The 91,057-nt window shown below is 52.0% G+C and carries 96 protein-coding genes and 1 tRNA gene; 59 read left to right on the top strand and 38 right to left on the bottom strand.

The genetic code is table 11. The features are described 5' to 3' along the window. Nucleotides 1–42 precede the first annotated feature (42 nt). The 7 genes from AC5E51_RS11875 to AC5E51_RS11845 all read right to left on the bottom strand — a co-directional run bounded on the left by AC5E51_RS11875 (nt 43) and on the right by AC5E51_RS11845 (nt 6,436). Complete coding sequence (locus AC5E51_RS11875; protein ID WP_491778627.1) at nt 43–546, bottom strand: DUF4382 domain-containing protein; 504 nt, start codon at nt 544–546, stop codon at nt 43–45. A gap of 487 nt (nt 547–1,033) precedes the next feature. Continuing rightward, a tRNA-Phe gene (locus AC5E51_RS11870) sits at nt 1,034–1,109 on the bottom strand. Nucleotides 1,110–1,194: 85 nt separating this feature from the next. Further along, a complete protein-coding gene (locus tag AC5E51_RS11865) occupies nt 1,195–1,464 on the bottom strand; it encodes an oxidative damage protection protein (protein ID WP_068443793.1) in 270 nt (89 codons plus the stop codon). A 2-nt stretch (nt 1,465–1,466) separates the two neighbouring features. Continuing rightward, nucleotides 1,467–2,516 carry an A/G-specific adenine glycosylase gene (mutY, locus tag AC5E51_RS11860; RefSeq protein ID WP_297530764.1) on the bottom strand — a complete coding sequence of 350 codons (1,050 nt, stop codon included), beginning with the start codon at nt 2,514–2,516 and terminating at the stop codon, nt 1,467–1,469. Nucleotides 2,517–2,562: 46 nt separating this feature from the next. Further along, complete coding sequence (locus tag AC5E51_RS11855; protein ID WP_491778626.1) at nt 2,563–4,974, bottom strand: bifunctional diguanylate cyclase/phosphodiesterase; 2,412 nt, start codon at nt 4,972–4,974, stop codon at nt 2,563–2,565. A 321-nt stretch (nt 4,975–5,295) separates the two neighbouring features. After that, nucleotides 5,296–5,928, bottom strand: a complete 633-nt coding sequence (locus tag AC5E51_RS11850) for an MlaC/ttg2D family ABC transporter substrate-binding protein (protein WP_491778625.1) — start codon at nt 5,926–5,928, stop codon at nt 5,296–5,298. Between the two features lie 100 nt (nt 5,929–6,028). Beyond that, the gene (locus AC5E51_RS11845; protein WP_491778624.1) at nt 6,029–6,436 is read right to left on the bottom strand and encodes an acetyl-CoA sensor PanZ family protein; all 408 of its coding nucleotides are present in this window, start codon (nt 6,434–6,436) and stop codon (nt 6,029–6,031) included. 150 nt (nt 6,437–6,586) lie between these two features. Between AC5E51_RS11845 and hisB the strand changes: the two genes are divergently transcribed. The 5 genes from hisB (at nt 6,587) to AC5E51_RS11820 (ending at nt 11,166) form a co-directional block, all read left to right on the top strand. Next, nucleotides 6,587–7,177, top strand: coding sequence for an imidazoleglycerol-phosphate dehydratase HisB (hisB, locus tag AC5E51_RS11840; RefSeq protein ID WP_068443808.1), 591 nt, complete (start codon nt 6,587–6,589; stop codon nt 7,175–7,177). 12 nt (nt 7,178–7,189) lie between these two features. Beyond that, nucleotides 7,190–7,840, top strand: a complete 651-nt coding sequence (gene hisH, locus AC5E51_RS11835) for an imidazole glycerol phosphate synthase subunit HisH (protein ID WP_297530756.1) — start codon at nt 7,190–7,192, stop codon at nt 7,838–7,840. A gap of 55 nt (nt 7,841–7,895) precedes the next feature. Further along, nucleotides 7,896–8,636, top strand: a complete 741-nt coding sequence (hisA, locus tag AC5E51_RS11830) for a 1-(5-phosphoribosyl)-5-[(5-phosphoribosylamino)methylideneamino]imidazole-4-carboxamide isomerase (protein ID WP_076516341.1) — start codon at nt 7,896–7,898, stop codon at nt 8,634–8,636. 2 nt (nt 8,637–8,638) lie between these two features. Beyond that, nucleotides 8,639–9,397: an imidazole glycerol phosphate synthase subunit HisF gene (hisF, locus tag AC5E51_RS11825; protein WP_068443815.1), complete on the top strand. Its 759-nt coding sequence runs from the start codon at nt 8,639–8,641 to the stop codon at nt 9,395–9,397. Between the two features lie 161 nt (nt 9,398–9,558). Further along, complete coding sequence (locus AC5E51_RS11820; RefSeq protein ID WP_301378286.1) at nt 9,559–11,166, top strand: methyl-accepting chemotaxis protein; 1,608 nt, start codon at nt 9,559–9,561, stop codon at nt 11,164–11,166. Nucleotides 11,167–11,223: 57 nt separating this feature from the next. On the opposite strand, the gene AC5E51_RS11815 is transcribed toward AC5E51_RS11820, so the two are convergent. The 3 genes from AC5E51_RS11815 to ilvD form a co-directional block, all read right to left on the bottom strand. Further along, nucleotides 11,224–12,318: an OmpA family protein gene (locus AC5E51_RS11815; protein WP_301378287.1), complete on the bottom strand. Its 1,095-nt coding sequence runs from the start codon at nt 12,316–12,318 to the stop codon at nt 11,224–11,226. Between the two features lie 167 nt (nt 12,319–12,485). Next, nucleotides 12,486–12,962, bottom strand: coding sequence for a hypothetical protein (locus tag AC5E51_RS11810; RefSeq protein ID WP_301388040.1), 477 nt, complete (start codon nt 12,960–12,962; stop codon nt 12,486–12,488). 62 nt (nt 12,963–13,024) lie between these two features. Further along, nucleotides 13,025–14,863, bottom strand: coding sequence for a dihydroxy-acid dehydratase (ilvD, locus tag AC5E51_RS11805; protein ID WP_301378289.1), 1,839 nt, complete (start codon nt 14,861–14,863; stop codon nt 13,025–13,027). A 62-nt stretch (nt 14,864–14,925) separates the two neighbouring features. On the opposite strand from ilvD, the gene AC5E51_RS11800 reads away from it, so the two are divergent. From AC5E51_RS11800 to AC5E51_RS11790, 3 genes are all read left to right on the top strand, one after another. Beyond that, the gene (locus AC5E51_RS11800) at nt 14,926–15,348 is read left to right on the top strand and encodes a thiol-disulfide oxidoreductase DCC family protein (protein ID WP_297530744.1); all 423 of its coding nucleotides are present in this window, start codon (nt 14,926–14,928) and stop codon (nt 15,346–15,348) included. A gap of 64 nt (nt 15,349–15,412) precedes the next feature. Then, on the top strand, nt 15,413–16,327 hold the full coding sequence (locus AC5E51_RS11795; protein ID WP_301378291.1) for a glycerophosphodiester phosphodiesterase: 915 nt from the start codon (nt 15,413–15,415) through the stop codon (nt 16,325–16,327). Beyond that, nucleotides 16,324–17,706 carry a ribonuclease J gene (locus tag AC5E51_RS11790; RefSeq protein ID WP_068443842.1) on the top strand — a complete coding sequence of 461 codons (1,383 nt, stop codon included), beginning with the start codon at nt 16,324–16,326 and terminating at the stop codon, nt 17,704–17,706. Before AC5E51_RS11795 ends, AC5E51_RS11790 begins: the two co-directional genes overlap by 4 nt. A gap of 3 nt (nt 17,707–17,709) precedes the next feature. Here the strand turns inward: AC5E51_RS11790 and arsH are convergent, their stop codons facing one another. Then, nucleotides 17,710–18,453, bottom strand: coding sequence for an arsenical resistance protein ArsH (gene arsH / locus AC5E51_RS11785; protein WP_068443846.1), 744 nt, complete (start codon nt 18,451–18,453; stop codon nt 17,710–17,712). A gap of 157 nt (nt 18,454–18,610) precedes the next feature. Between arsH and AC5E51_RS11780 the strand changes: the two genes are divergently transcribed. From AC5E51_RS11780 to AC5E51_RS11730, 11 genes are all read left to right on the top strand, one after another. Beyond that, nucleotides 18,611–20,728: a TRAP transporter large permease subunit gene (locus AC5E51_RS11780; RefSeq protein ID WP_491778623.1), complete on the top strand. Its 2,118-nt coding sequence runs from the start codon at nt 18,611–18,613 to the stop codon at nt 20,726–20,728. 124 nt (nt 20,729–20,852) lie between these two features. Further along, on the top strand, nt 20,853–22,442 hold the full coding sequence (locus AC5E51_RS11775; protein ID WP_491778622.1) for a peptide chain release factor 3: 1,590 nt from the start codon (nt 20,853–20,855) through the stop codon (nt 22,440–22,442). A 129-nt stretch (nt 22,443–22,571) separates the two neighbouring features. After that, the gene (locus AC5E51_RS11770; protein ID WP_076516360.1) at nt 22,572–22,883 is read left to right on the top strand and encodes a hypothetical protein; all 312 of its coding nucleotides are present in this window, start codon (nt 22,572–22,574) and stop codon (nt 22,881–22,883) included. Nucleotides 22,884–23,005: 122 nt separating this feature from the next. Next, a complete protein-coding gene (rplM, locus tag AC5E51_RS11765; protein WP_068438803.1) occupies nt 23,006–23,437 on the top strand; it encodes a 50S ribosomal protein L13 in 432 nt (143 codons plus the stop codon). A 4-nt stretch (nt 23,438–23,441) separates the two neighbouring features. Continuing rightward, the gene (rpsI, locus tag AC5E51_RS11760; RefSeq protein ID WP_068443028.1) at nt 23,442–23,834 is read left to right on the top strand and encodes a 30S ribosomal protein S9; all 393 of its coding nucleotides are present in this window, start codon (nt 23,442–23,444) and stop codon (nt 23,832–23,834) included. A 223-nt stretch (nt 23,835–24,057) separates the two neighbouring features. Beyond that, a complete protein-coding gene (gene petA, locus AC5E51_RS11755; RefSeq protein ID WP_076516362.1) occupies nt 24,058–24,654 on the top strand; it encodes a ubiquinol-cytochrome c reductase iron-sulfur subunit in 597 nt (198 codons plus the stop codon). Then, the gene (locus AC5E51_RS11750; RefSeq protein WP_297530729.1) at nt 24,654–25,880 is read left to right on the top strand and encodes a cytochrome b; all 1,227 of its coding nucleotides are present in this window, start codon (nt 24,654–24,656) and stop codon (nt 25,878–25,880) included. The genes petA and AC5E51_RS11750 overlap by 1 nt, the downstream gene beginning before the upstream one ends. Nucleotides 25,881–25,893: 13 nt before the next feature. Continuing rightward, nucleotides 25,894–26,649, top strand: coding sequence for a cytochrome c1 (locus AC5E51_RS11745; RefSeq protein WP_297530727.1), 756 nt, complete (start codon nt 25,894–25,896; stop codon nt 26,647–26,649). A 112-nt stretch (nt 26,650–26,761) separates the two neighbouring features. Next, on the top strand, nt 26,762–27,388 hold the full coding sequence (gene sspA / locus AC5E51_RS11740) for a stringent starvation protein SspA (RefSeq protein WP_068443856.1): 627 nt from the start codon (nt 26,762–26,764) through the stop codon (nt 27,386–27,388). A 13-nt stretch (nt 27,389–27,401) separates the two neighbouring features. Beyond that, complete coding sequence (locus tag AC5E51_RS11735) at nt 27,402–27,818, top strand: ClpXP protease specificity-enhancing factor (RefSeq protein WP_175607906.1); 417 nt, start codon at nt 27,402–27,404, stop codon at nt 27,816–27,818. 114 nt (nt 27,819–27,932) lie between these two features. Next, nucleotides 27,933–28,283, top strand: a complete 351-nt coding sequence (locus AC5E51_RS11730) for a DUF4112 domain-containing protein (protein WP_076516366.1) — start codon at nt 27,933–27,935, stop codon at nt 28,281–28,283. Nucleotides 28,284–28,310: 27 nt separating this feature from the next. On the opposite strand, the gene AC5E51_RS11725 is transcribed toward AC5E51_RS11730, so the two are convergent. Further along, entirely contained in the window at nt 28,311–28,748 is a 438-nt protein-coding gene (locus AC5E51_RS11725) for a hypothetical protein (protein ID WP_491778621.1), read from the bottom strand. A 233-nt stretch (nt 28,749–28,981) separates the two neighbouring features. Between AC5E51_RS11725 and AC5E51_RS11720 the strand changes: the two genes are divergently transcribed. Continuing rightward, on the top strand, nt 28,982–29,989 hold the full coding sequence (locus tag AC5E51_RS11720) for a hypothetical protein (protein WP_491778620.1): 1,008 nt from the start codon (nt 28,982–28,984) through the stop codon (nt 29,987–29,989). Further along, nucleotides 29,986–30,339: a hypothetical protein gene (locus AC5E51_RS11715; RefSeq protein ID WP_297530717.1), complete on the top strand. Its 354-nt coding sequence runs from the start codon at nt 29,986–29,988 to the stop codon at nt 30,337–30,339. Before AC5E51_RS11720 ends, AC5E51_RS11715 begins: the two co-directional genes overlap by 4 nt. Nucleotides 30,340–30,349: 10 nt before the next feature. Here the strand turns inward: AC5E51_RS11715 and AC5E51_RS11710 are convergent, their stop codons facing one another. Next, a complete protein-coding gene (locus AC5E51_RS11710) occupies nt 30,350–30,823 on the bottom strand; it encodes a MaoC family dehydratase (RefSeq protein ID WP_301387378.1) in 474 nt (157 codons plus the stop codon). 338 nt (nt 30,824–31,161) lie between these two features. Here AC5E51_RS11710 and AC5E51_RS11705 point away from each other — a divergent pair, with 338 nt between their 5' ends. Further along, nucleotides 31,162–31,572, top strand: a complete 411-nt coding sequence (locus tag AC5E51_RS11705) for a hypothetical protein (RefSeq protein ID WP_491778619.1) — start codon at nt 31,162–31,164, stop codon at nt 31,570–31,572. 161 nt (nt 31,573–31,733) lie between these two features. Here the strand turns inward: AC5E51_RS11705 and gatB are convergent, their stop codons facing one another. From gatB to gatC, 3 genes are read right to left on the bottom strand one after another with little or no spacing between them, the layout of a single operon-like run. Then, complete coding sequence (gatB, locus tag AC5E51_RS11700) at nt 31,734–33,185, bottom strand: Asp-tRNA(Asn)/Glu-tRNA(Gln) amidotransferase subunit GatB (protein WP_491778629.1); 1,452 nt, start codon at nt 33,183–33,185, stop codon at nt 31,734–31,736. 12 nt (nt 33,186–33,197) lie between these two features. After that, nucleotides 33,198–34,652 (bottom strand): Asp-tRNA(Asn)/Glu-tRNA(Gln) amidotransferase subunit GatA, encoded by a 1,455-nt coding sequence (gatA, locus tag AC5E51_RS11695; protein WP_491778618.1) that lies wholly within the window; start codon nt 34,650–34,652, stop codon nt 33,198–33,200. A 42-nt stretch (nt 34,653–34,694) separates the two neighbouring features. Continuing rightward, nucleotides 34,695–34,982 carry an Asp-tRNA(Asn)/Glu-tRNA(Gln) amidotransferase subunit GatC gene (gatC, locus tag AC5E51_RS11690; protein WP_488046669.1) on the bottom strand — a complete coding sequence of 96 codons (288 nt, stop codon included), beginning with the start codon at nt 34,980–34,982 and terminating at the stop codon, nt 34,695–34,697. A gap of 131 nt (nt 34,983–35,113) precedes the next feature. Here gatC and AC5E51_RS11685 point away from each other — a divergent pair, with 131 nt between their 5' ends. The 7 genes from AC5E51_RS11685 to AC5E51_RS11655 all read left to right on the top strand — a co-directional run bounded on the left by AC5E51_RS11685 (nt 35,114) and on the right by AC5E51_RS11655 (nt 44,458). Further along, a complete protein-coding gene (locus AC5E51_RS11685; RefSeq protein WP_068435621.1) occupies nt 35,114–36,151 on the top strand; it encodes a rod shape-determining protein in 1,038 nt (345 codons plus the stop codon). A gap of 164 nt (nt 36,152–36,315) precedes the next feature. Next, a complete protein-coding gene (mreC, locus tag AC5E51_RS11680) occupies nt 36,316–37,161 on the top strand; it encodes a rod shape-determining protein MreC (protein WP_301181718.1) in 846 nt (281 codons plus the stop codon). Further along, on the top strand, nt 37,158–37,637 hold the full coding sequence (gene mreD, locus AC5E51_RS11675; protein ID WP_287027305.1) for a rod shape-determining protein MreD: 480 nt from the start codon (nt 37,158–37,160) through the stop codon (nt 37,635–37,637). The genes mreC and mreD overlap by 4 nt, the downstream gene beginning before the upstream one ends. Beyond that, nucleotides 37,634–38,209 (top strand): Maf family protein, encoded by a 576-nt coding sequence (locus AC5E51_RS11670; RefSeq protein ID WP_301378314.1) that lies wholly within the window; start codon nt 37,634–37,636, stop codon nt 38,207–38,209. The genes mreD and AC5E51_RS11670 overlap by 4 nt, the downstream gene beginning before the upstream one ends. Nucleotides 38,210–38,211: 2 nt before the next feature. Next, complete coding sequence (gene rng / locus AC5E51_RS11665) at nt 38,212–39,663, top strand: ribonuclease G (protein WP_068435642.1); 1,452 nt, start codon at nt 38,212–38,214, stop codon at nt 39,661–39,663. A gap of 11 nt (nt 39,664–39,674) precedes the next feature. Beyond that, a complete protein-coding gene (locus AC5E51_RS11660; protein ID WP_491778617.1) occupies nt 39,675–43,667 on the top strand; it encodes a YhdP family protein in 3,993 nt (1,330 codons plus the stop codon). Next, complete coding sequence (locus AC5E51_RS11655) at nt 43,667–44,458, top strand: carbon-nitrogen hydrolase family protein (protein ID WP_491778616.1); 792 nt, start codon at nt 43,667–43,669, stop codon at nt 44,456–44,458. The genes AC5E51_RS11660 and AC5E51_RS11655 overlap by 1 nt, the downstream gene beginning before the upstream one ends. A 34-nt stretch (nt 44,459–44,492) precedes the next feature. Here the strand turns inward: AC5E51_RS11655 and AC5E51_RS11650 are convergent, their stop codons facing one another. The 14 genes from AC5E51_RS11650 to AC5E51_RS11585 form a co-directional block, all read right to left on the bottom strand. Beyond that, the gene (locus AC5E51_RS11650; protein WP_068435632.1) at nt 44,493–46,223 is read right to left on the bottom strand and encodes a bifunctional protein-serine/threonine kinase/phosphatase; all 1,731 of its coding nucleotides are present in this window, start codon (nt 46,221–46,223) and stop codon (nt 44,493–44,495) included. 81 nt (nt 46,224–46,304) lie between these two features. Further along, nucleotides 46,305–47,114 carry a formate/nitrite transporter family protein gene (locus AC5E51_RS11645; RefSeq protein ID WP_068435634.1) on the bottom strand — a complete coding sequence of 270 codons (810 nt, stop codon included), beginning with the start codon at nt 47,112–47,114 and terminating at the stop codon, nt 46,305–46,307. 356 nt (nt 47,115–47,470) lie between these two features. Continuing rightward, nucleotides 47,471–47,983 (bottom strand): ribosome biogenesis factor YjgA, encoded by a 513-nt coding sequence (gene yjgA / locus AC5E51_RS11640; RefSeq protein ID WP_297530696.1) that lies wholly within the window; start codon nt 47,981–47,983, stop codon nt 47,471–47,473. A 47-nt stretch (nt 47,984–48,030) separates the two neighbouring features. Next, on the bottom strand, nt 48,031–49,386 hold the full coding sequence (gene mgtE / locus AC5E51_RS11635) for a magnesium transporter (protein WP_301378323.1): 1,356 nt from the start codon (nt 49,384–49,386) through the stop codon (nt 48,031–48,033). 129 nt (nt 49,387–49,515) lie between these two features. Continuing rightward, nucleotides 49,516–49,785: an HPr family phosphocarrier protein gene (locus tag AC5E51_RS11630; protein WP_491778615.1), complete on the bottom strand. Its 270-nt coding sequence runs from the start codon at nt 49,783–49,785 to the stop codon at nt 49,516–49,518. Nucleotides 49,786–49,797: 12 nt separating this feature from the next. Then, a complete protein-coding gene (gene rapZ / locus AC5E51_RS11625) occupies nt 49,798–50,673 on the bottom strand; it encodes an RNase adapter RapZ (RefSeq protein ID WP_297530690.1) in 876 nt (291 codons plus the stop codon). A gap of 17 nt (nt 50,674–50,690) precedes the next feature. Continuing rightward, nucleotides 50,691–51,149, bottom strand: coding sequence for a PTS IIA-like nitrogen regulatory protein PtsN (gene ptsN / locus AC5E51_RS11620; RefSeq protein WP_301181723.1), 459 nt, complete (start codon nt 51,147–51,149; stop codon nt 50,691–50,693). 3 nt (nt 51,150–51,152) lie between these two features. Continuing rightward, the gene (hpf, locus tag AC5E51_RS11615; RefSeq protein ID WP_301181724.1) at nt 51,153–51,455 is read right to left on the bottom strand and encodes a ribosome hibernation-promoting factor, HPF/YfiA family; all 303 of its coding nucleotides are present in this window, start codon (nt 51,453–51,455) and stop codon (nt 51,153–51,155) included. Nucleotides 51,456–51,519: 64 nt separating this feature from the next. After that, complete coding sequence (locus AC5E51_RS11610; protein WP_301378329.1) at nt 51,520–53,079, bottom strand: RNA polymerase factor sigma-54; 1,560 nt, start codon at nt 53,077–53,079, stop codon at nt 51,520–51,522. 144 nt (nt 53,080–53,223) lie between these two features. Next, nucleotides 53,224–53,949, bottom strand: a complete 726-nt coding sequence (gene lptB / locus AC5E51_RS11605) for an LPS export ABC transporter ATP-binding protein (protein ID WP_491778614.1) — start codon at nt 53,947–53,949, stop codon at nt 53,224–53,226. Continuing rightward, the gene (lptA, locus tag AC5E51_RS11600; protein ID WP_068437162.1) at nt 53,946–54,524 is read right to left on the bottom strand and encodes a lipopolysaccharide transport periplasmic protein LptA; all 579 of its coding nucleotides are present in this window, start codon (nt 54,522–54,524) and stop codon (nt 53,946–53,948) included. The genes lptB and lptA overlap by 4 nt, the downstream gene beginning before the upstream one ends. Further along, nucleotides 54,508–55,059 (bottom strand): LPS export ABC transporter periplasmic protein LptC, encoded by a 552-nt coding sequence (lptC, locus tag AC5E51_RS11595; RefSeq protein WP_068437165.1) that lies wholly within the window; start codon nt 55,057–55,059, stop codon nt 54,508–54,510. The genes lptA and lptC overlap by 17 nt, the downstream gene beginning before the upstream one ends. Beyond that, nucleotides 55,059–56,036 (bottom strand): KpsF/GutQ family sugar-phosphate isomerase, encoded by a 978-nt coding sequence (locus tag AC5E51_RS11590; protein WP_301378332.1) that lies wholly within the window; start codon nt 56,034–56,036, stop codon nt 55,059–55,061. The genes lptC and AC5E51_RS11590 overlap by 1 nt, the downstream gene beginning before the upstream one ends. Continuing rightward, nucleotides 56,033–56,995 (bottom strand): calcium/sodium antiporter, encoded by a 963-nt coding sequence (locus AC5E51_RS11585; protein WP_068437169.1) that lies wholly within the window; start codon nt 56,993–56,995, stop codon nt 56,033–56,035. The genes AC5E51_RS11590 and AC5E51_RS11585 overlap by 4 nt, the downstream gene beginning before the upstream one ends. A 168-nt stretch (nt 56,996–57,163) precedes the next feature. Between AC5E51_RS11585 and AC5E51_RS11580 the strand changes: the two genes are divergently transcribed. From AC5E51_RS11580 to hisC, 9 genes are all read left to right on the top strand, one after another. Next, nucleotides 57,164–57,976: an ATP-binding cassette domain-containing protein gene (locus AC5E51_RS11580; RefSeq protein ID WP_068437381.1), complete on the top strand. Its 813-nt coding sequence runs from the start codon at nt 57,164–57,166 to the stop codon at nt 57,974–57,976. Further along, complete coding sequence (gene mlaE, locus AC5E51_RS11575) at nt 57,976–58,758, top strand: lipid asymmetry maintenance ABC transporter permease subunit MlaE (protein WP_297530666.1); 783 nt, start codon at nt 57,976–57,978, stop codon at nt 58,756–58,758. Before AC5E51_RS11580 ends, mlaE begins: the two co-directional genes overlap by 1 nt. A 3-nt stretch (nt 58,759–58,761) precedes the next feature. After that, nucleotides 58,762–59,223, top strand: coding sequence for an outer membrane lipid asymmetry maintenance protein MlaD (mlaD, locus tag AC5E51_RS11570; protein ID WP_297530665.1), 462 nt, complete (start codon nt 58,762–58,764; stop codon nt 59,221–59,223). After that, nucleotides 59,220–59,546: an STAS domain-containing protein gene (locus AC5E51_RS11565; protein ID WP_297530664.1), complete on the top strand. Its 327-nt coding sequence runs from the start codon at nt 59,220–59,222 to the stop codon at nt 59,544–59,546. The genes mlaD and AC5E51_RS11565 overlap by 4 nt, the downstream gene beginning before the upstream one ends. 70 nt (nt 59,547–59,616) lie before the next feature. Further along, nucleotides 59,617–59,856, top strand: a complete 240-nt coding sequence (locus tag AC5E51_RS11560) for a BolA family protein (protein WP_068436037.1) — start codon at nt 59,617–59,619, stop codon at nt 59,854–59,856. 15 nt (nt 59,857–59,871) lie between these two features. Then, nucleotides 59,872–61,137 (top strand): UDP-N-acetylglucosamine 1-carboxyvinyltransferase, encoded by a 1,266-nt coding sequence (gene murA / locus AC5E51_RS11555; protein WP_297530663.1) that lies wholly within the window; start codon nt 59,872–59,874, stop codon nt 61,135–61,137. A gap of 59 nt (nt 61,138–61,196) precedes the next feature. Continuing rightward, nucleotides 61,197–61,841 (top strand): ATP phosphoribosyltransferase, encoded by a 645-nt coding sequence (gene hisG / locus AC5E51_RS11550; RefSeq protein WP_068437180.1) that lies wholly within the window; start codon nt 61,197–61,199, stop codon nt 61,839–61,841. An 11-nt stretch (nt 61,842–61,852) separates the two neighbouring features. Next, nucleotides 61,853–63,157 carry a histidinol dehydrogenase gene (gene hisD / locus AC5E51_RS11545; RefSeq protein ID WP_068437182.1) on the top strand — a complete coding sequence of 435 codons (1,305 nt, stop codon included), beginning with the start codon at nt 61,853–61,855 and terminating at the stop codon, nt 63,155–63,157. Between the two features lie 792 nt (nt 63,158–63,949). Further along, complete coding sequence (hisC, locus tag AC5E51_RS11540) at nt 63,950–65,098, top strand: histidinol-phosphate transaminase (protein WP_297530662.1); 1,149 nt, start codon at nt 63,950–63,952, stop codon at nt 65,096–65,098. A gap of 26 nt (nt 65,099–65,124) precedes the next feature. On the opposite strand, the gene AC5E51_RS11535 is transcribed toward hisC, so the two are convergent. Then, a complete protein-coding gene (locus AC5E51_RS11535) occupies nt 65,125–66,294 on the bottom strand; it encodes a trypsin-like peptidase domain-containing protein (RefSeq protein ID WP_301387633.1) in 1,170 nt (389 codons plus the stop codon). 69 nt (nt 66,295–66,363) lie between these two features. Between AC5E51_RS11535 and AC5E51_RS11530 the strand changes: the two genes are divergently transcribed. After that, the gene (locus AC5E51_RS11530) at nt 66,364–67,125 is read left to right on the top strand and encodes a Nif3-like dinuclear metal center hexameric protein (RefSeq protein ID WP_301387634.1); all 762 of its coding nucleotides are present in this window, start codon (nt 66,364–66,366) and stop codon (nt 67,123–67,125) included. 27 nt (nt 67,126–67,152) lie between these two features. Here the strand turns inward: AC5E51_RS11530 and AC5E51_RS11525 are convergent, their stop codons facing one another. The 5 genes from AC5E51_RS11525 to AC5E51_RS11505 form a co-directional block, all read right to left on the bottom strand. Next, complete coding sequence (locus AC5E51_RS11525; RefSeq protein WP_301387635.1) at nt 67,153–68,073, bottom strand: DUF808 domain-containing protein; 921 nt, start codon at nt 68,071–68,073, stop codon at nt 67,153–67,155. Between the two features lie 27 nt (nt 68,074–68,100). Further along, on the bottom strand, nt 68,101–68,760 hold the full coding sequence (locus tag AC5E51_RS11520; protein WP_301387636.1) for an outer membrane beta-barrel protein: 660 nt from the start codon (nt 68,758–68,760) through the stop codon (nt 68,101–68,103). Beyond that, on the bottom strand, nt 68,757–69,674 hold the full coding sequence (locus AC5E51_RS11515) for a hypothetical protein (protein ID WP_491778613.1): 918 nt from the start codon (nt 69,672–69,674) through the stop codon (nt 68,757–68,759). The genes AC5E51_RS11520 and AC5E51_RS11515 overlap by 4 nt, the downstream gene beginning before the upstream one ends. A gap of 136 nt (nt 69,675–69,810) precedes the next feature. Continuing rightward, the gene (locus AC5E51_RS11510) at nt 69,811–70,902 is read right to left on the bottom strand and encodes a porin (protein WP_491778612.1); all 1,092 of its coding nucleotides are present in this window, start codon (nt 70,900–70,902) and stop codon (nt 69,811–69,813) included. Nucleotides 70,903–71,061: 159 nt separating this feature from the next. Then, nucleotides 71,062–71,973 (bottom strand): DMT family transporter, encoded by a 912-nt coding sequence (locus AC5E51_RS11505; protein ID WP_297530649.1) that lies wholly within the window; start codon nt 71,971–71,973, stop codon nt 71,062–71,064. Between the two features lie 431 nt (nt 71,974–72,404). Here AC5E51_RS11505 and pyrG point away from each other — a divergent pair, with 431 nt between their 5' ends. The 5 genes from pyrG to AC5E51_RS11480 all read left to right on the top strand — a co-directional run bounded on the left by pyrG (nt 72,405) and on the right by AC5E51_RS11480 (nt 76,495). Beyond that, nucleotides 72,405–74,024, top strand: coding sequence for a CTP synthase (gene pyrG, locus AC5E51_RS11500; RefSeq protein WP_068437202.1), 1,620 nt, complete (start codon nt 72,405–72,407; stop codon nt 74,022–74,024). 71 nt (nt 74,025–74,095) lie between these two features. Further along, entirely contained in the window at nt 74,096–75,388 is a 1,293-nt protein-coding gene (gene eno / locus AC5E51_RS11495) for a phosphopyruvate hydratase (RefSeq protein ID WP_488074465.1), read from the top strand. A 306-nt stretch (nt 75,389–75,694) separates the two neighbouring features. Continuing rightward, nucleotides 75,695–76,081: a type VII toxin-antitoxin system MntA family adenylyltransferase antitoxin gene (gene mntA, locus AC5E51_RS11490; RefSeq protein ID WP_068437208.1), complete on the top strand. Its 387-nt coding sequence runs from the start codon at nt 75,695–75,697 to the stop codon at nt 76,079–76,081. Further along, nucleotides 76,074–76,310 (top strand): type VII toxin-antitoxin system HepT family RNase toxin, encoded by a 237-nt coding sequence (gene hepT, locus AC5E51_RS11485; RefSeq protein WP_297530646.1) that lies wholly within the window; start codon nt 76,074–76,076, stop codon nt 76,308–76,310. The genes mntA and hepT overlap by 8 nt, the downstream gene beginning before the upstream one ends. Before the next feature lie 29 nt (nt 76,311–76,339). Beyond that, nucleotides 76,340–76,495 carry a HepT-like ribonuclease domain-containing protein gene (locus AC5E51_RS11480; RefSeq protein ID WP_348655039.1) on the top strand — a complete coding sequence of 52 codons (156 nt, stop codon included), beginning with the start codon at nt 76,340–76,342 and terminating at the stop codon, nt 76,493–76,495. 17 nt (nt 76,496–76,512) lie between these two features. On the opposite strand, the gene AC5E51_RS11475 is transcribed toward AC5E51_RS11480, so the two are convergent. Beyond that, nucleotides 76,513–77,673 (bottom strand): GGDEF domain-containing protein, encoded by a 1,161-nt coding sequence (locus AC5E51_RS11475; protein ID WP_297530644.1) that lies wholly within the window; start codon nt 77,671–77,673, stop codon nt 76,513–76,515. Nucleotides 77,674–77,770: 97 nt separating this feature from the next. Between AC5E51_RS11475 and ybiA the strand changes: the two genes are divergently transcribed. Continuing rightward, nucleotides 77,771–78,301, top strand: a complete 531-nt coding sequence (gene ybiA / locus AC5E51_RS11470) for a riboflavin biosynthesis intermediates N-glycosidase (protein ID WP_297530642.1) — start codon at nt 77,771–77,773, stop codon at nt 78,299–78,301. A 27-nt stretch (nt 78,302–78,328) separates the two neighbouring features. Here ybiA and AC5E51_RS11465 read toward each other — a convergent pair whose 3' ends face one another. Then, nucleotides 78,329–79,180 (bottom strand): pirin family protein, encoded by an 852-nt coding sequence (locus tag AC5E51_RS11465; protein ID WP_273089935.1) that lies wholly within the window; start codon nt 79,178–79,180, stop codon nt 78,329–78,331. A 103-nt stretch (nt 79,181–79,283) separates the two neighbouring features. Here AC5E51_RS11465 and AC5E51_RS11460 point away from each other — a divergent pair, with 103 nt between their 5' ends. The 14 genes from AC5E51_RS11460 to rpoS all read left to right on the top strand — a co-directional run bounded on the left by AC5E51_RS11460 (nt 79,284) and on the right by rpoS (nt 90,968). Then, complete coding sequence (locus AC5E51_RS11460) at nt 79,284–79,691, top strand: PaaI family thioesterase (protein ID WP_491226403.1); 408 nt, start codon at nt 79,284–79,286, stop codon at nt 79,689–79,691. An 89-nt stretch (nt 79,692–79,780) separates the two neighbouring features. Continuing rightward, nucleotides 79,781–80,842 carry a hypothetical protein gene (locus tag AC5E51_RS11455; protein WP_491778611.1) on the top strand — a complete coding sequence of 354 codons (1,062 nt, stop codon included), beginning with the start codon at nt 79,781–79,783 and terminating at the stop codon, nt 80,840–80,842. Nucleotides 80,843–80,868: 26 nt separating this feature from the next. Further along, nucleotides 80,869–81,630 (top strand): hypothetical protein, encoded by a 762-nt coding sequence (locus AC5E51_RS11450; RefSeq protein WP_491778610.1) that lies wholly within the window; start codon nt 80,869–80,871, stop codon nt 81,628–81,630. Between the two features lie 3 nt (nt 81,631–81,633). After that, entirely contained in the window at nt 81,634–82,302 is a 669-nt protein-coding gene (locus tag AC5E51_RS11445; protein ID WP_297530631.1) for a DKNYY domain-containing protein, read from the top strand. Between the two features lie 252 nt (nt 82,303–82,554). Further along, nucleotides 82,555–83,886: a DUF4397 domain-containing protein gene (locus AC5E51_RS11440; protein WP_068437220.1), complete on the top strand. Its 1,332-nt coding sequence runs from the start codon at nt 82,555–82,557 to the stop codon at nt 83,884–83,886. Nucleotides 83,887–84,033: 147 nt separating this feature from the next. Next, the gene (locus AC5E51_RS11435) at nt 84,034–84,327 is read left to right on the top strand and encodes an FtsB family cell division protein (RefSeq protein ID WP_068437390.1); all 294 of its coding nucleotides are present in this window, start codon (nt 84,034–84,036) and stop codon (nt 84,325–84,327) included. Further along, nucleotides 84,324–85,022, top strand: coding sequence for a 2-C-methyl-D-erythritol 4-phosphate cytidylyltransferase (ispD, locus tag AC5E51_RS11430; RefSeq protein WP_068437221.1), 699 nt, complete (start codon nt 84,324–84,326; stop codon nt 85,020–85,022). The genes AC5E51_RS11435 and ispD overlap by 4 nt, the downstream gene beginning before the upstream one ends. 25 nt (nt 85,023–85,047) lie before the next feature. Continuing rightward, complete coding sequence (ispF, locus tag AC5E51_RS11425) at nt 85,048–85,530, top strand: 2-C-methyl-D-erythritol 2,4-cyclodiphosphate synthase (protein ID WP_068437223.1); 483 nt, start codon at nt 85,048–85,050, stop codon at nt 85,528–85,530. Beyond that, on the top strand, nt 85,530–86,516 hold the full coding sequence (gene truD, locus AC5E51_RS11420) for a tRNA pseudouridine(13) synthase TruD (RefSeq protein WP_297530626.1): 987 nt from the start codon (nt 85,530–85,532) through the stop codon (nt 86,514–86,516). Before ispF ends, truD begins: the two co-directional genes overlap by 1 nt. Then, on the top strand, nt 86,516–87,256 hold the full coding sequence (gene surE / locus AC5E51_RS11415) for a 5'/3'-nucleotidase SurE (RefSeq protein ID WP_068437227.1): 741 nt from the start codon (nt 86,516–86,518) through the stop codon (nt 87,254–87,256). The genes truD and surE overlap by 1 nt, the downstream gene beginning before the upstream one ends. A gap of 46 nt (nt 87,257–87,302) precedes the next feature. Further along, a complete protein-coding gene (locus tag AC5E51_RS11410; RefSeq protein ID WP_491778628.1) occupies nt 87,303–87,935 on the top strand; it encodes a protein-L-isoaspartate(D-aspartate) O-methyltransferase in 633 nt (210 codons plus the stop codon). A gap of 102 nt (nt 87,936–88,037) precedes the next feature. Further along, complete coding sequence (locus AC5E51_RS11405) at nt 88,038–88,943, top strand: DUF368 domain-containing protein (protein WP_491778609.1); 906 nt, start codon at nt 88,038–88,040, stop codon at nt 88,941–88,943. Between the two features lie 215 nt (nt 88,944–89,158). Then, a complete protein-coding gene (locus AC5E51_RS11400; RefSeq protein WP_297530621.1) occupies nt 89,159–89,935 on the top strand; it encodes a peptidoglycan DD-metalloendopeptidase family protein in 777 nt (258 codons plus the stop codon). 76 nt (nt 89,936–90,011) lie between these two features. Beyond that, complete coding sequence (gene rpoS, locus AC5E51_RS11395; protein WP_297530619.1) at nt 90,012–90,968, top strand: RNA polymerase sigma factor RpoS; 957 nt, start codon at nt 90,012–90,014, stop codon at nt 90,966–90,968. Nucleotides 90,969–91,057 lie beyond the last annotated feature (89 nt).

Raw genomic sequence — 91,057 nt, 5'->3', positions numbered from 1 at the left:
TGTTGGTGAAGAGTTTATCTCTTCTTGAGGTGTCCGGGGTATTCAACCAGAACAGTCGAAGTCCAGCATGAAAGAGACTGATTCGTCGGCCGTCACGGTGAAACCACTGACGAGTTTCAGACCCGTCTGCTCACCACTTGGAATTTCCAGCTCAAATGAGCCATCAGCAAACGAGATATAAGTGTCATTATTTCCTTCGGTATCTACCATCAGGCGGATTTGAGAGTACTCGCCAGCTTCTACTTCGAAATCGGTAAACAGTTCTACACTATTGCCCGCTTGATAATCTAACAGGTTAATCTGCTTTGGCTCATCGAACGTCAGCTCTTCCTGTGTTTCATCATCTTTAATCAGAACAACACCAGAGAACTGTACGTATACGCCAAGTGCTGAATTTACCGGCGCATCAGTCACACTCATGGATACTTTACCGGTCTCGCCGTCATCATCATTACTGCTGCCATCACCACCGCAGCCAGTCAGAATTAAAGCCGACGTCGCGACTGCCAGAAGTGACGGTTTCAGTGAACCAGAAGAAATAGACATACATACTCCAAAATCAATGAGGTTACTTATCTGTACGCGTATTTATCTAAAGGTTCCTATATTTTTTTACGGAACTTTTCGTTGAAGTGGTGTGGGTCGATCTATCATCAAGCAATACACGGCTGTAGGCAGCTCTGCTCACCATTCGTCGCGGTGGTTTGTCTCAGGCAATAAAAAAAGCCCGTATATTTCTGTACAGGCTTTTGGAATAGGCGGACAAATCTGACGGGATCAGATTTGCACGGCCGCAGGCCGCCCGGAGGGGCAAAGCCAGGGATGGCTTTGATGAATCGAACGAGTTCGATGGAGTGTTTCACTTTCTTGTAAGCAATAAAAAAGCCCGTACATTTCTGTACGAGCTTTTCGAATAAGTGGTGCCCAGAGGCGGACATCGAACGGGGGCGCCCAGCTCACCGACACGGGTGGCGGTGGTCATATTTCAGATAACAAAAAGCCCCGCAATTGCGAGGCTCTTTGTAGAAATAAGTGGTGCCCAGAGGCGGAATCGAACCACCGACACGCGGATTTTCAATCCGCTGCTCTACCGACTGAGCTATCTGGGCATCTCATCAGGACTGTCCGTCCGTTGAGTGGCGCGTATTAAACCGCGCTCGCCGCATACTGTCAACAGCTATTCAGCGATTTTTCTTAATTTTCAGGAACATAGCCTTCTGCCTGATCAAAATCACCGCCGCTGAGAAACTTCTCGCGCTGTTCTGTCAGGTACTTGCGGGCTTCGGGGTCCATTACGCTCAGGTGCTTCTCGTTAATCAGGCGTTTCTGGTGTTCTGTCCATTCTTCCCACGCTTTCGCAGAGACGGTCTGCATAATTTTTTCACCGGCCGGTCCGGGGAAAGGCGGAGTGGTCAGAGCGGGGAGTTCTTCACCGTATTTGCGACAGTGTACCGTGTTGGCCATGCTTACTCCTGAGTGATCAATGTAAGTAGTTTCTTCACCGGTGCAGCCAGACCAATGGCGCTTGGTGAGGAGGTATTGTACCAGTGGACGTTGTTTTCATGCACCGTGGCTGCTGGCCGTTTTATTTTTACGTGCACAGGGGTGATGTCCAGGTGGTAGTGAGAAAAGGTGTGCCTGAAGGTATTCAGAACCTGAGTCTCAGCCTCTGTATGGCCTGTCTCGCTGAGAAGAACCTGCTCCGTTTCAGCGGTGTCTCCGACTTCGGGAAAGCTCCAGAGCCCGCCCCATATTCCGCTCTGAGGCCGCTGCTTCAGTAAAAGCTCACCCTGTTCGTTTTCAAAAATCACCATCACGGTACTTTTTACTGGTTTTTCTTTCTTTGGCTTGCTGTTCGGGTACTGCGTTGGATTACCTTCAGCGTACCCCTGGCAGTCAGGCTGCAGCGGGCAAATACCACAGGCGGGTTTAGAGCGTGTGCAAAGAGTCGCACCCAGGTCCATCATTGCCTGCGTATACTGCTGGTGGCTGTGTTCTGGGGTCAGTCGGCCAGCAATCTCCCAGAGCTGTTTTTCAACCGCAGTGGTGCCCGGCCAGCCCGGGATCGCATAGAAGCGGGTCAGTACGCGTTTGACGTTGCCATCGAGGATAGGTGCGCGGATGCCCATACTAATAGAAGCGATAGCCCCTGCGGTTGAGCGGCCTATGCCGGGTAAGTCGCTTAACTCTTCAACCGATCTGGGAAACTCACCATCGTATTCGCTAACAACTGTCTGAGCGCATTTGTGCAGGTTTCTTCCGCGTGCGTAGTAGCCGAGGCCAGTCCAGTGGTGGAGCACGTCATCCTGAGTGGCGTTGGCGAGCGCTTCGACAGTTGGGAAGCTGTCCATAAAGCGCTCATAGTAAGGAATAACGGTGGCGACCTGAGTCTGCTGTAGCATGATCTCAGACACCCATACACGGTACGGCGTGATGTTCTGTTGCCAGGGAAGATGCTTGCGACCGTGAACCTCATACCAGGCGAGCACGGTCTCACTGAATGCTGAGTCTTTCATGGTGTCCGGTTTCTGTTAAAACGGCGGGCAGTATGAAGGATCTGACTCAGATTTCGTAGCTGTTGCTGCGTCGCTCAGCAGAGATCACAAGGTATTGATGCAGCTGCCCGAGAGATAGCGGACGGCTGAACAGGTAGCCCTGACCCTCATCACAGTTATTCAGGCGCAGATACTGGAGTTGTTCATCCGTCTCTACGCCTTCGGCGACCACGTTCAGATCGAGCTTGTGGGCCATCGCGATCACCGCTGCGGTGATCGCCATGTCGTTCTTATCATCCGGAATATCCATGACAAACGAACGGTCCACTTTTAGCACATCAATCGGGAAACGCTTGATGTAGGAGAGTGACGAGTACCCGGTACCGAAGTCATCAATGGCGATAGACACCCCTGTCGATTTGATCTCCTGCATGATGCGGATGGCTGCTTCAACATCATCCATCAGGGTACTTTCGGTGATTTCCAGTTCCAGACAGCGCGGTGGAATCTCGGTGATCTCAAGCACATTGCGGATACGACCGGCGAGATCCGGGTCGGTGAACTGTTTGGCTGACAGGTTGACCGCAACTTTGGCATTCGCAGGCATGATGTTCTTGCGGATCAGGCTACTGATCTGGCGGCACGCCTGCTCAAGAACCCAGTTACCAATATCAATGATCTGGCCGGTTTCTTCAGCGACCGGAATAAAGTTATCCGGCGTAATAATGCCCTTGTCTGGGTGTTGCCAGCGGATCAGCGTTTCGACGCCTGTGGTGCGGTAGTCGAACAGGCTGATCTTTGGTTGATAGAACAGGGTGAACTGATTCCGTTCTATCGCTTCGTTGATCTCTTTCTCGATGGCGAGGTGCTCGAGAATAGAGTGATTCATCTCTTCCGAGAAAAACTGGAAGTTGTTGCGGCCCTGCTCTTTGGCAGAGTACATGGCCAGGTCAGCATTTTTCATCAACACGTTGGTGTCGGTGGAGTCATCGGGCGTCATGGTGATGCCGATACTGACTGAGGTAAGGATATCCTGGCCTTTGACGCGAATGGGTTTCGACATGGCGCGCAGAATCTTTTCTGCAACGGCGCGTACATCCTGCACAGAACTGATGTCTGTCAGCAGAATTGTGAATTCATCACCACCGATCCTCGATACCGTATCGTTTTCCCGCACTGTGTTACTCAGGCGGTTCGATACTTCTTTGAGAAGAACGTCGCCAGCATCGTGCCCGAGCGTATCGTTGACGCGCTTGAACTGGTCCATATCCAGAAACATCAGGGCCATGGACTTGCCGGAACGGAGCGCTCCCTTCACCGAGGTCACCAGGCGATTCTTAAACAGACGCCGGTTTGCTAACCCTGTCAGTGGGTCGAAGAAGGCGAGGGTTTCCATCTGCACCTGAGCCGCTTTCAGTTCAGAAATATCTGAAATTGCACCTAAGTAACCTAGCAGCTGGCCGTCGCGGTCGTAGAGCGCACTCGCCATCAGGTGAATCCAGGTGTAAGCCATGTCTGGCCGAGTCAGGCGGATCTCCAGAGCAATACTCTCCTGATCCAGAACCAGCCGGTTCCAGGCTTCCTGAACATTCACGAGGTCTTTCGGGTTGATCATCTCGAACCAGTCCTGAAGGTCAGGGTGGTCGTTTGTCATACCGTGAATATCACGCCAGCGCTGATTCACGTACTGCAGGTTCTGGTTGGGATCGACCTGAAAAATACCGACAGGAGACAGGGCGGTTAGCTTTCTGAAGCGTTCTTCAGATGCTTTTAGCGACTGGTTTTCATCATCAATCGTCGTCAGCAGGCGGTTAAACAGATCAACCAGATCACCGAGTTCGTCGTTATTCGTCTTGGTTGCACGAATCGAATAGACCTTCTTGTTCAGGATTTCGGTCAGGGTATCGCTCAGCTCCCGCATTGGCCTGGAGATCACATCTTTGAGCTTATTGGCGAGGAATAGCGCAAGTGCGAACGCTGTCAGCATAATGATGAGTGAGAACACCAGAAACTGGAAAAAACGTTCGAGCAAATGATCCCGGCTGCTTTCGATATACAGCGTGCCTATTGGCTCTTCGGCGCGGGTGACCGGAAAAAAGCGCGAGAAGTTATAGGTCTTAAGAGTATCGACGCGTGGCAGGTAATTCGGGCAATCGATGCGCTCGTGGGCCTTGGAGTGATAACTGGCCGCCAGTGTCTGGTCCTGACGATAAATACAGCCACGCACGATCGCACTGTCTGACTGCAGTGTGTTCAGGTTGCTTTCAAGCAGTGCCTTATCATTAAACGTCAGAGCCGCAGTGATACGGTCTGATATGACGTCACCGAGCACCTGTAACTTATTCTCCGTGTCCCGCTTGGCCAGATAATACTCGAGCGAAATATAGGCAAAGTTAGCCAGTAGGAGTGTAAGGCTGGTGGTGATTAATGAAATAAGAACAAGGCGCCGGCGTAAGGACTGGGTCTTGAAAAGCGTCATGGCACTACTCTCCCGACGAGAGTGTTGTTTGGCAGCCAAGGAAGCGCTCCTTCCTGAAGTGTCATTTTGATGTACATACTGCTGCCAATCATACTGTGCCGGTTATCCGAATAAACGCGCTCTACAGAGTGCGTCGTCAGTTATCTGAATTCAAGACGGCCAATACGGCCTTTTTATGGTCACTTTTTATTATGTGGCGCATTTTGAGGCGCCTTAGTGGAGTTCCCAATCACATCAGTTTAGTACTAATTCGCGGGCTTTACCGGTGGCGAGTCACAAAAAAAGCCGCTGGTCAGCGGCTTTTTCGACAGAATCTGAGGCTTAAGAGCCTGCCTGAAGCTCTTCAGGGTCGTATGGTTTGACGGGTTCGCTTTCCAGCTCTATAATAAGTTCGCCGATACTGATGTTCTGTAAGCGATCAGAGAGCTGCGTGCGATAGGTTTTCACCATGCTCAGGCCTGAAATTACGGCGTCGTATACCAGCCAGTCGCCAGACTCTTTGTTTTCATACAAACGGAAATCTACTGGGACTTTGTTGCCATTGGTCTGGGTGAACTGGCCCTTCACGATAGCGCGACCACCGTCCGGGCTGTAGCGGGTGTCTGAGAACTCCAGAGTCTCGCCGCTGAATGCCTTGAAAGCACCGCCATAAGTACGTAGCTGACGATCACGGAAAATCGTGATGAAACGCTGCTGTTCCTCAGGCGTAGCACGGCGCCAGTATTTGCCCAGTGCACCCATCGCGATCTTTTCCTGATCTATCGCCGGGAGAATGTATTCTTCTACCAGTCGCTCAACCATCTGGGCGTCGCGCTCTTCAGGTTCGGTTTTCTTCAGTTCAGCAATCACGCCATTGGTGGCTTGCTCAACCACTTTCAGTGGCTTGTCGTCACTGGCGAAAGCCTGCGTTACCGCAAACATCATCAGCGTAAACAGGGAGAGTATTTTTAACACGGTTACGTCCTTATCATTTTTGGTCAGTATCTAACGATACGTCGCAGCTGCCTAGACGGATGTTCACAATTATTTGTTACATCTGTGCAACAGTGGCTGCTCAAACAGTCCTTTTGTAGACCAACAGGTTACCCTGACGTTCAAAGTTTCTTCGCAGGATGGCTTCTGATAGTGAGTCTTCACTATCGACAAACTCCAGGGTCAGTCGCTCTTCATCCGCCCATTTGCACAGAAAATGCAGCATCTGGTGCATAACACCACGGCGCTGAGTAATACGACGAACGCCAGCATTTGCCAGTCTTACGTGGTCGCCATTCCGTTCCGCCAGTAACGCGCCAATGATGCGGTCGTTAAATCTACCACCAATAACCCAGCGATTCTGATTAATCCACTCGCGCAGAGGCGCATCAACGGCAAGCCCGTGAGGCTCGGTCTCGGTGCGGATTTTCTCGAAATCAGTGAAGTCGTCTTCTGTTGGATTGGTCAGGTGCTCCAGTTTTACCGGCACATCAGGCTCCTGTTCGTTGGCTTGTTCACGGTACGGTGCATCAGTCAGGCAGGATTTATTACTTTCAGAAGCTTACGGCCTACTTTCTGGTGCGCTTTGCTTTATAATGCTTTCTTTTCTGTTTTGCGAGAGTCCGGAGACAATCTCACTATGGCACGCACGGCGTCAGTAGAGCGTAACACGCTCGAAACCCAGATTACCGTTAAGATCAACCTTGATGGCACGGGTCAGGCCAAATTCGATACAGGTGTTCCCTTTCTTGAACACATGATGGATCAGATCGCGCGCCATGGCCTGATTGATCTGGATATCACCTGCAAAGGCGATACTCATATCGATGACCACCATACGGTTGAGGATATCGGCATCACCTTAGGGCAGGCGTTCGCACAGGCGATCGGCGATAAAAAAGGCATCGTCCGCTATGGTCATTCGTATGTACCGCTGGACGAGGCACTGTCACGTGTTGTGATCGACTTCTCTGGCCGTCCGGGTCTGGATATGAAGGTCGACTTTACCCGTGCTGCGATCGGCCGTCTGGATACTCAGTTATTCTGGGAGTTCTTTCAGGGCTTCGTGAATCACGCCAAAGTCACGCTCCACATTGATAACCTCAAAGGCTTCAATGCGCACCACCAGGCAGAGACGATCTTCAAAGCGTTCGGTCGGGCATTGCGTATGGCGGTTGAGCAGGACCCTCGTATGGCTGGCGTGACACCATCGACCAAGGGCAGTCTGTAAGAGGTCGGAACAGTGACAGTTAACAGTAAGATTTGTGCCGTTATTGATTACGGCATGGGCAATCTGCACTCCGCTCACGGTGCTCTTCAGAGTGTGGCTCCAGATACTCAGGTACTGGTTACCGGTGACCCAGAGGTGATCCTCAGAGCTGACCATGTGGTATTGCCCGGTGTCGGTGCTATCCGTGACTGTATGGCTGAGATTTATGCTCAGGGTATTGATGCTGTTGTGCGTGAAGTTGCGGCGTCGAAGCCTTTGCTCGGTATCTGTGTTGGTCTGCAGGCCATGATGGAGCGCAGCGAAGAAAACGGCGGTGTTGACGGTCTTGGGCTGTTCCGCGGTCAGGTTAAGTACTTTGGCGATGACCTGAGAGAAAACGGTGAGCGCCTGAAAGTACCCCACATGGGCTGGAACACAGTAAGTCAGGGAAAACACCCGCTCTGGAATGGCATTGCCGACGATACCCGTTTCTACTTTGTTCACTCATACCATGTAAAAGCAGAGAATGAGGAACAGGTGAAAGGCCGCGGCCACTATGGTGTCGATTTTGCCGCTGCCATGGGGCAGGACAATGTTTTCGCCGTCCAGTTTCACCCCGAAAAAAGCCACAATGCGGGTCTCGCATTACTCAAGAACTTCCTGAACTGGGATGGTCAGGCCTGATCTGGCCGCCCGGTTAATGATTCAAATTTAAGGTTACTCTTTTAAGGTTATTCTCATGCTCGTTATTCCTGCTATTGATCTCAAAGATGGCCAGTGCGTTCGCCTCCGTCAGGGCCGTATGGATGATTCCACCGTGTTTGGTGATGATCCTGTGTCTATGGCAAAGCGCTGGGTCGATGCGGGCTGCCGTCGTCTGCACCTCGTTGACCTGAATGGTGCGTTTGCCGGTGAGCCAGTGAATGGCGAAGCCGTGACCTCAATTGCTAAAGCCTTCCCGGACCTGCCGATTCAGATTGGTGGCGGTATCCGTTCACTGGAAACCATTGAGCACTACATCAAAGCGGGCGTGAACTACGTCATTATTGGTACGAAAGCCGTTAAAGAACCTGCGTTTGTAAAAGAAGCCTGTGACGCTTTCCCGGGCCACGTGATTGTCGGTCTGGATGCACAGGACGGTTTCGTTGCAACTGACGGTTGGGCTGAAGTCTCTGAAGTAAAAGCCGTTGATCTGGCGAAGCAGTTCCGCAACGATGGCGTATCAGCAATTGTGTACACCGATATCGCTCGTGACGGCATGATGCAGGGCGTGAACGTTGAAGCGACCGTTCAGCTGGCAGAAGAGGGTGGTATTCCTGTGATTGCATCAGGTGGTGTCACCAACATCGAAGATATCCGTCAGCTGTCGAAGGTGGCTTCCCGCGGTATTCTGGGTGCGATCACTGGCCGTGCAATTTATGAAGGTACGCTGGATGTTGCTGAAGCTCAGACTCTTTCAGACGAACTCACAGGTAAATAATCATGGCTCTGGCGAAGCGCATTATTCCGTGTCTGGATGTTGATAAAGGTCGCGTTGTAAAAGGCGTCAACTTCGTTGGTATCCGCGATGCGGGTGATCCGGTCGAAATTGCTAAGCGCTATAACGATCAGGGCGCGGATGAAATTACCTTTCTCGATATTACCGCCAGCCACGAAGAGCGTGAAACCACAGTTCATATGGTAGAAGCGATCGCCGAGCAGGTGTTTATTCCCCTGACTGTTGGCGGTGGTATTCGTGAAATTGCCGACATCCGTAACATGCTGAATGCTGGTGCCGACAAAGTATCGATTAACTCGGCTGCGGTTTATAACCCGGATTTTGTGCGCGCAGCGGCGGACAAGTTCGGCTCGCAGTGTATTGTGGTTGCGATTGATGCGAAGCAGGTAGATGACCACTGGGAAATTTTCACCCATGGTGGCCGTAAGCCGACCGGCATTAATGCGGTGGAGTGGGCTGTGAAAATGGCCGACTTCGGCGCCGGTGAAATCCTGCTGACCAGCATGGATCGTGATGGTGTTAAAACCGGCTTTGACCTGGGTGTCACCAAAGCCATCTCGGATGCGGTCAATATCCCGGTGATTGCGTCAGGCGGTGTGGGTAACCTTGATCACCTGGTCGATGGTGTAAAACTTGGTGGCGCTGACGCCGTTCTTGCGGCGAGTATTTTCCACTTCGGTGAATATACGGTCCAGCAGGCAAAAGAGCACATGGCTGCCGCTGGCATCGAAATGCGCCTCTAATTAATTCTGTCTTTATTTGTCACTCTTCGGTGGCCTGACTGGCCATCGAATTTCTGTCGATCTCCACAAAAGCGTCTACTCTGAAGGCAGAGCTGTTCTTCTTTATCTGAGAAACAGCAGACTTTCTAACTGAACTCTGCCCGCAGGCTGAGAGTGGCGCAATGACTCAATTTCAATCCGTGAAGTGGAAGATACTCACACCTATGATCCTGGTTTTCCTGCTGATCATGGTATTTATCAACCTGTATTCCTCACATCAACAGAAAGCGCGTCTTCTGGAGACTACCGAGCAGCATCTGAATCAGGTGCTCGACAATTATCTTGATGGCATCAATATGCTGATGCTGACCGGCAGCATGGCAAGCCGGGATACTCTGCGAGATAAGTTTGCTCAGCAGGACGGCATCGAAGAAGTGCGCGTATTGCGTGCCGACGCCGTAAACAAGCTATTCGGTCCGGGGTTTCCGAGCGAGAAACCTCAGGACGAATACGATCGCCGTGCACTGAACGGCGAAGCTGTATCGTTTGTTGAAACCGTAAATGGTGAACGTAAGCTCACGGTTATTGAGCCTTACATCGCTGTTGAGAACCGTCATGGCACTAATTGCCTTGGTTGTCATCAGGTTGCCGAGGGGACCGTTCTTGGTGCGGGGCGGATTACATACTCTCTCGCGGAGGAAGACAGCCAGGTGCTGGGAGATCTCATCAATAGCAGCCTGATGAACGCCGTTCTTATGATTGCCGGACTTTCCGGTATTTATTTTGTGATTTATCGCATCGTGATTCAGCCACTGCGTCGCCTGGAAAGAACGATGGGGCAGATAGGTACGAACTCTGACCTGACCCTGCGTGTAAACCTCGGCACCAATGATGAATTCAGCCGGGTCGAAGAAGCGACTAACCGCATGCTGAATAGCTTTCAGCCGGCGATCAGTGATTTATCTCATACCATGTCTGAGCTGTCTGGGGTGTCGGGAGAACTGGCATTAATCACCCGTGAAACGCGGGATGGAATGGGTGAGCAGCAACGTGAGAGTAAAGACCTGCTGGTGGCGGTAGAAGAGCTATCAGACGCTGCCGGGCGAGTGAACGAAAGTGCGGTAAACGCCGAAACAGCGGCCGTATCGGCGAAAGAGAATGCCGAGGGCGGTAGCGAAGTCGTTGTTCAGGTGACAGGCACGATTCAGGAGCTCGCGGCAGAAGTTGAGAACGCCGTGACGGTTGTACGGCAACTTGCTGAAGATACGCAGGGGATTGGTCACGTTGCGAAATCGATCAATGAAATCGCTGAACAGACGAACCTGCTTGCTCTTAATGCGGCGATTGAGGCTGCGAGAGCAGGTGAGCAGGGGCGTGGTTTTGCCGTGGTCGCTGACGAAGTCCGTAGTCTGGCAATCCGGACTCAGGACTCGACTAAAGAGATTAACGACATCATTGAGCGTCTGGTCAGTGTTTCTGAGAAAGCCGTTCAGGTGATGGATGCCAGTAAAGACCGTGCGCAGCAGGGTGTTCAGGATACAGAGCGTGCCCGCGAAGCACTTCAACAGATTGCAACAGGTGTTGAGAATATTCGCTCAATGAACAGCAGAATTTCTGCAGCGGCGGATAATCAGAACAATGTGGTCTCAAGAATTAACGAGAACATCCGTGTAATCAGTCAGGCTTCTGAGCAAACCCTGAGTGCCTCAGGGAGAACCTTTGAGCACAGTAACGACCTTGGTCAGATAGTGCAGCGGTTACGGGAAATTGTCGAGCGCTTCAGGGTGTGAAGCATGTTTGCTGATAATAAAAATGGCCGCAATCGCGGCCATTTTAATTTTCGAGTGTTATTTCTTAACAGCGAGTTCTACACGGCGGTTCTGTGCACGACCTTCAGCAGTATCGTTGGTCGCAACAGGGTCCGCTTCGCCATAGCCTTTTGCGCTCAGTTTCTCTGCACTGACGCCTTTCTCTACCAGGTACGAACGGACTGATTGTGCGCGGTCTTCGCTGATTTTCTGGTTCAGTGCATCGCTACCACGACTGTCGGTATAAGCCTGAATTTCGATCATCAGATCAGGATAGCGCTTCAGTTCTTTAGCAACATCATCAAGAATAGCTTCACTGTTTTCAGTCAGTTGTGCAGAGCCTGTTTCGAAGAAAACACCCTGAAGCTTGCCGTCGAAGCTCGGGCAACCGTCACTGTCGACCATAGTACCTTTGGGTGTATCTGAGCACTTATCTTTGCGATCAGGAACGCCGTCTTTATCGGTATCCAGCTTCGCAGCAATACGGGCTTTTTCAGCGGCCAGTTCGGCGGCACGGCGAGCGTCTTCCTCGGCTTTCGCGCGTTCTGCTGCTGCAGCTGCGTGTGCAGCTTCAACGTCGTTGGTCATATTATTTGCAGCTTCGTCGCGTGATGATGTCACGCTGTTGCCGCCGAAGCGCATGCCGGCTTCCAGCACATAGTTATTGTGCTCAATGTCTTCATTTACCATATCGTCGTAACGATATTCGGCACGGGCGAAGAAGGTATCTGTCGCCGCCAGTTGCAGACCTGCGCCAACACTCACCAGAGCGTTCTCTTGAGCAAAATCGTTCAGCTCTGCCTTGCCATAGCCAAGACCAGCGCTCACGTATGGCTGAATCATATCGTCACCGAAAAAATGCAGACCACTGACGCGAGCCTGCTGAACATCAGCACGGCCGTCAACCTGATCTGGAGAAGGCTGTACGATACTGAGCTCAACCGCGGTGTCGTTGTTCAGCATATAACCGGCTGAGAGTTCCAGGTCGTAGCTGTGCTTGATGTAATCATCGAAGTATTCGTTGGTGACCTCGTGGTCGGTGTGGGCACCACCAAAAGTCACGTAATAAGGGTTTTCGGCCAGTGCAGTAACGCTGATCGAAGAAATGATTGTAGCGAGTAAAGTGCGTTTCACGGGTAGTCCATCCATATTATAAATTGATATAGCCTGTATAGGGTGGCCGTGCTTAAATGGACTGGGCGTTGGTGAAACAGTTCAAAAAAAAATAAAAAATTCATAAAAACCCGAAGATGGATTTCGGGCTTTCAGGTGTTATAAAATCTGAGAAAAGTTCCTGTTGATTACAGGTCTTGAAGGATTTCAGCCTTCTTCTGAGAGTATTCCTTCTCTGTAATCAGCTCGTCATCTCTGAGGTTCTGAAGGATCTCCAGGCGTTCTTTTATCGACTTCTTCTCTGCTTTTCTGGCCTTAGCTTGATTGGCGGCTACAGGCTTCTCTTGTTGCAGGCAGTCGTACAACTCTGCTTCCAGGCTGACTTTGTTTACCGTCTTGATGCCGCCAGCCAGAGTCGGCTTACGGAAGCGGGATTCGCTACTGTCGAGGATAAGAATACTGTCGGCCCTGACTTCAAGGGCTTCTTTTCTAAGCTTTTCGGTGCACTTTTCTTCCGTACTGCTACTGCAGGATTCTTCTTTTACTAATAAGCACTGCTGCGCTTTTTGGGCGTCTATGATTCGAACTTCAGCCGCCTGAACTACGCTGGCGGCGGATAAAAAAAGTAAGGAAAACAGAAGTGGCGATGTCTTCATGGGATTCATTTCTCGTCATGTAAATAAATTCGGACCAATAAAAAGGCCGGTAAAAACCGGCCTTTCTAACATCAGTCGTCGAGCATAGCTTTGTCGCGGACGGCACCCTTATCGGCGCTAGTGGCGAACTTGGCGTAGGCTTTCAATGCCGTGGTCACTTTACGTGGGCGTTCCTCGGCAGGTTTCCAACCTTTCTTATCCTGCTCGTGGCGACGGTGAGACAGCTCTTCAGCCGTCAGGTCGACATTGATCGAACGGTTCGGGATGTCGATGTTGATGATGTCGCCGTCTTTCAACAGGCCAATGGCACCGCCCGATGCGGCTTCTGGTGAACAGTGGCCAATCGACAGACCAGAGGTGCCGCCAGAGAAGCGACCGTCGGTTAGCAGGGCACATTCTTTACCCAGGCCTTTCGACTTGAGGTAAGAGGTTGGGTACAGCATTTCCTGCATGCCCGGGCCGCCTTTCGGGCCTTCGTAGCGGATGATGACAATATCACCGGCAACGATTTCGTCGTTCAGAATGCCGGTGACGGCGTCGTCCTGGCTTTCGAAGATGCGTGCACGACCCTGGAATACATGGATCGATTCATCCACACCAGCTGTTTTAACCACACAGCCATCAAGGGCGATGTTGCCGTACAGTACCGCCAGGCCGCCTTCCAGTGAGTAGGCGTTATCGATGCTGCGGATACAGCCGTTCTCACGGTCGCCGTCCAGCGTTGGCCAGCGAGTGCTCTGGCTGAATGCGGTCTGAGTCGGGATGCCCGCAGGGCCAGCTTTGTAGAACTGCACGACCTCTTCGCTTGGGCTGCGCATGATGTCCCACTTATCCAGCGCTTCTTTCATGGTGGCGCTGTGCACGGTTGGCAGGTCATTGTGCAGCAGGCCAGCACGATCGATTTCACCCAGAATACCCATGATGCCACCGGCGCGGTGAACGTCTTCCATGTGGTACAGTGGCGAGTTCGGCGCCACTTTACACAGCTGAGGAACAACACGTGACAGACGGTCGATGTCTTTCAGGTCGAAGTCGACTTCGGCTTCCTGAGCAGCGGCCAGCAGGTGGAGGATAGTATTGGTTGAGCCGCCCATGACGATATCGAGGGTCATGGCGTTTTCAAACGCTTTGAAATTGGCGATAGAGCGGGGCAGTACAGACTCATCGTCCTGCTCGTAGTAACGCTTGGCGTTTTCAACAATCTTGCGGCCGGCTTCGAGGAACAGTTGCTCACGGTCAGCATGAGTAGCCAGTACCGAGCCGTTCCCCGGCAGCGCCAGACCAAGAGCTTCAGTCAGACAGTTCATGGAGTTGGCGGTGAACATACCAGAACACGAACCACAGGTCGGACAGGCGCTGCGCTCATATTCGGCGACTTTCTCGTCAGAGGCAGAATCGTCAGCGGCGATGACCATGGCATCAACCAGATCCAGCTTGTGCTCAGACAGCTTGGTCTTACCGGCTTCCATCGGGCCGCCAGAAACAAAGATCACTGGGATGTTCAGGCGCAGAGCGGCCAGCAGCATTCCCGGAGTGATTTTGTCGCAGTTAGAGATACAGACAATCGCATCAGCACAGTGCGCGTTAACCATGTACTCAACAGAGTCGGCGATGATTTCACGGCTCGGCAGGCTGTAGAGCATGCCGTCGTGACCCATGGCGATGCCGTCATCTACGGCAATCGTGTTGAATTCTTTCGCTACGCCACCGGCTTTCTCGATCTCGCGGGCAACCAGTTGGCCAAGATCTTTCAGGTGAACGTGACCCGGAACGAACTGAGTGAATGAGTTCGCAACAGCGATGATAGGCTTCTGGAAATCATCGTCTTTCATACCCGTTGCACGCCACAGGGCGCGGGCTCCGGCCATATTGCGACCAGCGGTAGACGTCTTGGAACGATACTGAGGCATGATCTCTCGTCTCTTTATACGTAAAATAGTGGTGTATTGTATCAATCAGCGAGGTTGCGTGCATGTCTGAACTTACCCTTTATTACGATGGCTACTGCCCTTTGTGTGTACGCGAAATGGACCACCTGAGAAAGGCAGATCAGGCCGGTCGCCTGACGCTGGTGGATATTCAGCAGGAAGGGTTTACTGAGCGTTATCCGCACATTGATCCGCAGGCGGCGAGCACCATCCTTCACGCTGATACTGCTAATGGTGAACTCCTGCTGGGTTTGGATGTCACTTATCGTGCCTGGTCGCTTGTTGGACGAGGCTTCTGGATTGCCCCGCTAAGATGGCCTGTCGTTCGCTGGTTTGCAGACAAGGCTTACCTGTGGTTTGCGCGCAATCGATATAAGGTGTCTGGTTGGCTGACAGGTCAACAGCGATGCGACACCTGTGGTCCACAAGGATGTTCAATTGACGGTAAGAAACAAGGTGATAACTAAGCACGCACCAATACTCACTCGGGCTAAGACCCTATCTATAACTGTATTACTCGGATGCCTGTCTTTGATACTGGCGGGTTGTTCTTCGTCGCCAGTGAAGCCTCTGGACTCTGAGGTCGCCAGTCTTAAATCACGGCTCTATCTCGCTCACGGCGCCAGTGCAGGAGATGCGCCTCTGAATTCCTTACAGGCGATTGAAGCAACTCTTCAGCGGAGTGATTACGACGGTATCGAAATCGATATCGTTTTGGCAGGCGATAGTGTTCCGCTACTGGCCCATGATCCCTGGATCAGTGAAAAAAACTGTCGACGGTACGATGGCCAGACATTTGAACCTGTGTATATCCGGGATGTGTACTCGAGTGAATTAGATGAGCTGTTCGAGTGTCACTTCCCGGCAGCAAAGAGCGGTGCTTCAGAAAAGGCGTCTGAGTTCCATCCGCTGGTAACGCTGGCTGAAGCGCTTGCTGTTGCAGCTAATCATCCTGAAAAAACGATCTATCTCGATCTGAAAATTCAGGACGGAGTCACACTGGATGTTGAAGAGTACGGCGCTGAAATATTTCTGGCGTTGACTGAACAGGAAATAGCAAACCCTGTATTTATCGAAGTTCCTGAGAAACATCAGATGGGAAAAATAAAGCATTCTCTTGAAGATTTTAATGCTCGGATTGCACTCTCTTATCCTGCTTTCTACGCTGGAGAGGACTGGGATTATATCGGAGCGATGGCAGCCATTCGTACTTTTTTCTTCGCTGAAAATCCTGTCGATGCTGCGCAGGAATCAAATGCAGATGTATTGGTTAGCCCAACGATAGTTATGTCGCATTCTTCTGTAGAGAAACTACACCAGAGCCAGGTTCTGTTTGGAACCTTTCTGGTCGATGATGCTGAATCTCTGAAGTCAGCCTGTAATCACGGAGCAGATATTATTATTACGGATATTCCTGTTGGGCAGCGTTGCGAGCCTGATTTATGATGCCTTCCAGTTCGGATCTGGTCTTTCTGCCGTTAGGCGGTACCGGCGAAATCGGTATGAACATGAATCTCTATGGTCACGACGGCAAGTGGCTGATGGTCGATTGTGGCGTCACCTTTCCCAAACCCGGACGCGTCAGTGCGGATGGTACACGCCATCATAGTGGCGAACCTGATACTCAAATGCCTGACCCTGAGTTTATTGAGGCGCGCAAAGATGATCTCGCGGGGCTGATTATTACTCATGCTCACGAGGACCATGTCGGCGCTGTGCCGTATCTCTGGCATAAGTTACGCTGCCCGATTTACTGCACCCGGTTTACCGCAGAAGTACTGAAGAAAAAGCTCGCTGAGCACGGCATTCTGCATCAGGTGAAACTTATTATTCCTGAAACTGGCGAGCGCTTACATATCGGCCCGTTTGACGTGCAGTGGTTGCCGTTAACCCATTCGATTCCTGATCCGAACTGTTTAATGATCCGCACGCCCTTGGGCAATATTTTTCATACCGGTGACTGGAAACTGGACCCAGACCCGGTCGTAGGGCATGGCTATAAAGAAGAGACCTTCCGTAAGCTGGCCGATGAAGGCGTGCTGGCGATGGTGTGCGACTCGACCAATGCCACGACAAAGGGGCACTCAGTATCAGAGGGTGATCTCTATGATGGGTTACGCCATTACATCGAGAGTGCGAAGGGTCGCGTGGTTGTCACCTGTTTCGGCAGTAATATAGCGCGCTTGCTGACGTTATCTCATATTGCCGAAGATACGGGGCGCTACATGGGCCTGTATGGTCGTTCCCTGATTAATATGCACCAGTGTGCCAAACGGGCGGGTGTCTGGCCTTACAGTGCAGGTGCCGTGGATACGGGTCATCTGGGCTATTTACCTCGCAACGAAGTGCTTGCCGTCGCGACCGGCAGTCAGGGGGAACCCCGCACCGCGTTGCGCAGGCTTGCCGCCGGAACACATCCGGATTTTGAATTGGAGGCAGGCGATCGGGTGATCTTCAGTGCCAGAGCGATCCCTGGTAATGAAGAGGCCATTCAGGGCGTGATTGATCAACTCACGGCGCTCGGCGTTGAGGTTGTTACGGTTGATAATGCAGAGCACGATATCCATGCCTCAGGCCATCCGGCGCAGGACGAGCTGAAGATGTTGTACAACTGGGTGCAGCCTGAGATTGCGATTCCCGTTCATGGTGAAACTGAGCATATGAAAGCCCACGCTGGGCTGGCAAAGGGCTGCGGAATACCGCGTACCATGACGGGGCGGAACGGTGACCTGTTTATGTTGCGGCCGGTGCCGGGAATGCAACGTCAGAAGGTCAGGACGGGCCGCCTCGGATACGAAAAAGGCGGCCTGGTAAAAGTAGAATAAATTTCAGAGTGAGCGGGTGTCGATCCGCTTTCTGAATTCTTCTGCACTTTCTTTTCGCTCCGAGTAGCGGTCGGTAAAGTAGTCTTTTTTATCCCTGAGCAGCAGGGTAAATTTCATCAGCTCTTCCATAACGTCGACGATGCGGTCGTAATAAGACGACGGCTTCATACGGTCGTTGTCATCAAATTCCAGCCAGGCTTTTGGAACCGAAGATTGGTTGGGGATTGTCACCATACGCATCCAGCGCCCCAGAATTCGCATCTGGTTAACGGCGTTGAATGATTGCGAGCCGCCACAGACCTGCATGATGGCCAGAGTTTTCCCCTGAGTTGGTCTAACACCCTGAAGTGCGAGGGGTATCCAGTCTATTTGTGCTTTCATTATGCCGGTCATTGCCCCATGACGTTCCGGGCTGCACCAGACCATTCCCTCGCTCCAGTTAGCCAGCTCGCGCAGCTCTTTTACTTTGGGGTGATCCGCATCGGCGTCATCGGGCAGCGGCAGACCTGATGGGTTAAAGGTCCGGGTTTCGGCTCCGAGCCACTCGAGAATCCGGGCGGCTTCCTCCGTTGCCAGGCGGCTGAAAGAGCGCTCTCGCAGAGACCCATAGAGCAGCAGAATCCGGGGCTTATGATCACTCTCTTTTTCGTTAAACAAGATGCTTTCGTCGATCGGGTTCAGGCAGTCGTCGTCGATATTCGGCATGTGATCGGACGTTGGGAGGGGGGTATCGCTGTTGTCGGTCATAGTTGGCTCGGGATGAATGGATTGGCTCAGGCGTATGCTAACCGGGCTTGAGGGCGTTACACAAAGTGTAATGTTTCTGTGTATGATCCCCGGCGCAGCAATTTAATAATGCTCAGGTAACGATAAAAATAACACCAAGCTGATAAAGGGCAGGCGCATGGATCTTAACGCTCACGACGGTTCTGAAAATACTACCCATGAAAAGAGCGAGGGCCTCTATCGTTGGTTATCAACATTTCCGGCATTTTTGATACTGCTTACAGTCGTACTGCTGAATACCAGTCATGCGATTCATGCTCAGCTTCTGCTGTTCGGGGAAGCTCAGTGGGAAGGCTATTATCAGTTACGGGTTGACCCCCAAGCACCTGCCTGTAATCCCGATCAGGATATCGAACAAGCCCTGCAACGAATGATCCGGGAGCAGGAAGAAGCGGATGACGAGTTTGATCTGCTGGCCTCAGATCCCGTTCCACCAGATGTCTTACGTCAGTCGCTTGAAGCGGCAAAAGCAGATTGTGAGTTTAAGTTCGACCGTTATCACGGCATTGTTGAGCGCATTACTCCCACGGTGGAAGCCTACCGGTCGTTAGAGAAGTGGGTCGCTGATCTGGGCGAATTCCGCATGGTCGCTTCCGGGATCATGCTTGCAGTGTTAGTTCTGATCTGCGGCGGAACTGCACTGCTGCGTAAGCATCATATTTCGCTGCGCCCGGCGGCGAGTGTGCTGGATTATCGGGTATCGGCACTGGCCCAGCTTGGTGCGTTCGCCATTCTTTTCTTCTCCATGGTCAGCTTTAAAAGCGTTGCTTTGTCAGCGGGCATCAATGTCAGCTCTGAGCACCTGACGCTGCTTTGGGTCTGGATTCTCGGGTTCGGCTCCGCCATGGCGATCTGCCTGTATCAGGTTATCAAGGTTCCGGAAGATGCTGTGCCGGGCGGGAATATGGGCAACGCACTTCTGTCGACTCCGCTGTATGCCATTTTTACGCTTATATCTGGCAGCTACTTTCTGTTAAACGGGCACGCTTCGGGCATCGGTATTTACATTAATCAGATGATGGAACTGGCGTCCCTGATGCTGAATGTCGCTCTGTATGTACTGATCGGTATGTTGCTGAAACGTACCGACCTGGCGCAGAAGGTATTCGATGTTTTTCGTCCGTTTAACTTCCGCCCTGAAATGCTGGCGGTGATTGCGGTTGCCGTGTCGGCGGTGCCTACAGCCTACACGGGCGGTTCCGGTATTTTCGTGATTGCCGTCGGCAGCCTTGTGTACCTTGAGGTGCGCAGAGCCGGTGCACGTCGACAGCTGGCGCTCGCTGCGACAGCAATGTCAGGCTCTCTCGGTGTGGTTTTGCGTCCGTGTCTGCTGGTGGTCATTGTCGCCGCACTGAATAATGAAGTGACGACGGACGAGTTATTCGGCTGGGGGGTAAAAGTCTTCCTGTTAACAACCGCGCTTTTTGCTTTTTACGCATTTATCACCAGTAAGAAAGACGACTATCAGAACCTTCAGAAAACAGACGGTAGCGTCTGGCCAGCATTCTTTAATGCACTCAAGCCACTGATTCCTTATGTGCTTCTTATTGCGGCCACGCTGGTCGTTTACGCTCTGGTGCTGGCCGCGTATCTGGATGAGTTTTCGGCGCCGACTATCCTTCCCGTTTTGCTTGCCGTGATTCTTATTTATGAGCGCATTGCGGATAAAAAAGCGCGGGCCTCTGGCGAGGTCGATGACAATACGACAGAGAAGCCCTCGTTATTTGCCAACCTTCAGTCATCCACGTCAGAGGCGACTGTGCATATCGGTGCCTTGCTGATGTTGATGGGCACGACCATGACGATCGGTGGTGTGATTGAGCGCGCTGAGTTGATGACTCTGCTGCCTGCAGAGTTCAGTTCGGTATGGATGGCGATGCTGGCTCTGGTCACTATTCTGGTGTTGATCGGCATGATCATGGACCCATACGGCGCCGTACTTCTGGTCAGCGTCACCATTGCCGGTATTGCCTATAAAGCGGGTATCGATCCGATTCATTTCTGGATGGTCACTCTGGTAGCCTTCGAGCTGGGGTATCTGAGTCCGCCGGTTGCACTGAATCACTTGCTGACAAGGCAAGTCGTTGGTGAAGAAGAAATCCGACTGTCCAAGCTGGAGACTCAGGGAGAGAGCTTCTGGTATCGCCACGAGAAAATTCTGCTGCCACTGGTCACCATGGCCACGGCGCTGGTGATCGTCGCCTTCGGTCCTCTGCTTTGGCAGGACTATTTCTGACAAGAATTTCTGACACGAGCAGAGAGCATTCTTTCTGCTAAAACAGGGTGATTCGATCACCCTTTGAACAGAAGGCCGCTTTCAGGGAGAATAGCGGCCTTTCAATCTCCAGTTCAGAGAAGTCATGTCTGATACACCATTTCAGCAGGAAGTCGGCAAGCGTCGGACTTTCGGCATTATCTCCCACCCGGATGCGGGTAAAACCACGATTACCGAAAAGCTGCTGCTGTTCGGGAATGCGATTCAGCTCGCCGGTACCGTAAAGGGCAAGAAGACTGGCCGCATGGCTACGTCTGACTGGATGCAGATGGAGCAGGAGCGTGGTATCTCGATCACAACCTCGGTGATGCAGTTCCCGTATCGTGAGCGCATGGTTAACCTGCTGGATACCCCGGGGCACGAGGACTTCTCAGAAGATACTTACCGCACTCTGACCGCTGTTGACTCTGTGCTGATGGTGATCGACGGCGCTAAAGGTGTAGAAGACCGGACCATCAAGCTGATGGACGTATGCCGTCTGCGCGACACGCCGATTTTCACTTTCATCAACAAGATGGACCGTGAAGTCCGCGATCACATCGAAGTACTGGATGAGATCGAGACAGTACTGAACATTAAGTGTGCGCCAGTGACCTGGCCGATCGGTATGGGCAAGGCGTTCAAAGGCATCTATGACCTGATGACGGACACGATCCATGTGTTCAAGCAGGGGCAGGCGAGCGTTGTTCCAGACGATATTCAGATCAAGGGTCTCGATTCACCGGAAGCGCTTGAGTTGCTCGGCGAAGAGCTGGTGGAAGAAGTCAAAGAAGAGATTGAACTGGTTCAGGCAGCGAGCCACGAATTTGATCTTCAGGAATACCTCGATGGCAAGCTGACGCCCGTCTTCTTCGGGACAGCACTGGCGAACTTCGGTGTGCGCGAAATGCTCAACTACTTTGTCGAGTGGGCGCCGTCACCGCTGCCGCGTGGTACTGACCTGGGCGAAGTGGCGCCGGATGATGACAAGTTCACAGGCTTTGTCTTTAAAATTCAGGCCAACATGGACCCGAAACACAGGGACCGTATTGCCTTTATGCGCATCTGCTCGGGTACTTACAGCAAGGGCATGAAGATGAAGCACGTCCGTATCGGCAAGGATGTAAAGATTGCCGATGCTGTGACCTTCCTTGCGGGTGACCGCTCGGCGGTGGAAGAGGCCATCTCCGGTGACATCATCGGTCTACATAACCATGGCACTATCCAGATTGGTGACACCTTTACCATGGGTGAAGATCGTCAGTTCACCGGTATTCCGCATTTCGCGCCGGAACTGTTCAAGCGGGTACGCTTAAAAGACCCTCTGAAAATGAAGCAGTTGCAGAAAGGTCTGCAGCAGCTTTCCGAAGAAGGGGCGACCCAGCTGTTTATGCCGCTCAATAACAACGACCTGATTCTGGGCGCTGTGGGTGTGCTGCAGTTTGACGTCGTGCAGCAGCGTCTGCGGGACGAATATAAAGTTGAGTGTATCTACGAGCCGGTGAACGTAAATACCGCTCGTTGGGTCTACTGCGACGACGAGCGAAAGCTCGAAGAGTTTAAGCGTAAGGGCGGAGAGAACCTGGCGATTGATGGCGGTGGTTACCTCACCTACATTGCGCCGACTCGCGTCAACCTGTCGCTGACTGAAGAGCGATGGCCGGAAATTCAGTTCCGCTCAACGCGTGAGCACTGATCTGTCAGTGTTGGGCCTGATCATCGTAATCGCGCGCCATTGATATTCGTCTGACTTTCCTTGCGGACAGGTCATTCTGAACTAAGCTTTCCTGCATGGATATCATCGCTGTGCGGGGGCTTAGCGACAATGGCGATTTACTTTTTATCAGGCGTACTTATCACATTGGTTCTGTGTGGTGGCATACGTTGGTGGATTCAGACTCTCCTGACTCAGGAGAAACTGATGCTGGACGATGCAAAAGGTTACTTTCTGATTACCTGTATTGTGGTTGGCTTTCTGGTCAGCGCCGGATTTTTCTGGGCAGGGCAGGTAATGGGATATGACCAGGCAGAAGAGACGTCTCAGGCAATGGGGCTGGCGATTCTGTTAGACGTCATGGTGGCACTTCTGAGCCTGATCTGGGGCCTGGTTTCTCTCAAGGAGCCAGAGCAGTATTGAGGTTTTACCTTGTAATGCAGGGACTTAAAAACTAATTGAATTAGTCCTTGCACTACCCCAATCCCTCCTATAGAATGCCGCCCTCTTTTCGAATCAACAATGCCCTTGAAGGCGAGAATTTGATGAAAACTTACAGCGCAAAACCAGAAGCCGTAAAACGTGAGTGGTTTGTTGTTGATGCAGCTGATAAAACGCTGGGTCGCCTGGCCACTGAGGTTGCTCTCCGCCTGAGAGGAAAGCACAAGCCAGAATACACTCCACACGTTGACACCGGTGATTACATCGTTGTTATCAACGCAGACAAAGTAAAAGTAACCGGCAAGAAAGCTGGCGATAAGATGTACCATCGTCACACAGGTTACCCGGGTGGTCTGAAATCGATATCTTTTGAGAAGCTGATCGATTACAAACCAGAACAGGTAATCGAACTTGCGGTGAAAGGCATGCTTCCTAAGAATCCTCTTGGTCGTGCTATGTTCAAGAAAATGAAAGTTTACGCAGGTACTGAGCACCCACATACTGCTCAGCAACCGCAAGAACTGAAACTGGGATAAGATGATGGCAGTAACACAATACTATGGTACCGGTCGTCGTAAGACCTCCACCGCGCGCGTCTTTCTGCGTCCTGGTACTGGCAGCATCGTAGTAAACAAGCGTCCTCTGGACGAGTACTTTGGTCGTGAAACGGCTCGTATGGTTGTTCGTCAGCCACTCGAACTGACTGAAAGCCTCGAAAAGTTCGACGTGATCATCAACGTACAAGGCGGTGGCGGTAATGGCCAGGCCGGTGCAATCCGTCACGGTATCACCCGTGCACTGATGCAGTACGATGAAACTCTGCGTCCTTCACTGCGTGCAGCGGGTTACGTTACTCGTGACGCTCGTGAAGTTGAACGTAAGAAAGTGGGTCTGCGTAAAGCACGTAAGAAGCCACAGTTCTCCAAGCGTTAATCCAACGCTGCAGAGCAGAAAGAAGCGCTTATTGGCACAGATCAATAAGCGCTTTTTTTATGCCCAAAACCCCATGCCTTGTGGGTATTTCTGGTTGTTTCCTGACCCTGTTTTCTCTATTATGTGCGCCGCCCTGTATGCTACGCTTGATCTGTATAAATTATGTACAACTAGCGCAGGTCGTGTAGCTGCATAAGAATTTAAATGATGGGAGAAGATGGTAATGAGTCAAGACGGCGTTAATAAGGCCCGGCGTACTCTGCTGGTCGGCGCTACTGCCGGTGTCGGTGCTGTCGGTGCTGGCTTCCTTGCGGTGCCCTTCGTTAAGTCCTGGATGCCAAGCGAAAAAGCAAAGGCAGCAGGTGCTCCGGCGAAGATCGATGTCAGCAAAGTTGAGCCAGGTGCAATGGTCACCGCTGAATGGCGTGGTAAGCCGGTGTATGTCGCCCGCCGTACCGAAGACATGCTGAACACTCTGGAAGGCCTCGCTGGCCGGTTGAAAGATCCTGAGAACGCTAATAAAGCGCAGCAGCCTGAATACGCTGACAACGTTTACCGTTCCCGCAAGCCTGAGCTGATCGTTCTGCTGGGTGTATGTACTCACCTGGGTTGTGCACCTAAGTATGTACCTGAAGTTGAGCCTCAGCCGTTTGATCCAAACTGGCAGGGTGGTTGGTTCTGCCCATGTCACGGTTCGCGCTTCGACCTGTCTGGCCGTGTATACGGTGGTTCTCCGGCGTCTGACAACCTGGTTGTCCCTGCCTACATGTTCGAGAGCGACAACGTAGTCGTGGTCGGTGTTGATGAGGAGAACGCGTAATGAGCCAGAACACCAATAAAATCATGGCCTGGATCGACGACCGTCTGCCGGTTACCCAGACCTATGAAAAGCATATGTCTAAGTACTATGCACCGAAGAACTTCAACTTCTGGTACTTCTTCGGCGTACTTTCTATGCTCATGCTTGTTAACCAGATCCTGACGGGTATCTGGCTGACCATGCAGTTCACGCCAAGCGCTGAAGCTGCTTTCGCATCTGTTGAATACATCATGCGTGACGTAGAGTGGGGCTGGCTGATCCGCTACATGCACTCCACCGGCGCGACCTTCTTCTTCGTTGCAGTATACCTCCACATGATGCGTGCGATTCTGTACGGGTCATACCAGAAGCCACGTGAGCTGATCTGGATCTTCGGTATGCTGATCTACCTGGCCCTGATGGCTGAAGCCTTCATGGGTTACGTACTACCATGGGGCCAGATGTCCTACTGGGGTGCACAGGTAATTATTTCTCTGTTCTCTGTTATGCCATACGGCGACCTGCTGACTGAGTGGATTCGTGGTGACTTCCTGATTTCAGGCGCTACTCTGAACCGCTTCTTCGCTCTGCACGTTGTTGCTGTACCTCTGGTCATTGTCGCTCTCGTTGTTATGCACCTGCTGGCGCTGCACGAAGTAGGCTCTAACAACCCAGACGGCGTTGATATCAAGAAACATAAAGACGAAAACGGTAAGCCACTCGACGGCATCCCGTTCCACCCTTACTACACCGTTCACGATCTGGTGGGTATTGTGGTCTTCCTGATGGTGTTCTGTACTGTGCTGTTCTTCTTCCCTGAAGGTAACGGCTTCATGCTGGAATACGCTAACTTCGAGCCTGCAAACGGTCTGAAGACTCCTGAGCACATTGCCCCTGTATGGTACTTCGGTGCGTTCTACGCCATCCTGCGTGCGGTTCCGGATAAGCTGCTGGGTGTAATCGCTATGGGTGCTGCTATCGCTGTACTGTTTGTACTGCCTTGGCTGGATCGTAGCCCGGTACGCAGCTGGCGCTACAAAGGTATCGTTAGCCGTATCTACATCGTGATCTTTGGCTTCAACTTCGCACTGCTGACCTGGTTGGGTACACAGCCTGCAACTGAGCTTCTGACTCTGATCGCTCAGATCGCATCTGTTATCTACTTTGGTTACTTCGTCTTCCTGCCACTGGCACCGAAGTTCGAGAAAACCAAGCCTGTCCCTGAGCGCGTAACTGGAGGCCACTAAGATGAAACTGGGCATGAAAAAGATATTTGCACTGGTTGCTGCCTTCGTCCCTGCGCTCGCACTGGCTGCTGGCAGCAGCGTTCCACTGGATGAGCACCTGACTGACCTGCATGACAAAGCGTCACTGCAGCGTGGTGCTCAGACTTTCGCTAACTACTGCATGGGCTGTCACTCTATGGAGCACGCCCGTTACAACCGTGTAGCGAAAGATCTGGATATTCCAGAAGAACTGATGATGGAAAACCTTGTATTCGCCGACAAAAAGTTCGGTGACAAGATGACCATCGCAATGGATCAGGTAGATTCTAAGCGTTGGTTCGGTGCTACGCCTCCGGATCTGACACTGGTTGCACGTGTACGCCGTCCTGACTGGCTGTACACCTACCTGCGCAGCTTCTACGAAGACGACAGCCGTCCATGGGGCGTTAACAACGTTGTCTTCAAAGATGTAGGTATGCCACACGTTCTGGCAGAGCTGCAGGGTAATCAGGTACTGGGTACTGCACTGGTTGAAGAGGGTTTCGACACTCTGACTGGTCAGCCTATCATGGTCGAAAAAGAGCATGTCCTGTACATCGAAGAAGAAGGCACGCTGTCTGCTGATGAGTATGACAAGCTGGTCTACGACCTCGTAAACTTCATGGTTTACATGGCTGAGCCAATCGCTGTTGAGCGTGAGCGTCTCGGTTGGTGGGTTCTGCTGTTCCTGGCCATCTTCTTTGTACCGGTATACTTCCTGAACAAAGAGTTCTGGCGCGATATTAAGTAATTTCGCTTAATTGAGCCTGAGTCAGAGCCCGACCGCCTTAAACAGCGGTCGGGCTGTATTCGTTTCAGGCCGTGTCCAATTAACTATTCGCAGTTATAAAAGAGAGGAAACTATGGGAGTTGTAGCCAAGCGCTCTTCCATGACGTTCTTATCCGATGCGGCTGATCACTACAGCCACCGTGTACGCATCGTACTCGCCGAGAAAGGCGTTACGGTTGATATTCACGATATCGACCCGGATAACAAGCCAGAAGATCTGGCCACACTGAACCCGTACAACAGCCTGCCAACCCTGGTAGACCGTGAGCTGGTTCTGTATGAGCCAAACGTAATGATGGAATACCTCGATGAGCGTTTTCCTCACCCGCCACTGCTGCCAGTATATCCGGTAGCGCGTGCGCAGAGCCGTCTGTGGATGCACCGCATCGAACGCGACTGGTGTGGTCTGATCGAAACTATCCTGACCGGCAAACCAAAGGATGCAGACAAGGCGCGTAAAGCACTGACTGACAGCCTGGTTGCGACGACTCCTATCTTCACTGAGATGCCGTTCTTCATGAGCGAAGAGTTCTCAATTGTAGATTGCTGTGTCGCTCCTATCCTGTGGCGTCTGCCGCAGCTTGGTATCGAGCTGCCTGAAAAGCAGTGCAAGCCATTGATTCAGTACATGGAGCGTTTGTTCGAGCGCGAAAGCTTCCAGGCATCACTGTCTGAAGCTGAACGCGAGATGCGCGACTGATATGAAAGATAAGATGACACCCAGCCGTCCGTATCTGATGCGGGCGCTGAATGAATGGATCCTCGACAACGACTGCACACCGTATGTGCTGGTTGATGCCGGGCTCCCCAATGTTCAGGTTCCTGACGATTACGTAAACAACGGACAGATCGTGCTGAACATCAGCCCATCTGCAGTACGCAGTCTGCTGATCAATCAGGATGGGCTGTCATTTAATGCACGCTTCGGTGGTGTTCCGATGGATATCTATGTGCCCCTGATTGCGATCCTGGCGATATACGCCAAGGAAAACGGTCAGGGCATGGTGTTCGGGTCTGAGGCCGGCGCGCCTGATCCGGATGATCCACCGCCTCCTCCAGGTAAGCCGGAGAAAACGAGCAAGTCTGATTCATCAGGTTCTGGTCGTCCGTCACTCAAGGTTGTTAAATAACAGCGTTAAGTGAGTGCACACAAACCGCCTACGGGCGGTTTTTTAATGCCTGCTTAAAACTAAACCGGGTTTTACACTGTCGTAATTTTACTGAATTAAAGAACGAGGCATAACGTGGCAACACCGGAAGATCTTGAACGCCTTAAGCAGGTAGAGCGGTTTGCGCGCATGATGGATGCGCAGTTCAGGATTCCGTTTACACGCTTTTCTATCGGTCTCGATGGAATTATTGGTTTGCTACCCGGGATAGGTGATGGTGCGTCTTTCCTTATGGCGCTCTATCCTGTCGTTCTTGCGCACAGATCAGGGGCTGGCTTCTGGCTGAAATTCCGTATGGTGATGAACATAGCTGTCGATACCGTGATTGGTGCAATACCACTGATCGGTGACCTATTCGATATTGGCTTTAAAGCCAACCTTCGAAACGCAAAACTGCTGCGTAAGTTTCTGGAAGAACGACAGTAGTATTCACTGAGCGAAGTTATAGCTCTGCTACACCAGAGCGATAACAACCCCATAGAACAAGATCAGAAAACCACCGATTTCCGCCGCGATCAGTGTCCACATATAGACAGGAATCGACTTATGAACAAAGGTCGGCTTCTCTCCGTCTGACAGATGCAACTGATTGCGTGTGTCTTGTTTTATTCCGTGGATAAAGTAACTGATTACCGCAGTGGCAAAATACCCCACCAGAAGTATGACCGCTAATACCTCTAGCCAATCGGCTAACTCACTGATCAGAACAAACTGATAGATCAGCACGCAGGCAAACGCATACATTAAAGACGCTCGGTGACACACATCGATATAAATGTGAGCACGCCCCTTTGGTGAAGCAACGATCTGCTGATACTTGATCACCCCAGTGATCAGACCAAAAAGAAAGAACACACCAGCAGACAGAATAGAAATAACCGCGGCAGACATAACAGAACCCTTTTACTAAAGGTCATCAGTGTAATCAGGCAACGCCCGTGTGTGTAGAAGTGATATTGCTGCGTTGTGGGAGCGAATCAGCCGAAGGCTATTCGCGATAGCAATAGAACAGGTTAGCATCACAGGCATCAAGCAGACTTGAGCCTGACATTCAGGCTTACATTGAGACTGCTATGGCCCTCATGCATAATTGCCAGAATAAGCACTTGACCAGGGAAGACATTGTGCCTGAACTACTTTTCCTCAAAGAGCCTGCCAAAGCATCAGATGTACTGCATGGACTGAGCTCCGATGATACTCAACAACTGTGTACGGCAAACCAGGTTATGCCGGGCACATCGTTGCCACGTTCTACCGTTTTCAGCCTTGAGTCCGACAGTCTGTCGGTCAGTGTCCGTAATCAACTGAACCGGGTAGCACCTGCTGAACGTCAGTGTATTGCGGGTGTCGCGGAAGCGTGCGGTGATGAAACTGCCGTTCTGGCCGCGTTTCTCGATCGTTATTTTGGCGATGAGAACATGGCACAGTTGAATGCTGCTATTAATGCGGGGTCGACGGCGGCTTTCGCAAGACTGAACAACTTTGAAAAAGCCGTCGTTACCTATCAGAAGTCGCTTAACAATCTACGTAGTCTTGTGGAGTCTGGTAAATACGGACGTGGGCAAGGTCAGCGCATTATCGAAGCCAAGCGCTCGGTGCGTATTGCCTATGCTGAACTGGCGAAGCGCTATGCTATCGAGCTTCAGAGTTTTTCACCGGCTGCCCACCGCGCCAAAAACCGCGGCACAGCGTTCAGCAACGCGGAGCGTGGCATTACTCTGGCGAAGCGAAAACCGAGAGCGACTAAGCCGGATATCCGGTTAAACGTTGAAGGGCAGCTACAGGCCAGCCAGATTGCGAAGATGGGTAAGCTGATCAATGGGCTCGGTACAGCGACGATTGTTGCCGATGGCGTATTTCGGACGACGGAAGTTATGGGTATCGCTGAAGAGGGTGGTGACTGGATGCGTGCTGGTGCGCGAGAGGTGACTGGGTTCGGCGCAGGCACTGCAGCAGGGCTGTTTGCAGGTAAAGCGGCGTATTTTGGCTTGATATCCATAGCCGGTCCGGTTGGCTGGGGTGTTCTGGGGGCAATATTCATGGTCAGCTTAGGGGTTGGTTATCTGGCTAGTAAAGTTGGTAGTGACTTTGGTGAAGCGGTTTCTGATGCTGCGTGGGATATGTCAAAGTGACGATTTTTGAAGTTCTGGCTATTGTGTGGTGCGGTTTTTTGCTCGCTACCGCAGTAACTTGGTTGTCCTTTAGTAGAATCAACTTCAGAAACATGTCTCGACGAGTTGTTGGTGATAGGCCTGAAGAGGCCGTGGATATTTTAGGCTTAAGAGTTTTAGCCGTCGCTACCGTTATCGCTGTGCCTGAGTGGTGGGTCAAACGATTAGAAAATGGACCTTATGTTAATATGATTAAGTATCGATCTGTTGCAAATACTAGTGACCGTCGAATGGCTTTGCTTCTGATCGTGTCTTCTTATGGCTTTGCCTTTACAGCCTTTGTTGGCTATTTCTTTATTCCCAGCCGTTGATAAGTCGAGTCTAAATTTCCTCAAACCTCGGTAGCACCGGCATTTCTACCTCCTTCGCGTCTTTAGGAACTAACACCACGGATTCTCCGTCGGTCACCAGCTCATCGTTCTGGTTTATCACTGTGCAAGCGAGGGTAACGACCGGCTTGTGTTCGTGAAGTGCTATCACCTTCACGTTCACAGTTAACGTATCTCCCGGTCGCACAGGTGCTCTGAAGTTGAGCGTTTGCGACAGGTAAATGGTGCCGGGCCCCGGAAACTGAGTGCCCAGCATTCGGGAGATAAGAACGCCCGAGTACATGCCGTGCGCAATAACACCGCCGAAACGGGAGTGCTCTGCGTAATCGTGATCGAGGTGAACAGGGTTGTTATCGCCGCTGGAGGCAGCAAACAGGCGCACGTCGCCTTCCGTGACTGTATGGGTTAACTGGTCGCTGTCCCCGATACTCAGTGAAGAATAGGCATGATTGATCGTCGATGACATAACACTGCTCCGCGATAAGGTCAGGAGTCAGGTTAACGCGATCAGATGAAAAGGCGATGACGTAAGGCACGGGATCGTCGTCTTTGTTGGTGCTCTGATAAAGAGATGAATCGGTAGCTTGTAGGAAGGGGTCATACCCCCGACATTCATGCGCCGGTTGTTCGCGATTGTTGAGCTTGTGACAAGCCGCTTTCCTCTCGGGGCACGCCGTAGATCCATCCCTGGAGGCTCGGGTGCCGCGTCCTTGCGGCACACGGCCCCGAGTGGAAAGCGACTTGCCAGAGACCCGTGTAGAATGGCAATACATCTTGCGAATCTATTACCCAGCGGTGAACTCTATGAAATACAAAGTCGGTTATGACACCCAAACCTCAGACGGCATCAAAGCTCTGTGGGAGTTACCAGCCGATGCGGCAGTTCTCGACATTACCCCGATGGGCGATGTGTTTTTAGAATTGCCGGATGGCGAATTCGTGATGATCTCGGTCACCGATGGTGAAGTGATGACTGTCACCGAAGAGATCAAGGAATACGGCCTTCCGCCCGTTGATGTAGCCTTAGGCGACGACTGGTATCACCTGGATGCTCAAGCTGCACTGTCAGAGGCGGGCTTAACTTTGAATACAAATGAATGCTTCGGGTTTACAACACCGCTTTTTAAAGACGGCGATTACTCGGCAGAGAACATCGCAGTGATGAATGTTCTGGAGTATCACAAGCGAGTGCGTGAGAGTTTGGCCGCAAGTTAAGAGCTGATATGTAGGAGGGGATCTTATCCCCGATGCCACGGTATGTATGCAGGAGCGAATCAGCCGGGGGCTATTCGGGATTTTCCTCTACACTAGCACTTCCTTCTCGGCCTTCCAAAACAAAAACGGGGGCCAGAGCTCCCGTTTTTATCACTTAAGAATCAGCCCAGTTCCTCAAGCTTCTTCTTCAGCACTTCCATCACCACCTGCGGGTTCACCCCTTTCGCGGCTTTACGCGTCAGGCCAATAAATGGCCCCATGGCTTTACCGCGTTTTTCTTCTGGAGTTGCCAGGTAGCCTTCCACCAGTTTTGGGTTGTCGGCCAGTACCTGAGCTACGATTTCTTCAATCGCGCCGGTGTCAGAGACTTGTTTCAGGCCGAGTGAATCAACGAGGCTATCCACATCGTCGCCTTTACCTTCAACCAGAGCATTAAAGACTTCTTTCGCGCCACCGTTGTTAAGGGTGCTGTCCTTAATTAATTGCAGAATGCGGCCCAGTTGCTCTGCCGTGATGTTCAGTTCGTTGATGCCGACTTCGAGGCGGTTCAGTGCAGCAGACACATCACCCTGTACCCAGTTGGCAGCCAGTTTGTAGTCGCCAGCGATTTTCGCTGCGGTTTCAAAGAAGTCTGCGAGGTCACGGTTGGCGGCCAGTACGGCGGCGTCTGTGTCTGACAGGCCGTGGTCGTTTTCGAAACGTGCTTTCTTGGCATCAGGCAGTTCTGGCAGCGTTTCTTTTACGGCGTCGACGTACTCCTGATCAATGATGACAGGCAGCAGGTCCGGGCACGGGAAGTAGCGGTAGTCGTTCTCTACTTCTTTAGAGCGCATGGCGCGGGTTTCATTTTTGTCTGCATCGTACAGGCGGGTTTCCTGCAGGATGACGCCACCGTCTTCGAGGATGTCCATCTGACGTTCGATTTCGGCGTTGATTGCGCGTTCTACGTTACGGAAGCTGTTTACGTTTTTAATTTCGGTACGGGTACCGAACTCTTCCTGACCTTTTGGGCGCAGAGATACGTTACAGTCACAACGCATGGAGCCTTGCGACAGGTCGCCGTCGCACACACCTAAGTAGGTCACGATGCTGTGCATCTTTTTGAAGTAGGCCGCAGCTTCTTTAGCCGTACGCAGTTCTGGCTCAGAAACGATTTCGATCAGTGGCGTACCGGCACGGTTCAGGTCGATGCCTGACATACCGCTGAAGCCTTCGTGCACAGATTTACCTGCGTCTTCTTCGAGGTGTGCGCGGGTTACGTTAATACGGCGGGTTTCGCCGTCGTCCAGTTCGATATCAATGTGCCCCATGCCAACGATCGGGTGGTGCAGCTGAGTCGTCTGGTAGCCCTTAGGTGAATCCGGGTAAAAATAGTTTTTACGGTCGAAGACACTTTTCAGGCCGATTTCGGCATCAATCGCGAGGCCGAACTTCACAGCCATGCGCAGTGCTTCTTCGTTAAATACCGGCAGTACGCCCGGCAGACCCAGGTCGACAGCGCAGGCCTGAGTGTTGGCTTCGGCACCGTATGCGGTCGAAGCGCCGGAAAAAATCTTAGACTTGGTGGCCAGCTGAGCATGAATCTCAAGGCCAATTACGACTTCCCATTCCATCATAAACCTCTCTTATTCAATGCCCTGTGGAGCTTTCAGGTGCCAATCAGTCGCTTGCTGGAATTTATGACCAGCGTTCAGGATGCGAGCTTCGTCGAAGTAGTTACCAATCAGTTGCAGGCCCACTGGCAGGTTGTTTACCTGGCCGCATGGCACAGACATCCCCGGCAGACCGGCCAGGTTGGTTGCGATGGTAAAGATATCTTCGAGGTACATGGCGACTGGGTCGTCGGTTTTCTCACCAAACTTAAATGCTGGCGTCGGTGAGGTCGGGCTCATGATGACGTCGACGTCTTTAAAGGCTTCGACAAAATCATTTTTAATCAGGCGGCGAACCTGTTGCGCTTTTTTGTAGTAGGCATCGTAGAAGCCTGCAGACAGTGCGTAGGCACCGACCATAATGCGGCGCTTAACCTCATTACCGAAGCCTTCACCACGTGAGCGGCAGTAGAGGTCTTCGATGTCTTTCGGATCTTCGCAGCGATAACCGAAACGAACACCATCCATACGAGACAGGTTGGCTGAACACTCGGCCGGTGCAACTACGTAGTAAGTCGGCACAGAGAGGTGGGTGTTCGGCAGTGAAATCTCTTTCACTTTGGCGCCCATTTTTTCGTATTCGGCGATGGCGTTGCGTACCTGCTGCTGCATTTCGGCGCTGATGTCGTCGCGGAAATATTCAGTTGGCAGGCCGATGGTTATGCCTTCAATGCTGTCGTTGAGCGTGCTGGTGTAATCCGGCACGTCGCGCTCAACACAGGTGGAGTCTTTCTTATCGAAGCTGGCCATCACATTCATCATCATGGCGGAGTCTTCGACGGTGCGGGTCATGGTGCCGGCCTGATCAAGGCTGGATGCGAAGGCAATCATGCCCCAGCGAGATACGCGTCCGTAGGTTGGCTTCAGGCCAGTAATACCACAGAGGGCAGCAGGCTGACGGATTGAACCACCGGTATCGGTTGCTGTTGCACCCGGTACTAAACGAGCTGCAACGGCTGCGGCCGAACCACCGGATGAACCGCCGGGTACGCGGTCGGTATCCCATGGGTTTTTCACCGGGCCGAAGTAAGAGGTTTCGTTGGATGACCCCATGGCGAATTCGTCCATGTTGGTTTTACCCAGTGAAACGGCGCCGGCGTTATTGAAGTTCTCGACCACGGTTGCGTCGTAGGGGGCTTCAAAGTTGCTCAGCATTTTTGAACCGCAGGTGGTCAATACGCCTTTGGTGCAGAAAATATCTTTGTGCGCCATCGGTACGCCTGTCCATGGGGTCGCGTTACCCGCGGCACGGCGCTCATCGGCGGCTTTCGCTTGCGCGAGTGCTTGTTCTTCGGTGACGGTGATAAAGCTGTTGAGGCCTTTATCGAGGTCTTTAACCCGCGACAGCAGGTCGGTCGTGATTTCGGTGCTGGAGTATTCTCCGGCGGCGAGATCGCGTGAAATCTCAGCAATAGTTTTGTTGTGCATTCTCAATGTCCTGGAGGCAACTGCCCAGTTAGTGGCCGGGCCTTATTCAACTACTCGAGGCACAAGGTAGTGACCTTGCTCGGTGGCTGGTGCAATTTTCTGGAAGTTCTCGCGCTGATTTTCTTCGGTCACTACGTCGGCGCGCAGGCGCTGAACCGCATCAAGCGGGTGAGCCATCGGGTCGACACCATCGGTATCGGCAGCAGAAAGCTGGTCTACCAGGTCGAGAATATTGGTCAGATTGGTCTGATATTCGGCTATCTGACCGTCGTCGATCTGCAGGCGGGCAAGGCTGGCAATTTTGCGAACCTGATCCTGATCCAGAGCCATGGGTTTACTCCAATGAATACGAACGAATATATAAGTGGGCGAGACTACCACAAATGTCCCTTGCCCTAAATCCCCGCCATTGCTAGAGTTACGGCAATTTTTTGCCATATTTGTTTACGGGAACCCGGTGGATGTTTAAGAAGCTCCGTGGCCTGTTCTCCAGTGATCTGTCTATCGACCTGGGAACCGCCAACACCCTGATTTACATGAGAGATAAGGGAATTGTCCTGAATGAACCGTCAGTGGTTGCCATCCGGACTCAGCCTAATGGTAAATCAGTACAGGCCGTCGGTGCCGATGCGAAGCGCATGCTGGGCCGTACGCCCGGAAATATTCAGGCGATTCGCCCGCTCAAAGACGGCGTCATTGCCGACTTTGAAGTCACTGAAAAAATGCTCGAACTGTTTATCAAGCAGGTGCACGAGCGCAGCCTGATGCCGCCAAGCCCACGTGTTGTGGTGTGTGTGCCGTTCCAGGCTACCAAAGTCGAGCGCCGTGCGATTCGTGATTCCGTGATTAATGCCGGTGCGAGCAAGGCGTATCTGATTTACGAACCGATGGCCGCAGCGATTGGTGCTGGCCTGCCGGTTGATGAAGCACGCGGTTCGATGGTTGTTGATATCGGTGGTGGTACTACTGAGATTGCGATCATTTCTCTGAGTGGTGTGGTTTACGCCGAATCTGTGAAAGTCGGTGGTGACCGCTTCGATGAAGCGATTGTGGCTTACGTGCGTAAGCACTACGGCAGTCTGATCGGTGAAGCGACTGCTGAGCGCATCAAGCAGGAAATCGGAACGGCTTACCCTGGCGGTGAAGTCCGTGAAATCGATGTTCGCGGTCGCAACCTGGCAGAAGGTATTCCACGTAGCTTTACGCTGAATTCAAACGAAATTCTCGAAGCTCTGCAGGAGTCTCTGGCGCAGATCGTTCAGGCGGTTAAAGGTGCGCTTGAGCAATCACCACCTGAGCTGTCTTCAGACGTTGCTGAGCGTGGCATGGTTCTGACCGGCGGTGGTGCACTGTTGCGTGACCTCGATAAACTGCTGAGCGAAGAAACGGGCCTGCCAGTGATTGTTGCTGATGACCCGCTGACCTGTGTTGCACGCGGTGGTGGTAAGTTCCTGGAGAACGCGACCGAGCAGCAGTTGGCCATGGCGGCGCTTGAGTGATCCGGTTTCCGGGCCTGTTAAGAATGCATTCGCAGCGTTCTTTGCACATATATCTGTAGAAAGGGGCCGTCAGGCCCCTTTTTCTTTTCCGTATCCGGGCCAGACGGTATAGTTGGGCATGATATTTCAACGAGTGAGGCAGCGTCATTAAAGCTCAGTTTCAGGTGCCCCCATTCCAAGGACAGCGAGTCGGCCTGATCGCAGTGTTTTGCCTTGTGCTCATGTGGGTGGATAACCAATATTCCTGGCTCGATTCCGTGCGTTATGGTGTCGGCTACCTGATTGCGCCGGCCCGTCAGACGGCGGTTATTCCTCTTTCGGTAGCCGAATGGATGAGCGAAAATGCGACGTTACGGCGTGAGCTTCTGAAAGAAAACAAAGTCCTCTCTGCACGAAACCTTGTTCTTGAGCGTAAAGCACAGCGCATGGCCTCTCTTGAGGCGGAGAACATGTCTCTGCGCGAACTTCTGTCGGCTTCCGACCAGGTCGACGACAAAGTCCTGGTTACTTCGGTCACGGCCGTTGATCCTGACCCTTACACTCAGCAGATTCTGATTGATAAAGGCGGCAGCGACGGTGTGTTTGTCGGGCAGCCAGTACTTGATGCTTATGGGCTGCTGGGGCAGGTCATTGATGTGCTGCCATTTTCTTCGCGGGTGTTGATGATCGCGGATTCCAACCACGCCGTACCCGTGCAGGTAAACCGCAATGGTGTGCGTGCGATTGCGACGGGCACTGGCGCCCTGAACGAGCTGGAGCTGATTTATGTCCCTAATACGGCTGATATCAAGGTTGGTGATATGTTGGTCAGCTCGGGTCTTGGCGGACGTTATCCTAAAGGGTATCCGGTCGCGACCGTCAGCAGCATTCGTAATACGCCGGGTGAGTCGTTCGCGACTGTGACGGCAGAACCGACGGCAAAGCTCGATCGCAGCCGCCATCTGCTTTTGGTGTTTACCGACGAAGCCGGACGCGTTCCCCCTGAGCAGTTGTGGAGGAATGAAGAATGAAATTGCACAGTATTGTGTACGTTATGATCATGCTGTTCGTGGCTTTTGTACTTGAGCATCTGCCTCTGCCTGCCATGGTCGACTGGTTCCAGCCGGCCTGGGTAATGCTGGTTGTGACGGCTGCTGTTCTTGCGGCGCCCTCTGTATTTGGCGTGTGGCTGGCTATACCGCTGGGCCTGATGTTGGATGTTGAGAAAGGTACGCTACTCGGGCTCCATGTGTTGCTGGTGGCGATGCACGTGTATTTGCTGCAGTTGCTGTATCGCCGCATGTATCTGTTTAACGTGCTCCAGCAGGCCGCTGTGCTCTTTTTAATGGTACTGGCAGAGCAGATTATTCATTACTGGTCACTGGCGGTGATGCGCGAAGATGCGACTCCGATCATGCTGCTCGCTCCGGCTCTGACCACGGCCGTACTCTGGCCCTGGGTTTACGTGATTGGTTATCGCTCGCTGCAACGCATGGAGTCTTCATGATTCTCGCGTCTTCATCGCCAAGGCGTCGGGAGTTGCTGACGCAGATCGGTGTACGTTTTCGTATTCAGGCGGCGGATATCGATGAAACTCCTTTTGCTGATGAGCCTGCCGTGGCCTATGTCGAACGCATGGCATTGGAGAAAGCCAGAAAAGTCGCAGAAGGGCATTCGCAGGAAGTGATTCTTGGATCAGACACCAGTGTGATCTTCTCCGGGGAAATTCTCGGAAAACCTGTCAATAATCGTGAAGCTGAAGAAACGTTGCAGCGGCTTTCCGGTCAGACTCATCAGGTGCTCAGTGCCGTCGCTGTGGTTAAGGGCGACAGAGAGAAAGTGATTAGTGTGGCGACTGAAGTCACCTTCCGGTCATTAAGTGATGAAGAAATAGCGCGTTATGTCGCGACCGGAGAACCTGCCGATAAGGCAGGAAGTTATGGAATTCAGGGGATGGGCGCCATTCTGGTGGCAGGCATTTCTGGTAGTTATAGCAACGTGGTCGGCCTGCCGCTGACCGAGACCGCCGCCCTGTTAAATGAATTTGATGTGCCTGTCTGGCATACAGAAGAATTATGAATGTGAACGCAGAGATTTTAATGAACGTCACACCGACAGAGACACGCGTCGGTGTAGTGGAAAACGGTGTACTGCAGGAAATCTTTATCGAGCGTGAAAATCATCGTGGCCTGGTAGGTAATATCTACAAGGGCAAGGTGGTGCGGGTACTGCCGGGTATGCAGGCCGCGTTTGTCGATATCGGTCTTGAAAGGGCGGCGTTTATTCATGCCGCTGAAATCGGTGATGGCGACGCCAATACGCCGATTAACCAGCTGGTGCACGAAGGTCAGTCGCTGGTCGTTCAGGTGACAAAAGATCCGATCGGTACCAAAGGTGCCCGCTTGACTACTCAACTCTCGATTCCTTCGCGCTATCTGGTGTTTATGCCGGGTTCGGTGCATGTCGGTATTTCGCAGAAAATCGAAGAAAATGGTGAGCGTGATCGACTCAAGCAGCTGGTGAAAGACAGTATGGAAGTCGAGGGCCTCACCGGGGAGGCCGGATTTATTCTGCGTACCGCGGCCGAAGGTGTGGGCGAAGAAGAAATCGGTGCAGATACCAGCTACCTGCGTCGCTTGTGGCGAAAACTGCAGGAGCGTATCGCGGACAACAAGCCACCCAGCCTTGTATACGACGAACTGCCTCTGTCGCTGCGGACGATTCGTGACCTGTCCCGTCCAGAAACCAGCAAGCTGTTGATTGACTCCCGCGAGACGTTCCAGAAAATCGAACAGTTCTGTCAGCAGTATGTGCCAGAGGTTGCTGAGAAAATCGAATACTATCCGGGGCCGCGTCCGATCTTTGACCTCTACAGTGTGGAAGATGAAATTCAGCGTGCCCTTGAACGCAAAGTGCCCCTGAAATCAGGCGGCTATCTGGTGATTGATCAGACGGAAGCCATGACCACCATTGATGTGAACACGGGTGGTTTTGTCGGTCGCCGTAATCTCGAAGAAACGATTTTTAAAACCAATCTTGAAGCGGCAACCGCCATCGGTCGTCAGGTTCGTTTGCGTAACCTGGGCGGCATTATCATTCTCGATTTTATCGATATGACCGACACTGAACATCAGCGTCAGGTGCTGCGTATGCTCGAGAAGGTGCTGGAGAAAGATCACACCAAAACCAAGATCAGCGGTGTGTCTGAATTAGGGCTGGTGGAGATGACGCGTAAGCGTACCCGTGAGTCTCTTGAGCACATGCTGATGGAAACCTGCCAGGCCTGTGATGGTCGTGGTGTGGTTAAAACAGCAGAGACCGTCTGCTATGAAATATTCCGTGAAATTCTGCGTGAAGAGCGCGCGTACGAAGCAGGGACTTATCTCGTTCTGGCGAGTCAGCAGGTGGTCGATCGCCTGTTAGATGAAGACAGTCATGGAATGGCTGATCTTGAAGCGTTTATTGGCAAGGCAATTAAGTTGCAGGTCGAAGCCCAGTATACGCAGGATCAGTACGACATCGTCCTGCAGTAACAGGTGTACTGATGTTGCGCTCAGTCTGGACTCAGTTATGGATAACTCTGGTGGTAGCCACAGTGCTGCTCGCCTTTTATACCAGTCTCGGCCGACAGTTAATTCCGCTGATTGAAACTCAGAAGCCTGAGCTTGAGGCGCTGTTGCAACAGCAGCTAGGCTTGCCCGTCAGCGTTGGTACTCTTCAAGGTGACTGGAATCTTCTGTCACCGGTCGTGCGTCTGGAAGATATTCAGGTGGGTGGCGAAGATGAGACCCTTAGTGTTGGGCGCATTGAAGCCGAACTGGATATCAGCGCTACTGCATTTTATTTCTCCCCCGTTTTTAAGCGCATTCTTGTCGAAAACGTGCGTGCGCCTCTGACTGAGAATGAAGACGGCCAGTTATTTCTGGGTGAGCGGCCCTTAATTAATACCTCAAATATTACCGACCCAAAGACAGATAAGGCCGATAAAAAAGCGACACCGCGCTGGCTTGAATGGTTGGGCTATCAGCAGGCTGTGATTCTCAGTGATTGGGAAATTACCAATGCCCGCAGTAGTGGTTCGGAAACGCTCCTGATCCGTAAGGTGTTGTGGCGTAACCGGGGTGAGCAGCATGCACTTGAAGGTGACGTTGCCTGGGGGCGTGAAGAAATTGCCGATGTGTATGTGGGCGCCCAGCTGAAGGGCCCGTTGTGGCCGTGGGACGATCAGGAAGGTCAGATTTATCTGCGTGCCGATGAACAGCAGTGGACCCGCTGGATTCCGGAAGACCTGCCGCGGGAACTCTCGTTGCCGTCATTGCGTGGCAGTATGGAAGGGTGGTTGTCGATTGCTAATGGCGACCTCGATTCTATCTATGTGCGTGGTGAAGTACCGGAATTAATGTTGGATGCACCGGCTAAGCAGCTTGTGCTGACAGACGGGCAGCTGGAAATCTCAGGCGAGCGCAGTGATGAAGACTGGCACCTGAGCATTCGTCAGGAATTCACGCAGAATCTGCCGTTAAACGAACTGCGCCTTAGCTCAGTTCAACTCGATGACGAGCGTGGCTGGCACATAGGTATTCCTCGTGCCGACCTTCAGGACGTCAGTAATTTCATACTGGATTACAACTTGCTGCCCGAACGTTTCAGCCGGTATATCGAGAACCTTGAACCTGAAGGATTGGCAGAAAGCGTACGCATCAGTCTGGTGCCTGAAGTGGCTGAGACAGGTGAACGTGGTGTCGATATCCGGGCAGACCTGAGCGACATCTCGACCAAAGCGTTTATTGGTATTCCGGCCTTTACTGGTGCCGATGGGCATCTGCACTTGCAGCCGCAGGGTGGCGTCGCTCATATTGATGACCCTTCCCTCAGTATGCACCTTGATGGCGTCTACAATCCGACCTGGGATCTGACTGACGCCTCTGCGAGCTTCTATTGGGATATTCAGCCGGAGCTTTTCAATCTACGACTGGTCGACCTCGACGCCGGACTGCGTGATGCCCGTGTTCATGGCGACCTTGCGATTCGCCTGCCGCGACGCGATACGGATGTAGAAAGTCACCTTGCCTTGATACTTGGGATTGATAAGGCGGATATCCGCTTACAGGAAGACCTGGTTCCCGACATGCTCGACCCGTCCATTAATGAGTGGCTCGATGATTCCTTGCGAGGAGGAACAGCTTCTCAAGTCGGCTTTGTATTGAACGGCGTTATCGGGGGCGATATTCCAGACAACGGTCTGACTACGCAGCTTTATCTCGAAGCCGATAACGCCACCATCGATTATCTGGATGGCTGGCCTTCGGTGGCTGGTGTTAAAGGACGTGTATTTCTCGACAGCCCTGATCTGGATGCATGGATTGATGAAGGGCGCACTTTGGGTGGGCAACTGAGTCCGGGGGCGCGGGTTAAATTACGCGACACCCGTGCGGGTACCGAGCTATCCCTTAATGGTCATATCGAAGGTGACAGCAGTGAGGCGTTACTCTATTTGCAGGAGACACCACTGGCGGATCTGATTGATCGATCTCTTGATGATTGGCTGGCTACAGGCTCAGCAGCAACCGATCTCAGTCTGTCGATGATTCTTGGTGACGAAGATGCTACGCCCGATGTTGAGCTGCGCAGTGTGCTCCAGAATACCGGCATTACGCTCACGTCTGCAGACCTGAAATTCAGCGATCTGAATGGTGCGCTGACGTTTGATACCGATACCGGTTTATTCGCCGACAAACTCAGTGGACGTACTTTTGGTGGCGAGTTTACGCTGGATATTAATTCGGTCGCTACCGGCGACAGTTATCGGATTGATGGCGATGCCTCTGGTAGCGCTGACTGGCAATCGTTTAAACAATGGGCGGATTTATTTTTACTCGACCCGGTAAAAGGCCAGTTGAGCTATCGCGCCAGCCTGGGTATTGACCCCGCTGAAGACAATCCGTTTAACCTCCTGATTGAGTCCGACTTGCAGGGCACAGAGGTCTCCCTGCCTGCACCTATGGGTAAAGTATCGGAAGATAAGCGTCGTCTCACAGCCCTTGTGACACCGGGAGATACCATTGACGTTTCAGTGAATTATGACGATTTACTGAGTACGTCGGTGCGACTCGATGACGCGGGTGTAACCACAGGTGAAGTGGTGCTGGGTGGTGGCGAAGCGCGTATTGATGATAGCCCTGGCATTGATATTACAGGCCGGGTTCCGGGAACGGTGAATGTCTCAGACTGGTGGGATGTCTGGGATCGTATGATGCTGCTGGTGGAAAAAGCAGATGCCCGGGCGCTGGCTCAGGGTTTACCGACCGAGCTTCCTGAAAATACGCTTGGGAATACCAACCCGGTCAGTTCGGTTGAGCTGACTATCGACTCACTCGATGCATGGGATATTCCGATCGGAGCTACTCGTGTTTCGGGCGGCCAGGAGTTTGGTGAGTGGACGATCCAGCTCGCTAATGAAGTTGCTCGGGGCACGGTCGTTATCCGCGAAGACGACAATGATCCTCTGGTTCTGTTGATGGACTTTGTGCACGTACCTGAGCCCCAGGAACCGGTGCCTGAACAAACGATTGCGTCTGCAGCGGCCGAAACTTCAGCAACTGCTTCACAAAGTACAGACCCGATGGCGGAGTTTATCCCGGCAGATGTCAGCGCTATGGATATCACGATTCAGGAGCTTTATTACGGTACTCGTAACTTTGGTCGTTGGCAGGCGACAACGCGTCCGATTCCATCCGGGTTGAGCTTGCAGGTTCTCGACAGTGACATGAAGGGGATTAAACTTCAGGGAACACTGGACTGGGTTTTACGCGAAGGTCAGCATGCAACGCGTATGACGGAGTTTGATGTCCGTGCGAGTAAGGTCGCCGATATTCAGCGCGCCTTCCGTCTGCAACCTGTGGTTGAGGGCGATAAACTCACTGGCAAATTCAGCCTCGACTGGATTGGCTCGCCCGCTGGTTTTGACACCGAAACGTTAAATGGCAAAGCCAATTTCCGTATTACGAACGGACGTGTGAATGCAGAAGGAGCGGCGGCTCTGAAAGCCTTCGGTGCATTGAATTTCAATTCTATTTTCCGGCGTCTTCGTCTCGACTTTTCTGACCTTGTAGGCTCGGGGCTGGCATTCGATACCATGAAAGGTGCAGCGACTATCGAGCAGGGTGTGCTGACGTTAAGTGAGCCTATTACTGTTGATGGTCCGGGCGGTAAATTCCTGACCTCGGGTATGACAGACCTGAATACCACTGAGCTAGATATGAAGCTGGCGGTGACCTTTCCCGTGACTAATACCTTACCTCTGGTCGCCGTACTGGCGGGTTTTGCACCACCCGTCGCCGCATCTATCTACGTCACCGAACGACTCATCGGTGACGAATTGGAGCGCTTTACCAGTGCAAGTTATACCATCTCCGGGACCTGGCAGGAGCCGGACGTAAAACTGAATAAAGCCTTCGATAATGACGTTGAGGGCAAAAAGAGCCGGGGCTTTATGGATCGCGTACTGAGTATTTTTGGCTTGGGAGGAGATGACTGATGACAGGCAGAATTGCAGCGGTGCAATGCACCAGCGTCAGTGATCCGGAAAAGAATAAACGGGCGCTGTCGGTGTTGATTTCTGAAGCAGCTTCTCAGGGGGCAGATCTCGTGCTTCTGCCCGAAATGTGCCTGAGCATGAACAGTGATTATTATCAGGAGCTTGCTGAAGACAGCGCAACACTGGACTGGCTGGCAGCTCAGGCTGCCACCCATTCGTTGTGGCTGGTGGCTGGTGCTGTTCCTCAGCCAGCCCCGGGTGATGACGCCCGTGTTCGTTCTGCGTCACTGGTGTTTAACCCGGAAGGCGAGTTAGTTAAACGCTACGATAAAATTCATTTATTTGATGTCGACGTAGGGGATGCTCAGGGAAGCTACCGGGAGTCTGATACCTTTTCTTCGGGCAGTGACATCGTCAATATCGAAACACCTGTCGGCAATATCGGTCTGACGATTTGTTTTGATCTACGCTTCCCTGAACAGTATCAGGCTCTGCGTGACGCCGGTGCAGATATTATTCTTGTGCCAGCCGCCTTTACACATACTACGGGCGAGGCGCACTGGGAAATTCTGTTGAAGGCCCGGGCCATCGAAACGCAATGTTATGTACTCGCGGCTAACCAGTGTGGCTGGCATGACGACAAACGCCGCACTTGGGGGCACTCGATGATTATTGACCCCTGGGGTGAATCACTGGGAATGCTCCATGAGTCGCCGGGTGTGATTGTTGCCGACGTGGATCTGAAAGTGTTGGAAGACCTCAGAAAGAAAATGCCACTCACTCGTCCATAGTGAGTACTTTAAGCGACTGGCCTTGATGTCATCGTCAGACCAGTCGTTCGTAGAGCAGGCCGAGAACTAATATCAGTAAGATAAAAGAAACCCCTTGCCAGAACCTGACCGGATCTCGCTCCATCACCGGTGGGCGTGATTTCTGAAGGTAGACTGAATTCGGATTTCTCAGATCATAAATAAATTCAGCCGGTTCTTTGTAGCGCATCGCTCGTTTAGGGTGGACCGCCTTTTTAATCGCCTCATCAACCCAGACGGGAATAGCACGTCCGCAACTTCGCACAGAGGTGTAGTGCAGTTTATTCAGGTCCTTACGTTTGGTGATGCGGGCGACATCTGAGCCGTACGGTAAGCGCCCGGTCAGTAGTTCGTAAGTAATTGCACCGAGAGCGTACACATCGGATTCTGTAGAGCCCTGTGCTCCCAGAAAATATTCCGGGGCGGAGTATTGAGCCGTGCCAAGTAACGTCAGGCGCTCGAGCGGTGTATCTATTTCGGTGATGCCTGCTACCTGCGTCGAGCCAAAGTCCAGAATTCGCACGGTGCCATCATTGCCGATCATTAAATTATCGGGTTTAAGGTCCTGATGCAGCATTTCCAGGCGGTGAAAGGCCTGAACGCCACGGGCGGCCTGTTCCATAATTTCCCGGACCTGTTCGAGGGTCGGCTCCGGATGATCACGCATCCACTGGTCAAGTGTCTGGCCTTCGATGTATTCGGTGGTGACGTAAATAAAGTTGCGCACCCGATGCGATGGCCCCGGACGAACTACGTAAGGGCTGTCTATTCTTCTGGCAATCCAGTCTTCCAGCAGAAAGCGTTCAAGGTACGCCGTGTTGTCACGCAGCTCACCGGATGGCGTTTTCAGAATCAGCGTTTGTTCTGTCTCTGTGTCTTTTGCAAGATATACATGGCTGCGTGGGCTGCTGTGTATCTTGCGCAGAATGTTATAGCCGTCGAACTCATCGCGCGCCTTCAGAGAAGGAGGAAAGGGAAGTTCGGTGAGCTGTTGATGAACATCCTCTTTATTCTGATCAAGCAGGTGATCAATACGTAAAATCTGGATCGTCAGGTTGTCGTCACTGTTGTTATCCCGTGCGGCTTCGAGGATTTCTCGTGCGGCACGATCAAGATCCGATGAATATTTATTGATCGTACTGATGACCAGCTCGTCGCTGACGAACTCATAAATGCCATCGGTAGCACTGATAAAGATATCACCGACATTGACTGACAGAGACAGATAATCAATTTCTAGCTGGGTATCCATGCCTAAGGCACGGGTCAGGTAGCTTTGGTCTTCGGAGGTATAAAAACGATGGTCTGTGGTCAGTTGTTCCAGCTGTTTATCTGCAACACGGTAAACACGGCTGTCACCGACGTGAAAAATGTGGGCGGTACGGGATTTAATAACTAACCCATTAAAGGTGCAGACATAGCCTTTATTCGGGTCGTAGCTTCTCAGGTTTCTTCTGGCTTGTGCATGTAGCCATGAGTTTGTTGCCTCCAGTACCCTTAGCCCCGAGGTCTTTACTGTCCATGCTTCTGAGGTGCTGAAATAGTCACTGAGAAAGCTCTGAACAGCGGTAGCGCTGGCGTCATGACTGACGTTGCTGCTACTGATGCCATCGGCGAGAGCCATGGCTACGCCTTTGCTTTCGAGAAGAGGGAGCGTTGGTGTGTGAACGGCGTGAAAGTCCTGGTTAATGGCTTTGACGCCTTTATCGCTGCATTGCCCTGTGCTGACTTTCAGCTGCTCTGACATGGTGTTGCCTCGCAGAAAAAACAGATCTGCCTGTGCAAGGTGCACAGGCAGAGTGTATTGCTATCCGTCGAAGGGTAGCGATTACAGAGTACGGTCGGCACTCTGACGTACGTGTGTAAAGTACAGTGGCAGAGCGACGAACACAAAACCACCGACAAGGTTACCCAGTGCGGTAGGCAGTTCGTTCCAGATGATGTAGTCCATCACAGTAAAGTCACCGCCCATGATCATTGAGAATGGGAACAGGAACATGTTGACGATGGAGTGCTCGAAACCCATGAAGAAGAACAGCATGATTGGCATCCACATAGCGAACATTTTAGAGATCGCAGAAGTAGATATCATGGCGCCAACAACACCCATAGATACCATCCAGTTGCACAGCATGCCGCGGATGAAAATAGTCAGCCAGCCGTCTACGCCGTGCGATGCATAACCTACGGTACGTGATTCACCAATGGTTGATACTTTGGCTGCGATTGCGCCGCCGTCAGTGTTGTAGCCATAGGTCAGGATGAAAGAGATCATTACCGCAACAGACAGAGCACCCGCAAGGTTGCCGCAGAATACCAGGCCCCAGTTACGCAGCATCTGCGGAACGGTACAGCCAGGACGCTTGTCGATAATCGCCAGTGGCACCAGAGTGAATACACCGGTCAGCAGGTCGAACTTCATCAGGTAGAGCATGATGAAACCTACCGGGAACAGCACAGCCCCCAGAATTGGCGAACCACTTTTCATGGCGACGGTGATCGCGAATACAGCAGCCAGAGCCAGAATAGCCCCAGCCATAAAAGCACGGATCAACGTGTCTTTGGTCGACATGAATATCTTTTCTGCACCGCTATCCACCATTTTTGTGGCGAACTCAGAAGGCATTAAGTAGGACATAGCATTTCCTCATTATTTGGGGGTGTTCTATCGGCTTTAAAATGAAAAACGGCGTCGCCCCAGTCAGTGATTAACCGATGGGTATCGACGCCGTTATCGAATTTTTTCTGAATTTTTTAAGAGCCGCCGTTGGCTCAACAGGGATTTTGCAACCGTCGTGCCATGTTTAAAAAATGTCAATAAAACCCCATAAAAACAGTGGCTTAAGACAGGGGGTTAGATGCTCATTGAGTGTCGGGGAGAACCTGCGGTGCACGACGGTGCGATAGACAGGTGCATGCAAAACAAAAAATGCGCACTAAGTGCGCATCTTTATATAAGGGTAAGAGGGACGGGGGGATAACCTGATGAAGAGCTCAGGCGTTGCTGTCGATTTCTTTTATCAGCTGGAAGAGTTTCTTGAATGCCGTTCCCGGCTTTGGTGGCTCAGCCTGCATTTCTTTCTGCGCATTGCGCACAAGGTTGCGTAGTTGTTGCCGGTCTGTGTCTGGGTAGGTATCCAGAAATTCATTCATTGCCTTACCGTCATTGATAAGGCGATTACGCCACTGCTCCAACTGGCCTATCCGGCGACCGAAGGCCTCGCTAGAAGGATCGAGCATATCGATTGCTTCTTGAATCGCGTCGATATCTTCAGAGCGCATTAGTTTGCCGATGTATTGAAAGTGACGGCGGCGGGCTTCGTGTTTTTTAATACGACGGCTCTCTTCCAGCGCGGCCATTAGCACATCGGTAATCGGAAGGTCAGTCCATTTGGCAGGCGGAAGATTGCACAGAGTTTCTCCGAGTTCCTGATAGCGATGCATTTCACGCTTCATTTCAGTCTTACTGACCAGTTCGTATTCGATGTCGTCGTCTTCGTGGGTCATAAGAACTCCGGAGTATTCAGTGGTGATCAGCTCAGCGACTGGTCAGCTTACAGATAGAAGATTGTGGCGAGCCCGAGAAATGACAGGAAGCCGATCACGTCGGTGACGGTTGTCAGTACTACGCCACCGGCGAGTGCCGGGTCGATGCCACGGGCTTTGAGTATCAGTGGTAATGCCGCGCCCGTGACTGCAGCGACCAGTAAATTAATGATAATCGCAGCGCCGATAATGGCGGCGATGCCCGGATCGTTGAACCAGAGCAGAGTAATGACCGCGATGACAGCCGCCCAGAGCACGCCGTTAATGCCTGCGACGATAATTTCCCGGTTAAACAGCCAGCGGAAGTTTGCGCTGGAGAGATGCCCCAGTGCCTGCCCGCGAATAACCAGGGTCAGGACCTGACTGCCAGCGATGCCGCCCATACTGGCAACGATGGGCATCAGTACAGCAAGAGCGACCACCTGTTCGATGGTTTTATCAAACAGGCCGATGACGGCGGAGGCAGCCAGTGCCGTAAGCAGGTTAATGCCCAGCCAGACAGCTCGACGGCGGCTGGTTTTCAGCGCCGGAGCAAAGGTATCTTCTTCTTCATCCAGACCCACGGAACTCATCAGCGAGTGGTCCGCGGTTTCCCGGATAACGTCAACCACGTCATCGATGGTGATACGACCGATAAGTTTGCCCTCTGCATCGACAACCGGAGCCGATACAAGGTCGTGTCGTTCGAACAGTTTGGCAACGTCTGTGTCCTGCATGGTGGCAGGGATCACCCGGGCGTCGGTGGTCATCACCTCACGCACGGTCTGGTTGGGATCGCTGACAAGAAGCTTGTTGATGGTCAGGATGCCAATAAATTCGTTGTTCCGGTTTACGACCAGAAGGTTATCCGTCATTTCTGGCAGCGTCGGGTGGCGACGCAGGTAACGCATAACAACTTCGAGCGTGATGTCAGGACGGATGGTCACCGTATCGGTGTTCATCAGACCACCGGCGCTGTCCTCCGGGTAGCCCAGTACCTGTTCAAGACGGGTACGGTCCTGCTGGTCCATCGCGTCGAGTACTTCCTGGGTAACGCGTTCAGGAAGTTGCTGCAGGATGTCGGCGACGTCATCGGCGTCGAGGTCTGAAGTGATGTCGACCAGTTCTTCGGCACTCAGGTCCGACAGGAAGTGTGCCTGCAGGTCTTCGCTTAAGTACTGGAGTACTTCACCTTCGAGTTCTTTGTCGACCAGATCCCAGAGCACTTTACGTGCTTTCGGCGGGGACGACTCGATCAGGTGAGCAATATCGGCAGGCGCGAGACCAGAATTCAGGATGCGCTCTACTTTATTCAGGGCACCACTTTCCAGGGCAGCATTAAGGCTGTGGAGTTTTGCTTTTGCCTTTTCTGTGTGCTGAGCCATGGCCGGAATCCGGAGTAAATCGGGTTAACTGATTCTAGCCTGATTGCTCGGTTGATACCACGAAAGTACTCGCAGTTTTGGGCCTAATCAGCTGTTTTAGCGGGGATAATCGTGAAATTTTCCTGAGGGCTATTCTTCTTCATCGAAGCGACGATCAATGAGATCGGTAATGGCATCGACGGCAGCTCCTTCGTCACTGCCTTCCGCAGTCAGAATCAGTTCAGTGCCTTTGCTGGCAGCCAGCATCATGACGGACATAATGCTTTTGCAGTCGACCATACGCCCGTCCTGGCCAATCTTAAGCTGGCTGGAGAATGCTGACGCAGTAGATACCAGTTTGGCCGCTGCGCGGGCATGCAGGCCGAGTTTATTTATTATAAGAACGTTTTTCTGGATCATACGGTGTCCGGATTATGGAGTAGGCAGGTTCGCTGCTCGTGCGAGTTCACGATGACGCACCTGGACGTTCGGGTATTTCATTCGGTATTCGGTGGCGAGTTGCTCAGCCAGATAAACGGATCTGTGCTGACCGCCGGTGCAACCAATGGCGATCGTCATATAGCTGCGGTTAGCTTCGATCAGACGGTCAGTCCATTGCCCCAGAAAGTCGCTGATCGATTTTCGCATTTCACCGACGACGTCATAGCTGTTCAGGAATAATTGTACTTCGCTGTCGAGGCCTGTGAGCTTGCGCAGGTCTTCACTCCAGTACGGATTGGGCAGATGGCGCACATCGAACACGTAGTCTGCGTCGGTGGGGATACCATGCTTAAATCCGAACGATTCAAATAATATCGACATTTCACCGTTGGGGCGGTCTGCAACCCGCAGGCGAATCATGCTGCGCAACTCGTGAACTGACATGTGCGTTGTATCTAATGTCAGATCCGCCATGTTGGCGAGCGGATCAAGGAGGTCTTTCTCCTGATCGATGGCTTCTGCAAGTGACAGCTCGTGGGTTGTCAGCGGGTGCTTGCGTCGTGTCGCACTGAATCGCTGTAGCAGAACTTTTTCAGAGGCGTCGAGATAAACCACATCAAGCTGATAGTGATCATTAGGCAGGTCGAGCAGTAGCTTCTCTATCGGCTCTTCTGTGGCCGAGAGATTGCGAGCATCAATACTGACCGCAACCCGGGTCAGCTTGTCATTGGCGTCAGCCTGACTGGCAAGGGCAGGCAGTAGCCCGATGGGCAGGTTGTCGATGCAATAGAATCCAAGATCTTCGAGCACGTGCAGCGCACTCGACTTCCCCGATCCTGATCTTCCGCTGATGACTACCAGGCGCATATTCGACTCCGTGATTACTACCGCTCTGCGATCGCTCGCTGGAAAAGACGTTTGGCGTCTGGCGCGTTGCGCAAAGCTTCGCGATATTCCGCCTGATTAAAGTTACTGGCGAGTGTCGCCAGTATCTGAAGGTGTTCGTCGGTTGCTTCCTCGGGGACTAACAAAGCAAATACGAGGTCGACCGGATTACCATCGATAGAATCATAGTCTATCGGGGTATTTAATCTCAGAAGAACGCCCAGCGCTTTCTGGCACTGCAACAACCGGCAGTGCGGGATGGCAATACCTTCTCCTATCCCTGTGCTTCCCATGCGCTCGCGTGCTAACAGGCGTTCGTAGATATCGTCTGCGGAGGCATCGCCGATTTCTTCAGCAACCAGAGATGAAAGTTGTTCTAACAGTTTTTTCTTACTGGAAACGGTCACGTCAATGACGGACCGTTCCGGTGTGAGGATATCCTCAATACTCAAAGACATGCTTCAGCCTTGACCGTGTTGGCGCGCGACCTGCTTCTCTTTGTGCTTAAGAACCTGACGGTCCAGTTTGTCGACCATCTGATCAATGGCGGTGTACATGTCTTCGTTTTCTGCTTTCGCGTGCAGGTCGTGACCTGTGATGTGTATCGTCCCTTCGGCCGTCTGGCGATCTTTAACGACGGTCAACGTGATCTGACCTGTGGTGATGCTGTCGCTATGGCGCGTAAGCTTCGACATTTTATCTTCAACGTGCGCCTGCATCGCTTCCGTTACTTCTACATGATGACCACTGATATTGATTTGCATGCCAAGTCTCCTGTGTCGCTGGCGGTAGGTGAATCAGAATCTGTTCACATTGATATAACAGACTCTAAATCAACTGCTTACGTTCATTCGATGGTGGTATCAGCATAGCCTCGCGGTATTTCGCTACCGTGCGCCGTGCCACTTTGATGCCCTTTTCACCGAGCATCGTTGCTATCTTGTTGTCACTGAGTGGCTTACGCGTGTTTTCGTCCGCGATCAGTTTCTTGATCATCGCCCGGATAGCCGTCGATGAACACTCTCCGCCGCTGTCGGTGCTGACGTGGCTGGAGAAAAAGTATTTAAGCTCAAAAATCCCACGTGGGGTATGCATGTATTTCTGGGTGGTTACCCGAGAGATCGTCGACTCATGCATACCTACGGCTTCGGCGATGTCATGGAGCACAAGTGGCTTCATGCCTTCATCACCTTCTTCAAAGAAGTCTATCTGGAATTCAACAATTTTGGTTGCGACTTTGAGCAGAGTGTCATTGCGACTTTGCAGACTTTTAATAAACCAGCGTGCTTCCTGCAGGTGATCTTTGAGGAAGGTATTGTCAGCACTGCTGTCTGAGCGGCGAATCAGTGATGCGTAGTCGGCATTCACCCGCAGCTTGGGCGCAATCTCTGGATTCAGCTCAACACGCCACTCGTCTCTGATCTGGCGGACGATGACGTCTGGAATAACGTACTCGGATTCTTCTGAGGCAATGCCTGCACCCGGCTTCGGGTTAAGCTCTTTGATCAGTCGCATGACTGACTTGAGGTCATCTTCCTTCAATTTTGTGCGGCGCATCAGTGACTGATAGTCGCGACTACCGAGCAGGTCAATGTGATCACGTATGATCAGCTGCGCTTCGGTGAGCCAGGGGGTGCCCTGAGGCAGTTGATGCAGTTGCAGAAGCAGGCATTCGCGGAGGTCGCGGCAGAAAACACCCGCCGGATCAAATTGTTGCAGGCGATGAAGAACTGCCATCACTTCTTCTTCTTCGATTTCGAGTGACGGGTCCATCGCTTCAATGACGTCTTCAACTGTCGTGTGAAGGTAGCCATCATCGTCTACACCATCAATCAGCATGGTCGCAACTTCGCGGTCAGCATCTGACATTGGGGTCAGGTTTAGCTGCCAGAGCAGGTGATCCTGCAGATTGTCGCTGGTGGCGTAGCGGGAATCGTAGTCAAAGTCTTCGTCTACCGGCCCGGAGCTTGATGCGACTCCGGCGCTGACCTGATAGGTATCTTCCCACTGGCTATCTACAGGCAGGTCATCGGGCAGTTTCTCGCTCGACCATTGCTCATCGAGAGATTCCTGGCCGCTCTGATCGTCGTAGGAATTGTCATCGTAGGAATTGTCGTAATCCTGATTGTCAGAGCTGCTCTCACGGTCTTCGCGGCTGTCTCTGTCGTTGTTATCGGAATCAGAACTGCGGGAATCGTTGTCGGACTCGTTGCCTGAGTCGCTGTTGTCATCAAACTCTTCGCTTTCCAGCATTGGGTTGGAATCCAGCGCTTCCTGAATTTCCTGCTGAAGGTCCAGCGTTGAAAGCTGGAGGAGGCGGATGGCCTGTTGCAGCTGAGGCGTCATCGTCAGCTGCTGGCCCATCTTAATCTGAAGGGATGTCTTCATATAACTCGGTAATTACGACCTGAAAATCGAACCATCTTTTTGTTTGATGCACCTAGCATTATAGGCAAAGTCCTTGTGTATGGAACCTATTTTGCTTACCAGAGTAAATAGATAACTCTACAGTACGTGACATCGGTCAGAGTTTCAAAGACGGAAATCGTCCCCAAGGTAGACTTCGCGCACCTGCTCATTGGCAAGCACATCTTCAGCCGTGCCTTCGGCGATAATGTGGCCACCACCAACGATAAAAGCCTTTTCGCAAATAGCGAGGGTCTCACGCACGTTGTGGTCGGTAATCAGTACGCCGATGCCCCGCGCCTTGAGCTGACGGATAATATCCATGATGTCCGAGACTGAGATCGGGTCTACACCAGCAAAGGGTTCGTCGAGCAGAATGAACGAGGGCTCTGCAGCCAGCGCTCTGGCAATTTCGACACGACGACGCTCACCGCCGGATAGCGCCATGCCGGCGCTTTCGCGGATGTGTTGAATATGAAATTCGTTCAGTAGCTGCTCGAGCTGTTCAGTTCGCTGCTGGCGATTGAGATCTTTACGGGTCTCAAGAATGGCCATGATGTTATCTGCAACACTGAGCTTGCGGAAAATCGACGCTTCCTGCGGCAGGTAACCGATGCCTTTGCGGGCACGGCCGTGCATTGGCAGGTGGCTGATGTCTTCGTCGTCGATCATGATGCGACCACGATCGGCTTGCACCAGGTTAACAATCATATAGAAACAGGTCGTTTTGCCGGCGCCATTAGGGCCCAATAAACCAACGATCTGGCCGCTTTCAACGCGGATAGATACGTCTTTAACGACTTCGCGGCCGCCGTAACTTTTGGCCAGATGTTCTGCCTTCAGTGTTTTCATTCTGTCGCTGCTTCCGGAGATTCTGTCGTGTCAGACTCTGAGTCAGATTCGGACTCAGGTTTTGGCGGCTGGATAACGACTTTGATCCGGCCGGAGTCTTCATCTGTGCTGTCGGTCGACGACTCGGCGGTGGTGCCATCAGCACGCACGGTCTCTGTTGCCATGTCGTAGGTGATGCGTTCGCCGCTGAAAATATTGCCTTCCTGTTCCAGTTCAGCATCGCCAGTAATAATGATGCGGCGCTCGCTGGTGTAGTAATCGATGCGGTTGCCGAGGGCTGTGGTGAGCGGTTTACCGACCTCAATCTGCTGTTGGTAACGGGCACGGTCGCCTTCTGCGACGGCTTTTTCGAGGGTGTCGCCGTTGCGCAGAATCATCAGGCGGTCGGCTTCTATTTTCAGCGTGCCTTGGGTAAGAATGACATTGCCCTCGTACACAACTGTACCTGCGCGGCGGTCGATCTCTGCAGAATCTGACAGGATCGTCATTTCTTTCTGCCAGTCATCCGGCAATGCGACTGTGTAGCTTGCGATCACTGACAGCGACATCACGGCCAGTTTATTGAACAGGTTCATAAGTCGTACGGACTCCTGTTTTCAGTTCGAGGCGCTGACGTGTGGCGTCAAACATCATTCCGGTGCCAGTCATGCGGCTGTTTTCACCCGTCATGGTAACCAGCTCATCAGTCTCTGCGATCTTGTCATCAATATGATAGGTCAGCCTTGAGGTTTCAAGGCGCATCGGGTCACTGCTGTCGAGCGGCCTGATTAATATGTTGCCTGATAATTTCAGTGCCTGTTCGTTGCCGCGCATAACACCTTCGTCAGCGGTCAGTACCCAGTCGTCTTTTGAACTGACCAGAAGACGTGGCTCACTGAATACGGTGAGGTCGCCCTCGGGAAAGTGCTCTGATTTTGCGGCGTAAAAAGTATCGGCCAGTGAGCCGTCTTTTTCGTAGCGGCGACTGAACAGTACTTCGCCATAATAATCCGGCTCGCGAACGACCTGTTCGGTCGTTTGCCCGGTAATATCGCGGGTGTAGCGATCTACTGCCAGAAAGGCAACGCCGAAAAATGCGGTGACTAATAGCAGTAGATAGCGCTTACGCATCAGATGACGCCTGCTCGCAGAAGGTCGTGCATGTTAATAACACCGACGGTGCGGCCTTCGTCCTGCACGACGAGCGCGTTGATCTTGCCGTCTTCCATGATTTTCAGGGCTTCTGCTGCGAGCATGCCCGGTGAGGTCGTTTTACATTCAACCGTCATCACATCTTTGATGGTGGCATTACGGATATCGACACCATGGTCGATGGCACGACGAAGGTCACCATCGGTGAAGATACCGGCGAGCTTGCCGTCCGGGTCTGCGACTGTGGTCATGCCCAGCCCTTTTGAGGTGGCGATCAGCAGCGCTTCAGGCAGTGAGGTTTCCGGAGAGACAACTGGAATCTGCTCGCCACTGTGCATGATGTTTTCTACTTTCAACAGCAGACGACGACCGAGGCTACCGCCCGGGTGAGAAAATGCGAAGTCTTCGGCAGTGAACCCTTTTGCTTCCAGTAGGGCAATCGCCAGCGCATCGCCCATCACGAGTGCACACGTCGTCGAGGACGTCGGCGCCAGATCAAGAGGGCAGGCTTCCTGATCGACACCCGCATAAAGGTGGCTGTCTGCCGCTTTCGCCAGTGTGGATTCTTTATTCCCTGTCATGCTGATCAGCTGCGTACCCTGACGCTTCAGCAGTGGCAGCAGGCTGGTCACTTCGCTGGTTTCACCAGAGTTGGATAATGCAATGACAACGTCGGCAGCGGTGATCATCCCCATGTCACCGTGGCTGGCTTCGCCCGGGTGAACGAAAAAAGCAGGAGTGCCGGTACTGGCCAGTGTCGCTGCCATCTTGTTGCCAACGTGACCAGACTTGCCCATGCCGGTTACTACAACTCGACCACGGCACTGAATAATCAACTGGCAGGCGCGGGTGAAATTCTCATCCAGATGGTTGCTCAGTAGGCCAACCGCTTCCTGTTCGAGTTTTACCGTGCGGCGTGCGGAGTCAATAAAGTTAAAAGTCGTTGATTCAGTCATGCTTGATTTGCCAGAAATAAGGTGAACATGTAGCCGAGGTAGCCGGCAGTAAGAATGATGCCTGGGATACGTCCCAGCGTCCCTCTGCGATAACAGATAATAAAGAACAGCAGCAGGGCAAAGGTAACGCCAGCCATCACTATGTAGTCACGGTAAAGTGCCATTGGTTCAACGGCGGTGACCGCCAGTATCCCCGGGATCGGCATCACCGCGAGCAGGTTGAAAATATTTGAGCCAATGACATTACCGATAGCAATGTCATGGTGGCCTTTTAAAGCACTGGCGACGGACGCTGCAAGCTCGGGCAGGCTGGTGCCGATCGCAACGATAGTCAGACCAATCACAAGGTCAGACACACCAAAGGCCGTTGCGATACCGGTCGCACCCCAGACCAGAGCTTTCGAACTGGCCATCAGAGTGATCAGACCAACGATCAGCCAGAACACTGCTTTGCTGGTGGGTGTGCTTTCAATTTCGGCCGCTTCGTCTTCGTCGATCACAGATTCGCCGCTATCCGACGACTGCTGGAACATCAGGAAGAGAGCGAAGATCAGGGCTGCGATCAGGATCAGGGCGTCGACCAGATTCAGCTCAAGGTCGATCAGAACGACACCTGCGAGCAGGGTGATCATCATCAGCAGAGGGAGTTCTTTCTTGAGCAGGCCCTTCTGTAATGGGATCGGCGCGACAAGCGCGGTAATACCGAGTACCAGGGCGATGTTGGTGATGTTCGAGCCAATGGCGTTACCGATCGCCAGGTTGCCGGCGCCGTCGATCGAGGCCATGGCGGAGACAAACATCTCCGGTGCGGACGTGCCGATAGAGACAATGGTCAGACCAACCAGCATCTGAGACATGCCAAGGTGGCGGGCAGTGGCCGCGGCGCCGATAACGAACTTGTCGGCACTCCAGACAAGAAAAATCAGGCCAACGAGGATTGCGCCTATTTCGGGATACATAGCTAAAGATCACGCTCAGGAAATTAAGCCGCTCATTGTACCGGAGCGGTGAATCGGCGCAATTGCAACAGGATGTTCCGCTTGCCGGGCGGAATTGCCGTTGGTATGCCCAGAACAATCCGATATGCTAGCGGTCAGTTAAAGTACAGGGTAAATACAGGTCACCTGATGTCTAACAGCAATAACCACGTCGAAGTGAAGGATGTCACCTTTTATCGTGGTAAACGAAAGATCTACGACGGTCTGAACGTCGCCTTTCCCCGCGGCAAGATCACCGCAATCATGGGCCCCAGCGGCACCGGTAAAACGACACTGTTACGCATGATTGGTGGTCAGCTGAAAGCGGATTCCGGCGAAGTGCTGGTGGATGGCAGTAATGTCGGCACCATGAGTCGCGGAGACCTGTTTGAGCTGCGCAAAAACAAAATGGGTATGCTGTTTCAGACCAGTGGCCTGTTTACAGACCTCAATGTGTTCGACAACGTCGCTTTCCCGCTACGCACCCATACCGATCTGCCTGATGACATGATCCGCGATCTGGTTCTGATGAAACTTGAAGCTGTAGGCCTGCGTGGAGCGCGTGACCTGTTTCCGGCGGAGCTGTCCGGTGGCATGGTGCGCCGTGTTGCCTTAGCGCGCTCTATCGCGATGGACCCTGAGCTGATTATGTATGACGAGCCGTTTACCGGGCTCGATCCGATTTCTATGGGGATGATTCTGCGCCTGATCCGCGGTTTGAATGAAGCGCTCGGGCTGACCAGTTTGCTGGTGTCTCACGACGTTGAAGAGTCCTGTCAGATTGCCGATTACCTGTGCATCGTTTCAGGCGGAAAAGTCATCGGCTTTGGTACGCCAGATGAACTCAGAAATGGCGATAACGCCGAAGTACGTCAGTTCCTTAACGGTGATCCCGATGGCCCTGTGCCATTCCATTACCCGGCCGATGACTATCGCGCTGATTTATTTGCGGGAGAGGCATAATGCTTAAGCATGTTCGAAGCCTGGGACAGGTCGGCGTTCAGTCGATCCAGTCTATCGGTCGGGCCGGTATGCTGTTTATTCAGTCGGTGACCTGGGGTGGCCCGGGCAGCGCGGGTTTTCTTGATCTGATCCGACAGATTCACTCGGTTGGTGTGCGTTCACTGTCGATCATTATTGTTGCAGGTTTCTTTGTAGGAATGGTGCTTGCTCTGCAGGGCTACAACATTCTGGTGAAATTTGGTTCGGTTTCGGCGCTTGGGACTATGGTGTCTCTGACTCTTTTGCGTGAACTCGGCCCGGTGCTTGCGGCACTGTTGTTTGCCGGGCGGGCAGGCTCAGCCTTGACCGCAGAAATCGGTCTTATGAAAGCCACTGAGCAGCTGTCTGCCATGGAGATGATGGGCGTCGACCCGCTCAAACGTGTGATTACTCCACGACTCTGGGCTGGCGTTATCAGTGTTCCGATTCTGGCATTGTTATTCAGCACAGTAGGTATCTGGGGCGGTGCGTTTGTCGCTGTCGATATGCTGGGTCTGTATGACGGCGCCTACTGGAGCAACATGGCGAACACCGTTGAGTTTTACGAAGACGTTGTTCAGGGGCTGATTAAAGCCGCTGTATTTGGTGTGGTGGTGACATGGATTGCCGTCTATCAGGGCTACGACGCCGCACCGACATCCGAAGGTATTGGTAAGGCAACAACACAAACGGTAGTGATCTCATCACTGGCGATTCTTGGACTGGATTTTATATTGACTGCGGTCATGTTAGGAGGCGTGTAAAACATGCGTATGCGTAATGTCGAACTCATGGTCGGCGGCTTTATGGTAATGGGCATTGTTGCTCTTGTGTTGATGGCCCTGCGGGTCAGCGGTCTGTCCATGGATGCCGCTGGTGAAACCTACACAATCAAGGCGCGCTTCGAGAATCTGGGAGGCCTGACAGACCGTGCGAAAGTCTCGCTGGCGGGTGTCACTATTGGCCGTGTAACCAATATTACTCTGGATCAGGAGTGGTATGCGGCCGTGGTTGAAATGGAAATAGACAAGTCGATGGACACATTGCCCATCGATACCAGTGCGTCGATTCTTACGGCTGGCCTTCTGGGTGAAAAGTACATCGGTCTCAGCGTTGGTGCTGAAATTGACTACATGCAGGATGGTGACTGGGTTCAGGATACGCAGTCTGCTGTTGTACTCGAAGAGCTGATCAGCCGCTTCCTGTTCAATAAGGCAGAGGGCGAATGACCGCGCCCTCGTTATCGGTCGCTGCCAGCGGAGAAATCCGGGTCGAAGGTGACCTGACGCTGCATACCGTAGCCAGCCTGGTTAAGCCTGGCCACGACGCTATCGCTCAGGCAAATGGTAGGGTCATTATTGATTTTGCTGCCGTGAGCCGTTTCAGTAGTGCAGGCGTTGCTCTGATCCTGAATTGGCTCCGCGCTGCCGAGGCCCGCAAGGTCGCGCTAACGATCAAAAATCCGCCGGCGGACCTGCCTGCCATTATCGAGGTCTGTGATCTCGATGAGGTTTTCGGGCCAGTCCTGTCAGGTTCTGACCTGCCGGAGTAAGTCAGTACTTCGGTTCAGCGCCTAAATCCGCTATGATTGTGCGCTTTCTGAACTGAGTGGTAGTTACAATATGTCCTCGGATATTACCCCGAACGAAATCCTGGAAGTGTTACAGGCTGAAGCCCCGGATGTTACCTGGTCTGTCGTTGACGGCTACGTAAAGGAAATCACCGGTGTCGGGGAGGTTTTCGAAGGCCTGAACGCAGTGAAGCGTCAGCAGTTCGTCTACAAAATTCTGAATCCCTATATCGTTGATGGTCGGCTTCATGCAGTGTCCATCCAGACTTATACGCCTGCTGAAAAAGCCTGAGCGTGAGACCCTGAAATGGAAAAACTGAGAATCGAGGGCGGAAACCGCCTCGACGGCGAAGTCCGTATTTCCGGCGCAAAGAACTCGGCCCTGCCTATTCTGGCGGCTACCCTTCTGGCCGAAGGCCCGATGCAGGTCGGTAACCTGCCGCACCTGCACGACATCACCACCATGCTCGAGTTACTTGGTCGTATGGGCGTAAGTGTCGCTATTAATGAAGATATGTCGGTAGAAACCGTCTGTGGTGAGCTGAACAGTCTGGTCGCGCCTTATGATCTGGTGCGTACGATGCGTGCATCGATTCTTGTGCTTGGTCCACTGCTTGCGCGTTATGGCGAAGCAGAGGTATCGCTGCCTGGTGGTTGTGCCATTGGTTCCCGTCCGGTGGATCTGCACCTGCGCGGTATGGAAGCATTAGGCGCTAAGGTCGAAGTGCTTGAAGGTTACGTTAAAGCCTGGGCACCTGAAGGCCGCTTAAAAGGCGCCAATATTTTTCTCGATACGGTGACGGTTACCGGTACTGAGAACATTATGATGGCCGCCGTACTCGCCGACGGTAAAACCGTCATCGAAAATGCCGCGCGCGAGCCGGAAGTTGTCGATCTGGCAAACTGCCTGAACGCCATGGGCGCTAAGATTACCGGCGCAGGCACCGACACCATGGAAATCGAAGGCGTCGAAAGACTGCATGGCTGTGAATTTAATGTCCTGCCAGATCGTATCGAGACCGGCACCTTTCTGGTGGCCGCGGCCGTAACTGGCGGTCGTGTTCTGTGCAAAGACACTGATCCGGTTCTGCTGGAAGCGGTTCTGCATAAGCTGCAGGAAGCGGGCGCCGAGATCAAAACCGGTGATGACTGGATCGAGCTGGATATGCACGGCAAGCGCCCGAAAGCGGTGAATATCCGCACGGCACCGCACCCAGCGTTCCCGACGGATATGCAGGCACAGTTTGTTGTGCTGAATGCCGTTGCCGAAGGTACGGGCACCGTGATCGAAACTATTTTTGAAAACCGCTTTATGCACGCCCAGGAACTGGTGCGTATGGGCGCAGACATCAGTGTTGAAGGGAATACTGCGGTGGTTGTCGGTAAAGATACCCTGAGTGCGGCGCCGGTCATGGCGACCGACCTGCGTGCATCGGCGTCACTGGTCATTGCGGCACTGGTTGCTGAAGGCGCAACGGATGTGAACCGTATTTACCATATTGACCGTGGTTACGAATGTATTGAAGAAAAGTTTCAGCAGCTCGGTGCGAATATCCGCCGACTGCCGGCCTGATGGCCACTATTGAAAGCCGTGACTGACACGCGAGTGAACTAAAGAGGATCAGCAAGACCATGACTCAGCCTTTGACTATTGCTCTCTCAAAAGGGCGCATTCTGGATGACACACTTCCCCTGTTGGCGGAAGCAGGTATTCATCCGGCTGAAGATCTGAAGAAAAGTCGGAAGCTGATCTTCGACACTAATCATGAGCACATCAAGCTGGTGGTCATTCGTGCGACCGACGTCCCGACCTACGTGGAATACGGTGCGGCGGATCTAGGCGTTGCCGGTAAAGACGTATTGATGGAATACAACAGCACCAACCTGTGTGAGCCACTGGATCTGAACATCGCGACCTGTCGTCTGATGACGGCTGCGCTTAAAGATGCAGAATTGCCAGCCGGGCGCTTAAAAGTAGCGACCAAGTTCGTCAACGTGGCGAAACGCTACTTTGCCGAGCAGGGCCGTCAGGTCGATATTATTAAGCTTTACGGTGGAATGGAGCTGGCGCCAATCATGGGGCTGGCGGATCTGATCGTGGATATTGTCGATACCGGTAATACCCTCAAGGCAAACGGCCTGGAGCCGTGCGAACTGATTGCTCCAATCAGCTCACGACTGGTCGCATCGCGTGCCTCAATGAAAGTAAAATATGACCAGATCCAACCCATTATTGATCAGATGGCTGCCGCCGTTGAGCGTCAGCGTAACGCCTGAGGAGCACCGGTATGAGTATTGAAATCCGTCGTTTCCGTTCGGATCAGTCAGATTTTGCAGCACAGATGGATGAACTTCTCGCCTGGGAAGCTGTGTCTGATTCAGGCGTGCAGGAAGCCGTGACTAATATCGTCAATGATGTTCGCAGTCGCGGTGATGAAGCCCTGATTGAATACACCAACAAATTCGACCGCACCAGTGCCAGCACCATGGCTGACCTTGAACTGACTCAGGAGCAGTTGCAGGCGGCGTTAGACGGTCTCGACGAAAAGCAGCGCACGGCTCTGATCACAGCAGCCGACCGTGTGCGCGACTATCACGAAAAGCAGAAGCAGGATTCGTGGCAGTACACCGAAGCTGACGGCACTGTGCTGGGTCAAAAGGTCACACCGATGGATCGCGTTGGCATTTACGTGCCGGGCGGTAAGGCCGCTTATCCTTCCTCGGTATTGATGAATGCTATTCCTGCTCACGTCGCCGGCGTATCTGAAATCATCATGGTGGTACCGACCCCTGATGGTCAGCTTAATCAGCTGGTACTGGCCGCTGCGGCAGCCGCTGGTGTGTCACGGGTATTTACCGTGGGCGGTGCGCAGGCTGTCGCTGCACTCGCGTACGGCACTGAGACTGTTCCGGGCGTCGATAAAATTGTGGGCCCGGGGAACATCTTTGTGGCGACTGCCAAGCGTATGGTGTTTGGTCAGGTCGGCATTGATATGATCGCAGGCCCGTCTGAGATCCTTGTCGTGTGTGATGGTGATACCGATCCGGACTGGATTGCGATGGACCTGTTTTCACAGGCCGAGCACGATGAAGACGCACAGTCTATTCTGGTTGCGATGGATGAAAACTTCCTTGATCAGGTACAGGCCAGTATCGAAAAGCTGCTGCCAACCATGGAGCGCGAAGAGATTATCCGTAAGTCACTCAGTGACCGCGGCGCGATGATTCTTGCGTCGGGTAAAGAAGACGCATTGAACCTGATCAATCGGATTGCGCCGGAGCACCTTGAGCTGTCAGTCGAAGACCCGGATAGCTGGCTGCCGGGTATCCGCCACGCGGGCGCCATCTTTATGGGACGCTACACCGCGGAAGCCCTTGGCGACTACTGTGCCGGGCCAAACCACGTATTGCCGACATCAGGTACGGCACGCTTCTCATCACCGTTGGGTGTGTATGACTTCCAGAAGCGTTCATCGCTGGTGAAATTCTCTGCAGACGGTGCGTCTGAGATGGGGAAAGTGGCATCTGTGCTGGCGCGCGGGGAGTTTTTGACTGCTCACGCGAGATCGGCGGAGTATCGGATTAAAGACTGACGTTTTTTTTGCTTTGAAGAGCCCGGCGATGCCGGGCTTTTTTTTGTTTTGGCTTGCTGTTGATCCTCAAGGTTTATAGCTGCCTTCGGCAGGGAGGTTTTTTTGGCTGCCGCCGAGTTCCTATGCCCTTGTTGGGATTAGCTGCCTTCGGCAGGGAGACTTTTTTAGCTGCCGCCAAGTCGTAGTTTTTCTGCAAGGGGCGGGCCCCTTCCGATCCCCCTTTCCGGCGTGATGTCCTGATCCTTGTCTCTTGATACCGATTGAGGCACGCCTGCAGCGGCCATCCATGGCCGCGCGCAGGCTTAACCGGCGTCCTGCCGGTTAGCACCCATCGTTATCTACGATCCTGCGGGGTCATCACAAGCCGGGTTTCATCAGCGCTTCGCGGCGATGTCCTTTTTCATTTTGAAAGAGGGTTTTGAGGGGAGGTAATGCGCCTCTGGGGCCGCCGGTATTTACGCCAGCTTTGTAGGCAACGTGAGGCAGGATGCCGAGCGAGGCTCCATACGGGCATGGATGCCCGCCGGAGCCGGTTGCCGGAAAAGCCAGTAAATATCGGATATACGGCCCAGAAAGCGCGAAAGCAGGGGGATGGGCCGCCCGCCCGGGGGACAAGGTCCCCCAACAAGGGCATATAGACCCGGCGGCAGCTAGAAGTGACCTCCTGCCGAAGGCAGCTGTAAACCTTGAGGATCGGAAGGGGCCCGCCCCTTGCAGAAAAAACAAAGGCCTGGCGGCAGCCAAAGAAGCTCGCCCACCGCAGGTGGCCAATACCCTCGGCGGCGCCGATAAATGTATAATGCGCTCACTAAATTCTCTGATTCAGTCAAGGCCATCAATATGTCCGTCAACGCACTAGTTGAACAACTCATTCGCCCCGAAATCCGCGCCTTACAGGCGTACCCCGTCGGTAAGGCCGAGGGCATGATTAAGCTGGACGCTATGGAGAATCCATTTCGCTGGCCGGAGGATATGATCTCTGAGTGGCAGTCACTGCTCGCCGATTGCGCCCTCAACCGTTATCCAAACCCCGTCGCCCCGGAGGTTGTCGCAGGTCTGCGTGAGGCGATGCAGGTGCCGGATAAATATGAGGTGCTTTTGGGTAATGGCTCGGATGAAATTATTCAGCTACTGGCGATGGCGGTTGCTCAGCCGGAGGCTTGTGCTCTGGCGCCTGAACCCGGGTTTGTAATGTATAAGATGATCGCGACCTTTGTGGGTATTGATTATTGCGGTGTGCCATTAAACGATGATTTTTCTCTGAATCGGGATGCCATGCTGGCGGCGATTAACGAGAAAAAACCGGCGCTGATTTTTCTGGCACAACCTAATAATCCGACCGGTAATTTATGGGCAGAAGACGATCTGGTCGCCATTATTGAGGCGAGTAATACGGCGGATCATAAAGGTCTGGTCGTATTGGATGAAGCGTATCTACCCTTTTCCAGTCGCAATCATCTGAGCTGGCTGGACCGTTTTGATAACGTGCTGGTCATGCGCACGCTGTCGAAAGTCGGGCTGGCTGGTCTGCGTTTGGGCATGCTGTTTGGTCGTAAAGAGTGGTTGTCAGAGCTGGATAAAATTCGCATGCCTTACAACATTAATGTGCTCACGCAGGCGTCTGCGGCATTCGCATTAAAACATTACGATGTACTGATGCAGCAGTGTGATGTATTAAAATCAGAGCGTGAAAAAATGCACGGGAAGCTCTCAGAGCTTGGCTTTTCTGCGTTTGATTCAGAGGCGAATTTTATTCTGGCACGTGTGCCAGAGGGTAAAGTAGCCCGCAATATATTTGAGGCATTAAAGCAGGAAAATATTCTGATCAAGTGCACCGATGGTGCTCACCCATTGTTAGCGAAAACGCTACGTTTTACAGTGGGAGCGCCTGAAGAGAATATTGCGCTTTATGCTGCGCTCGAGAAAGTCCTGGCTGCTTGAGAAGGCAGCTTCAGGTTTACGCAAGATCAGTTTTCTGGCTGGTCTCTTAGACCAGCAAACGCTGTGGTCGACAGCTGCTCTCCACTGCGCAGAAATTCTACAGATATTTTATCGCCGGGCCTGAGGCTGGCAATCCGGTTCATGGCATCGACGGCGTTGTTCGCACTATCACCATTTAGACCGATGATAATATCACCCGCTGCCAGCCCAGCCTGTTCTGCTGGCCCTTCAGGAAATACACCCGTGACCAAAAGTCCGGTTAATTTCTCTGGAAGCTTCAGTGATTTGAGCAATTCTGGCGAAGCTTCCTGTACTTCAATGCCCAGCCAACCACGGATCGTTGTACCGTAACGTGCAATGTCAGCCATGGTTCTGTGGGCGATATCAGCAGGTATCGCAAAGCCTATGCCTTCACTGCCGCCAGACTGGGTGAAAATGGCGGTATTGATGCCAACGAGTTCGCCGTAGGCGTTGATCAGCGCGCCGCCCGAATTACCCGGGTTAATGGCTGCATCGGTCTGGATGTAGTCTTCGTAAGTGTTGAGCCCGAGGCGGTTACGGCCTTTGGCCGAGATGATCCCCATCGTAACTGTCTGGCCGACACCAAATGGGTTGCCGATAGCCAGTACAACGTCACCGACGTCATGACCATCAACGTTGGTAATGGTTGCCGGGGCAATATCGTCAGGAAGGTTGATCTGTAAAACCGCGAGGTCGGACTCAGGGTCGCTACCGACCAGTGTGGCTTCTTCATCCCTGCCATCGAACAGTGCAACCGTGATTTCATCCGCCCCTTCGATCACGTGGAAGTTGGTGATGATATGACCTTCATTGGACATAATCACGCCCGAGCCGAGGCTGCTTTGCATGCGGTCACTGGGTTGTTCTGATTCGCCGAAGAAGCGTCGTAGAGCTGGGTCATTCAATAGCGGATTTGTGCGTCGCTTCACGACCTTGCGGGTATAGATATTCACCACGGCAGGTGCGGCTGCATTAACGGCATCCGCATAACTTACCGGGCCCTGCATCGCTGGTACATTTGATGCGACATGTTGCTGCGGTTGTGGTTCCTGAACAGGAGTCGCGACCTGAGGCAATACCCACTCGGGTGCGATCAACAGTATCAGAGTGGCAATAAGGCCTCCGATGGCTGCAGGGAACAATATCCGCAATGCGAATGTCTGCGTTGGAGACATTTGTCAGCGCTCCGCAATCTCTCTAAGATCAATGAGCTGACATGTTACAAACTTTTGGATGGCACGACTATGGCGGTTACACGTAAAGAGCTTATTTCTCATCTTGATCATATTCTGCAAAGCCGCAAAATCCGCGACTATTGTCCGAACGGATTGCAGGTATCAGGTAACGAAACCATCCAGAAAGTCGTGACGGGAGTGACCGCAAATCAGGCCTTGATAGAAGCTGCTATCGCTGAAGAGGCAGATGCGATTTTTGTGCACCATGGCTACTTCTGGAAAGGTGAGGACGAATGCATTACTGGGATCAAGAAAGAGCGGATTAAAGCGCTTCTGCTTAATGATATAAACCTGATTGCTTACCACCTTCCGTTAGATATGCACCCGATATACGGCAATAACATTCAGCTTGCGGATGTTCTGGGGATTCAGGTCGACGGCCCTCTGGATGAGTCTGACCCATCCGTGCCGGGTAATATCGGTCGTTTGCCAAGACCGATGACGGGCGGTGAACTGAGTGCTTGGATTGCACAATGTCTGCAGAGAGAGCCTCTGCACATCGGAGAGTCTGGCGATACGATCGAAACGGTCGCCTGGTGTACTGGAGGCGCGCAAGGCTACCTTCAGAAGGCCATTGATGCGGGTGTTGATGCCTATATTACTGGTGAAGTGAATGAACCAGCGGTTCACCTGGCACGAGAAACAGGCACGCACTTTTTCAGTGCCGGACATCACGCAACTGAACGCTATGGCGCCAAAGCGGTGGGTGAGTATCTCGCCGATGAATTTGATCTGGATGTTGTATTTATCGATATCGATAACCCGGTTTAAATATCATCCAGCTTTTTATACAGTCGATTAACCGCGCAGTTTATTTAATAGCTGTACCGGTATGACCAGTATGACACCGATAGCAATACCAGTGATCAGGTTGACCGTCATCCCGGAGATCAGCTCAGCAGAGGGAATCGCCAGGTAAGACGCCGATTTAGCAATATCATGCGTAAAGTGTTCAATCGCGGGGATATGATGGGCAATAATACCACCCCCGACCAGAAACATGGCGATGGTGCCGGCAATTGAGAGAAAACGCATCAGGCGGGGCGCCAGTCCTAGTAAGAATCGTCCGAGGGTTTCTTTGAACATGCCCAGGCGGGCTTCTTTTTGTTCGGTTAGCCAGAGGCCAGCATCATCAAGCTTGACGATACCAGCGACCAGCCCATAGACACCGAAGGTAAATAGAATAGCGAGTAGTGACAACGCAATTATCTGTGTAAAGAGGGCAGCGCTGGCCATAGTGCCAAGAGAAATTACTATAATTTCTGCCGAAAGAATAAAGTCGGTCCGGATGGCGCCTTTAATCTTTTCTTTTTCAAACGCTACCATGTCCGTTTCCGGGTTGTTGATGGCTTCAACTCTTGCCTGATGTTCTTCCGCTTTTTTATGAAAGAATTTGTGCATCAGCTTTTCGACGCCTTCGTAGCACAAATAGGCTCCACCTATCATCAGAAGCCAGGCGATGGCCTGCGGTAAGAATGCACTGATCAGTAAGGCTGCAGGGACGAGAATAAGTTTGTTTAAAAGTGAGCCTTTGGTAACAGCCCATACGACGGGGAGTTCTCGCTCTGCACGAATACCTGTCACCTGCTGCGCATTCAGAGCTAAATCATCACCCAGAACGCCACTGGTTTTCTTCGCCGCAACTTTGGACATAACAGCAACATCGTCCAATACGGTAGCAATATCATCGAGTAACGCGAGTAGGCTGCCAGCGGCCATGGTTTTACTTCCTGTGTTTGGTAAAGGTCAGAATGCTAAGCCTAACATCAGACTGTTGTAGCGGATATCGAATGCTCGTCTTGTGTCGGAGAATACGTCGTTCAGTCGTTGATGATTGATTGATAGCATGAACTTAATGTCATCATCCAGAGGGTGATACAGGCTGATCCCAGCGTAATACCCCTGGCCGCGGTCACTGGCTGAGGCCTCACCTGATGGGTATACGTCATCAAAGTATTCTTTTACCGTTAGTTGGGTGTTATAGATCAGTCCGCCACCTTTCACATATAGCCTGGTTCTATTGTATTGAAAGGTCTCAACCTGCAAACCCAGCGCGACAATGTCAGAGGTCAGACTGTTTTTATACTCGCCTGCGATATCCCGCTGCTTATTTGTTTCGGATTCGCGGTGACGGGTGTAATCCACTTCAAGCTTGAGCCAGGAAAGAGCTGAATATTCCAAAGCCAGTCCATAATTTAAATTGGAATCAAACTCCGGCTGGTTCGAAGCGTTTATTGCACTGTCCGTCTCTATATCCGCTTGTGAGATACCGATGTGGGGTATTACAGACAAGCGGGATAACAGGCTGTTCTTGGTCGTAGGGTAAGGCTCGCTGTTCGCCAGAGAGCAGGTGAGAAGTAGAACTGCGAGACTGATGAGTTTCGTAGAAACGGAGAAAGGCTTCATGGACGATACTCCACCTGAAGGTTATCACTACGGCTACCGGTGATACTGCCGCCACTGAAATCTTCGCCGATCTGGCCCTGCCGCTGACGCACGAGTGACAGTTGAATGGTGCAGTAATCAAGTTCGAATTCATCGAAGTTGATTTCAGTCGGCTCATACAAACCCAGGGTCGCAGCACTGAGGGTGGCTTCGATAAAGAATTGAACAAAGCCTGTCACTACGTCTCCGAGATTCGCTGACGTTTCAAGCACACCCGTGGCGGGAATAATATCGCCAACGCGGATATCCTCCTGTTGATCGTCTTCAATCTGCGAAGTGTAAACCCAGCTAAGGTCATCACTATCGGTAGTGGATCGGCAGCGGTTGTAGGTCACTAGTTTGAAGTCATCGGCAGAGATACCTGTCCACTCGAGTGGAATAATATCGTCGCGGCTTGAATAGCTCAGGCCTGGCTGCGGTGCTGTGATTTCGACGGCAGCCGGTAACAGAAGAGTGGCTTCGAAGCCCTCGAACTCACCTGGGCCAGGGTCGACTAATATATCCTCTGTCGGATACCAGCGCTCCTGACGGGTTTCCTGAGGTCGGTGAACTATCGCTACCTTGATGGTATCTGTGTCTGGGTTCGGGATACCTATTTGTCCGGAGTAGAAATTGTCGCGTTCATCGATACCGGAAAGGATAGCCGCGACGCTCTCCGAGGTGACTTCCAGCAAATTGCCACCAACCATAGGGGCCGGTTGTCCTGAGTCGTAAACGGCTGCGGCGACACTGGCATCGGTATCGCCGTTCGTGAGACTAGCCTCGACAATAATGGCCACCCCGGTATCTGGTATCTCTATGTCAGGTACGGGTTCTGAGCAGCCGACGATGCAGGTGATTAGGCTTAACGCAGAGAGAGCTGGCGTGACGTTCACGTTCTATCTTCCATGAGCTTTATTATCCAGCATACAGCGCTGGTGCACTAATCAAAAACAAAAAAGCCCGCCATTAAAAAAGCCCACCATTGAGGTGGGCTTTGTTACTGCGGTAGCAGTGAATCACAGTACAGGATCAGAAGTAGAAGTCGATAGTGGCGTACAGGGCATCGAAATCACCAGGACCAGTAGGGTTACCATTTTCGTTAAAGTATTGGTCTTGTATGCGGCCATTACGATCAACGTATCCGTCTTGAGTCAGGTATTCGAGGTACATCCAGCCTGGCCCATAGTCATAGCTGAGGCCAGGTGCAAAGGCGCGAACGGTGTCGGCATCATTGCCATCCGTGTCAGGCTGGGCATAGGTGAGATCCGCATAAAAGGACCACTTTCCGGTATTCAAACCGGCCGAAAGTGCATAGCGATCGTTTTCAATAGTAACGTCTGCGACTTCATTCGGTAGGTTACGCTCGGTAGTGATGTAAGAGGCTTTTGCCCAGAGGCCACCCAGATTCAGGGTGTAATAAAGCGCTGCAGCATTGTGGTCACCGGAGACTTCACCGTCATCGCTGACCAGTTCCTGCAGGCCACCGCTTTGCGCAGAAACACCGACTTTAGAAATATCGTTGAGGGCATAGCTCAGATTACCGACAAAAGTCTGCACTTTGCGGTAAGTACTTTTACTGCCCCAGTGGCCATTGTCGTCCATGGTGTCGGTGCTGGTTGACCAGTCATCCGCAAGGTACAAGGCAGCGTCATAGTGCAGTGCGCCCAGTGTTTGGGATACTTTTACACCGACATCCATCTGATCGCCGTATCCTGCGAGCAGCATATCGCCTGGCCAGAAGTTGTAGGTTTTCCAGGCGAATGGCACCTGGCTTTTACCAATGGTGATCATAGGACCGTCTTCAAACTGGTAGCCAACCCAGGCTTTGTGAATTCCAAACTGGCTACCGGTGCTGTTGTTGTTTGCGTCTGTAAAACTGCCCGGACCAATGCGGGTCTCCGCAGAGTAAGTCCACGGGGTATCAGGCACATTGCCGTCGGCGTACAGAATCAGGGCTTCGCTGTCGATGACCCCCCAGGATTCCTGTTGTGCTTTATCATTCTGAGCGTACTGGTAGTTAAACCAAACTCCACCAGAGAGGTTAGGGCTCGCGTGTGCGGCGGTAGACAGTATCGCGGCTGCGGTCAGCGCTGATACCTTAAAGGCAACAGACTTCGTCATGGATAGCTCCTGGCTAGCTGTGTTTAAGATAGGTATTTATTAATTCCTGCTTTTTCAGATGCAGGACTTATACAAGTGTAGCAGTTTGTATAGAAAAATCAGTGTGGGAGGAGAGGACCGCCCGTTTTGTCCTGAAAAGATAGGGCGATCCGGAAAAGCTTATTTCAGGCGGGACACGCCAATCATAACCAGGGTCATTCCAACGACGGCTGCCCAGCCGAACGGTTCTCCCAGAAACAGGATGGCCATGATCGTCGTCATCACCGGGCCAATAGTGCCCGACACGCTGGCTTTGGCGGGGCCAATTCTTTTAATGGCCTCACTGACCATAAAAGAAGGAACAACCGTCGCGAGCAGTGCTAACAGCAGAGTGCCAGACCAGCGAGTTGCATCCATGTCTGGAAGGCTTATTCCTTCGGTGATGACGTAGTGAACCAGCGTAGCCAGTGTCGCAGAGGCCATCGACACGCAGGTGAAGAACAGGCTCCCTAACTCAGCAATACCGCGCTTACTGAACAGAATGAACAGCGAAAACGACAGCGCACTGCCAATAATCAGCAGGGTGCCTTTGGTGATATCCGCATTGCTTGTGCCCGGAGGGGCAATCTGAAGGTCATGTCCATACATGACTCCGAGCCCCGCGTACGTAAGCAGTAGCGCAGGAATCACCGAGCGGCTGACCTTTGCTCCAAAGAACAGAGCGCCAATGATGATCACCATGCTGGGATAGGCGTACAACATCAGGCGCTCTAGTTGGGCACTGACATATTCTAAACCCGATAAATCAAGCAGTGATGCAAGGTAATACCCCAGCAAACCGACAGCAGATGCTCTTAGTAAATTGGTACCACTCGGTTTGGACTCCATTCTGTTCCAGAGATAGAAGCCGATAATAAGATACACAGGGAAGGCGACCAACATGCGTAGCCCCATGAGCGGAAGCGCTGACATGCCAAGGCTGTAAAGCCACTTAATGATGATTGGCTTGGTGGAAAACAGAAACGCAGCTGTGAACGCCAGGGTTAAGCCGACTCTGAGATTTTTTTCCGCACTTGTGAGGCTGGCAGCCATCATTATTCATCCTATATGTCAGGTGGATCAGAGGCTGCGGAAGAAGAGAGAAATCGGGAAGAAGGTTTCTGCTGCTCTTCGCAGCCGAAACCGGTATGTGTGACTCAGAACCGGAGCGCTGCGCGAGTAGACGCCATCCACCACATCAGGGCAGACAGTCGGATATGCGCTAGAGCTTTCGGCTTGTTGATCATCGGACTTTTGAATCCAGAGTCTTTACATAACGAGAGCTCAAGTTAGCAGAGCTGACAGGTAAAGAAAAGCACTCCATTGATTTACCCTCGAGGTGCTTTCGGGTAAACTGCCCTCCCATCTTGAGAGAGTGGCCCAAGTGCGCTTCAAGCGCCGATTTCATCGGGATTCGTTGCATGAATTCAGTGGAAGCTGGCCCGCTCCGTAACAAATTTTTCATCTCTGCTCGCGGACCTTCTATGACACGTTTTATCTTTGTCACGGGTGGTGTTGTTTCTTCTTTGGGGAAAGGCATCGCTTCTGCATCTCTGGCTGCCATTTTGGAAGCCCGTGGCCTTAAGGTCACTATGCTCAAGCTTGATCCGTACATCAACGTTGATCCGGGTACCATGAGCCCGTTCCAGCACGGTGAGGTCTTCGTGACCGATGACGGCGCGGAAACCGACCTCGACCTCGGACATTATGAGCGTTTCATTCGCACGACCATGTCTCGTCGTAACAACTTCACCACTGGTCGTATCTACACCGACGTGTTGGCGAAAGAACGTCGTGGTGACTATCTAGGTGGTACTGTTCAGGTTATTCCTCATATCACTGACGAAATTAAGCGTCGTGTTCTGGAAGGTGGCGAAGGTTCTGACGTAGCGCTGGTTGAGATCGGTGGCACAGTGGGTGATATCGAATCCCAGCCATTCCTTGAAGCCGTGCGTCAGATGAAAGTCGAGCTGGGCTCAAAGCGCGCATTGTCTCTACACCTGACACTGGTGCCGTATATCGCGACTGCTGGTGAAACTAAGACCAAGCCAACTCAGCACTCTGTAAAAGAGATGCGCACCATTGGTCTGCAGCCAGATGTACTGATCTGCCGCTCAGATCACAAGATCGATGCTTCTTCATTGCGCAAGATTGCACTCTTCACCAACGTTGAAGAGCGTGCCGTTGTTCCTCTGGAAGATGCGGATACGATTTACAAGATTCCTCGTATGCTGCACGAAGCGGGCCTCGATGATCTGATCGTTGAGAAGTTCGACCTGTCATGCAAAGAAGCCGACCTGTCTGAATGGGATGACGTGGCAGACGCCAAGCTCAACCCAGAGAAAGAAGTGACGATCGCGATGGTCGGTAAGTACATGGACTTGCTGGATGCCTATAAGTCTCTGATCGAAGCGATTGATCATGCTGGCATTCACCACCGCGCCAAAGTGAACATCCGTTACATCGACGCCGAAGACGTTGAGCGTAAAGGTGTCGAGGTGCTCGCCGGGGTCGATGCCATCCTGGTTCCGGGTGGTTTTGGTAACCGTGGTGTGGAGGGCAAGATCCGCACGGTTCAGCACGCCCGTGAAAACAAAATTCCGTACCTGGGTATCTGTCTGGGTATGCAGGTCGCCGTGATTGAATTCGCACGTAATGTCGTGGGTTGGAAAGACGCGCAGTCGACCGAGTTTAGTCGCGATACCGAACACCCAGTAATTGGCCTGATCACCGAATGGCAGGATGCATCGGGTAATGTTGAAACCCGTGACGAGAACTCTGACCTCGGCGGTACCATGCGTCTTGGTGGTCAGGAATGTGTCCTGACCGAAGGTTCAACGACTGCTCAGGCATATGGCAGCGACGTCATCACCGAACGTCATCGTCATCGTTTCGAAGTGAACTCTTCACTGGTTCCAGAGCTTGAGAAAGCGGGCTTGCGTATTGCTGGTCGCTCTGTTGATGGCGAGCTGGTAGAAGTTGTGGAAGTACCAGATCACCCATGGTTTGTGGCGTGTCAGTTCCATCCGGAATTTACATCGACACCGCGCGACGGCCATGGCCTGTTCTCAGCCTTTATAAAAGCGGCTTTGAACAATAAATAAGTTTTAAATTTAAACCTTGTGATCGGCCTTCGCATAAACAGCGAAGGCCGCGTTAATTTCAGGAGATTGAAATGGCTAAAATCGTTGATATCAAAGCGCGCGAAGTGCTGGATTCACGTGGCAACCCAACCATCGAAGCAGACGTCACTCTGGAAGGTGGTTTCTTCGGTACAGCATGTGCTCCAAGCGGCGCATCTACCGGTACCCGCGAAGCACTGGAACTGCGTGATGGCGATAAAAGCCGTTACCTGGGCAAAGGCGTACTGAAAGCCGTTGCTAATGTAAACGACACCATCAAGCCAGCACTGATCGGTATGGACGCACTGGACCAGCGCGCCCTCGACAACAAAATGCTCGAGATCGACGGCACTGACAACAAAGCTAACATGGGTGCAAACGCCATCCTGGCTGTGTCACTGGCTGCTGCCAAAGCCGCTGCGGCTGCAAAAGGCGTTGAGCTGTACGAACACATCGCAGACATCAACGGCACCCCAGGCGTTTACTCTATGCCAGTACCAATGATGAACATCATCAACGGTGGTGAGCACGCAGACAACAACGTTGATATTCAGGAATTCATGGTACAGCCAGTTGGCGCACCTACTTTTGCTGAAGCACTGCGTTGTGGCGCAGAAATCTTCCACGCTCTGAAGAAAGTACTGTCTTCTCAGGGCCTGAACACTGCCGTTGGTGACGAAGGTGGTTTCGCACCAAACCTGGCGTCTAACGCCGATGCACTGGCTGCGATCAAAGAAGCCGTATCTAACGCTGGCTACGAGCTGGACAAGAACGTCACACTTGCTCTGGACTGTGCGTCTTCTGAATTCTACAAAGACGGCAAGTACGACCTGAAAGGCGAAGGCAAAGTATTCTCTGCTGAAGAATTCTCTGACTACCTGGCAGAACTGTGCGACCAGTACCCAATCGTGTCTATCGAAGACGGTCAGGACGAATCTGACTGGGCTGGCTGGAAATACCAGACTGAAAAACTGGGCGCTAAAGTACAGCTGGTAGGCGACGACCTGTTCGTAACCAACACCAAGATCCTGAAAGAAGGTATCGAAAAAGATATCGCCAACTCTATCCTGATCAAGTTCAACCAGATCGGCTCACTATCTGAAACTCTGGATGCGATCAAAATGGCGAAAGACGCAGGCTACACCGCTGTGATCTCTCACCGTTCAGGTGAAACTGAAGACGCGACCATCGCTGACCTGGCGGTAGGTACCGCAGCTGGCCAGATCAAAACTGGTTCACTGTGCCGTTCAGACCGCGTTGCTAAGTACAACCGTCTGCTGCGTATTGAAGAGCAGCTGGGTGCGAAAGCGCCGTATAAAGGCCGTTCTGAAATTAAGGGCCAGTAAAAAGCTAGTGCGCTCAGCCATCGCTCCTGACGCTTTTGCTACCTGCTGCGCTCGGATGGTCTTAAAAATCGCTACTGCGCTTGCAATGTGATTACCAGCTTGCGACACCGTTTATCGGTTGAGTGAGTTAAAAAACGCCGCTTTTTAGCGGCGTTTTTATTTTCTAAGTATCCATCGGAAAATCAGCGTTTCTCAAAGTGAGATTGTATTTTTTGGGGTAACCCTCAGTCGTATTTCGACTCGACCACTACTATCTTGCCTCACTTCCCCTCCAGCGCTACCCTCTGAGTAACACTGGAGAGTCTGATGTCCCCAACCGAATCTCATATCCTTGAATACTGCTCCAAGCGCCTGTCCGGCTTGCGTTTGCTGTACCTGTTCGGATCGCAGGCGAGTGGTGATGCCCGCCCTGACAGTGATTGGGATATCGCCTTTCTGGCGGGTGTTAATCTGGATAACGTCAGTCGTTGGCACATCGCCGAAGAGTTAGCTGCCGAGCTTGGCCAGGATGTTGATCTCGTTGACCTGAAGGAAGCGAGCACGGTACTCAAGATGCAGATAGTGATGAATGGACGTTTGCTCTTCGGAGAATCGCTGGAGGCGGATCTATTTGCAGCATCCACTATGACTCAGTATGGCCATCTTCAGGAATCCCGCGCTGACATCTTAAAGGCATATGAACGCAATGAATGACGTTATCTTGAATAAGCGTGCAACTGTCGAACGTTGTATTGCTCGTATTCGTGAAGAGTATGCGGATGAAGCAACTCTGCGAGGCAGCTTTACCAAGCAGGACTCAGTGATACTGAATCTTCAGCGAGCCTGTGAAGCTTGCATTGATGTTGCCAATACAGTGATTAAACATGGTCGCTTAGGTGTTCCACAATCGAGTCGCGACAGCTTCGCCTTGCTTGAAAAATAGGGCATTTATCGTCAGCAATATCGTTGAAAATGCAGAAAATGGTCGGGCTTCGCAATATTGCTGTTCATGATTATCAGAAGTTGAACCTGGATATCGTAATTTCCGTTCTTGATAATCATCTGACAGACTTTATTGATTTTCTCGATGAGGCTGACAAGGCTTTAAACAGGCTAAGTAATAGCTGATACCACCTGGGAGAAGTTTACGCCGTAACCACTTTATTCCGCCCGGTTTCCTTGGCTTCGTACAATGCTTTGTCTGCCGTTTTCAGCAGGTCGCTCATCGCTTCAACATCAGGGGAGGGGTAACAGGCGACGCCGAAGCTTGCGGTCACATCAATCTTCTGGCCCTCAACCTCTACATTCATATTACTGATCCTCTTGCGGATACGTTCAGCGATCAGCTTCGCTTGCAGAAGAGTTGTGCCGGGCAGAAGCACCGCAAACTCTTCACCGCCATAACGACCGACTTCATCATTTGGCCGGGCACTGTCCATCATCACTTTGGATGCGGCGACCAGCACCTCGTCACCGGCATGGTGTCCCCAGGTATCGTTGATCTGTTTAAAGTGATCAAGGTCGATCATGATGCATGACAGCGGGGGCATGGCGTCTGAAGCCCGGGCACGACGGATTTCTTCCTGTCCTCTGCTGATAAGAGAGTTGCGGTTTGAGAGTCGGGTCAGGCCGTCGATTGTCGACATTTCCAGATACAGGCTTTCACGTTCGGTCCAGCGCTTCATGGCCAGAATGCAGAGATAGATAAGCGGTGCAAGGATGACGGCGACGGTCATCCTTACCATCATCCAGCCCTCAAGAGGGCGACCATCCTCTGCGTAAGGTGATCGCTCAAGTAGCATGGCATAAGGAACGGCTTCGCTGTAATCGAGTGCCGACATCAGGATAAGAATGGGAACAACGATCCAGAAGCAAAACTTGATTTTATTCACATCGGCGAGTGTGCAGGTAATGATGACACCGAGAAATATAATCAGGAGGGCCTCAGACAAGTGAGTGCCCGTCAGGTATCCCGTGGTCATCACGGTAACCAGAAAACTACTTATGATGGCATTCTCAAACAGGGGCCAGTCATGTGTATACTTTCTTAGTTTTATAGCGGTAATTATGAAGCTTCCCATAACCGCAATATGCATCACATACAGAACACTGAGCATCATCACCAACGTCTGGTTCAACCACTCAGGGGCCAGGATATTGGTTGCCCACATACTGACACCAAAAGACAGTGGTGCGAGGAGCACCAGGCTTGCGAGAAGGATAAAACGGTCAATGGCTTTCCAATCCATGGGGTTAGAAATGGCAATCAGGCCGGGTTCCTTCAATGTATTCGAATCCGTAGTCATAGCGGTGTCTGTTATTCAGGTGACTTAATACTAGTCTAAGGCTTCCTGTTTGACCAAGTAACGAGGTCGGAAAGCACAGATAGCGGAGGCTGCTTTGATGTACGCCAAGGAATTGTCTGGTAAATTGAGCGAAAGCCTGTCGCCGGATTCCAACATGTTGTTTGAACACAAAAATGAAGAACTTTTCACGTTAAACCGTAGTGATACTCAGCAGCCGCTGTCGTCGTATGCCTTATTTGCCTTTGAGCTGGATGGCGCAGAATGGCCGAGTGTTGAGCACTATTATCAGGCAATGAAGTTCGAAGACGAGGCTCACCGCGAGAAAATCCGTCAGGCGAAGACTGCCGAGGAGGCAGCGAAACTAGGTAAGAGCCGTAAGCCAAAGCGTCGCAAGGATTGGAAGAAGACCAGCACGGTAGTTATGACCCGTGGCACCTACATTAAGTGCCGCACTCATCGTGATATTGCCGAACAACTGTTAGAAACGGGCGAGCTGCGAATCGCGGAGCTGAGTGGTTACGATTATTTCTGGGGCAGTGGCCGTGATATGCGAGGAAAGAACAACTTCGGCAAAGTGCTCATGGGTGTGAGAGACAAGCTGCGCTCTGAGCGGGAGCAGAGCGCCTGATCCTTCTTACTTCCTTCCTGCCTCTTGTCAGGGCAGTGGCGTAAATTCCTGGTTGTCTCCGGGAATATCCGGGAAGCGCTGCTCCTGCCAGTCTTGTTTAGCCTGTTCAATCCGTTCTTTGCTGAACGACACGAAATTCCAGTACATGTGTGGATGTTGAGACCATTGCTCGCCACCTAAGAATATGGTCCGGGCGTAGGCGTTACTCGAGACAGATTCGTCTGGAGACAGGAGAACAAAGTCTCCTTGTTGGTAGCGTTCTGAGCCGACCAGCACCTCCCCCTCGATGACATACAATGCGCATTCCTGATCCGGATTCGGGCGCTTGAAAGTGCTACCGGCGCTAAAAATGACATCCAGAAAGAACATAGGGGAGTAGGTGCGGATCGGCGAGGTCATGCCCATGGCATCCCCAGCGATCAGCCTGGCAAAGACACCTTCTTTATTGAACTGAGGTAGCTGGCATTTTTTGTGGTGAGTGAAAGCAGGTTCAATCTCAGCAAACTTCTCAGGCAGCGCCACCCAGCACTGAAGCCCATTGAGCGCATGGTCGCTGGCTTTCGTTTCGTGAGTTTCACGTTCGGAGTGCACGATGCCCCGGCCAGCGGTCATCCAGTTTACGTCACCCGGTAGAATCTCCATGTTGTTGCCGAGACTATCCCGGTGAAGTATCGAGCCTTCTGTAAGATAGGTCAGCGTCGCCAGCCCGATGTGTGGGTGAGGTCTTACGTCGATGCCCTCACCTGCGGCAAAGTGCGCAGGCCCCATGTGATCCAGAAATACGAAGGGGCCGACCATATGCTTCTCTGCATGCGGCAGGATGCGAGTAACACTGAAGCCATCAAGATCCTTCGTTTTACCTTTCAGAAGTATGCTCATGGTCGTGCCTTCCCGGTTTCAATACCTTCTATCCTAAAGCTATGATGTAACTGGCACCAGTCATAGAAGAATGCTGGTACAAAGTGTTCTGAGAGGTAGATATATGGCGAGCAAGGCAGAGCTGGAGCATTTCTTTGCAACAGAATTTCCGCAAGCGGATTTTAAGATCGAAGTACTGGGCAGCCGCTCGGCCACGATTCGAAAGCGTATCACCGAGGCACACCTCAGGCCGGGAGGCACGGTATCGGGGCCAGTATTAATGGAGGTTGCCGATGCCGCTTTGTACGTCGCCATACTGGCCGAGCTGGGCTTGGTTGCGATGGCGGTTACAACGAGCCTGAACTTTAACTTCTTGCGGAAACCGGCTTCAGACCGCGACATCATCGCAGAATGTACTCTGATGAAAGTCGGCAAGGCCTTAGTGGTGGGAGAGGTTTCTATTTACTCCGAAGGGGATCAGGAACCCGTCGCACATGCGGTAGGCAGTTACGCAATACCACCCCGGAAGTAAGTCTCAGGTCTGGCCTGTATTGATTGATTTAACAAGCCAATCGTTTATCCTGTCGGCCAATAAAGGAACTGCATTGCAAAGGAAGCTCGATGGCCGCTGTACCCCTCTCCAACTATTTAGTTTATTCATCGATGGCTAAAGAAAATGTTGGACGCCCCGTTTATATAGATCCTTCTCTGTTAGCAACGTTTACTGAGTGTATTGATCCTACATGTGAGATTGGTAGGAAGCTTGCCCTGCAGATTCAACAGGACCTATCTTCAGGTGCTGGTGGTGTCAAATCTGGCCAGGCTGTTGGAGATGCGGCTGAGTTCTACTCTGATATTGGTAGTGTCGATCAGAGATGTGTTCGGGTGTTTTATCGCATTCTACAGGCCGAAAGCACTGAAAACAGCCGGGGCCCTGGAGTATATATCCATGATATTAAGCGTTTTCAGAAAAACTCTGAAACTGCTGTTACCGGACTTTTCCATATGAACTATGACGTTGGCCGTTGGGTAGCCAAGGAGGAGTCTCAGGGGACTTTGTCTACCAATATATTACGCATGGGGTCTCAGGCAACCAGTTCAGGTTTGATGAAACTCGATCAATTAGCAATAAAATTTTTAGAGGCTAGCTCTCAGTCAACATTCAAAACAGATTTTAATCTATATCATTGCCCGTTAGCGGTCATAAATAATGGTGCTGAATATGATACACCGGAAAAGCGATTTAAGGTTCTAAGCCCTGATGATCTTGCTGATATCCTGACAAAAACTGTCAATATCAATCGCTGGGATAGTAAAAGCGTTGCTCAGAAGTCATATACCGTATATTGCTACGCTGATGCTTCTAAGCTTTTGCTTGATGCTCTTGGAAAGCTAGGGAAAGCGGGGAATATATCGCTGTCAAAATTTACCTTTGAAATTATTGCACCTCACAGCCCTTATAGCCAACTAGAGAAGTCAGTACAGGATCTTGGCGGGGTTGCGAACCTGAATAGCAGCTATGAAACAGCACCCTCCAGTATTTATCAAAGGTTCGATACTGGTTCGACAAGTGAAGATACAATTACCGCTTTTAATAAATATCGTGAGTTAAAGAAGAAAACCCCAAATATTACCTTTGCTGATTTATGGCGTGGGCTCGGTGGGGTTTTGGCGCTCAACTAACTGTCTGAGATAAAGGAACGATATTTATGAACTTCCCCAAGGTAAGCCTCACTGAAAATACGGCTACTTACTGCATACAAGTGAACGATGCGCGGATGGTGTTTCATTGTGAAGATGAAGCGAGCTATACCGATAAGTATGTCTTTCACTTTGAAGGGATTGATCAGGGCTTGATTTACAATCCCGACTATACGGGGGAGATTGTTCCCTTACGTACAAGATTTTCTCTCCTGAATGATGATTTCATGAAAGAGCACCCAAATTGGTTGTGTTCAGTAAATGTTCAGATATGGCCTAAATCTGAGCTACTTATGGATAAACGTAAGTGGGAAGATGTTAAAGCTCTCCGTAATAATTCATTGAAGTTCTATGAAAGGTGGAAATCCAGTGAGGACAGGGAGCCCTATGATCTAACTCCTAGAAAGGCAGAAGAATTCTCAATATATCGTGTTAATAATCGCTTATGGGCCTATTCAGAGTCAGGTATTTATGGCCGCTGGGACAATGCGTTTACCGAGTTGTCCGATACACTGATTCTGATTGTTCTTTTTGACGCTGACTCCTGCTGGCCTCGTGATACTCCCCCACCCGAAGGTCTCAAAGAACATCTTATGCCGTTCTTTATTGATTACCTTTCACGCATCCAAATCATTCCAACCAAAGGCATCCCTGAGTCAGAGCTTCCACCTCTGGGTTTCTACCCATCGAAGCGTGAAGAAAAAGAAATTGATAAAGAAGGTAAAGCTGTTCCTGAAGCGCCAGATTCCGACGATGGATGGAGCTGGTAAGCTATGGGACTACTTGGAAACATTCTGGTCACCTTTGTTGTGGGCTTCTGGCCTATGGTATTGGTTGTTTCTGTAATGGGAATGGGTGGCCCTGGGGCATCAAATAATATGAGTTTGATGGTTCAGCTCATGATATTGAACTCTTACCCCATCTGGATCTTTGCTGTTTTGAGTTATACCGGTACGGCCTTTTGGGGGCTCAACAGTAATTACTTCCTGATAGGCACGACTACAGCCTTTCTTCTACTCAACGCAGGGATAATTTATTTTTGCTACAACCTCATCATTGGCATAAAGAATGAGGGCTACTCCGTAGCGAACGGTACTGTCTACTACAACGCGAAAGCGATTCCAGAGTCTGATTCAACTTCGTTTGCTCATATTTTTGATCAGCTGGCTTATGACAAACATCGCTTCTACTCAAGGGGCCAACCGTTAGACGTTCCGGCGGCGGAGCCCTCGTCTTTTCGTATAGTTGAAGATCTCTATTATCGTGACGCTGATCAGGTGTTTTACGTACCCTATTCCCGTATCGAACTGGTCGAAGGCGCTGACCCCGAGACCTTTGAGGTTATCTACGAGATCACCGACGACACTACCGACCAGGTCAAGAGCGACGCGCGTGATGCTCACTCCCGATACTACAGTGGCAAGAAAGTAGCCCCTCGCTAATCCATGCCTTTCAGGCAGGTAGCTCCAGTTATCTGCCTCTGTTTTCCTACGGCTTGTCCCTCGCCTGGTTTGCGCAGGCCCTCTGAAAGTATTTCTCGGTTATCTGGCTTGATAAGTGCCACTTCGTCGAATTTCTTTCCAGAAATGTAATCAATTGTCAGTTCAGGCACTCTGGGGCTATCTTTGTTAATTTGTGTGTATATATATTGTATATACCTTGTATATGGCAAGCTAACCTAATCAGAAGAGACTATGAATTACATTAAGCCTCTGGCACTGACCACAATTGCGGCCGCGCTGGCCGCCTGTGGTGGCGATGACAGTAACGATGATCAGGCCTACCTTCGGGTTTTACATGCATCGGCGGATGCTCCCAACGTGGATGTTGCGCTCAATGGCGATGTTGTCCTGCGCGACGTCAGTTTTCAGCAGGGTACCGGCTACCTTGAGATTGAGGATGGCCTGACAACAGTAGAAATTCTGGTCGCTGGCACTGAAACCGTAGCGTTCAGTACAGAGGTTGATCTCATGGATAACGGTTACTACTCAGTAATCGCCATCAATGATGTGGCCGAGCTTGATCTCAAGGTTATCGATGACACCGCAACATACACAGACGGGGATGCTGACGTAACCGTCGTCCACGCCGCGACGGTTGCTGATGATGTCGATATTTTTGTGACTGCACCGGGAGACGATCCGGATACTAGTGCGGATACACCGGCCTTGGATGGGGTACCGTTCGAAGCGAACGCAACGCTTGAAGCCGTCGCGGCAGGAGATTACGAGGTCTTCATTGGTGGAGATGAATCCGAAGAGCTGGTTTACGCATCTGGAGAGCTTAATGTCGCAGGGGATATCGCGCTTGTAGCTGTTAACAGCATCAAAGGCCGTTCACCTGTGTCCTTAATTGCTTGGTCTGACTCTGGTGCAACCACGGTGTTGGACAATAGCGCAGAGCTGCGGGTCGTTCATGCCGTTGACGACATTGATGTTGATGTTTTCGCTAATGGCGAGTTATTCATTGATGGGTTTACTTACCAATCAGTAAATGGATACACGGTGCTCGATCCGGGTACGGTCAGTGTTGCTATTGCTGCAGATGATCAGGGGCTTGGTAATGCTTTGGCGAACCTGAGCGGAGATCTGACTCTGGAGCGCGGTGAGTCTTACACAGTCATCGCATCGGGAGACTCCGGAGCAGTAACGGATGCGCAGCTGATAGTACTTACCGATACCCGTGCAGCGGAAGATGCCTCGAATGGTTACGTTCGTCTGGTTCATGCCTCCTCTGCAACCGCTGCCGACCCTGTGGATATTTTTGTCTATGAAAACGGTATGACTCAACCGCAATCACCAACGTTTGCGGATGTTGAACAAGGTCAGGACACTGGGTACGTCGCTCTGTCACCAGCCACCTATACGGTAGACATCGCCGCCGATGATACCACCAGCCCCGCTATTTCAGGTCTTGATTCATTGCCATTTGCGGCCGGTGACGTGAAAACTGCGATCGCGATTGGTGATAGTTCCGGACTGGATGCGCTGCTGCTAAATGATAAGCGCGGATCAGGCGTGGAGTGATTTGATTGAGTACAGGTTAACTGTGTTTCGATGGAGAGCGGGCTCAGGCCCGCTTTTTTTATTGTTCGGTTTGGTCAAGCTGTCCCGCTGGTTTACTATGTGGCCATTCTCAACGTCTGGTCTTCTCCGACCTGGAGCACCTTTTACATGGCATTCCGAGCTACACATTTCTGGACTGCGGTAGGCATTTTTCTGCTGATCGTGCTGCAGTACCGCCTGTGGTTCGATGACAGCGGCGTGATTGCTAATCGCGCGCTTGAGCGTCAGATAGATCAGTTGCAGACATCCAACGATAAACAGTCTTCAGAGAATCATGCCTTGTTGAATCAGGTGATGGATCTACGCACCGGCGATGCCTTGCTGGAAGAGACTGCCCGCGAGGAACTGGGGCTGGTTAAAGATGGCGAGACCTTTATCTTATTTGCAGAACCCGATTCATGAGCGACTCTATCTGGGCAGTGCTCCCGGCTGCTGGTGTAGGCAGCCGCATGCAGGCCGACCGGCCAAAACAGTACCTTCCTCTGAAAGGCCGCTTCCTTCTCGATCATACCCTTGAGTGTGTACTTTCTTACCCTTCTATTGAAAAGGCAGTGGTCGTGCTTTCTGAGGACGACCCCTATTGGCCAGACAGTCAATTTGCCAGCCATTCTGATGTGATCAGGGCGGAAGGCGGTAGCGAGCGTTGTCACTCGGTACTTAACGGTTTATGCGCACTTGAGGGGATAGCTTCGGACACTGACTGGGTAGCCGTGCATGATATTGCCCGCCCCTGTCTACGACACAGTGATCTTGATCTTCTGTTTGATGGGCTTGGTGACAGCGGGGCCATTCTGGCGTCGCCAACGCGAGATACCATGAAACGGGGCACACTTCAGGCAGATGGCTCGGTGGTGATTGATCATACGGTAGAGCGTGACCAGCTCTGGCACGCGCTTACCCCACAAGTGTTTCGTCTGGGTGAGTTAAGAACTGCACTCGAGCGAGCACTAGCGGACGGTTTTGAAGTGACAGATGAGGCGTCTGCAATCGAATATGCTGGTGGCCGTCCGCGCTTAGTCTCGGGCCGGGCAGACAATATCAAAGTTACCAGGCCGGAAGATCTGGCACTGGCAGAACTTTTTTTATCGCAACATTAATGAGCAACTAATTCAGGAACAGGCCATGCGCATCGGACACGGTTTTGACGTACACGCTTTTGATGAAGGCGATTTTATTACGCTTGGAGGTATGAAAATTCCTCACTCGCACGGCCTTAAAGCGCACTCCGATGGTGATGTTGCATTACATGCATTGGCTGATGCGCTGCTGGGCGCGGCGGCACTGGGGGATATCGGCCAACACTTCCCGGATACGGATGAACAATGGAAGGGCGCTGACAGTCGCATGCTGCTGCGTCATGTTGTTTCTCTGGTGGCTGACAAAGGTTATCGCGTGGGTAATGTTGATGTCACCATCATCGCGCAAGCACCAAAGATGGCCCCTCATATCGCTGATATGCGCGCCGTAATCGCTGCAGATCTTCAGGTCAGAATCGACGACGTCAATGTGAAGGCCACCACAACTGAAAAGCTCGGTTATGTCGGTCGTAAAGAGGGTATTGCCGTTCACGCGGTAGCTCTGTTGCTGAATAGTGAGACGCAATAATGCAGGATTATTCAGTATTACCGGAGTGGCCATCCGCGTACGAAGCGACAGGAGCTACGGCCGTATTAAAGCAGGAGAACAGTGACTTTGTGGTCACAGAGATTCCTCTTGGGTTGCCGTCGGGCGAAGGAGAGCATGTCTGGCTTGATGTCGCCAAAGATGGGGCGAATACGCAGTTTGTGGCCGCTCAGATTGCTGAATTCGCCGGTGTTCGCGAGCTGGATGTGGGTTATGCAGGCCTGAAAGACCGATACGCAGAAACGCGTCAGTGGTTCACTGTGTGGATGCCTAAAACAGAGGCGCCAGACTTTACAGCACTCGAACACCCTGAGTTTCGTGTAATAAGTCAGGCTCGGCATATAAAAAAGCTGCGCCCTGGAGACCTGCTCGGTAATCATTTTCAGATACTTTTACGTGAAGTCAAAGGAGACCGTACTGCCATCGAGCGTAATCTGTCGTTGGTTCAACAGTATGGCGTCCCGAACTATTTTGGCCCCCAGCGGTTTGGTCTGGCAGGGGACAACGTGGCAAATGGCATGGCGATGCTGAAGCGTGAAATTCGCGTGCGTAATAAAAAGAAGAAAGGCATCTATCTGTCTTCGGTCCGGTCTTTCCTGTTTAACGAAGTTCTCGCCGCCAGAATACGTTCTGGGTTGTGGGGGCAGAGCCTGACTGGCGATATCCTGACGGATGAAGGTGTCGCAACAGGACCTATGTGGGGACGAGGGCGGCTGACAACTACCGATGACGCTCTGGCGCTTGAATCGGAGATTGCTGCACAACATCCTGAACTCTGTGAGGGGCTTGAATTCTCTGGTCTGAATCAGGATCGCCGTGCGTTGGCAGCAATGCCCGGTAATATGACCTGGAGCTGGCCAGAAGAGTCGCATTTACTACTCACATTTTCACTGCCTGCCGGTTATTATGCGACATCACTTATTCGTGAATGCATAGAAACAACTGAACCTGAAAGGTATGTACCCTGATGACTCTGCTGCTTTCCAATGATGACGGTGTTCATGCGCCCGGCTTGAAGATGCTGGCCAGGACGTTGTCTGCGGCGGGCTACGATATTCGCGTCAGTGCGCCAGACCGTGACCGTAGTGGCGCAAGTAACTCTCTGACGCTCGACCGGCCCCTGCAGGTCATTCACCATGAGAACGGTTTTCATAGTGTTGATGGCACCCCGACCGATGCGGTGCACCTGGCTCTCAACGAATTTCATGCGGACACGTGCGAACGGGTGATTGCAGGCATCAACAGCGGCGCCAATCTGGGGGACGACGTTCTCTATAGTGGTACGGTCGCAGCGGCCACCGAAGGTCGTTTTCTGAAGCGCACGCCGATTGCGGTTTCTTTATGTGGAAAGACTCACTTTGAAACAGCTGGTCGGGTACTGATCGATATTCTGCCGCAGCTAGAATCGCTGGCCTTGCCGCGCAACGCCGTGATTAATGTGAACGTTCCGGATCTACCGTACGAGGACATTACCGGTGTTGAGGTGACTCGTCTGGGGCACCGAAATAAAGCGGATAATCCGGTTAAAACAACCAACCCTCGTGGCAAAGAATTATTCTGGATCTCGGCGGCGGGCGACGTTGCTGATGCCGGGCCGGGTACTGATTTTTATGCGATTGAGCAGGGGCGGGTCTCGATCACCCCGATTCAGATCGATATGACGCTACATAGCATGTTGGTTCCGATGTCGGAATATTTTGAGAAGTGAGAGTGCAGGAAGCAAGGTGAACGAACACTACTTATCTGGCATAGGAATGACCTCGCAACGCACCCGCAACCGTCTGGTGCAGCGTTTACAGGAAGCCGGCATCAGAAACGAAGAAGTGCTGAATGTCATTGCCACAACTCCAAGACACCTTTTCGTCGACGAAGCGCTCGCGCACCGCGCGTATGAAGATACTGCTTTGCCCATCGGCAACGGCCAGACCATCAGTCAGCCTTATACGGTTGCACGCATGACAGAAACACTGCTGGCGAACGGGCCGTTGGAACGGGTGCTGGAAATTGGTACCGGCTCGGGTTACCAGACAGCCGTGCTCAGCCCGCTTGTCAGAACATTATATAGTGTCGAACGTATCGAACCACTGCACAATCGGGCCGTTGAGCGTCTGCAAAGCCTGGGCTACGACAATGTGCACCTTGCCTTATCTGATGGCACCTGGGGGTGGCCAGAGCATGGGCCTTACGATGGTATTCTTGCTGCTGCTGCGCCGGAAGAGGTGCCTGAATCCTTACTGGCACAGCTCGCTGATGGTGGACGTATGGTCATCCCGGTCGGTGGCAAAGAGCAGAAGCTGGTGCTGATCACCCGACGCGGTGATCACTTCGCACGAAAGACTCTGGAGACGGTACGTTTCGTACCTTTCCTTCCCGGAGTTCAGAAGTAACAAGAGGACGCTACGGCGTCCTTTTCTTTATCTGTAACACGATCGGCAACCTGATCTACATTAACGAAACTCGCGCATGCGCTGCGCAGCAACGGAGACATGATGGAGCATCTGAAAATATTTCTTAAGGGTATGGCAATGGGGGCGGCGGATGTTGTTCCTGGCGTTTCGGGAGGCACTATCGCATTTATCACCGGCATCTATACCCGATTACTGGATGCTATTTCCAGCGTGAACCTGGAGGCCTTAAAGAAACTCAGAGCCGAGGGTTTCAAGTCTGCCTGGGCTCATATTGATGGAATCTTTCTGCTGGCGTTAGGTACGGGCATTCTGACTGCCATCATTAGCCTGGCAAAGGTGATACATCACTTGTTAATGACGCATCCGGTTATGTTGTGGTCATTTTTCTTCGGATTAATCATCGCCTCCTGCGTGCATATTGGTCGTACGATTCCACAATGGCGCGTGAAAGAAATTGCCATGCTGGTGGCTGGGGCCATCATCGCCGCCTTCATCAGCCTTGCCTCGCCGACCGAAACTGCAGTCACGCTGCCAATTGTCTTTGCCGCTGGCAGTATCGCGATCTGCGCCATGATTCTCCCCGGAATATCCGGCAGCTTTATCCTGCTGCTAATGGGGCTTTATACACCGGTTATTGCCGCTATTAAGGGGTTTGATTTGCCGGTGCTGCTGACCTTTGCCGCAGGCGCTGGCCTTGGATTACTCCTTTTTTCCCGTTTGTTGAGTTGGCTTCTACACCACTATGCGTCCGTAGTGCTCGCACTTCTGACGGGTTTTATGGTCGGATCATTAGTAAAGGTCTGGCCATGGAAAGAAACCCTGTCGACGCGGATCAACAGTAAAGGTGAAGAGATTCCTTTCGTGCAGCAGATGGCACTTCCGGTATTTGATGAAACCTTAGTGGCTTCGGTTATTTTGGTGTTCGCAGGGGCCATTCTTGTTATTGGGCTTGAACGCTTCGGAAGTAATAATTCTGCGGAAAAGTAAAATGAACGACTGTTGAGTCACTTCTTTTCTTTGAAAAACAGGTTTGAAATCCTGTATACAGTGGCTACGGATAAAAAAATCCCTCTATTTTTTAGAATACTTTGGAATTATAAAATACGTTTTTTATTCACCTGAGTTGCAAAGGTTGCAAACCGTTACATGGGCGGAAAGTCGTCACTATCGGGTGTCAAAAAGTCGTAAACTTGTCAGAACCTATGAAAACTGCCCGGCTTGTCATATTAGTCATAACCTCAACGATAGTTACTGCTTGTACATCTGGCGGTGGCTTCGTCTCAGTTGATCAAAAATTCGGCAGAGACAAAACGGCGTCAGGTTTTCATCTCGTTCGCGAAGGTGAGACGTTATATTCCATTGCATGGCGCTATGGACTGGACTATCGCGAGTTGGCGAACGCTAACTCCATTTCTTCCCCACACACGATTTACCCTGGACAGAAAATTGACATCGACTATACCGCCGCAGAAGCCGCCCGCGCGCCGCGTGTCACTGTCAGAAACCCGTCAAATTCACCGCCTACAGCGGTACAGCCGAAAGTAGCGAAACCTAAAAATGGTCAGATATCGCCAAAACCGGTGCCGACCGGGCCGGTTTCAGGGTGGCAGTGGCCCTCTGATGGCAAAATAATTGGTCGATTTTCGACCAGAAAGCCCGTCAACAAGGGGATTGATCTTGCCGGGTCGATGGGGGAATCTATTTTGGCAGCAGCGGCGGGGACAGTGGTTTACGCAGGCACCGGACTCCGGGGATACGGCAACCTTGTCATCATCCGGCACAACGAAAAGTTCCTGAGTGCATACGCCCACGCCAGCCGCATCACCGTCAGCGAAGGCCAAGAAATTAAAGCGGGCGGAAAAATTGCCGAAAAAGGATCTACTGGTACCGACAAAGTGAAACTTCACTTTGAGATCCGGGAAAACGGCAAGCCGGTCAATCCACTGAAGTATCTGCCTAAGCGCAGAGGGGGTGGATAAAAAGTAAACAGTCGTTCTGGCACAAAACCTGTTTCGGTTCAGGTTCAGGATGACCAACCCAAAGGTGGGACTAAACATGGCAGTACAGCAACGCGATATTAGTGAAGAAGTGTTCGATGACGTAGAAACAGCCTCTGCTGATGAATCTACTGAAGAAAGCGGCCAGGAAAGGTTTGCTGCGGACACATCCGGGAAAACTCTTGATGCCACCCAGATGTATCTCAATGAGATTGGTTTCTCTCCGCTGTTGTCTGCCGAAGAGGAAGTGCACTACGCTCGCCTGGCTCGTAAAGGTGACGAAATGGGCCGCCGACGCATGATCGAAAGTAACCTCCGTCTGGTGGTGAAGATCTCACGTCGTTACGTTAACCGTGGTCTTTCTCTTCTTGATCTGATTGAAGAAGGTAACCTGGGTTTGATCCGCGCAGTAGAGAAGTTTGATCCGGAACGTGGCTTCCGCTTCTCGACTTACGCAACCTGGTGGATTCGTCAGACCATCGAACGTGCAATTATGAACCAGACTCGCACCATTCGTCTGCCGATTCACGTAGTAAAAGAACTGAACGTCTATCTGCGTGCTGCCCGTGAGCTGGCTCAGAAGCTTGATCACGAGCCGACGGCAGAAGACATCGCAGAACTGCTCGATAAGCCGGTCGCTGACGTTAAGCGCATGCTGAAGCTGAATGAGCGTGTTACTTCGGTTGATACCCCACTGGGCCCGAATTCTGATAAGTCGATTCTCGACACCATCGCTGATGAGCGTATGGAAGATCCGGGTACAGAGCTGCAGAACGACGATATACAGAGCAACCTGTCACAGTGGATCGAAGAACTGCCTGAAAAGCAGCGAGAAGTACTCTCACGTCGTTTTGGTCTGCGTGGCTATGAGCCCAGCACACTGGAAGATGTAGGCCGCGAAATCGGACTCACCCGTGAGCGTGTGCGTCAGATTCAGGTAGAAGCACTGAAGCGTCTGCGTGAGGTATTTGAAAAGCACGGTCTGAATGCAGAGGTGCTGTTCGGTATGGCATAAGCCATCACCGTAAACAAAAAAACCGGCCAATGGCCCACTGCTGTCCCACAGTTTTGGGACAGCAAATGAAAAAGCCTGACTCCGAGTGT

The organism is Thalassolituus sp., assembly GCF_984348125.1.
This window is presented reverse-complemented; position numbering and strand designations above follow the sequence as displayed.

What these genes read in the sequence shown, in the direction of transcription:
- AC5E51_RS11450 (WP_491778610.1), top strand. Translation starts at nt 80,869, where the DNA reads ATGAACTTCCCCAAGGTAAGCCTCACTGAAAATACGGCTACTTACTGC.
- lptB (WP_491778614.1), bottom strand. Translation starts at nt 53,949, where the DNA reads ATGAAAACACTGAAGGCAGAACATCTGGCCAAAAGTTACGGCGGCCGC.
- AC5E51_RS11705 (WP_491778619.1), top strand. Translation starts at nt 31,162, where the DNA reads ATGAAATACAAAGTCGGTTATGACACCCAAACCTCAGACGGCATCAAA.
- hisB (WP_068443808.1), top strand. Translation starts at nt 6,587, where the DNA reads ATGGCACGCACGGCGTCAGTAGAGCGTAACACGCTCGAAACCCAGATT.
- AC5E51_RS11725 (WP_491778621.1), bottom strand. Translation starts at nt 28,748, where the DNA reads ATGTCTGCCGCGGTTATTTCTATTCTGTCTGCTGGTGTGTTCTTTCTT.
- mntA (WP_068437208.1), top strand. Translation starts at nt 75,695, where the DNA reads ATGTCCCCAACCGAATCTCATATCCTTGAATACTGCTCCAAGCGCCTG.
- AC5E51_RS11790 (WP_068443842.1), top strand. Translation starts at nt 16,324, where the DNA reads ATGATGCCTTCCAGTTCGGATCTGGTCTTTCTGCCGTTAGGCGGTACC.
- hpf (WP_301181724.1), bottom strand. Translation starts at nt 51,455, where the DNA reads ATGCAAATCAATATCAGTGGTCATCATGTAGAAGTAACGGAAGCGATG.
- AC5E51_RS11750 (WP_297530729.1), top strand. Translation starts at nt 24,654, where the DNA reads ATGAGCCAGAACACCAATAAAATCATGGCCTGGATCGACGACCGTCTG.
- gatA (WP_491778618.1), bottom strand. Translation starts at nt 34,652, where the DNA reads ATGCACAACAAAACTATTGCTGAGATTTCACGCGATCTCGCCGCCGGA.
- AC5E51_RS11440 (WP_068437220.1), top strand. Translation starts at nt 82,555, where the DNA reads ATGAATTACATTAAGCCTCTGGCACTGACCACAATTGCGGCCGCGCTG.
- petA (WP_076516362.1), top strand. Translation starts at nt 24,058, where the DNA reads ATGAGTCAAGACGGCGTTAATAAGGCCCGGCGTACTCTGCTGGTCGGC.
- hisD (WP_068437182.1), top strand. Translation starts at nt 61,853, where the DNA reads ATGAGTATTGAAATCCGTCGTTTCCGTTCGGATCAGTCAGATTTTGCA.
- surE (WP_068437227.1), top strand. Translation starts at nt 86,516, where the DNA reads ATGACTCTGCTGCTTTCCAATGATGACGGTGTTCATGCGCCCGGCTTG.
- sspA (WP_068443856.1), top strand. Translation starts at nt 26,762, where the DNA reads ATGGGAGTTGTAGCCAAGCGCTCTTCCATGACGTTCTTATCCGATGCG.
- AC5E51_RS11435 (WP_068437390.1), top strand. Translation starts at nt 84,034, where the DNA reads ATGGCATTCCGAGCTACACATTTCTGGACTGCGGTAGGCATTTTTCTG.
- AC5E51_RS11580 (WP_068437381.1), top strand. Translation starts at nt 57,164, where the DNA reads ATGTCTAACAGCAATAACCACGTCGAAGTGAAGGATGTCACCTTTTAT.
- ispD (WP_068437221.1), top strand. Translation starts at nt 84,324, where the DNA reads ATGAGCGACTCTATCTGGGCAGTGCTCCCGGCTGCTGGTGTAGGCAGC.
- mutY (WP_297530764.1), bottom strand. Translation starts at nt 2,516, where the DNA reads ATGAAAGACTCAGCATTCAGTGAGACCGTGCTCGCCTGGTATGAGGTT.
- AC5E51_RS11520 (WP_301387636.1), bottom strand. Translation starts at nt 68,760, where the DNA reads ATGAAGCCTTTCTCCGTTTCTACGAAACTCATCAGTCTCGCAGTTCTA.
- AC5E51_RS11560 (WP_068436037.1), top strand. Translation starts at nt 59,617, where the DNA reads ATGTCCTCGGATATTACCCCGAACGAAATCCTGGAAGTGTTACAGGCT.
- AC5E51_RS11780 (WP_491778623.1), top strand. Translation starts at nt 18,611, where the DNA reads ATGGATCTTAACGCTCACGACGGTTCTGAAAATACTACCCATGAAAAG.
- AC5E51_RS11800 (WP_297530744.1), top strand. Translation starts at nt 14,926, where the DNA reads ATGTCTGAACTTACCCTTTATTACGATGGCTACTGCCCTTTGTGTGTA.
- AC5E51_RS11820 (WP_301378286.1), top strand. Translation starts at nt 9,559, where the DNA reads ATGACTCAATTTCAATCCGTGAAGTGGAAGATACTCACACCTATGATC.
- murA (WP_297530663.1), top strand. Translation starts at nt 59,872, where the DNA reads ATGGAAAAACTGAGAATCGAGGGCGGAAACCGCCTCGACGGCGAAGTC.
- AC5E51_RS11465 (WP_273089935.1), bottom strand. Translation starts at nt 79,180, where the DNA reads ATGAGCATACTTCTGAAAGGTAAAACGAAGGATCTTGATGGCTTCAGT.
- AC5E51_RS11655 (WP_491778616.1), top strand. Translation starts at nt 43,667, where the DNA reads ATGACAGGCAGAATTGCAGCGGTGCAATGCACCAGCGTCAGTGATCCG.
- AC5E51_RS11590 (WP_301378332.1), bottom strand. Translation starts at nt 56,036, where the DNA reads ATGACTGAATCAACGACTTTTAACTTTATTGACTCCGCACGCCGCACG.
- hepT (WP_297530646.1), top strand. Translation starts at nt 76,074, where the DNA reads ATGAATGACGTTATCTTGAATAAGCGTGCAACTGTCGAACGTTGTATT.
- AC5E51_RS11565 (WP_297530664.1), top strand. Translation starts at nt 59,220, where the DNA reads ATGACCGCGCCCTCGTTATCGGTCGCTGCCAGCGGAGAAATCCGGGTC.
- AC5E51_RS11525 (WP_301387635.1), bottom strand. Translation starts at nt 68,073, where the DNA reads ATGGCCGCTGGCAGCCTACTCGCGTTACTCGATGATATTGCTACCGTA.
- AC5E51_RS11745 (WP_297530727.1), top strand. Translation starts at nt 25,894, where the DNA reads ATGAAAAAGATATTTGCACTGGTTGCTGCCTTCGTCCCTGCGCTCGCA.
- AC5E51_RS11660 (WP_491778617.1), top strand. Translation starts at nt 39,675, where the DNA reads ATGTTGCGCTCAGTCTGGACTCAGTTATGGATAACTCTGGTGGTAGCC.
- AC5E51_RS11650 (WP_068435632.1), bottom strand. Translation starts at nt 46,223, where the DNA reads ATGTCAGAGCAGCTGAAAGTCAGCACAGGGCAATGCAGCGATAAAGGC.
- AC5E51_RS11610 (WP_301378329.1), bottom strand. Translation starts at nt 53,079, where the DNA reads ATGAAGACATCCCTTCAGATTAAGATGGGCCAGCAGCTGACGATGACG.
- AC5E51_RS11410 (WP_491778628.1), top strand. Translation starts at nt 87,303, where the DNA reads ATGACCTCGCAACGCACCCGCAACCGTCTGGTGCAGCGTTTACAGGAA.
- AC5E51_RS11405 (WP_491778609.1), top strand. Translation starts at nt 88,038, where the DNA reads ATGGAGCATCTGAAAATATTTCTTAAGGGTATGGCAATGGGGGCGGCG.
- ispF (WP_068437223.1), top strand. Translation starts at nt 85,048, where the DNA reads ATGCGCATCGGACACGGTTTTGACGTACACGCTTTTGATGAAGGCGAT.
- rpoS (WP_297530619.1), top strand. Translation starts at nt 90,012, where the DNA reads ATGGCAGTACAGCAACGCGATATTAGTGAAGAAGTGTTCGATGACGTA.
- pyrG (WP_068437202.1), top strand. Translation starts at nt 72,405, where the DNA reads ATGACACGTTTTATCTTTGTCACGGGTGGTGTTGTTTCTTCTTTGGGG.
- AC5E51_RS11775 (WP_491778622.1), top strand. Translation starts at nt 20,853, where the DNA reads ATGTCTGATACACCATTTCAGCAGGAAGTCGGCAAGCGTCGGACTTTC.
- AC5E51_RS11535 (WP_301387633.1), bottom strand. Translation starts at nt 66,294, where the DNA reads ATGTCTCCAACGCAGACATTCGCATTGCGGATATTGTTCCCTGCAGCC.
- AC5E51_RS11585 (WP_068437169.1), bottom strand. Translation starts at nt 56,995, where the DNA reads ATGTATCCCGAAATAGGCGCAATCCTCGTTGGCCTGATTTTTCTTGTC.
- yjgA (WP_297530696.1), bottom strand. Translation starts at nt 47,983, where the DNA reads ATGACCCACGAAGACGACGACATCGAATACGAACTGGTCAGTAAGACT.
- rpsI (WP_068443028.1), top strand. Translation starts at nt 23,442, where the DNA reads ATGGCAGTAACACAATACTATGGTACCGGTCGTCGTAAGACCTCCACC.
- gatC (WP_488046669.1), bottom strand. Translation starts at nt 34,982, where the DNA reads ATGGCTCTGGATCAGGATCAGGTTCGCAAAATTGCCAGCCTTGCCCGC.
- hisG (WP_068437180.1), top strand. Translation starts at nt 61,197, where the DNA reads ATGACTCAGCCTTTGACTATTGCTCTCTCAAAAGGGCGCATTCTGGAT.
- rplM (WP_068438803.1), top strand. Translation starts at nt 23,006, where the DNA reads ATGAAAACTTACAGCGCAAAACCAGAAGCCGTAAAACGTGAGTGGTTT.
- AC5E51_RS11855 (WP_491778626.1), bottom strand. Translation starts at nt 4,974, where the DNA reads ATGACGCTTTTCAAGACCCAGTCCTTACGCCGGCGCCTTGTTCTTATT.
- hisA (WP_076516341.1), top strand. Translation starts at nt 7,896, where the DNA reads ATGCTCGTTATTCCTGCTATTGATCTCAAAGATGGCCAGTGCGTTCGC.
- AC5E51_RS11480 (WP_348655039.1), top strand. Translation starts at nt 76,340, where the DNA reads ATGCAGAAAATGGTCGGGCTTCGCAATATTGCTGTTCATGATTATCAG.
- lptC (WP_068437165.1), bottom strand. Translation starts at nt 55,059, where the DNA reads ATGCGTAAGCGCTATCTACTGCTATTAGTCACCGCATTTTTCGGCGTT.
- gatB (WP_491778629.1), bottom strand. Translation starts at nt 33,185, where the DNA reads ATGGAATGGGAAGTCGTAATTGGCCTTGAGATTCATGCTCAGCTGGCC.
- AC5E51_RS11400 (WP_297530621.1), top strand. Translation starts at nt 89,159, where the DNA reads ATGAAAACTGCCCGGCTTGTCATATTAGTCATAACCTCAACGATAGTT.
- AC5E51_RS11630 (WP_491778615.1), bottom strand. Translation starts at nt 49,785, where the DNA reads ATGATCCAGAAAAACGTTCTTATAATAAATAAACTCGGCCTGCATGCC.
- hisF (WP_068443815.1), top strand. Translation starts at nt 8,639, where the DNA reads ATGGCTCTGGCGAAGCGCATTATTCCGTGTCTGGATGTTGATAAAGGT.
- mlaE (WP_297530666.1), top strand. Translation starts at nt 57,976, where the DNA reads ATGCTTAAGCATGTTCGAAGCCTGGGACAGGTCGGCGTTCAGTCGATC.
- mlaD (WP_297530665.1), top strand. Translation starts at nt 58,762, where the DNA reads ATGCGTATGCGTAATGTCGAACTCATGGTCGGCGGCTTTATGGTAATG.
- AC5E51_RS11685 (WP_068435621.1), top strand. Translation starts at nt 35,114, where the DNA reads ATGTTTAAGAAGCTCCGTGGCCTGTTCTCCAGTGATCTGTCTATCGAC.
- arsH (WP_068443846.1), bottom strand. Translation starts at nt 18,453, where the DNA reads ATGACCGACAACAGCGATACCCCCCTCCCAACGTCCGATCACATGCCG.
- AC5E51_RS11445 (WP_297530631.1), top strand. Translation starts at nt 81,634, where the DNA reads ATGGGACTACTTGGAAACATTCTGGTCACCTTTGTTGTGGGCTTCTGG.
- AC5E51_RS11710 (WP_301387378.1), bottom strand. Translation starts at nt 30,823, where the DNA reads ATGTCATCGACGATCAATCATGCCTATTCTTCACTGAGTATCGGGGAC.
- AC5E51_RS11670 (WP_301378314.1), top strand. Translation starts at nt 37,634, where the DNA reads ATGATTCTCGCGTCTTCATCGCCAAGGCGTCGGGAGTTGCTGACGCAG.
- mgtE (WP_301378323.1), bottom strand. Translation starts at nt 49,386, where the DNA reads ATGGCTCAGCACACAGAAAAGGCAAAAGCAAAACTCCACAGCCTTAAT.
- AC5E51_RS11645 (WP_068435634.1), bottom strand. Translation starts at nt 47,114, where the DNA reads ATGTCCTACTTAATGCCTTCTGAGTTCGCCACAAAAATGGTGGATAGC.
- AC5E51_RS11460 (WP_491226403.1), top strand. Translation starts at nt 79,284, where the DNA reads ATGGCGAGCAAGGCAGAGCTGGAGCATTTCTTTGCAACAGAATTTCCG.
- AC5E51_RS11810 (WP_301388040.1), bottom strand. Translation starts at nt 12,962, where the DNA reads ATGAATCCCATGAAGACATCGCCACTTCTGTTTTCCTTACTTTTTTTA.
- ybiA (WP_297530642.1), top strand. Translation starts at nt 77,771, where the DNA reads ATGTACGCCAAGGAATTGTCTGGTAAATTGAGCGAAAGCCTGTCGCCG.
- AC5E51_RS11505 (WP_297530649.1), bottom strand. Translation starts at nt 71,973, where the DNA reads ATGGCTGCCAGCCTCACAAGTGCGGAAAAAAATCTCAGAGTCGGCTTA.
- AC5E51_RS11455 (WP_491778611.1), top strand. Translation starts at nt 79,781, where the DNA reads ATGGCCGCTGTACCCCTCTCCAACTATTTAGTTTATTCATCGATGGCT.
- truD (WP_297530626.1), top strand. Translation starts at nt 85,530, where the DNA reads ATGCAGGATTATTCAGTATTACCGGAGTGGCCATCCGCGTACGAAGCG.
- ilvD (WP_301378289.1), bottom strand. Translation starts at nt 14,863, where the DNA reads ATGCCTCAGTATCGTTCCAAGACGTCTACCGCTGGTCGCAATATGGCC.
- eno (WP_488074465.1), top strand. Translation starts at nt 74,096, where the DNA reads ATGGCTAAAATCGTTGATATCAAAGCGCGCGAAGTGCTGGATTCACGT.
- AC5E51_RS11770 (WP_076516360.1), top strand. Translation starts at nt 22,572, where the DNA reads ATGGCGATTTACTTTTTATCAGGCGTACTTATCACATTGGTTCTGTGT.
- AC5E51_RS11735 (WP_175607906.1), top strand. Translation starts at nt 27,402, where the DNA reads ATGACACCCAGCCGTCCGTATCTGATGCGGGCGCTGAATGAATGGATC.
- lptA (WP_068437162.1), bottom strand. Translation starts at nt 54,524, where the DNA reads ATGAACCTGTTCAATAAACTGGCCGTGATGTCGCTGTCAGTGATCGCA.
- hisC (WP_297530662.1), top strand. Translation starts at nt 63,950, where the DNA reads ATGTATAATGCGCTCACTAAATTCTCTGATTCAGTCAAGGCCATCAAT.
- AC5E51_RS11875 (WP_491778627.1), bottom strand. Translation starts at nt 546, where the DNA reads ATGTCTATTTCTTCTGGTTCACTGAAACCGTCACTTCTGGCAGTCGCG.
- AC5E51_RS11865 (WP_068443793.1), bottom strand. Translation starts at nt 1,464, where the DNA reads ATGGCCAACACGGTACACTGTCGCAAATACGGTGAAGAACTCCCCGCT.
- rapZ (WP_297530690.1), bottom strand. Translation starts at nt 50,673, where the DNA reads ATGCGCCTGGTAGTCATCAGCGGAAGATCAGGATCGGGGAAGTCGAGT.
- ptsN (WP_301181723.1), bottom strand. Translation starts at nt 51,149, where the DNA reads ATGTCTTTGAGTATTGAGGATATCCTCACACCGGAACGGTCCGTCATT.
- AC5E51_RS11475 (WP_297530644.1), bottom strand. Translation starts at nt 77,673, where the DNA reads ATGACTACGGATTCGAATACATTGAAGGAACCCGGCCTGATTGCCATT.
- AC5E51_RS11510 (WP_491778612.1), bottom strand. Translation starts at nt 70,902, where the DNA reads ATGACGAAGTCTGTTGCCTTTAAGGTATCAGCGCTGACCGCAGCCGCG.
- AC5E51_RS11530 (WP_301387634.1), top strand. Translation starts at nt 66,364, where the DNA reads ATGGCGGTTACACGTAAAGAGCTTATTTCTCATCTTGATCATATTCTG.
- mreD (WP_287027305.1), top strand. Translation starts at nt 37,158, where the DNA reads ATGAAATTGCACAGTATTGTGTACGTTATGATCATGCTGTTCGTGGCT.